Raw genomic sequence first — 111,368 nt, 5'->3', positions numbered from 1 at the left:
GCCGCTGGCGGCGCTGGCCTGGCGGTGGGCGGCATCGATGATGCGGGCCGCGCCCACCAGGGCGTCGCGGCGGATGTCCATGGGCGTGGTGCCTGCATGGTCGGGCTGGCCTTCCACCGTGATCAGCACGCGGCGGATGCCGACGATGTTGGTGACCACGCCGATGGGCAGGCCGCGGCTTTCCAGCACCGGACCCTGTTCGATATGCAGTTCCACGAACGCCGCGGTGCCTTCGGCAGCGCGCAGCGGCGCGCCCAGCGCCGAGGGGTCACCGCCGATGCGCGCGATGCCGGCCGCCAGCGTTTCGCCCTCGGGGTTGCGGGCCGCCAGCATGTCGGGCGTCAACTGACCGCAGAGGGCGCGGCTGCCGACACAGGAAATGCCGTAGTCGCTGGGCTCCTCGGACAGGAAATCGATGACCTCGAAGGGGTGTTCCAGTTGCACGCCCTGTTCGCGCAAGGTGTGGGCCACTTCGATGCCGGCCAGCACGCCGATGATGCCGTCGAAACGGCCCCCGGCCATGACCGTGTCGCAGTGCGAGCCGGTGGCGATGGGCTTACGCGCGGGATCGCGCCCGGCCAGCGTGCCTATCAGGTTGCCGCCGGCGTCCAGGCGGGTGGTGAGGCCCGCGGCCTCGAATTCGCTGCGCAGCCAGGCGCGGGCCTCATCGAACAGCGGCGAGAACGCGCGGCGGGTCCAGGGGACCTCGGGCAGGGTGTAGCGGGAAAGGGTTTCGACGCGGGCCCAGAGGCGCTCGGCGTTCAGGGGGGGAAAAGCGTGTGGCATGAGACTTCCTGAAATTGCGCCTGGAATTATGGCACGCGTGCCTGCAGCGTCTGGCTGCGCGGCGCATCCAGGAACAGCGCCACCACGGCGGCGCAGGCCAGGGTGATCGCGATCAGCGCGTGCAGCAGTTGGCGGAAGGCCTCGTCATAAGCCTGGCGCAGCAGCGCCGGACCCGCGCCGGGCAGGTGGGCCAGGGCCTGCGCCATGTCGCCGGCCGCGAGGTATTGCGCGGCGGCGCCTGGATCCGCGCCGAGCCGGTGGGCGACCAACAAGGTCAGCAAGGCGTTGACGCTGGCCAGCGCGATGCCTTCTCCGGCCACGCGGGTGGTGCTGAAGATGCCGGCGGCCATGCCCGCGCGCTCGGGCGGCGCGACGCTCATCGAGAGGCCGTCCATCAGGCCCCAGGGCAGGCCGGTGCCCGCGCCGATCAGCAGCATCGGCCAGAGCGCGGCCTGGGCCGGCTGTGCGACGCCGATGCGGCTGAGCCAATACAGGCCCAGGGCGGCGGCAAGCAGGCCCAGCGCGCAGCTACGGCCCGCGCTCATCCAGCGCGTGGTCCAGACGGCGACCGCCGGCATGAAGAGCAGCGGCGCGGACAGGGCCGCCATCGCCAGTCCCGCGCCGGCTTCGCCGCGCCCCTCGATGCCGATGAAGCGGATCGGCAGCAGCACCAGCAGCACCACATAGCAATAGCAGGTGGCCACGGGCAGCATCTGCACGCCGACAAAGCGCGGATAGCGCAACAGCGCCAGGTCCAGCATCGGCCGGCGCACGCGCCGCTCGATTGCCACGAAGGCCAGCAGGCACAGCGCCGCCGCCGCCAGCAGCTTCCAGGCGAGCGCCGACGCGTCGCGCGCGGCGGGCGTTTCCAGGATGCCCCAGGTCAAGAGCGCCAACGCGCAGGTGAAGGTCAGGCTGCCGGCCCAGTCCAGCGGGCCCGCTTGCGGGTCCCGCGATTCCTGCATCCGGGGCAGGGCGACGGCAAGCGCCAGCGCGCCGACCGCGGCGCTCGACAGAAAGACCGAGCGCCACCCCAGGCTGTCGATCAGCAGGCCGGCCAGCATCGGCCCCAGCGCCAGGCCCGCGCCGAAACTGGCGCCGAGCAGGCCGAATGCACGGGTGCGCGCCGGGCCCGGGCAGGCGTGGGCCAGGGACGCCGAGCCGCCGGCCAGGGCCGCGGCGGCGCCCGCGCCTTGCAGCGCGCGCAGGCCGTCCAGCCAGGCCACCGTGGGAGCGAGCGCCAGCGCAACCGATACCAGCGCGAACAAGGCCACGCCGGACACGAACAGGCGCTTGCGGCCATAGGCATCGGCCAGCGTGCCCGCCGCCATCAGCAGGCTGCCGAAGCTCAGCATGAAGGCGTTGGTGATCCAGCCGAGCGCCTGGGCGCCGCCGCCCAGGTCGCGGCCGATGGCGGGCGTGGCGACCGCGCCGCCGGAAAAGCTCAAGGGCAGGATGAGGGCGGCCGTGCAGACGGCAAGCACGGTCCAGCCCGGGGAGACAGGAACTGAGGAAGAAGAAGGCATCGACGAATCAGGTTGGAATAGCCGGGATAGGCGTCGATGAAGGATAAAATTGCGTCAATGAAACAAAAACACCGCCGATATCCTGTCTGAGCGGATAAATAATCCTTAATGGGGCGGAAATGGACAGCCTGAACGGAATACACGCCTTCGTCCACGCCGCACAGCGCGGCAGCTATGTCGCGGCCGCGGAGCATCTGGGCCTGTCGGCGTCGGCCGTGGGCAAGAGCGTGGCGCGGCTGGAGGACAGGCTGGGCGTGCGCCTGCTCAACCGCAGCACGCGGCGCATCAGCCTGACCGAAGAGGGCGCGCTCTACCTGGAGCGCTGCCTGCGCATCGTGAACGAACTGGATGAAGCGGAAGCCGAGGTGACGCGGGGCCGCGAGGCGCCGCGCGGCCGGCTGCGGGTCAGCGTGCCGGCCATCGGCTACCGCCTGCTGCTGCCATTGCTGCCCGAGTTCACCCGCCGCTATCCCGAGATCGAGCTGGAACTGGATTTCAACGACCGCATCGTCGATGTCATCGGCGAGGGGCTGGACGCGGTAATACGCAGCGGCGACTTTGCGGATTCGCGCTTAAGGGCGCGGCCGCTGCGGCCTTACCGCTTCGTGGTGGCGGGCGCGCCCGCCTATCTGGCCGCCCGCGGCACGCCGCGAGCGCCGGGCGACTTGGACGGACATGCCAGGCTGGCCTATCGCTATCCGGGCACGGGTCAGGTGCAGCCATGGCAGTTCCGCGACGGCCCTGTCGCACCCGCGCCGGCGGCGCTGAGCTTCAACAGCGTGGAGGCGTTGATCGGCGCGGCCCAAGCTGGGCTGGGCCTGGCCTATCTGCCCGATTTTGCGCTGCGGGCGGCCTTGGACGAAGGCCGTCTTGCCACCGTGCTGGACGACTGTCTCGATGCCGGTGGCCGCTTTTCCGTGCTGTGGCCGGACAGCAGGCACCCGCTGCCCAAGCTGCGGGCCTTCGTGGATTTCCTGGCCGAGCGGCTGGGCGCCTAGCGCTTTGCGCGCCAGGCGGGCTCGCGCTTTTCCAGGAAGGCGCTGACGCCTTCGCGGGCTTCGTCCGTGCTGCGCACGGCCGCGATGCGCTCCACCGTGTCGGCGATGAGGGCGGCGTCGATCTCCTGGCCGGCGAAATCGCGCACCAGCCGCTTGCTGGCCTGCACCGCGCCGGGGCCGTTGTCGCACAGGGCGTGGCACAGCGCCTCGGCGCGCTGCGCCAGCTCGGCCAAGGGCGCGATATCGTGCACCAATCCCAGCCGGAACGCGGTCGCGGCGTCGAAGCGCTCGGCGGTCAGGAAGTACCGGTTGGCCGCGCGCTCGCCCATGGCGCGCAGCACGTAGGGGCTGATGGTGGCGGGCAGCAGCCCCAGCCGGGTTTCCGACAGGCAGAAATGCGCGCTGTCCGCGGCGATGGCGACGTCGCAGGCCGACACCAGGCCCATGCCGCCGGCATAGGCGTCGCCGTTGACGCAGGCCACCACGGGCTTGGGGCAGGACCAGATCGCGTGCAGCATGCGGGCCAGCTTGGCCGCGTCGGCGCGGTTCTCGGCGTCGGTCAGCGTGGCCATTTTGCGCATCCAGTTCAGGTCGCCGCCGGCGCAGAAGGCCTTGCCGGCGCCGGTCAGCAGCAGCACGCGCACGGCGGGATCGTCCACCGCAGCCTGCACGGCGCCGGTCAGGGCGGCGATCAGCGTGTCGTCGAACGCGTTGCGCATGTCGGGGCGGTTCAGCGTCAGGCGGGCGATGGGGCCGTCGTGGGCGACGTCCAGCGGGGCGGGCGTGGTCATTCCTGGTCTCCAGTTTTCTTGATTCAAGCTCAACAAAGCAACGGGACTAACGATCGATTCTAGGTTGAAATTTCTGTTCCGGCCATCGAATCGGAACAAATATTGAGTTATCCTCAAAAAAATAATGGAGCGAGACATGAGCCAGAACGCAGGCGGCGCGGCCGCCGGCCAGCGCTACGCGTCGGTATTCCGGCCGGGCCTGTATCAAGGCAAGACCATCGTCGTGACCGGCGGCGGCAGCGGCCTGGGCCGCTGCACCGCGCACGAGCTGGCGTCGCTGGGCGCAGGCCTGGCGCTGGTGGGGCGCAAGCTGGACAAGCTGCAGGCGGCGCAGGACGAAATCTCCCGCATCTATCCGGAGGCCGCCAGCCGCATCAGCGTGCACGCCTGCGACATTCGCCACGAGGCCGGCGTGCGCGGCGCGGTTTCCGATGCGCTGGCGCGGCATGGCGCCATCGACGGCTTGTTCAATTGCGCGGGCGGCCAGTTCCCCGCGCCGCTGGACCGCATCAGCTACAACGGCTGGAACGCGGTGGTGCAGAACAATCTGCACGGCACCTTCCTGATGTCGCGCGAGGTCTATACCCAGCACATGCGCCAGCATGGCGGCGCCATCGTCAACATGCTGGCCGACATCTGGGGCGGCATGCCGGGCATGGGGCATTCGGGCGCGGCCCGCGCCGGCGTCTGGAACCTGACCGAAACCGCGGCCTGCGAATGGGGCCATGCGGGCGTGCGCGTCAACGCGGTGGCGCCGGGCTGGATCGCTTCCAGCGGCATGGACAGCTACGACGAGGGCTACCGCGCCGTGCTGCGCGAATTGCGCACCAAGGTGCCGCTGCAGCGCTTCGGCACCGAGGCCGAGCTGGCGGCGGCGGTGGTGTTCCTGCTGTCGCCGGCCGCCGCCTTCATCAACGGCAGCGTCATCCGGGTGGATGGCGGCGTGCCCAACGCCCGCCATTCATGGACCCTGGCGCCCGCCGAGCGGGGCGAGGCCTACAACGGCTTTCCTCAGTACGAGCCGCCGTCCTTGTTTTCCGACGATTGAAGCCGATGCAGGGCGTCCCGTACTTCGCCGCGGAATTGCGCGAGCGCCAGCGCGTCCTGCGCGGGCGGTTGCAGCGCCTGCCACAGAAAGCCGACCAGCTGGTCGGCGGTGGCGGCCACGTTCACCCGCGCGCCGCGCAGGATGGCGTCCCACAGCACGTGCTCCATCGGCCCGTAGACGGCCGAGCGCAAGAGCCGCAGCGGCATGTCGCGGCGGATATCGCCGTCGGCCTGGCCCTGGGCCAGGATGCCCATCAGCGGCGCGGTGTAGCGGCGTTGCAGTTCCGCGTAGACCTCGCCGAAATCGTCGTTGCGCGCGCGCCCTTCGGACAGGATGAAGGCGCACAGCCCGGTGCCTTCGGCCAACAGGTGGCGCAGGTGCGCATGCACCAGGTAATGCAGCCGGGCCCGCGCGCCGTGCACGTGGGGCAGGCTGTCCTCGACCTTGGCGATGATCTCGTCGTACCAGTCGCTGATCACCCGCACGCACAGTTCGCGCTTGCCGCCGAAGTAAGTGAACACGGTGGCTTCGGACACGCCCAGGCGCTGCGCGATTTCGGTGGTGGTGGCCGCCTGGAAGCCGGCTTCGGAAAAGACCTGGCGGGCGACGCGCAGGATGTCGCGGATGCGCTGTTCGGATTTGGCGCTGGCCGGCGGGCGGCGCATCGGGACGGTGGCGGCTTTTTCCATGCGGCGGGGAGTGGGCTGGGGAGGGGCGGGGGCTTATTATTGAGCCAGGGTCAAGTTTGAGGCAAGACGTTACATCGCTGGCGCCGGGCGCCGGCGCGTTCGACAACAACATCAGAGACAAACCATGCTGTCCAGAGCCGATTCCTACGCGCAGCTCGCGTCCCAGTTCCAATGGCAGGTGCCGGCGGCCTACAACATCGGCGTCGACGCCTGCGACAAGTGGGCCGACGGCAGCGGCCGGCTGGCGCTGATCTACGAGCAGAGCGACGGCGCGCAATCGCGCTACACCTTCGATCAGATCAGGGCCCAGTCCAACCGGCTGGCGCACAGCCTGGAGCGCCACGGCGTCAAGCGCGGCGACCGCGTCGCCGTCTACCTGCCGCAGGCGCCCGAAACGGCGGTGACCCATATCGCGGTCTACAAGATGGGCGCGGTGGCGGTGCCGTTGTTCACGCTGTTCGGCGTGGACGCGATCCAGTACCGCCTGGCCAACAGCGGCGCGGCCGCATTGGTGACCGACGCGGAAGGCTGCCGCAAGCTGCGCGAGATCCGCGCCGGGCTGCCCGACCTGAAGGTGGTCTATTGCATCGACCCGGACTGCCCGGACGACGCCGTGCCTTTCCACGCTGCGCTGGCCACCGAATCCGACGACTACACGCCGGTGGCGACGGCGGCCGACGACCCGGCCGTCATCATCTATACGTCGGGCACCACCGGCAAGCCCAAGGGCGCGCTGCACGCGCACCGGGTGCTGCTGGGCCATCTGCCGGGCGTGGAGATGTCGCACGAATTCTTCCCGGAGAATGCCGCGCTGATGTGGACGCCGGCCGACTGGGCCTGGATCGGCGGCCTGCTGGACGTGCTGTTGCCGTCCTGGCACCACGGCGTGCCGGTGCTGGCGCGCCGCTTCGAGAAGTTCGACGGCGCCAGCGCCTTCGAGCTGATGGCGCGCCATGGCGTGACTCACACCTTCCTGCCGCCCACCGCACTCAAGATGATGCGCGGCGCCGAGCTGCCGGCCGGCGCCGGCGCGCTGGCGCTGCGCTCGGTGGCCAGCGGCGGCGAGTCGCTGGGGGCCGAACTCATAGACTGGGGCCGGCGCGTGCTGGGCGTGACCATCAACGAGTTCTACGGCCAGACCGAATGCAACATGCTGGTGTCGTCCTGCTCGTCCCTGTTCGCCCCCTGCATTGGCGCCATCGGCCGCGCGGCGCCGGGCCACCGGGTTGCTATTGTGGATGACCGTGGTGTCGAAGTGGCGGATGGACAGGAGGGGAATATCGGCGTATTGCGGCCGGACCCCGTCATGTTCCTGGGCTATTGGAACAACCCCGAGGCCACCGCCGAAAAATTCGCGGGCGACTACCTGCTGACCGGCGACCAGGGCGTGCGCGATGCGCAGGGTTTCATCCGCTTCGTCGGCCGCAACGACGACGTCATCACCAGCGCCGGCTACCGCATCGGCCCGGGACCCATCGAGGACTGCCTGATCGGCCATCCGGCCGTGCGCATGGCCGCGGTGGTGGGTGTGCCGGACGCCCAGCGCACCGAGATCGTGATGGCCTATGTGGTGCTGAACGCCGGCTACGAAGGCAGCGACGCGCTGGTGCAGGAGCTGCAGGCCCACGTGCGCAAGCGCCTGGCGGCCCACGAGTATCCGCGCGCGATCCGCTTTGTAACCAGTTTGCCGACGACCGCCACCGGCAAGATCATCCGCCGCGAGCTGCGCGACGGCCGCTACGCCTGACCCGTCTCAACCGGTGACAATGTCGTCCAAGAGGATGGGTTGACGGGCAACCAGCCGCTGCAAGTATGATGGCGCAAATTGATACGGCCCCATGCCAATTGGGGCCGTATCACCATTAGCCTTACTAGTATGGAGATAAACCCCGATGAATAAGCCTTTGGATGGGGGATTGGCAGCCTTGAACGTGCCTGCCTATGTGAAGCACCGCGGCCTGATCGACTGGGTCGCCAGCTTTGTGGCGCTGGCCAAGCCGGACCAGGTCGTCTGGTGCGACGGTTCCCAGGAAGAATATGACCGGCTGTGCGAACAGATGGTCCAGGCGGGCACGATGCGCAGGCTGAACCCCGCCAAGCGGCCTAATTCCTTCCTGGCGTGCTCGGATCCTTCCGACGTCGCCCGCGTGGAGGACCGCACCTTCATTTGCTCCGATCGCGCCGAGGACGCCGGCCCGACCAACAACTGGGCCGAGCCCGCCGCCATGCGCGAGACGCTCAACGGCCTGTTCGACGGCGCCATGCGCGGCCGCACGCTGTATGTCGTGCCGTTCTCGATGGGTCCGCTGGGTTCGGACATCGCCCACATCGGCGTGGAATTGTCCGACAGCCCCTACGTGGCCGTGAACATGCGCATCATGACGCGCATGGGCAAGCAGGTTTATGACGTGCTGGGCGCCGACGGCGACTTCGTGCCCTGTGTGCATTCGGTGGGCAAACCGCTGGCCGCAGGCGAGGCCGACGTGGCCTGGCCGTGCAACCCGACCAAGTACATCGTCCATTTCCCCAAGACCCGCGAAATCTGGAGCTTCGGCTCGGGCTACGGCGGCAACGCGCTGCTGGGCAAGAAGTGCTTCGCGCTGCGCATCGCCTCCACCATGGGCCGCGACCAGGGCTGGCTGGCCGAACACATGCTGATCCTGGGCGTGACCTCGCCCAAGGGCCGCAAGTATCACGTGGCAGCCGCGTTCCCGTCGGCCTGCGGCAAGACCAACTTCGCCATGCTGATCCCGCCGCAAGGCATGGACGGCTGGAAGGTCACCACCATCGGCGACGACATCGCCTGGATCAAGCCCGGCAAGGACGGCCGCCTGCACGCCATCAACCCGGAAGCCGGCTACTTCGGCGTGGCCCCGGGCACCAGCGAGCAGACCAACTTCAACGCCATGGCCACGCTCAAGGCCAACGTCATCTTTACCAACGTGGCGCTCACCGATGACGGCGACGTCTGGTGGGAAGGCATGACGGACGAACCGCCGGCGCACCTGATCGACTGGCAGGGCCAGGACTGGACGCCCGCCATCGCGCGCGAAACCGGCCGCAAGGCCGCGCACCCGAACGCGCGCTTCACCGCGCCGGCCGCGCAATGCCCGTCCATCGACCCCGAATGGGAAAACCCCGAAGGCGTGGTCATCGACGCCTTCATCTTCGGCGGCCGCCGCTCCACCACCGTGCCGTTGGTCACCGAAGCCCGCAACTGGGTCGAAGGCGTCTACATGGCCGCCACCATGGGCTCGGAAACCACCGCCGCCGCTGCCGGCCAGCAGGGCGTGGTGCGCCGCGATCCCTTCGCCATGCTGCCGTTCTGCGGCTACAACATGAGCGACTACTTCAGCCACTGGCTGAAGCTGGGCAAGCAGCTGGAAGCCGCCGGCGCCACCTTGCCGCGCATCTACTGCGTCAACTGGTTCCGCAAGGGTCCGGACGGCAAGTTCGTCTGGCCGGGGTTCGGCGACAACATGCGCGTGCTGCGCTGGATGCTGGGCCGCATCGACGGCCAGTCCAAGGGCGTGGACCAGGTGTTCGGCATTTCGCCGAGCTATCAGGACATCGACTGGACCGGCCTGGAGTTCAGCCCGGACAAGTTCGAACAGGTCATGTCGGTCGACGCCGCCGCCTGGCGCGACGAACTGGCATTGCACCAGGAGCTCTTCGCCCAGCTCAAGCAGGGCCTGCCTGCAGACCTGCCGGCCACCAAGGCCAGCATCGAAGGCCGCCTGGCGGCCTGAGGCCGGCAGGGCGTCGAGAGGGTGTCCGACGCTGGCGCACTGCCGGCGTCTGACACTCCATGGGAAGCTTGCGCAGGTTGAGACGGATCCGCCCGGTTGCCAGGCAGCCGGACGGAGCCGGCTTCCGGCGACGGCCGCATGCGGTTTTTTGCGGCACAATCACCCCATGAAACTCGACGCCGAAGACCTCGCCAAGATCAGCTCCCTGACCGTCGCGCACTACCAAGAGAACGCGGAATCGTTCGAGGCCGGCACGCGCGACCATGACGTCAGCCAGAACATTGCGGCGCTTCTGCGCCACATCGAAGGCGATCCTCCCTACGACATCCTGGATTTCGGCTGCGGGCCGGGCCGCGACCTGAAAACGTTCGCGGCCCTGGGCCACCGGCCGGTCGGCCTGGACGGGACGCCGCGCTTCGTCGAGATGGCGCGGCAGGCCACTGGCTGCGAGGTCTGGCAGCAGGACTTCCTGCGCCTGGCGTTGCCGCCAGAGCGCTTCGACGGCATCTTTGCCAACGCCGCCTTGTTCCACGTGCCTGGCCAGGAACTGCCGCAGGTGCTGCGCGCCTTGCACGGCGCGCTCAAGCCGCGCGGCGTGCTGTTCAGCTCCAACCCGCGCGGCGGCAACCAGGAAGGCTGGAACCGCGGGCGCTACGGCGCCTACCATGACCTGGAAGGCTGGAGCGCGCTGCTGACGGCGGCCGGCTTCGAGGCGCTGGAACACTACTACCGGCCGCAGGGCCTGCCGCGCGAGCAACAGCCCTGGCTGGCCAGCGTCTGGCGGCGTACGGTGTAGTTCAGGCGGCCTGGATGGTCCAGGGCGCATCCGGCAGATCGATCACTTCGCAATCCACCGTGGGGCCTGCGCGCTCCAGCACGGCGAATTCGCCGTCCGCCAGCGCCATCAGCGGGTGGTGCCAGACATCCCTGCGCAGCGTGATGCCCACGCCCGCGCCCGCCATGAAGGCGCGCAGCGTGGCCAGGTCCGGCGCCTCCGCGCCCAGTGCCACCAGCACCACATAAGGCGTGCCTGCCAGCGGCAGGAAGGTCTGGCTGCCCAGCCTGTGGCGTTCCAGCATGCGCGCGGCAAAGGGCAGGGCGATCGCCTGCGCACGGAAAACCGATAGCGAAGGCCGGCCTTCCGCGTCCAGCAGATCGGGTTCGCCCATTTCCACCCGCAGCGAGGTGCCGGCGTTGATGGAACGGCCGGCGCGGCCGGCGCTGCTGACGACCTCGCCATAGGGAGCGAAGGTCTCGGGTGTCAGGGGCTGGGCGATCAGGGTGCGGGCGGCCATCAGAAATTGATCCCCAGCCATTCGCGCACCTGCTCGTGCAGGTCGCCGGCGAAGTCCTCCGGCGAACCCGAGGCGGTGATCTCGCCCAGGCTCAGCACGTAGATGTGGTTGGACATGGCCACCACCCGGCGCACGTTGTGGTCCACCAGCAGGATGCCCATGCCGGCGTCGGCGAAGGCGCGGATCCATTGGAAGACTTCGGCCGCGACGCGCGGCGCCAGGCCGATGCTGGGCTCGTCGATCAGGCAGACCTGCGGCTGCACCATGTAGGCCTTGGCGAATTCCAGCGATTTCTGCTGGCCGCCGGACAGGTTGCCGGCCTGGTCCTTGAGCTTTTCCTTCAGCACCGGAAAGCGCTCCAGCGTTTCCTTGAAGCGCGGCTCCAGCACGTCGCCGTAGCGCTTGCGCCGGCCTTCCAGCGGCAGGCGCAGGTTCTCTTCCACCGTCAGGTAGGGGAACAGGCTGGACTCCTGCGGGATGTACCAGAGGCCGTCGTCGATCATGCGGTGCGGCGGCTGGCCCGAGATGTCGCGCCCGGCGCGCGTGACGCGGCCGGACTTGGGCCGCAGGAAGCCGCAGATGGCTTTCATCAGCGTGGACTTGCCCGCGCCGTTCAGGCCGATCAGGCCGCTGATGCGGCCGGCCTGCACCGTGAGCGAGACGTTGCGCAGCACGTCGATGTCGCCCATGTAGCCCGCGGTCACGCCTTCCATGGCGAGCAGCGTGTCAGGCATGGTCCTGCTCCTCTTGTCCCGGTTCGCCCAGATAGGCTTCGATCACCGCGGGTTCGCGCAGCACCTGCTGCGTGGGGCCGTCGGCCAGCACGCGGCCGGCGTTCATGCACACCGAGCGCGGGCACAAGTCCACCACCACCGGCATGTCGTGGCTGACCAGGATGAAGGTCTGGCCGCTCTGGTTGCGGCGGCGGATGAATTCCGACATGGTTTCCTTCATGACCGGATGCACCGCGGCGAAGGGCTCGTCCAGCAGCGCGATGCGCGGCTGCGCCATGAAGCAGGCGCCGAACTCCAACAGCTTCTTCTGTCCGCCCGATAGCTGTCCGGCGTCCAGGTGCATGACGTGGGCCAGCTTGAGCTCGTCCAGCAGATCCAGCGCGCGGCGGCTTGCGGCCGTTTCGTCCAGGCCCATGGCCAGCCCGCACACGATCAGGTTGTCATAGGCGCTGACCCGGTTGAAGACGCGGGTCATCTGGAACATGCGCAGCACGCCCAGCCGCGTCAGCCGCGTGGGATTCAGGCCCATCACGCTGCGGCCGTCCAGCAGCACCTGTCCCGCGTCCGCCGCCAGGTGGCCGGACAGCACATTGAGCAGGGTGGTCTTGCCGGAGCCGTTGGGGCCGATCAGTCCCAGCAGCTCGCCGTCGGCGACGTCCATGCCCGCGCCGTTCACGGCCAGCAGGCCGCCGAAGCGTTTTTGTATTCCGGATATCTGCAGCAGTGGCATCAGGCCCCCCTGGCGCTGGCGCGGGCGTCGCTGGATCGGCGCAGGAAGGCGCGGCGCGCCAGGCCCCACAGCCCTTCGCGGAAGAAGCGCGCGAAGATGATGACCAGCAGCGCGAATACGATCATCTGGATGTTGCCCGCGTCGCGCAGCAGTTCCGACGCGACGTACACCAGCACCGCACCCAGGAGCGGCCCGACCAGCGTGCCCATGCCGCCGATCACCACCATGGCAATCACCATGCCGGTCTGCGTCACGATGCCGAGTTCCGGGCTGACCAGCTGCGCGAAGGTGCCGTACAGGCCGCCGGCGAAGCCGCAGATGGCGCAGCTGACCAGGAACGCCAGCGTCTTGTAGCGCACCACGTCGATGCCGCGGCTGGCCGCGCCGATCTCGTCGTCGCGGATGGCCTGCAGGAAGCGCCCCGGGCGCGCCCGCAGCAGCAGGAAGATCAGCAGCGTCACCGCCGCCAGCGCGGCCAGGAACAGGTAATAGTTGCCCACGCGGCTCTCCAGCAGCGCCGGCACGTGCAGACCCTGGTCGCCCCGCGTGAAGTCGATGGAGTTGTAGATCACCAGGCGCACGATCTCGGCGAAGGACAGCGTGGTCAGCGCCAGGTAGGGCCCGGACAGACGCAGCACGATGCGGCCCAGCACCAAGCCGATCAGTCCGGGCACCACCGCGGACAGCGGCAGGCCCAGCCACAGCGGCACCTGCCAGTGATAGGCCAGGAGACCAGTGGTGTAGCCGCCCAGCATGGCGAAGGCGGCCGGCGCCAGCGAGAACTGGCCGGCATAGCCCGCCAGCAGGTTCCAGCCGCAGGCCAGCATGGCGAAGTACATGCTGACGATCAGCACGCCCAGCCAGTACGGCGAGGACACGCCCAGCGGCAGCAGGGCCAGCACGGCCAGGAACGCCAGCGACAGCCGCATTTCCTGGGTGAGTTTGTTGCGCAGCAGATTGGGATGGGTCAGCGGATCCATGTTCAGACCTCCCGCGCGCGCTCGCCGAACAGGCCCTTGGGCCGGAACAGCAGGATCAGGATCAGCAAGGCCAGGCCGAAGGTGTCGCGGTAGTCATAGGACAGGTAGACCGCGCCGAAGCTCTCCAGCACCCCCAGCGCCAGCGCCGCGACGATGCTGCCGGGAATCGAGCCCATGCCGCCTATGACCACGATCACATAGGACTTGATCGCCGGAAACGCGCCCACGTCCGGCGCCGGGTTGATGACCGGCGCCAGCAGCGCGCCGGCCAGCGCCGCCAGCACGCCGGAGGCCATGAAGATGATGCTGCTGGCGCGCGCCGTGTCGATGCCGGCGATAGAGGCGCCCAGCCGGTTCTGCGCCACCGCCTGCACCTGCCGGCCCCACAGCGAGCGCTTGATGAAGAGCGCCAGCCCGATCAGCAGCACGATGGACAGGCCCGCGGTGATCAGCTTCTGGCCGCTCATCATGAAGGGGCCGATCGCCATGCGCGTCACGTCGGACAGCGCCGGGCCGCGCATGGGGTAGGGGCCCACGACCTTGTCCACCAGGTTGATCAGCAGCAGCGACAGGCCGAAGGTAACGACCACCGCGTACTCGTCCTTCATCAGCCCCCAGGAGCCGTAGCCCGCATACAGCGGACGCATCAGCCAGCGTTCCGTGGCCCAGCCCAGCAGCGCGCCAGCGGCGGCCGCGACCGGCAGCGCCAGCCAGGGGGGTACGCCCAGGGCCAGCGACACCAGGGTGTAGGTGTAGGCGCCTATCATGTAGAACTCGCCATGGGCGAAGTTCACGACCTTCAGGATGCCGAAGATCATGGTCAGGCCGACCGCCATCAGCGCGTAGTACAGGCCGATGATCAGGCCGTTGACGAACAGGTCCAATGCCAGCACTCGATTCTCCCTGGCGCCGGGGCGGGGCCCCGGCGCGTGTTGCGGTCACGGCGTGGAGGCGATCCAGCCTTCTTGCTGTCGGGGCAGCAAGCCGAAGACGCAGCGTGGGGGCGCCACTATTTCGGTTTGACCAGCTTGTCGACCTGCAGCGGCTGGCCGGTGGCCTGGATCAGCGTCGTCTTGCTCAGTGGCTGGTCCACCTCGGTCAGCTGATAGGTGACGTAGGGAATGTCGACCCACTGCTGGTAGGTGTAGCCGGGCTGCTGCGAGAACCCGAACTTGCCGCGCACGCCTTCGAACTGCATGCCTTGCAGCGCCTTGATGATGGCGGCGCTGTCGGTGGACTTGGCCTCTTCGATGGCGCGGGCGATCAGGAGCACCGAGTCCGCGGCCTGGAAGATCAGGCGGTTGGGTTCGGTCTTGGCCTGCTTCTGGTAAGTGGCGGCCACGTCCAGGCCCATCTGCGGCATGGGCATCTGCGGGTGGTAAAGGCCGAAGGCCAGCATGTACTTGCCGGCTTCCTTCACGTTCTTCCAGAAGTCCGGATAGTCGGCGATGCCGGCGCCGTCGTAGAACCAGGTCTTGGCGCTGGGCGCCACGCCTTGTTCGTAGAGCTGGTTCATCAGGATGTAGGCGGCCGGCGGCAGCATGATGTTGACCACCAGGTCCGGCGGGCTTGCGCGCAACGGCAGCACGGCCGGCGTGAAGTCCTTGCCGGCGCGGTCCAGCGCCACGTACTTGTACTGGGTCTGCGGCGCGGCCTTCTTGAGGAACTCGCCCAGCAGCTTGGCCTGGCCGATACCGTAGTCGGTGTTCTCGGCGAAGGCGATCACGTTCTTGACCTTCAGCGCCGCGATGGTGTCGGCCATGGCGCTGGAGACGCGGGTGTTGTAGTTGGCCGGATTGAAGACTTCCGGATAGCCCTTGGCGCGCACGTCGTCGGACCAGCAATTGGTGTTGACGTAGGGCACCTTGTAGCGGTGCGCGACTTCGATTTCGGCCAGGCAGACCGAGCTTTGGTGGCCGCCCGTCACGGCCACGACCTTGTCGCGCGAGATCAGTTTCTCGGCCGCCGCGCGGCCTTTTTCCGGAATGCCCTGGTTGTCTTCGTAGACGATCTTCAGCGGCCGGCCCAGCACGCCGCCCTTGTCGTTGATCATCTTGGCGATGATTTCCACGCCGTCCTTCACCTGGGTGCCTTGCACCACCGAGCCGGGCGGGGACTGCGCGATGCTCACGCCGATGACGACAGGATCGGCGCCGTGGGCGGCAGAGGCAAGTACGACCGCGGATACGGCTGCGGCTAAGCGGAGCAGTTTCATCGTGGTTTCCTTTTGGAAAGGATCAACGGCGATGCCGTCGCTCGCGCGGGCGAGGCGTCGGCGGGCGGGAACTCTGCTTGTTTGTAATCTTGTAGTACCGGTCTGACCAGTTAGGGCTTACCAGCATGGAGACCGGGACCGGCGATGGCGCCGGCCACGGCGGCGGCGTCAGGCCGCCAGCAGGCTTTCCACGCGCGCGGCCGTGTTCAGCACGCGCCAATCGGCGCCGCGCGCACCGGCGATCTGCAAGCCCAGCGGCAAGCCGTTGCGGCCGCTGCCGCAGGGCAGCGTCAACGCTGGCATGCCGGTCAGGTTGAAGGGCATGGTGAGGCCCGTGACGGCGGTGTGCAGCGGCACTTCGCGGCCCCCGATGGTGACCGCGCCGGCGCCGGAGCGCGGCGGCTCGATGCGCAGCGTGGGGGTGACCAGCACGTCCACCGACTGCATCGCCTGGTCGAACATGCGCGCCAGCGCGGCGCGGCCGCGCTGCGCCCGCGTGTACCAGGTGGCAGGGAAGAACTGGCCGATCTCCAGGCGCACGCGCACGTCGTCGCCCAGCGTCTCGGGCTGGTCGACCAGCCGGCGCCAGTGGATGTCGGTGGCTTCGCTGCACAGGGTGGCGAATTGCAGCGCCGCGCTGTGCTCGACGCCGGGCAGGTCCAGCGGCACCAGCGTGGCGCCGTCGGCCTGCATCCGCGCCAGCGCATGGTCGACTGCCTGCGCCACGTCCTCGGCCAGCGGGTCGTAGAAGTAATTGCGCGGCACGCCCACGCGCAGGCCCGTCAGCGCACCGGCGCTGACGGTGCGTTCGGCCTGGCCCGACATGATCGAATAGGCCAGGGCGGCATCCGCCACGCTGGCGGCAATGGGACCCAGGTGGTCCAGGCTGGCGCCCAGCGCCTGCGCGCCCTCGCGCGAAATGGCGTCGAAGGTGGGTTTGAAGCCGACCACGCCGCAGCAGGCGGCGGGGATGCGGATGGAGCCCGCGGTGTCGGTGCCGATGGCCAGGCGGACGATGCCGGCGGCCACCGCCGCGGCCGAGCCGCCGCTGGAGCCGCCCGCGGTATAGCCCGCCCCGCGCGGATTGCCGACCCAGCCGTAATGCGGGTTTTCGCTGGTGATGCCGTAGGCCAGCTCGTGCAGGTTGGTCGTGCCCACCACCAGCGCGCCGGCTTCGCGCAGCCGCGCCACGGCCAGCGCATCGTGCAGCGCGGGCGGCGGCTTCAGGCCGCCGCTGCCGTTGGTCTGGGGAAAGCCTGCGACCTGCATCAGGTCCTTGACGGCGATCGGCACGCCCATCAGCGGCATGGCCGCGCCTTCGCGCAGCCTGCGCGCGGCCGCGGCCGCGGCGCCGTCCAGCGCCGGGGTGTCGGACAGGCTGATGAAGGCATTCAGACCGGCCTGCTGCCGGGCTGCGGCCAGCGCGGCGCGGGCGGCGTCGGCGGCGCGCGCCGGGTCCTCGCGGCATTCGCGGGCAATCGCGGCGATGCCGCGCGCGTGGCGCGACACCGCGACGCCGCGGCCGGCCTGCGCGGCGGGCAGCCGTTCAGCGGGCGCGGCGGGCGGCGGCGCCAGGTAGCCCAGCTCGGCTTCCGGCGCCAGCGAGTCCAGCACGGTGAGTTCGGGCAGATTGACGCGCAGCCGGTCCAGCCAGGCCTGGCGGCGTTCGGAATAGGGGTAGTCAGCCAGTCGGGCCATGGCGTCGACGGCGCGGGCAAATCGATCGTAGAGGTCGGTCATGAGCGGCGCTATGTACGAGAGAGTGCGTGGGGCCCGCGGCCGTGCCGGGGCGCTTTGCAGTACGGCTTTATCCAAACCGGTCAGACCAGTTGAATGTCATAATGCCCAGGCAGTATATGGCTGTCAACGCCAAACCGGGCGGTAGCCGCGCACCCCTGCCTTGAGAATTCCGCGATGAACACCGTCGAACACATAGCCCAGCAGTTGCAGGCCCGCATCCGCCAGCGCGATTGGGCCGAGGCCGGCAAGCTGCCGGGGCAGCGCCAGTTGGCCGAGGAACTGGGCGTGAGCCGCGCCTCGCTGCGCGAGGCCATCACCATGCTGGAAGGGCTGGGACTGCTGCGCAGCGAAGCTGGCCGCGGCGTGTTCATCGCCCGGCCCGGCGAAAAAGGCCTGGGCAGCGCCTACGGCCGCTGGCGCTTCCAGGGCCGCTATGCCTTGCGCGACGTCTATCTGGTGCGCAACCAGCTGGAGGAGCTGGCCGCCGGCCTGGCCGCGGGCGTCGTCACCCAGGCGGGGCTGGCCCGCCTGCGCGCCACCATCACGCACATGGAGCAGGCCGCCGACGCTGGCGACCTGGTGGCCATGTCGGAAGGCGACCGCGCCTTCCACGCCTGCCTGTACGAGATCGCCGGCAGCCCCATGCTGCTGGACCTGGCCGAGAACATCGCCGAAGTGGTGGACGGCAGCCGGCAGGTCGCGTTCGCCGATCCGGCGCGCGTGCGCGAGCCGATCTACGAGCACGCGGCCATCATCGACGCGCTGGCTACCGGTTCCGCCGACGCCGCGCGCCGCGCCATGCGCGCCCATATCTGCAACGTGGCCGACCGCGCGGGCCTGTCTCTGACGATCCCGGGCGCCTGAGTCTCCCTAGCGCTGTCCGTCGTGCACGGACACGGCTTCCTTGGTCAGTCCGCCCAGCCGCGAATGCACCCGGCCGCCCGTGCCCATGACCAGGGCGAACAGGATCTCGTTGGCGCGCGGCGCATCCTGGATGCCGATCTCGATGCTGTTGAAGTGGCTGCGCACATACGAAGCGTGGATGTAGTGCACCGGCACCATCATGCGGTAGCCAGCCACGGCCACGGCCTTGACGGCGGGCACCATGGCGCGGGGTTCGCCCAGCACGCTGCGCATGGCCCAGCCGCCGGCCTCGTGCCAGACCGCGCCATGCTCCATTTCGCCGTCCAGGCCGACGATGGCGGCCTTGCTGTAGACCTCGATCTGGTCCTTGCCGCCCAGCGTCTCGACCAGCTCGGTCGCCAGCAGCGTACCCAGGCTGCGCAGTTCCGCCATGAAGGGCATCAGGTCCGGTTCGTAGCGGCCGGCGTAGGGATTGCGGATGACGGCGCAGGAAGCCGCCAGCTTGAGCGGGCGTTCGGGGGCCGGGCCGTTCTCGTGATACGTGGTCTCGACGATGAGGCAGCGTTTGCGGATATCGATCAGCGACATGCGGGGAATTCCTGGTAGCGGTTGAAAGAGGGCGGTCTATTGCGGCGGAATGCCGGTTTCCTTGACGATGGCGGCCCATTTGTCGATCTCGGCGCGCACGAAGCCGCCGAATTCGGCCGGGGTCTGCTGCTTGACGGTCAGGCCCTGGCGTTCATAGGTCTGCCTGAGTTCGCCGTTGGCCAGGGCCTTGTCCAGCGATTGCGACAGGCGTGCGACCACGGGCGCGGGCAGGCCGGCCGGACCCATCAGGCCGAACCACACGGTCAGGTCGAAGCCGGCGGCGCCGGTTTCGTTGAGCGTGGGAATGTCCGGGGCCAGCGGAAAGCGTTCGGGGGTGCTGACGCCGTAGGTCTTGACCTTGCCGGCGCGCGCCTGCTGCAGGCCGTTGGCCAGATCGGTGAAGGTAAGGTCGACGGTGCCGCCGATGACGTCGGTGAGCGCCTGCGGACCGCCGCGATAAGGTACGGGCGTGACGTTGATCTTGCCCATGGCCGCCAGCTTGGCGCCGAACACCTGCGCGCTGCCCGAGCCATAGGCATAGGTCAGCTTGCCCGGATGCTGGGCGCCGTAGGCAAACAGATCGGATACCTGGGTGCCCGGCATGCGCGGCGAACCCACCAGCAGATAGGGCGTTTCGGCGACGGCGCCGATGGGCGCGAGGTCGGTGGCGGGGTTGTAGGGCAGGTCCTTGAACAGGCTCACGCCGCTGGCCGCCGTGGACACGCCCACCACCACCAGGGTGTAGCCGTCGGGCTTGGCGCGGGCCACGTCGTGGGTGCCGATGATGCCGTTGGCGCCGGGCTTGTTCTCCACCACAACCGGCTGGCCCAAATCGTCGGCCATGGCCTTACCCAGGCTGCGGGCCACCACGTCGGTGATGCTGCCTGGCGGAAAGGGCACGACCATGCGGATGGGGTGGTCGGGATAGCCCGCGGCGCCGGCGGGCGCGAGCGGCGCGCCCAGAACCAGCGCCAGCGCAAGCGCGGCGGCGGATCGTTTCATGCTTGTCTCCTGTGGATCTCGTTATCGTTGGCGTCCGGCGCTTCAGGCCGGCGCCGGGGCTTCCAGGCCTTGCAGGTAGCGGTGGATTTCGGTGTTGTCGACGCCGGCGGGCATGTCGGCAAGCGCGCGCTGCCACAGCGCCGTGCACAGCGACAGCTGCGAGGCCGGAACGCCGGCCAGGGTCTGCAGCGCATCGGCGGTGCGCAGGTCCTTGGCCATCAGCGCCAGGGCAAAGCCGCCGTTGTAGCTGCCGGGCACGATGAACTGGCGCAGCTTGGTTTCGGTGGCGACGTTGCGGCCGCTGGAGGCGTTGAGCACGTCGGTGAACACCTCCAGGTCCAGGTCCATGCGCTGCGCGATCAGGAGCGCTTCGCTGGCCGCCAGCAGGCCGGCCGCGTAGACGTAGTTGTTCAGCGCCTTCATGGCATGGGCGGAACCCACGGCGCCGGTGTGGATGAGCGAAGCGCCCATGCGCGAGAGCAGCGGGCGCACGCGCGCCAGGCCGTCGGCATCGGCGCCCACCATGATGGCCAGGGTGCCGGCGGCCGCCTTGGCCACCGCGCCCGACACCGGGGCATCGATGAGCGTCACGCCCGCCGCGCGCAACAGCGGCGCCAGCCGCAGCGTTTCGGCCGGGTTGGACGAACCCATGTCCAGCAGCACGGAGCCGGGGCGCATCACGCCCGCCAGTCCGTGTTCGCCTTCGATCACCGCGTTGGTGATGGCGCTGTCGGGCAGCATGGTGATGACCACGTCGCAGGCGGCCAGCGCCTGCAGGCCGGCGGCCGGTTTGAGCGTCTGGTTCCAGGCGGGGTGGTCCGCCAGGCGCTCCAGGCGCGCGGGGTCGCGGTCATACGCCAGGATGTTGTAGCGCTCCTCGCCGCGGGCGAGGTTTTCCAGCATGGGCAGGCCCATCATGCCCAGGCCCACGAAACCTACTGTGAGTGTCATGCATTCCCTTTATCGAATCGTCCTGGAAAGCGCGCCAGGAGCAATCTGGGATGCTAATGAAAGCGTGATTTCAGCGCTTATGCTAAGTTGGCCAGGGGTTATAACAAACGATTATCGGATCAGCCATGCGATTCAAGCTCAGGCAGATGGAAGCGTTCCGGGCGGTGATGCTGACCGGTTCCATGAACGGTGCGGCCAAGCTGCTGTTCGTGTCGCAGCCCGCGGTCAGCCGCCTCATCGCCCATACCGAGCAAAGCCTGGGCCTGCAACTGTTCGAACGCGACAAGGGCAAGCTCACGCCCACCCCCGAAGCGCAGCGTCTGTTCCAGGAGGTGGGGCCGTTGTTCGACGAAGCCCTGCGCATCGACGAACTGGCGCGGGACCTGGCCGAGCGGCCGGAGGGCGCGTTGACCCTGTGTTCCAGCCCCAGCCTGGCGTTGAACTTCGTGCCGCCCGTGATCGCGCAGTACATGGAGCTGTACCCCAACGTCAGGCTCAAGTTCCACACCACGCTGCTGTCCGACATGGCGCACGAACTGTTGGGACGCAAGGCGGAACTGGCCGTGTCGGTGCTGCCGATAGACCATCCCAACCTGGTGGTCGAGCCGCTGGCCACCGGCGAGATGGTTTGCATCCTGCCGCAAGGCCATGCCCTGGCCGCAAGGCGGGCGGTCAGCCTGGCCGAGCTGGCCGAGTGCCGGCTGATCCTCTACAACCGCAACATTCCGTTCGGACAGTTGGTGGCCGCGGCCTTCCAGCGTGCCGGCGTAAGCTGGAATCCGGCCGTGGAAATCGTGCGCGCCGAACTGGCCTGCGCCCTGGTGCGGGTGGGTGCGGGCGTGGCCATCGTCGACGAGTTCTCGGTCGGGCAGCAGGGCTGGCCCGGCGTGGTGACGCGGCCGCTGCGCGAGTCCATCCCGCTGTCGCTGAGTCTGGTGCGTTCGCGCTTCGAGCGCCCCGGCCGCCAGGTGCAGCGCTTCGTGCGCCTGATCAAAGAGCACGCTCGGACCTCGCGCAAGCCGGGCCGCGCCCGGCCGGCAGCGTAGCCGGCATCCGCAGGGAACGGACAGCCGGTGCATTTTCCGGACACGCCTGTTGGACCTGGCGCAAGCTTGCCTCGAATAAGCGCAGTTTGCGGATAGCGTCGGCCGGATCCGGCTAACGCGGCCGCGGCGCGCGGCGCCAGTATTCGCCTCACTCAATCAGCCAACGGTGAGGTGATGCGATGAAGGGTCTGGACAATAAAGTGGCCATCGTGACCGGCGGCGCCACGCTGATCGGCGCGGGCGTGGTCGCCGCGCTGCGCGCCTACGGCGTGCGCGTGGCGCTGTTCGATATCGACGCGGCCGGCGGCGAACGCGTGGCCGCCGCCGATCCGGCCGGCACGCGCTTCTGGCCGGTGGACATCGCGGAGGACGCGCAACTGGAGCGCGGCGTGGCCGATGCCGCGGCGCATTTCGGCCGCATCGATTTTCTCGTCAACCTGGCCGCGACCTACCTGGACGACGGCGCCGCATCGGGCCGCGCCGACTGGCTGCGCGCGCTCGACGTGAACGTGGTCAGCGCCGTGATGGCCGCGCGCGCGGTCCATCCGCATCTGCTTGCCGCCGGCGGCGGGGCCATCGTCAATTTCACCAGCATCTCCTCGCGCGTCGCGCAGACCGGACGCTGGCTCTATCCGGTGTCCAAGGCGGCGCTGCTGCAGGTCACCCGCAACATGGCGATGGACTATGCCGCCGACGGCATACGCGTCAACTCCGTGTCGCCAGGCTGGACCTGGTCGCGCGTGATGGACGAGCTGACGCAGGGCGACCGCGCCAAGACCGACCGGGTGGCCGCGGACTACCACCTGCTGGGCCGCGCCGGCGATCCGGCCGAAGTGGCAGAGGTGGTTGCCTTCCTGCTTTCAGACCATGCCAGCTTCGTCACCGGCGCCGACTACGCGGTGGACGGCGGCTATTCCGCCATGGGCCCCGAACAGGCCAAGCCCGCGATTCCGCGCCTGGCCGCCTAGCCATACAAAGGAGAACAGACATGCGTCGAATCGCGATCGTGGGTGGAGGGCAGGCCGGCCTGCCCCTGGCGTTGGGACTGCTGGACAAAGGGTATGAAGTGACTGTCGTCACCAACCGCGAGCCGGACGATATCCGGCGCGGCAAAGTGATGTCCAGCCAGTGCATGTTCGATGCCTCGCTGCAGGTCGAGCGTGACCTGGGTTTGAACCAGTGGGAGGCCGACTGTCCGACCGTCGACGGCATCGGCCTGGCGATACCGCATCCTGAGCGGCCCGGCCACAAGCTGATCGATTGGGTCGCGCGCCTGGACCGTCCCGCGCAGGCGGTGGACCAGCGCATCAAGATGCCGGCCTGGATGGAACTGTTCGCCGCGCGCGGCGGCCGGCTGCTGATCCAGGACGGCGGCGTGGCCGAACTCGAATTGCTGGCGGCCTCGCACGACCTGGTGTTGCTGGCCGCGGGCAAGGGCGAGGTGGTCAAGCTGTTCGAGCGCGATGCGCTGCGCTCGCGCTTTGACCGGCCGCAGCGCGCGCTGGCGCTGACCTATGTGCACGGCATGCGCCCGGCGCCGGAGCATTCGCGCGTCGCCTTCAACCTGATTCCGGGCGTGGGCGAGTACTTCGTGTTCCCGGCGCTGACCGTCAGCGGTCCCTGCGAGATCATGGTTTTCGAAGGCGTACCCGGTGGTCCGATGGATTGCTGGCGCGACATCAAGTCGCCGCAGGAGCATCTGGCGCAAAGCCTGCATATCCTGCACGCCTATCTGCCCTGGGAGGCCGAGCGCTGCAGCGCGGTGGAACTGACCGACGCCAACGGCATCCTGGCCGGCAGCTTCGCGCCCACGGTGCGCAAGCCGGTGCTGACCCTGCCGTCGGGCCGGCTGGTGTTCGGCCTGGGCGACGCGGTGGTGACCAACGACCCGATCACGGGGCAGGGCTCGAACAACGCCACCAAGGCCTGCGCCGTCTACCTGGACGCGATCCTGGCGCATGGCGATGCGAGCTTTACCGCCGAATGGATGCAGCGCACTTTCGAGCGTTTCTGGGACTATGGCGGCGCGGTGGTGGAATGGACCAACTCCATGCTGCTGCCGCCGCCTCCGCATCTGCTCAAGCTGCTGCAGGCCGCGGACCACACGCCGGCGATCGCCAGTACCATCGCCAACGGCTTCAACCATCCGCCGTCGCTGTACCCCTGGTGGGGCGACGCCACGGCCTGCGAAGCCTTCATCGCGGCGCAGCCGGCGCGGGCGGCGGCATGAAGCCCGATTGCGCGGCGGGCCTGCCCCTGGACTGGGGCTGCACCGATCTGCACCCCAAGGTCCTGCGCGGCGTGCTCGGCAGCTATCCGACCGGCGTGGCCATCGTCGCCACGCGCTGTCCGGACGGCCGCCGGGTCGGGCTCACCATCAACTCCTTCGCCTCGCTGTCGCTGGATCCGCCGCTGGTGTTGTGGAGCCTGGTGAACCATTCGCCCAACCTGGCGGCGTTCCGCGATTGCAGCCACTTCACCATCAGCGTTCTGGCCTGCGGCCAGGAAGAGTTGGCAATGCGCTTTGCCAGTTCCGCGGTGCCGGACAAGTTCGCGGGGGCGCCCGTGCACGACGTGCCGGAAGGCGTGCCCGCCATCGAAGGGGCGGTGGCCACCCTGGTCTGCGCCAACGACCAGCAAAGCCCCGCGGGCGACCATCTGCTGTTGTTCGGCCGGGTGCTGCGCGTGGCCAGCGTGGCGGCCACGCCCCTGGTGTTCCATGCCGGGCGCTTTACCGCGCTGACCGCCGCATAGCGGCCCACTTTCATCGGAGCGCATCATGCCCCTGGAGTCAGAGGCGCAGGTCATCATCGTCGGCAGCGGCATGAATTCGCTGGTCTGCGCCGCCTTGCTGGCGCAGCGCGGCAAGTCCGTGCTGGTGCTGGAACGCAACGACAGGCTGGGCGGCTGCATCCGCACCGAGGAGCTGTTCCCCGGCTACCGCCACGACGTGCTGTCCTGCTGGTATCCGCTGTTCATGGGCAGCCCGGCCTACGCGGCGCTCAAGCCCGCGCTGCACGAGGCCGGGCTGGAATTCATGCAGGGCGAGTACGCCACCGGGTTGGTGCTGCCCGACGGTTCGGGCCTGGCCTTGAAGCAGGACGTGGCGGACAGCGCGCGGCGGCTGGATGCCTGGGCGCCCGGCGACGGCGCGGCCTTCGGCGCGATGGCGCAGCGCCTGTTCGGCGAGGACGCGGCGCTGACCTTCGGCCTGCTGGGGCAGAACCCCTACGGCGCGGGCATGCTCAAACTGCTGTTCGGCGAATGGCGCAAGCGCGGCATGGACGGCCTGGCGGCCTTTGCCGCCGACTCGATGGAGAGCTTTCGCCGCTGGTCCGAACGCGCGCTGCAGTCGGATGCCGCGCGCGCGCTGATCGCGCCCTGGGTGCTGCACACCGGCCTGGGTCCGGACGACGCCTGTTCCGCGCTGATCGGCAAGCTGACTTTCGCCGCGGTGGTGGCCGGCGGCATGCCGGTGGTCAAGGGCGGCGGCAGCGGCGTGGTGGACGCGCTGGCCGCCGTCATCGAACGGCACGGCGGCCACTGGCAGACTGGCATCGAGGTCGAACGCGTCATCACTAGCGGCCAGGGCAAGCGGCGCCGCGCGGTGGGCGTGCTGGCGGGTGGACGCGAGTATCGCGCGACAGAAGCCGTGGTCTGCAACGTGACGCCCGGCCAGTTGTACGGACAGTTGCTGCCCGATGCGCCACCCGCCGTGCGCGAACGCGCCGCCGGCTATCGCCACGGCCGCGGCGGCATGCAGATCCATTTTGCGCTGAACGCGCCGCCGGACTGGCTGACGCCGGAGTTGCGCCACGTGCCGCTGGTGCACCTGACCGAGAGCATGGAGCAGGTCTGCGCCTCGGTGACCGAGGCCAACAACGGCCTGCTGCCCGCGCGTCCCACCCTGGCCATCGGCCAGCCCGTCGCGGTCGACCCCACGCGCGCGCCGCCCGGCGGCTGGATCCTGTGGGTGCAGATGCAGGAACTGCCGGCGCGGATCAAGGGCGATGCCGCGGGCGAGCTGGCCGCGCCCGCCGACGGCCGCTGGAACGAGGCCTTGCGCGAGGCGATGGCCGACCGGGTGCAGGCGCGCATGGAGCGCGTGATGCCAGGCCTGGCGCGGCGCATCGTCGGCCGGCGCGCGTACTCGCCGGCGGACCTGGAAGGGCTGAACTGCAATCTGGTGGGCGGCGATCCCTACTCGGGCGTGTGTTCGCCCGACCAGTTCTTCTGGCTGCGGCCCTTTGCCGGCGGCCAGGGCGCGCGCGGCCACCGCACGCCGCTGCGCAATCTCTTTCACATCGGCGCCGCCACCCACCCGGGCCCCGGCCTCGGCGGCGGCTCCGGCTATCTCGTCGCACAACAAATAGGCAGGAGGGGAACATGAACGGACACCTGAAACTCCGGCGGCTGGCCAGCGCCTTGGCATTGGCGCTGGCCAGCGCGGGGGCCCAGGCCACCGAGGGCGGCGGCCTGGGCATCTACCCGGACGGCCTGGAAAACTTCATGTCGGGCGCGCTGCCGCCGCCGGGCGTGCACATGCTGGTCTATGCCGGCGGGGCGCGCTACGACACGCTGCGCGGCAATGACGGCCAGCGCGTGCCGGTGCCCGGCTTCAAGGTGGACGTCAACGTGCTGGCCCCGCGCCTGATCTGGGTCACGCAACAGCAGGTCATGGGCGGACAGCTGGCCTTCCATGCAATCGCGCCGCTGCTGGACGTGACCGCCAAGGCGGCCGGACAGCGCAACCGCAGCACCGGCCTGGGCGACATGACGCTGGGCGTGGCGCTGGGTTATCACCCGTCCGAAAGCCTGCATTACGTAGTGGGGCTGGACATGTACGCACCCACCGGCGAGTACGACCGCAAGGACCCGTCCAGCCTGGGCAAGAACTACTGGACCGCGCAGCCGGTGTTCGCATTGAGCCGCATCAGTCCGGACGGTTTCAACGCCGACCTGAAAGTCATGTACGACTTCAACTTCACCAATTCCGCCACCGACACGCGCTCGGGCCAGGCCCTGCACGCCGACTACGCGCTGGGCTGGGGCGTGGGCAAGGGCTGGGTGCTGGGGGTGGGCGGCTACGCCTTCCAGCAGGTCACGGACGACAGCGGTCCCAACAGCGCCGCCGGTCGCGCCCGGGCTTTCGGCGTCGGCCCTTCGGTGCGGTACATGAATGAAAAGGGCTGGTTGTTCACGGCCAAGTGGCAGCAGGATTTCAAGGTCAAGAACCGGCCCGAAGGGGCGCAGTTGTATGTGAAGCTGGGGATACCGTTCTAGGCCTGGCGGCTGCACTGGAAGGCCCTGGCTGTCGATCTCTGCAGGGCTGTTCTGCTGGTATCGTTGCGCTGTCGACGGGACGGGGCAGGGACATGAATCTGTACGAAGCGATACGCTGGGGCAACGAATCCGAGGACCCGTACACAGGTGGTCCGGATGGTGCGGATACCTGCTTCCTGGTGCGGGCGGAATCTGTCGAAGAGGCCGGACGGCTTGCGGATGCGGCATTGCGCGGCGTCCGGGGCGGGCTGGCGGACTGGGCCCAGGTTCTGCACTTGCTCGGCACGGAACAGGCCACGGACAGTGAGCCTCGCATCCTGCGCGGACCCTATTTGCAGCACGCTTACCGGTACGGCTGGCGTCACTGGAGCCGGGACGAGGCGATGGCGCCGTGGATTGAACAGCCGTAGGCCCGGGGCGTTCAGCGTGCAGACCTGTTCCGCCGTTCGATCTCCGCTACGGCCAACAGGATGACTTCGGCCTTGACCAGCGAGTCGTCGCTTTCGGCTTTTTCCAGCAGGTCATCGATCTGCGCGCGTAGATAGCGGCAGTCGCTGGGTTCGCCTTTGGGATTGATCTTTTTTACCTCGACCCGTATCCGGGAGACCCAGTCACGCTCGGCCTGAGCCAATTTTCCCAGACGTACTTGACGCTTGTTTGCCGCCGCGACCGCTACTTCGGTGCCCACGGCATCCATCGTCAGGAGCGCAAGCTTTCTTCCATCCAGGGGCGCCTGAGAGAGCGGCTTGTCCAGGATCGCTTCCGCCGTTGCCAGCGACGACAGTTTATCGAGGTCCGCGCTTGGAACCTCGATGGCGCAGGCGCCAGCAGCTGCGATGTGCGAGGCGGCCCGCTGGCCTTGCGAGAGTTTCTGCAGGCGGGGTGACAAGCCATCCACGGCCGCGCGCCTGGCCTTGGCGTTTGCCTCGCCCGAGCGCAAGGCGTCACTCGAAGCCTCGAACGCCTTCATCTCGGCATCCTCCCCGGCAGATGCTGGGCTCATGACCAGCGACACGCAAAGAAGAAGACTGCTTTTCAGTGTTTTCATCGCGTTTCCTTGCAGGGGCTGCGCCGGACCGGCGGACTTTCTTCTGCGCGAGTTTCGTGGAAACACGGGCTCCGCGCCATAGAGGCCCGCAAACCAGCCAAGCACGCGTTGTTGGGATGCAACTGCAAGTCCGCTCCCGCATGGGGGCTTCGGGCTTCACGCATCAATCCGCCCGATGTTGGAATAGCATGCGGCTTGGGGATTCGCGCAGCAGATGCGCACGGGGAACATGATGAAAAGAACAATTTCGGCGCTGGCGCTTTGCTTGTGCGGCGGCTTTGCCGCGGCACAGAACACGGGCAGCAGTTTTGAAGTGCAGGAGCCGATGCGCGACTCGTTGGGTTTTCCGATGGGGAGCGATGGCGGTCAGGAGTGGCTGGGCGACAAGGCGGTCGCGCACATGGGTTTCATTGCCGCTTGCAAGCTGTACCCGGCAGACGGGCCGGAGGTCCAGGGGATGGTGGCCATGGCCCTGGCGCAAGCGAGCCTGGGCATGGACCTGGCCCGCGCGCCGACGGACCCGGCCGCGCTGCGCGCCAGGCTCTCCCAGCGCTTGAATTCCCAGGAAGGGCGCAAGGACGCGGCGGAAAAAATCCAGGCCATGCGCAAGCGGGTCCTTGCCGAGCAGGCGCATGCGGGCAAGTTGATAGACGCCTCCGTGGGTTTCACGGGCAAGAATCCGAATCCTTGCGAGCTTGAACGGCACTACGCGCGTCAGTTCCTGACAAAGCACAAGGACGGCGCCATGAAGGCCGCTCCCAAGATCAATCAGCTCGCGCGTGAGGTCATGGCACAGGATGCCTCTGCCAAGGCCAAGCCGGCCGCGCCAGCCCGACCCTGAAGCGGCGCCGCTTCACCCGCGCCGCCGCAGGCTCTGACTTGGACTTACGCCGTAGCGTTCCTTATATCCGGCGCTGAAGCGCCCCATGTGCGCGAAGCCCCAGCGCAGCGCCACGCCGGCGATGTTGCGGCTTTCGCCCGAGACCAGCTCGGCGTGCGCGCGCTCCATGCGCAGGTCGCGCAGGTAGTGCATGGGACTCACGCCCAGGAATTCCTTGAATCCCGCGTACAGGCTGCGCACGCTGACGCCGGCGATGCGCGCCAGCTGTTCGGCGCTGACGGGTTCGTGCGCGTGCGCCTGCAGGTAATCCTGGACGCTGCGCACGTGGCGCGGCAGCACCGCGCCGCGGCGGCCGGGCAGGGCGCCGGCATAGTTATGGGGCTGGGCCGACAGCAGGGTGGCGGCGACCAGCTGTTCCATCTGGTGCACGATGAGCTTGTGCTCGGCCAGGTTGGCATGCTGCGTCGAGCAGTCCAGCAGATAGCTCATCAGGCAGCGCCAGGCGGGACATTCGCGCCAGCGGAATCCCAGTTGGAAACGTAGCGGCCGGTCCAGCGCACAGCCCAGATGGCCCACCAGCGTGCGTTCCAGCAGCGAACGGCCCACGCGCAGCATGAACTGGTCGTTGTCGTCGGCCCAGCGCATGGCCAGGTCGTCGTCCGGGCTGACGACCGAGGCGACCTCGGGCGTCGAATCCAGCTGCTGGGGGCCGCTGCTGATGCGGGCGCAGCCCGACAGCGGCATCTGCACCAGGAAGAAGTCCTCCAGCGGACCGGGACGGATCTCGACGTTGGCGCCGTAGCGCAGGCGGTTCAGCGAGACCTCGCCCAGCGGCTGGTGGTGCATGCGGGCGTCCAGGCGCTGCAGCGCGCCGACCACGCCCAGGTGGTGCGGACGCATGACGCGGCCGACCATGGAACGGGCTTCGTCCAGATCGCCGGAGGCGAACAATTGCTGCGCCGGCAGGCCCAGGACCGACTCGATCCGCGGCGCGGCCGGCGGCCAAGTCGTGCTGGTGGCGGACTGCATCGTGTCGAGCATGGGGAAACTCCACTGCCGGGGCCTTGAAGGCTTTGATAGTAAAGCTGCGCCGGACAGGGCGGACTGGTGGAAAACCCGTCCAGAGGCAGGGGGCGCTATCCGTTTTTTGCGGCGGCTGTCCGGTGTGCGCAGAAAAACAGTCCAGATTTATATTGACAACCAGTTTCCATTATTGGAAACTGGTTGTCAATTAAACCGAAAGACCGGGAGGCCAGCAATGAATCCAACCAAGGAAGAACGGCTCACCGGGGTGATCCTGACCTTGTTCCAGTTGAACGGCGCGCTGCTCGATTGGGGCGATGCCTTCGTCGCGCCGCAGGCGCTGACCAGCGCGCGCTGGCAGATGCTGGGCGCCCTGGCGTTGGCGGGACAGCCTCTGAGCGCGCCGCAGGTCGCCGCCGCCATGGGCGTGACGCGCCAGGGCGCGCAGAAGCAGCTCAACCTGCTGTCCGAGGCGCAACTGGTGGAGGTCCGCCCCAATCCGCAACACAAGCGCTCGCCGCTGTACCGGCTGACCGATGAGGGGCGGCGCGTCTATGGCGCCATCGACGCGCGCTGGAAGGAGCGCGCGCGCCAACTGGCCGGCGGCTTCAGCGCCGCTGAACTGGAAACGGCGGGGAGGGTGCTGGCGGGCCTGCTGGCCGCGCACGTTCCCGCGCACGGGGAGCAAGGTCATGAAACATAGAATCCATGCCGCTGCCGCCATGTCGACGCTGCTGTTTCTGGCGGCGTTCTGGATTTCGACGGTGGTGTCCGAACTGTTCCTGACCGCGTCCGCGGTGGCTCAGGTCAAGCTTGCCATCGCGTATGCGCTGTTGGGTTTCGTGCCCGTCATGATGCTGACCGCCGCCAGCGGTTTCCTGATGGGCGGCAAGGGCAGGCATCCGCTGCTGTTGGCCAAGCGCAAACGCATGCCTTTCATCGCGGCCAATGGTTTGCTGATTCTGGTTCCCGCGGCGGTGTTCCTGGCGCTGCGCGCGCAGGCGGGCTTGCTGGATGGGGTGTTCTACGGGGTGCAGGCGGTGGAGCTGGCGGCAGGCGCGGCCAACCTGACGCTGATCGGATTGAACATCCGCGACGGCCTCAGGCTGGGCCGCTTGCGGCGGGGCGCGCGAGAGCAGGGCCGGTCCTAGCCTCCCGTCCCGTTGCGCGGGACGAGAGGCCAGCCGGCCCGGTTGCCTCAGTGCATCTTGCCGTAGCGGCCGGCGTTGAAGTCCTGGATCGCTTCAACGATCTCCGCCTGCGTGTTCATCACGAAGGGGCCGTAGCCGACCACTGGCTCGTCGATGGGCTCGCCGCTCAACACCAGGAACACCGCGTCGTTGTTGGCTTCGACGGTGATGTCCTCGCCCTCCAGGGAGAACAGCGCCAGCTGCGCATCGCGCGCCACGGTTTCGCCGTTGACCAGCACCGTGCCGCGCAGCACCACCAGCATGCTGTTGCGGCCCTCGGCGACGGGGAAGGTCGCCGACTTGCCGGCGGCCAGCCTCACGTCCCACACGTCCATCGGCGTGAAGGTGCGCGCCGGTCCCGCGTGGCCCGCGTAATTGCCCGCGATCACGCGCAGCGTGCCCGCGCCGTCAGGCAGTTCCACCGCCGGGATGTCCGCGTCGAGGATGCCCTGGTAGCCGGCCGGCGCCATCTTGTCCTTGGCGGGCAGGTTGACCCAGAGCTGCACCATTTCCAGCTCGCCGCCCTTGCGGGTGAAGGCGTGGGAATGGAATTCCTCATGCAGGATGCCGGAGGCCGCCGTCATCCATTGCACGTCGCCGGGACCGATGACGCCGCCGTTGCCGGTGGAATCGCGGTGCTCGACTTCGCCGCTATAGACGATGGTCACGGTTTCAAAGCCGCGGTGCGGATGCTGCCCGACGCCGCGCGGATGCTCGGCCGGCTCGAACTGCGCCGGTCCGGCGTAGTCCAGCAGCAGGAACGGGCTGGTGTTCTTGCCTTTGTCGTTGTAGGAGAACATGGAGCGCACCGGGAAGCCGTCGCCCACCCAGTGGGGACGGGGGCTGGCATGCAATCCGAGGATCTTCTTCATGGTCGTATTTCCTGTTGCGCGGCCCCATCGGGGCCGTTCGTCATGATTAATAAGATAAGGGCGCCACCTCTTCGGCGGTAGTCCCCGGCATTGATAAGCACTGTTCCATGAATCGGACAGTGGGGCCGGAACTCGCGGCTGGCGTATCCTTCGGTCATGGAAGACGGCATGAATACGGCCCAGGCGGGCGGCAACAACGATCAGGTCCAAGGCTTTGCCCCGGTGGCGGGGGCGGGCGCGCGCGTGCTGGTGCTGGGTTCGATGCCTGGCGTGGCATCGCTGCGGCAGGGCCGCTATTACGCGCATCCGCGCAACGCCTTCTGGCCCATCGCGGCCAGCGTCTTCGGCTTCGATCCCGGCCTGGACTATGCGCAGCGTTTGCAGGCCCTGCAAGCCGCCGGCGTCGCCTTGTGGGACGTGCTGCAAGCCTGCGAGCGTCCCGGCAGCCTGGACGCCGATATCCGTGGCGACACCCTGGTCGCCAACGACTTCGCCGCATTCCTGGAACGCCACCCCGGCATCGTCCGGGTCTGCTTCAACGGCGCCAAGGCCGCGGCGCTGTACCGGCGCCACGTGCTGCCCGGGCTGGCCGTCCCGTTGGAATACATGGACCTGCCGTCGACCAGCCCGGCGCATGCGGCGGCGTCGTTCGAGCACAAGTTGGCTGCCTGGGGCCGGGCGCTCAAGATCGAGGATTGACGGGTTGGGCCGCAGACCGGCTCCGGGTTTACACTTATCCGTCCCCGGTTTGATACTTATCAAGCCTCTATATAACTCCAAGTGATAAGTTAATTCCCGTAACAGAATTAACGCTTGGAGAAGCACTATGAGTACCCCCGCCAGCCCCCCGGAACCGCCACTGCCGGGTAAACGTGGCTTCCTGAAGGGCTTATTGGGGTTGGGGGCCGCGGCCACCGTCATACCCATCCGCGCCGAGGCCGCCGGCATCAACGGCCAGCCGCCGCGCCGCCCCGGCATGGCGGGCAAGCGCTACGGCATGGTCGTGGACATGCGCAAGTGCATCGGCTGCCAGTCCTGTACGGTCAGCTGTTCCATGGAGAACCTGCCTCCCATCGGGCAGTTCCGCACCACCGTCCTGCAATACGAAGTCCTGCCCGACGCCGGCGGCCCCGCCTCCATGGTGATGCTGCCGCGCCTGTGCAACCACTGCGACAACCCGCCTTGCGTGCCGGTCTGTCCGGTGCAGGCCACCTTCCAGCGCGAAGACGGCATCGTGCTGGTCGACAACGAGCGCTGCGTGGGCTGCGCCTATTGCGTGCAGGCCTGTCCCTACGACGCCCGCTTCATCAACCACGAAACGCAGACCGCCGACAAATGCACCTTCTGCGAGCACCGCCTGGAAGCGGGGCTGCTGCCGGCCTGCGTGGAAAGCTGCGTGGGCGGCGCGCGCGTCATCGGCGACATGAACGATCCCGACAGCGCGATTTCCAGGCTGCTGGTCGAGCACAAGCAGGACATCAAGGTGCTCAAGCCCGAAATGAAGACCGATCCCCACGTCTATTACATCGGCCTGCCCGATGCGTTCGTCCATCAGGTCGACGGCCAGGCCGGCGTGCGGCTGGCTGGCGGCCATTGAGCCATTAAAGGGGATGAGCATGCAGATCTCTGAATTGTTGACGCCGGTCTACGACGCCGCCTGGCTGCCGTGGGCCGTGCAGTACTTCTTCCTCATCGGCATCAGCGCCACCACCGCGCTGACCGCCGCCTTTGCGGCCTTTGGCAGCGCGGGCTCGCCTGCCCGCCGCCTGCTGCCCGCGGCCGTGACGGTGCTGCTGGTCAGCGCCATCGCCGCGCCCGTGTCGCTGTTGGCGGACTTGCACCAGCCGGGCCGCTTCTGGCACTTCTACGCGCATGTCACGCCCTGGTCCTGGATGTGGCTGGGCGCCTTGCTGCTGCCGGTGTTCGTGACCCTGGCGCTGCTGTTCTGCGCCGCCTGGTGGTGGGGCCGCATCGGCTGGGTGCGCGTGCTGGGCATGGCGCTGGCGGTGTCGGCGCTGTCCATCCTGGTCTATACCGGCGCGGAAGTGATGGTGCTGCGTTCGCGGCCGTTGTGGCACACGGTGTTCCTGCCGGTGAACTTCGCGTTGACCGCCTGGCTGGGCGCGTTGGGGGCCATGTTCCTGGTGGGCCGCTGGCTGCGCGGCGGTACGCAGGCCATGCCGGTGGAACTGTTGCGCAGCCTGAGCGTGACCGCGGTGGTGATGATGGCGCTGGGCGCCGGCGCCTGGGCGCTGCTGGGCCTCTTGGGCATGGACCCTTCGTTCGACGCCGCGCTGCGGCTGTTCGCGGAGTTTCCGATCTGGCGCGTCAGCCTGGCGGGTGCGGTGGCGACCGGCTTCTGCATGATCGCGCTGTTGCAGCGTCCGGCGCGCACGCTGGCCGCGCCGCTGCCTTCAGCCGCGCTGGCGCTGACCATGCTGGCGGCCGCGTGGATCTTCCGCTGGGTGGTCTTCATGAGCGTGCAGGGCGTGCCGAAGTACGGCGCCGGCCTCTATCTGTACGACATGCCCTGGGGCAGCGATGGACTGCTGGGCATGGTGGGCGTGCTGGGCCTGTGCGTGGCGCTGATCGCCGCCGTGACCTACGCCTTGGAGCTGTTTCCGGCGCGCACGCGCGGCCTGGCGGCCTGAGCGCCGCCGCCTGGGCCTGTGTGTGCACAGGTCCTAGACGAAAGAACATGGAATGAAAGCAATGGACAAGCAACACGAAGACGACAAGCGCGGCGCCCCGCCGGACGAGGCCGCCGATCAACCGCGCGACGAGGCGCGGCGCAAGATGATGGTGCGCGGCGGCGTGGTCGCCGGCGGCATGGCGGCGTTCGCGGCGGGCTACGGCGAGACCGTGGTCCGGGCCGTGAAGGGCCTGGCGCAAGGCACGGCGGGCGTGCCCACGGCGCATGCCGTGCGCGGCAATTCGCTGACGCCGGAATTCCGCATCGATCCCTTGACCGGCGTGCTCAGCGCGCAGCCGGGCCAGACGGTCAGCCCCTCCAGCTGCCTGGGCTGCTGGACCCAGTGCGGCGTGCGCCTGCGCGTGGATACGCAGGAAAACCGCATCCTGCGCGTGGCCGGCAACCCCTACCATCCGCTGGCCACGACCCGGCCGGCCGCGATGGAAGCGCCGGTGCGCGAGGTCTACGCGCAACTGGGCGGCGACAACGGCCTGGAAGGGCGCGCCACGTCCTGCGCGCGCGGTTCGGCCATGCTGGAGCAGATGAACAGCCCGTTCCGCGTGCTGCAGCCGCTCAAGCGCGTGGGCAAGCGCGGCGAGGGCAAGTGGCAGACGATCTCGTTCGAACAGCTGGTGCAGGAAGTCTGCGAAGGCGGCGATCTGTTCGGCGAAGGCCAGGTGGACGGCCTGCGCGCCATCTTCGACCGCGAAACGCCGCTGGACCCGCAGAATCCCGAGTACGGCGCCAAGGTCAACCAGTTCCTGTTCACCGATGCATCCAACGAAGGCCGCACCCCGCTGATCCAGCGCTTTGCCGGGCAATCGTTCGGCACGGTCAATTTCAGCAACCACGGTTCCTATTGCGGCCAGAGCTTCCGCGTGGGAGCGGGCGCGGCGCTGGGCGATCTGAAGGGCATGCCCCACGGCAAGCCGGACTGGGACAATGCGCGCTTCGGCCTGTTCATCGGCGCGGCCCCGGCGCAGGCCGGCAACCCGTTCCAGCGCCAGGCCCGCCAATTGGCCGAGGCCCGCGTGCGGCCGGAAGAGACTGGTTTCACCTACGTGGTCGTGTCGCCGATGCTGCCGGCCTCGTCCAGCCTGTCGGCCGGATCGGGCAATGAATGGGTGCCGGTCAATCCGGCCGGCGACCTGGGCCTGGCCATGGGCCTGATCCGCTGGATCCTGGATAACGAGCGCTACGATGCCCGCGCGCTGGCGCAGCCCGGCCCCGCGGCCATGAAGGCCGCGGGCGAGGCGGCCTGGACCAACGCCACCCATCTGGTGGTGGCGGAACCCGGCCATCCGCGTCTGGGCAGTTTCCTGCGCGGCGCCGACCTGGGCTGGCCGCGCCCGGCCGATGCCGGCGAGAAGTGGGAAGACGCGTACGTCGTGCGCCTCGAAGACGGCACGCTGGCGCCGCACACCGCGGCCGCGCCCGCCACGCTGTTCGTGGACGACACGGTCGCCGCGCCCGGCATGGACGGCGCGCCGCAAGCGCTGCGCGTGCGCAGTTCGCTGTCGCTGCTGCGCGAGGAAGCGCGCCGCAAGACGCTGGACGAATACGCGGAACTGAGCGGCGTGCCGGCCGCCAAGATCGCGTCGCTGGCCGAGCGTTTCACCAGCTACGGCAAGCGCGCCGTAGCCGACGCGCACGGCGGCACCATGAGTGGCTCGGGTTTCTATACGGCCTATGCCATCGCCATGCTGAACACGCTGGTGGGCAACCTCAACGTCGAAGGCGGCCTGGTGCTGGATGCCGGCCCGTTCCCGCCCTACGGGCAGGGGCCGCGCTACGACATCGCCGGCTTCGCCAACCGCGCCACGCCCAAGGGCGTGGGCCTGTCGCGCAACCGTTTTCCGTACGAGAAGTCCAGCGAGTTCAAGCGCAAGAAGGCCGCCGGCCAGCCGGCCTATCCGGCCGCAGCGCCCTGGTATCCGGCCACCGGCGGGCTCAGCTCGGAAATGCTGGCGTCCGCGCTGGCGGGCTATCCGTACCATGCCAAGGTCTGGTTCAACCACATGAGCAACCCGATCTACGGCATCGCCGGCCTGAAGAGCGTCATCATCGACAAGATGAAGGATCCGCGCCTCTTGCCGCTGTCGGTATCGATCAACCCCTTCATCAACGAGACCAACGCGTTGGCCGACTACATCGTGCCGGACACGGTGACCTACGAAAGCTGGGGCGTCTCGGCGCCCTGGGCGGACGTGGTGGCCAAGGCGTCCACCGTGCGCTGGCCTGCCGTGCAGCCGCGCGTGGCCCGCACGGCCACGGGCGAGCCGGTCTGCCTGGAAACCTTCCTGATCGCCTGCGCCAAGCGGCTGGGCATGCCGGGCTTCGGCGCGGGCGCCATCTCCGACAAGGACGGCGTCAAGTACGCGCTGGACACGCCGGAGGACTTCTTCCTGCGCGGCATCGCCAACATCGCCTTCGCGGCCGGCAAGCCGGTGCCGGAGGCCAGCGATGACGACATGGCGCTCACCGGCGTGGACCGCTACGGTCCGTTGTTGCAGCAGAAGCTCAAGCCGGGCGAATGGCGCCAGGTGGCCATGGTGATGAGCCGCGGCGGGCGCTTCGACAAGATGCAGGACGCCTGGGTGGAAGAGGGCGGGACGCGTCAGACGCGCGCCGCCTACGCCAAGCCGCTGCAGGTCTGGAGCGAGGAACTGGCGGGCTTTCGCCATTCCATGACGGGCGAGCGCTATAGCGGCTGTCCGACCTGGTACCCGACGCGGCTGGCCGACGGCAGTGATATGCGCGCGCAATACACGCGGCAGGACTGGCCCTTCCTGCTCAGCTCGTTCAAATCCAACCTGATGAGCTCCATGTCCATCGGCGTGAACCGCCTGCGCCAGGTGCATCCGCACAACCCGGTGTCGATCAACCGGCAGGACGGCGAACGCCTGGGCATCCGCAACGGCGATGCGGTGCGCATCGTGACGCCGGGCGGCGCGGTGACCGGGCTGGCGCTGCTGCGCGACGGCATCCAGCCGGGCGCGGTGGGCATCGAGCACGGCTACGGCCACACCGAGCTGGGCGCGCGCGCCCACGTGGTGGATGGCAAGCCCATGGCGCACGATCCGGCGCTGGCCGCGGGCGTGAACCTGAACGACCTGGGATTCGGCGACGCCACGCGCGGCGAGCATGCCAACGTCTGGATCGATTGGGTGTCCGGCGCGGCGGTGCGCCAGGGGCTGCCGGCGCGGATCGAGCGGGTCTGAGGGCGCAGGCGGCCGGTATCGTGAGCCTCAGGGTACGACGGTATCGGCCACCAGCGTCAGTCCTTCCGCATGGACGCCGATGCCGGATAGCGCGCCGCCCAGGTCGCCCGCCCGCGCGGCCGCCGTGCCGGACTTGCTGACGCGGATCTCCACGCGCACCTTGCTGGCACGCGACAAGGTCGCATCCGGCGACATGGCGCTGCTATCGTCCAGCACGAAATCCCGCGGCAGGTCCGAGACCTGCATGCGCAGGATGGCCAGCGGCATGCGCGATCCCTCCTCGGGACGCGCCAGGATGAACACGGTATCGGAGGGCTGGACCCGGCCGCGCAGCGCGTCGGCGATGCTGGCGCGTCCGCTGATGCGGGCGGCGGTGACTGCGGGCGTAGGCGCTGCGCCAGCGGCAGGAGCCGACGCCGAGACGGGGGTGGATCCGGGGGCCGAGGCCGTGGCAGTTGCACTGGCAGGCGCGCCCGCCATGGTGCGCGCCTGCGCGATGTTGGACTGGATCTGGCGCGCGGCTTCCGAGTCCGGCGGCAACTGTGCCTGCAGCCGTTCCCAATGCGCCAGCGCCTCGGCCGCGTCGCCGCGGCGCAACGCCATCATGCCGGCCAAGGCCAGGGCCTTGGGTTGGTCCGGCTGCGCGGCCAGGGCTTGCGCCACCGCCGCGATGGAGGCGTCGTCGGGGTTGCCCTGGTTGGCCGATAGCAGCGCGTCGGCCAGGTCGGCCAGTACCGCGGGCTGGCCAGGAACCAATCGCAGCACCTGTTGGTAAGCCGCTACCGCATCGGTATAGCGTCCCAGGGTTTCATACGAACGCGCCAGCATGTACCAGCCGTCGGCGTCATCGGGCGCGGTCCGCAGCCGCTGGGCCAGGGCATTGATGGCCAGCGTCATGTCGTTGCCGGCGTCCGCCGCATGCGGTTCGGCGGGTTGGCCCGCGCTGGCGCTGGCCGCCGCGCGCGGGTTGCCCAATTGGCCGTACAGCAGCACGGCCGCCACCGGAATCAGCACGGTCAGCAGGCAGGCGGCGGTGATCCCGGCGCGTTGTCCAGCCCAGGGCGCGCCGCGGCCGCGCCGCAAGTCCAGGTCCTGCAACAGGTCGCGCTGCAGCTCTTCCTCCGCGCGCATACCGGCGGCGGCAGTGAGGCTGCCGTTGTCCATGTCCCGCCGCAATTGCTCGCGCTGCGCCAGATAGAACGCGCGCACATTGGCCTCGGACGCGGGTTGTGCGGCGGGCGCGCGCCGCAGCAAGGGCGGAATCAGGCAGAGCAGGGTCGCCAGCAGCAGGAGCACCACGATGATCCAGAGTGCGGTCATGAGCCGGTATCCAGGAAGCGCGCCGCGCGCGCGCGTTCGTCGGCGGTCAGGGGCGCGCGCGCGCCGGCGCGGCGCTTCAAGGTGCGCACCAGCACCACGAAGCCCAACGCCAGCAGCGCGAACGGCCCCAGCCATAGCAGCCAGGTGATGGGTTTGAAGGGCGGGTCGTAGCGCACGAAGTCGCCATAGCGGTCTTCGAAGAAGCGCATGATCTGCGCGTCGCTGCGGCCTTCGGCCAATTGATCGCGGATCAGCTTGCGCATGTCCTGGGCCAACGGCGCGTTCGACTCGGCCAGGGTCTGGTTCTGGCATACCAGGCAGCGCAGTCCGTGGGCCAGCTTGTCGGCGCGTTGTTCCAGGACAGGGGGCAAGGGCTGCGCGGCGCCGGCGTGGACCTGGGCGCGCGCGGCAGCGGTCAAGGCCAGCGCCAGCAGCAAGGCGCGCAGGGCGGTCCGCAACAAGCGGCAAGGCAGGGCGGCGGGCCGTTTCATTGCAGCGCCTCGATGGCGGGCTGGATGCGGTCGCGCCAGATCTCCGGCGTGATCAGGCCCAACTGCTTGTAGCGGATACGGCCGTCGCGGTCGATCACGAAGGTCTCGGGCACGCCGTAGACGCCATATTCGATGCCGACGCGGCCATCGATGTCGCTGGCGGACGCGATGTAGGGGTTGCCGTTGCGCGCCAGCCAGGCTTCGGCTTCTTCCGGCTTGTCCTTGTAGTTCAAGCCATACAGCGGAATGCCGTGGCGCCGGGCGGCTTCGCGCAGCACCGGCAGTTCGTCCTTGCACGGCCCGCACCAGGACGCCCACACATTCAGCAGCCAGACCTGGCCGCGCAGCGATTGCACTTCCAGTTTCCTGCCGGGGTCCAGCAGCACGGGCAGGCCGATGGCGGGGGCGGGCTTGTCTATCATGGCCGAGGGCACCGCGCGCGGATCGCGCGACAGGCCCATCGCCAGGAACACGGCCATCGCCAGGAAAGCGGCCAGCGGCACCAGGTAGCGCAGCATCAGGCGCCCTCCCGCGTGGGCCGCGCGGCCCCGGGCATGGTGGGCTGCGGCGCGCGCGCCGGCTCCTGCGCGCGGCGGTAGCGCTTGTCGCCGGCCGCAAGCAGGCCGCCCAGCGCCATCAGGATGCAGCCCGTCCAGATCCAGGTCATGAAGGGCTTGACCTGCAGGCGCACCGTCCAGGCCTTGTCGCCCACCGGTTCGCCCAGCGCCACGAACAGGTCGCGGGTGAAGCCGCTGTCGATGTCGGCCTGGCTCAGCGCCATGTCCTGCACCGTGTAGAGGCGCTTTTCCGGATACAGGGTGAGCACCGGCTTGCCGTCGCGGGTCACCGGGAACACGGCGCGCTGCGCGCTGTAGTTCGGCCCGGCAGCCGGGGCGATGCTGGCGAAGGTGAAGGCGTAGCCGCCGGCTTCCTGGGTGGCGCCCAGCTCCATCCGCAGCTCCTGCTTGACCTCATAGCCATTGGCCAGCGTGACCCCGGCGATGAAGACACCCATGCCCGCGTGTGCCAGCAGCATGCCGTACCAGGAGCGCGGCTGGCGCCCCAAGCGGCGCAGCCAGTTGCCGTCGCCGTCCGTCAGACGCTGCCAGGCGTGCGCGGCGGCGCTGGCGACCGACCACGCGGCCAGCCACAGGCCCAGCATCACCATGGGCGAGCCCAGCCGCGCCGGGCCCGGCATGGCCAGTGGCAGCAGCACGGCCGTGGCCACGCTGACCGCGAAGGCGATGCGCAGGCGGCGGCCCAGGTCGGGCAGCTCGGCCTGTTTCCAGCGCGCCGCCGGACCGACGCCCATCAGGAAGATGGCAGGCGTCATCAGCGGCACGAATACGGCTTCGAAATAGGGCGGACCGATGGAGATCTTGCCCCACTCCAGCACGTCCAGCACCACCGGGTAGAGCGTGCCCAGCAGCACCGATCCCGCCGCCACGGTCAGCACCACATTGTTGGATAGCAGCAGGGATTCGCGCGACAGCAGCGAGAATCCTCCGCCCAGGCCCACCGTGGGCGCGCGCCAGGCATAGAGCGCCAGCGATCCGCCCACGATCACCAGCATGAATCCCAGTATGTACAGTCCGCGGCCCGGGTCCACGGCGAAGGCATGGACGGAAGTCAGCACGCCTGAGCGGACCAGGAACGTGCCCAGGATACTGAGCGAAAACGTGCAGATCGCCAGCAGCACGGTCCAGCTGCGGAAGGCGCCGCGCCTCTCCGTGACGATGAGGGAATGGATCAGCGCGGTGCCAGCCAGCCAGGGCATGAAGGAGGCGTTTTCCACCGGATCCCAAAACCACCAGCCGCCCCAGCCCAGCACGTAATAGGCCCAGGCGCTGCCCAGGAGGATGCCTATGGTCAGGAAGGTCCAGGCCGCCAGCGTCCAGGGGCGTACCCAGCGCGCCCACATGGCGTCCAGCTCGCCCGACAGCAACGCCGCGATGGCGAAGGCGAAGGCCACCGAAAAGCCCACGTAGCCCATGTACAGCATGGGCGGATGCACGATCATGCCGGGATCCTGCAACAGCGGATTCAGGTCGCGGCCGGCCATGGCGGGCGGCATCAGGCGTTCGAAGGGGTTGGACAGGAACAGCAGGAACAGCAGGAAGCCCACGCTGATCCAGCCCATCACCGCCAGCACGCGGCCGACGAAGGGCAGGGGCAGGCGGCGGCTGCACAGCGCCACGGCCAGGGTCCAGGCGGTCAAGAGGTAAAGCCACAACAGCAGCGATCCTTCATGTCCGCCCCAGACGGCCGCGAAGCGGTAGGCGGCCGGCAGGTCCGCGTGGGAGTTGGCGGCCACGTACAGCACGGAAAAATCGTTGTCCAGGAACGCCCAGGCCAGGCAGCCTATGGCCACGGTGGTCAAGCCGAACTGGCCGATGGCGGCGGGCCGCGCCACCCGCAACCCCGCTTGCCAGCCGGTGGCGGCGCCCACCAGCGGCAGCACGCCCTGCGCCAGCGCCACCAGCAGCGCCAGGATCAGGCTGAACAGGCCGATCTCGGGAATCATTGCGCCTCCGCGCGCATGGCGTTAGGCCCGGCGCCAGCGCGCTTGATCGCATCGGCGGCCTCGGGCGGCATGTAGTTTTCGTCGTGCTTGGCCAGCACCTCGGTCGCGCGGAACACGCCGTCTGGTCCCAGCTTGCCGGCCACCACCACGCCCTTGCCCTCGCGGAACAGGTCGGGCAGCAGGCCCTGATACGTGACCGGCACGGTGTGCGCGGTGTCCGTCACCACGAAGCGCAGCGTCAGGCCGTCGGCCTCGCGGCGCAGCGAGCCTTGCTCCACCAGGCCGCCGACGCGGAAGCTGCCGTTGGCGGGCGCTTCCTGCGCCACCACCTGGGTAGGGCTGAAGAAGAACACCAGGTTGGATTGCAGGGCGTTGAGCACCAGCGCGGCGGCTGCGGCCAACAGGCCCAGGCCGCCCACGATGGCGAGCGCGCGGCGCTTGCGCGGGCTCATGGCGCCGTCCCGTCCACGCGGGCGGCAGCCTGCGCCGCGCGCCGGACGCGGCTGCGCCGCCACAGCACCAACGCTTCCAGGCCGATCAGCGCCAGCGTCACGCCATACGCGCCCAGCAGATAGGGGCTGTGGCCTTGCAGCGAGAACAGCGCGTCCCAGCTCATGCCGCCTCCCGCCGCGTCCTGTCCGCCCGGACCGCGCCCGGCTCGCGTTCGGCAATGATGCCGCGCACACGCGCCAGCGCCGCCGCCGCGCTGTAGAGCCAGAACGCCGCCACCATCAGCAGCATTGCGGTCACCATGATGTGGGCCATGCTGGGCGCGGTGGTGAGGTTGATCGACGCGCCCTGGTGCAGCGTGCTCCACCAGCGCACCGAAAAATAGATGATGGGCACGTTGATCACGCCCGCCAGCACCAGGATGGCGCCGCCGCGGTCGGCCCGCTGCGCGTCGTCGGCAGCGGCCGCCTGCAAGGCCATGAAGCCCAGGTACAGGAACAGCAGTATCAGTTCGGAGGTGAGCCGGGCGTCCCAGACCCACCAGGCGCCCCAGGTCGGCTTGCCCCACAGCGCGCCGGTCCACAGGGTCAGGAAGGTGAACAACGCGCCGGTGGGGGCCAGCGCCCGCATCATCATGAACGACAGGCGGGTGTTGAAGATCAGTCCCAGGGCCGCGTACAGCGCCATGACCAGGTACAGGAACATCGACATCCATGCCGCCCCGACGTGGATGAAGAGGATGCGGTAGACCTCGCCCTGCTGGCTGTCGGTGGGCGCGACCGCCAGCCCCACGTACAGGCCCGCGGCCGCGAACAGCGCGGCGCCCAGCGCCAGCCATGGAATCATGCGGCCGGCCAGCGGATAGAACGCGGCGGGCGAGGCGTATCGCAGCCAGCCCGCGCCGGCTGCCGCGGCGGGCGGATATGCGTTCAGGGCAGGGTGCTTGTGCATGGCGTCCTCAGTCCAGCGCCACGCGCAGCGCCGCCGAGGCGCTCCAGGGGCACAACAGGATGGCCAGGCACAGGCATGCGCCCAGCAATGACAATTGCGGTCCGGCGCCCATGCCCGCGTGCGAGGCCGACACCGCGCCCGCGCCGAAGATCAGCACCGGCACGTACAGCGGCAGCACCAGCAGCGGCAGCAGGGCGCCGCCGCGCAGGCCCAGCGTCAGCGCCGCGCCCAGCCCGCCCACCAGCGCCAGCGTCGGCGTGCCCAGCAGCAGCGACAGGACCAGGATGCCGATGGCCTGCGGCGACAGGCCGAACTGCAGCGCCAGCACCGGGCTGGCCAGGATCAGGGGCAGGCAGCTGCTGAACCAGTGCGCCGCCAGCTTGGCGCCCACCAGCAGCGGCAGCGGGTGCGGCGACACCAGCAGCTGTTCCAGCGCGCCGTTGTCGTAGTCCTGGGCGAAAGGCCGGTTCAGCGTCAGCAGGATGCCGAGCAGGGCGCAGACCCACAGCACGCCCGGTCCGATGGCCAGCAGCAGCGCGGGGTCGGGGCCGACCGCCAGGGGGAACAGCGTGCCGGCCACGATGAAGAACAGGGTGGCGCCCAGCGTGTCCGCGGGCCGTCTCCAGGCCAAACGGATTTCACGCAATGCCAACTGCGACAGCGTAGCCAGCATCCGCGTAGTCATCCATGTTCAGGGTTTGGGTATGCGTGGCGGCGGTGCCGGGTTCGCGGTGCGAAGCGAGCACGGCGGCGCCGCCGGCCGCGAGGTGGGCTTCCAGCGCCAGGCGCAGCTGCTCCAGGCTGGCCGCGTCCAGGCCGGCGTCGGGTTCATCCAGCAGCCACAGGGGCTTGGCGCCGAGCACGACCGCCGCCAGCGCCAGCCGCCGGCCCTGTCCCTGGGACAGGCGCAGGGCGGGCATGTCGGCACAGGATTCCAGGCGCCATGCGCGCAGGGTGCCCGATAACCGAGCTTCGGCCTGCGGCGTGCCGGCGACGTGCAGGGCGTAGCGCAGGTTCTCGGCGGCGCTCAGTTCGCCGCACAGGCCGTTGCCGTGTCCCAGGTAGGCCATGCAGGCGCGGTAGCCGGCGGCATCGCGGCGCGCATCGTCGCCGCGCCACAGCACGCTGCCCGCCAGCGGCCGCAGCAGGCCGGCCAACATGCGCAGCAGGCTGGTCTTGCCGCTGCCGTTGGCGCCGCGCACGTGCAGCAACTGGCCGCCATGCAGCTCGAAATCCACGGGCGCGGAACATCCGCGGCGGCTGGCCAGGCCGCGCGCGCAAAGCATGGGCGGCGGCGCGTCAGCGGGCCGCATGCGCCACTTCCTTCGCCGGGCCTGCCGGCGCCGGCGCCATGGAGGTCGGGCCCGGCCCCATGTTGGGCAGCTTGTGGGCGATGCCCTTGTGGCAGTCGATGCAGGTCTTGCTCTTGTCCGCCAGATAGGTCGAATGCATGTTCTGCGCGCGCGGACTCTGGCGCGTGAAGTCCATGTATTCGTAGTTGTGGCAGTTGCGGCATTCCAGCGAGTCATTGGCCTTGAAGCGCGCCCATTCGTGCTGGGCCAGCTCCAGGCGCTTTTCCACGAACTTTTCGCGCGTGTCGATGGTGCCGAAGATCTTGCCCCAGACCTCCTTGGACGCCTGCATCTTGCGCGCGATCTTGTCGGTCCAGTTGTGCGGCACGTGGCAGTCCGAGCACAGCGCCCGCACGCCGGAGCGGTTGGTGAAGTGGATGGTGCCCTTCAACTCGGCGTACACGTTGTCGCGCATCTCGTGGCAGCCGGTGCAGAACTTCTCGGTGTTGGTGAGTTCCATGGCGGTGTTGAAGGCGCCCCAGAACAGGATGCCGCCGATGAATCCGCCGACCGTCAGGAAGCCCAGGCTGAAATGCACGCTGGGCCGTCGGATGATGTTCCAGTAGCGCTTGATGAGTCCGAGCATGGCTGCCTCCGTCGCTTACTTCTTGGCGGGCGCCGGGGCGGTCAGGCGCTTGAGGATCACATCGATGTCCTGGTAGGTATTGGACACCAGCGGCTTGGCCTCGGTCTGCGGCACGTGGCACTGCACACAGAAGTAGCGGCGCGGCGAGACTTCCGCCAGCACGTTGCTGTCGCGGTCCATGTAGTGGGTCACGCTCAGGGGCGGGGCCTGGGTCTCCTCGGTGTTCACGCGCGCGTGACAGGCCAGGCAGCGGTTGAAGTCCTTGTCGACCTGGTAGCCGTCGATCTTGTGCGGAATGGTGGGCGGCTGCATCGAATACGTGCGCATGCGCCGGATGTCCTTGTTTTCGACCGGACTGATGAGCGGCGGGTCGGTTTCCTGCGCGACGGGGGTGGGGCCGCGCATGGGGTCTTCGACCTCCAGCGGCGGCGCCGCCCAGGCGGCCGAACCAAGGATGACGCATGTCGCGAGAGTAAGGGCGCGTAGGTTCATGGCTGTCTCCGGTTCGCCTTTCAGACCTTGACGATCTTGACCGCGCACTTCTTGAAGTCGGTCTGGAACGAGATCGGATCGGTGGCGTCCAGCGTGACCTTGTTGATCAGCTGGCCGGCGTCGAACCAAGGCACGAACACCAGGCCGCGCGGCGGCTTGTCGCGGCCGCGGGTCTCCAGGCGCGTGCGCATCTTGCCGCGCCGCGACACGACCTCCACCTCGACGCCGCGCCGCAGGCCCATTTCCTGGGCGTCGTCGGGGTGCATGAAACAGACCGCGTTGGGAAAGGCGCGGTATAGCTCCGGCACCCGCCGCGTCATCGAGCCGGAATGCCAGTGCTCCAGGACGCGTCCGGTGGACAGCCAGAACGGGTATTCCTTGTCCGGCGATTCGGCGGGCGGTTCATAGGGCAGGGCGTAGATCACCGCGCGGCCGTCGGCGTTGCCGTAGAACTCGAAGCCGGCGCCCGGCTTCACGTAGGGGTCGCTGCCTTCGCGGTAGCGCCACAGCGTTTCCTTGCCCTTGACCACGGGCCAGCGCAGACCGCGCACTTCATGGTAGATATCGAACGGCGCCAGGTCATGCCCATGGCCGCGCCCGAATTCGGCGTATTCCTCGAACAACCCCTTTTGCGCATAGAAGCCGAAAGCCTCGGCTTCCTGGTTGGCGTAGTCCTTGTCGCGCTCGGTGTTGGGGTAACGATTGACCTTGCCGTTGGCGAACAGCACGTCGAACAGTGTCTTGCCCCGGTACTCGGGCTTCTTGGCCAGCAGATCCGCGGGCCAGACCTCCTCGACCTTGAAGCGCTTGGAGAACTCCATCAACTGCCACAGGTCCGAGCGGGCCTCGCCCGGCGCGTTGACCAGCTGGTGCCAGAACTGGGTGCGGCGTTCCGCGTTGCCGTAGGCGCCTTCCTTTTCGACCCACATGGCGGTGGGCAGGATCAGGTCGGCCGATATCGTCGTGACCGTGGGGTAGGCGTCCGAGACCACGATGAAGTTCTCGGGGTTGCGGTAGCCGGGCAGGCCTTCGTTCATCAGGTTGGCCGCGGCCTGCATATTGTTGTTGACCATCACCCAGTAGGCGTTGATCTGGCCATCCTTGAGCATGCGGTTCTGCAGGACGGCATGCGCGCCCACCTTGCTGGGGATGGTGCCGTCGGGCAGTTGCCAGATTTCCTCGGCGTGCGCGCGGTGCTTGGGATTGGTCACCACCAGGTCGGCCGGCAGACGGTGCGAGAACGTGCCCACTTCCCGGGCGGTGCCACAGGCAGAGGGTTGGCCGGTCAGCGAGAATGGGCTGTTGCCCGGGGTGGAGATCTTGCCGGTCAGCAGATGGATGTTGTAGGCCATGTTGTTGGCCCACACGCCGCGCGTATGCTGGTTGAAGCCCATGGTCCAGAAAGAGGTCACGCGTACTTTCGGGTCGGCATAGAGTTCGGCCAGTTCCTCCAGTTGCTTCTTGGGCACGCCGCTCAGCTTGGCGGTGTAGTCCAGATCGTACTTGGAGACGAATTTGGCGAATTCGTCGAAAGTCATCGGTTTGGAGCCGCCGGCATCGCCGGCGTTCTTGGCGGCTTTTTGCAGCGGATGGTCGGGGCGCAGCCCATAGCCGATGTCGGTATTGCCTTCGCGGAACGTCGTGTGTTTGTCGACGAAGTCGCGGTTCACGCGCTTGGTCTGGATGATATGGTTGGCGATGTAGTTCAGGATCGCCAGGTCCGTCTGCGGCGTGAACGTCAGCGCCATGTCGGCCAGCTCGTAGGAGCGGTGCTCGAAGGTGGACAGCACCACCACCCGCGTCTTGGGGGCGGACAGCCGGCGGTCGGTCACGCGGGTCCACAGGATGGGGTGCATCTCCGCCATGTTGGAGCCCCACAGCACGAAGGCATCGGCGTTCTCGATGTCGTCGTAACAGCCCATGGGTTCGTCGGCGCCGAAGGTGCGCATGAAGCCCACCGCCGCCGAGGCCATGCAGTGGCGTGCGTTCGGGTCCAGGTTGTTGGTCCGGAAGCCCGCCTTCATCAGCTTGAGCGCGGCGTAGCCTTCCCAGATGGTCCATTGCCCCGAGCCGAACATGCCCACGGCCTCGGGACCCTTGTCCTTCAGCACGCGCTTGAATTGCTCGGCCATGACGTCGAAGGCCTGGTCCCAGGACACCGGCGCAAATTCCCCGTCCTTGGCGTACTTGCCGTCCTTCATGCGCAGGAGCGGCGTGGTCAGCCGGTCGTTGCCGTACATGATCTTGGACAGGAAATAGCCCTTGACGCAGTTCAGGCCCTTGTTCACCTCGGCGTTGAAGTCGCCGTGCGTGGCCACGACCTGGTTGTCCTTCACGGCGACGTTCACGCCGCAGCCGGTCCCGCAGAACCTACAGGGCGCCTTGGACCACTTGAGCTTGGCGGCCTCGGATTCGGTGACGATGTTCTGCGTGTAGCCGACGATGGGTATGCCGGCCACGGTGGCGGCTGCTGCGGCAGCGGATTGCTTGATGAAGTCTCTACGAGCCATTGCCATCGTCAATCTCCTCGTTCATCGCGTCCAGCGAGTCGGCGTGCTGGTAGACCAGCGCCGAAGCCAGCACGCCATCCAGGCGCTGGATCTCGGAGATCCGGGCCATCATGTCGTCGGTGGAGGGGGCTTCCAGGGTGACCACCAGTTTTCCGGTGTCGGAAGCGCCATGGATTTCCGCTCCGGAGATCGCAAGAATCGCCAGGCGGACGTCGGGCAAGCGGCGCGGCGCGGCGTGCACCACCATGCTGGCGATATGCAGCTCTGGCGGCGCCGCAGGCGGCGCGGAATGGGGGAGCGCGGACATGGGAGGGGTTCCGTCGCGTCGCATCAGCTACCGGGGGGGCCGGCGATCAGCTGATAGAACCAGACGAGGAAACCGTAACCTGCCACGATGATGACCGACAGGACGGGGGCCATGACGGCCGTCAGGAACAGGAAACTTCGAAGTTCCTGAGGCTTGGTGTAGCCATCGGACTCGTTTTGCACACAGCACCTCACTACGACAGTTGGGGCATTGCGTTTAACGTGCGGATATCGAAGCTTTTAGCAGATGGCTTTGAAAGGCGTCAATGTTGCACCACGGCGTAACAATGTGCGCGCGGCGCTGTATAGCAAGATGCAAAACGGTCAGGCTGGCGATGAAAAAAATCCGTCATTGAAAGATCTGGCTGCAGCTGGATGATCCGAAGGCGCGCCAAGGCGCAGAGACCGACGCGCGGTTCAAACCGCGGGCTGGAGCAGCGCCGGAATGTCCCGCTTCAGCAGTTCCAGGACCGCCCGCACGCGTTGCGGCATCGGACGCAGGGGCGGAAGCAGCGCGTTGAGCGGAAGCGGCGGCACGCGATAGCCGTCCAGCAGTTCGACGAGGCGTCCTTGCGCCAATGCCTTGGCGCACGCGGGATGCTGCAGGATGCCGATGCCGCCGCCAGCGAGGATCAGATCGTACATGGGGCGCCAGTGGCTGACGGTCATGGCGGTCTTGATGCGCGTCTGGGTCACCGGGCCGTTCTCGCGCGCCAGCGGCACTTGATCGTTCGCGAAAATAGCCTTCAAACGGATGAACGGATGGGACGCCAGGTCCGCCGGCGCTTCTATTGGGCCGTGAGCAGCAAGATAAGAAGGCGCCGCTACCAGCTTGCGAGCCACCCAGCCAAGCGGAAAGGCAATGTAGCCCCCGTTTTCGTTGAGACGGCCCAGGCGTAGCGAAATGTCGAGGCCTTCGGTGACCGGGTCGGCGATGGTGTCGTTCAGCATGAGATCGATGTGCAGATCGGGGTGGGCCGTGCGCACGTTCATCAGGGCTTTGGGAACCACGATCTCGCCCAGGCACTGCGGCACGGCGAGTCTCAAACTTCCTTGTATCTGAAAGTTGCTTAACGATACTGAATTTATCGTCATTTCCGCCGCTTCCAACAACTGCTTGCCCTGTTCGTAGAACGTCCGGCCTTCAGCGGTGCAGCTCAGTTTGCGCGAACTGCGCACCAAGAGGCGGGCACTGAGGAAACGCTCCAGCTTGTCGATGCGTTCGCTCACTGACGGTTGGCTCAGGTCGAGATCTCGGGCCGCGCCCGAGATGGTTCCGCGTTCCACCACGCGGAGAAAGATGCGTATCGCTGCCAGCAAATCCACGGAACCGCTCCTCAAGAAACCCATGCCCCGATCCACAGACGGATGAGCGGTCCATTTGTTTAGTGGGCGCAGCGGCGGGCATGTCAGCTCCGGCTGTTACCCGCTAGCGGCCTGCCGGTATAGGCAGGCTAAGCCGATACGTCCCATAGGCCCGAGTGCAATGTGCGATTGCAATTGCGCGCCGTAGTCTTGGTCTCAATGCATCACCCGATGCAGTCGCTGCGGGACTCCTCCGCCGGCAAGCGAGGCGTCCCGCGATAGTCCCGGCGCATTTCCTTTTCCATCTCCATCAATAGATCGACCGCTTGCGTGGCGCAGTTGGCGAGAGCCCGGCTTCGGCCAGAGCGCTTGCGTAGCCGGGTGGCGTGAGTCGCCGCAGTGTGTTCACGGTGCCGTCAGCGCCGCAGGGAATGGCTGCGAAGACGAGAAGTTCCCTAGAGTTTTTGAACTGGAGCACCCATTCATGAACAAGATACTCAGGAACGTTTGGATCAGTGCGGACGAAGACAGGGCGGCAGGCGGGCAATCCGTTCGGAAGCGCCCGAAGCTGAACATGAGGCTCGATATTGCAGCGGGACTTGCGGTACTGGCCAGCCTGGTGGGAACGAGTCCGCAAGTTCATGCAGCAACGTACAACCCGAATGGTTGCGCTTCTCCCAAAGGGACGGGACCTGACGGCATAGCCTATCCTGCGGGTAAGGGTCCGCGCGATGGATCCGGCCTGTGGTCCAACGTGATTGGATGCGATGCGGATGGCGGCAATTTCGTAGGCGTGCAGGTCCTGGGTTTTCAAGCGACGGCGACGGGCAATGCCGCGACCGCCCTGGGGTTTGCGGCTACGGCGGCAATCCGCAGCACAGCCGTAGGCATGCAGGCGGGAGCCCTCGCCCTGGGCTCGACCGCTCTTGGCCAATGGGCGCGCGCCACGGCGGTCGGCAGCGTCGCCATCGGCGGCAATAACTCCTCCAATACCGTGGCGGCGGGGGCGCAGGCTTCGGGTCTCAATGCCGTCGCGATCGCAGGGGAGTCGCGTGCCATGGGGGCGGATTCCGTTGCGATAGGCACGCGTGCGCAGGCACGGCGCGATGGCGATGTGGCCGTCGGCATCGACAGCGTGGCGGATGGCGCCACAGGGAATTTCTCGGCCGTGGCCATCGGCCGCGGTAGTTCGGCGATCGGTGAAAACTCGGTGGTGTTGGGCAATGCCAATCGGGCCACCGGAGCCGGGGCCGTCGCGCTGGGCAATAGCTCGGCGGCTGCGGGCGCCGCGGCATTGGCTGTTGGCAACGATGCCAACGCGCTGGCCGCGCGCAGCATGGCGTTGGGGTTCGATTCGGTCGCAACCAACTCGGACGACGTCGCGCTGGGGGCGGGATCGGCCACCTCGGCAGCCGTCGGCACGTCCGGCGCCGCAATCGCGGGGCGATCCTACTCGTTCGCCGGGGCGACGCCCGCCAGCACGGTCAGTGTGGGCAGCACGGGTGCGGAGCGCTCCATCACGAACGTTGCGGCAGGGCGGCTCGGCGCTCTCAGCACGGATGCCGTCAACGGCTCGCAGCTTCATGCCACGAATCGGGCGGTGAATGCCTTGGGCGACCGGGCGGTGACCTATGACGGCAACGAGGGCGATCCCAAGAGCCTGATCACATTGGCGGGTTCCGCGTCCACGGACGGCGGCGCGACCGGCGGCACCAGGCTGACCAATCTCGCACGGGGGGCGTTATCGGCCACCAGCACCGATGCCGTGAACGGCGCGCAGTTGCATGAGACGAACCAGGACGTGCAGCGCGTGGGCGACCGGGTGACGACCATGGGCGACACGGTGACCAGCATGGGTAACACCGTGACGACGATGGGTAACACGATGACGACCCTGGGTGATACGGTGACGAACCTCGGCGACACGGTCACGACCATCGGAGGCACCGTCACGACCTTGGGGGATACGCTCACCAGCCTTGGCGGCACGCTGGCGAACCTGACCGGCGATACGAGCGCGACGTACACGGACGCCAACGGCCTGGGCATCCGCTATGCGCGGACCAACGAACGCGGGTTGACGCCCGGCGACGCCTACGCGCAGAACCCCGGTAGTACGGCGCTGGGCTACAACGCGCGAGCCACGGCCGACAATGCGCTGGCAATTGGGCGCGAAGCTCAGGCAAGCCATGCCGGCAGCGTGGCGTTGGGCGCGAACGCGGTCGCCAACGGCGCAACGCTGGGCGCGGCGGCGTATCGGTCAGGTACGGCGGCGGTGGCGGGTGCTGCGCCCGTGGGCGAAGTGAGCATAGGCTCGACGGGCGCAGAGCGCCGCATCACTCACCTGGCTGCGGGCGCGTCCGACACGGACGCGGTGAACGTAAGCCAGCTCAAGTCCGTGGCCGAGAATGTCGGCAGCCTGGGCGACCGGGCGGTGACCTATGACGGCATCGCGGGTGATCCCAAGAGCCTCATCACCTTGGCGGGATCGGTATCCACGGACGGTGGCATGACGGGCGGCACCAAGCTCACCAACCTGGCGCGGGGGACGCTGTCGGCCACCAGCACCGACGCGGTGAACGGTTCGCAGCTGCATGAGACAAACCAGGACGTGCAGCGCGTGGGCGACAGGGTGACGACAATAGGCGACACCGTGACGAACCTCGGCGACACGGTCACGACCATCGGGGGGACCGTGACGACCCTGGGCGATACGCTCACCAGCCTTGGCGGCTCGTTGGCGAACCTGACCGGCGATACGAGCGGGACGTATACCGACGCCAACGGCCTGGGCATCCGCTATGCGCGGACCAACGAACGCGGGTTGACGCCCGGCGACGCCTACGCGCAGAACCCGGGCAGCACGGCGCTGGGCTATAACGCGCGGGCCACGGCTGACAATGCGCTGGCAATTGGGCGCGACGCCCAGGCAAGCCATGCCGGCAGCGTGGCGTTGGGCGCGAACGCGGTCGCCAACGGCGCGACGCTGGGCGCGGCGGCGTACCGGTCGGGTACGGCGGCGGTGGCGGGCGCTGCGCCCGTGGGCGAGGTGAGCATAGGCTCGACGGGCGCGGAGCGCCGCCTCACTCACTTGGCCGCGGGCGCTTCCGATACGGATGCGGTGAACGTAAGCCAGCTCAAGTCCGTGGCCGAGAATGTCGGCAGCCTGGGCGACCGGGCGGTGACCTATGACGGCATTGCAGGTGATCCCAAGAGCCTTGTCACCCTGGCGGGATCCGCGTCCCCGGACGGCGGCATGACAGGGGGTACCAAACTCACCAACGTGGCGCGGGGAACGTTGTCGGCCACCAGCACCGATGCGGTGAATGGTTCGCAACTGCACGAAACGAACCTGGACGTGCAGCGCATGGGCGACAGGCTGACCGACCATGGCGATACCTTGACGACCATGGGCGACACGTACACACACTTGACGGGGAACCCCAACCTGACCAACAAGGCCGACAACGGGCTGGGCTTACGCTATGCGCGGACCAACGAATCGGGGCTGGCGGAAGATGACGCCTACGCGCAGGGCGTGGGCAGCACGGCGCTGGGCTACAACGCGCGGGCCTCTGCCGGCAACGCGCTGGTGCTGGGCCGTGAGGCCCAGGCGAGCCAGGACGGGAGCGTGGCGCTGGGTTCCGGTTCCGTGTCCGCCCGGGCGTTGACGCCGACCACGGGCAGTCTTGCGGTCGGCAGCGGCGGCGCCCTGGTGCCGTTCAACACGGCGGATCTCACCTTGCTTGGCGCGGTATCCGTGGGCCACGATGGCGCGTACCGTCAGATTACCAACGTGGCGGACGGTACAGACGAGCATGATGCGGTGACCTTGCGCCAACTGACTGGCGCGATCGGCTCCTTGACGACCACGGGGACTCAGTACTTCCATGTCAACTCGGCGGCTTCCGATTCCCTGGCGGTGGGGATTGAGTCGATCGCGGTCGGACCGCAGGCGGTGGTCAATGGCGACCGCGGTCTGGGGATCGGGGATCGGGCTGTGGTGGATCAGGGCGCGCCCGGCGGCATCGCCCTGGGACAGCAGGCGCGCACGACGTCGGCGGATGGCATCGCGATGGGAACGCAAGCCTTGGCTGACGCGGCCCAGGGAGTCGCCTTGGGCGCGGGCAGCCAGGTCGTCGCGGGCGGTGGCGTAGCGCTGGGCGCGAGATCGGTCGCCAAGGCGGTGGCCGGGGCAGCAGGGTATGTGCCCCTGGGCGCCAATGGCGCGGCCGTGAACGCGACGCGCAGCACCTTGGCCGCGTTGTCCGTGGGTGACGCCGATACCGGTATGTATCGGCAAATCAACGGGGTGGCTGCGGGTACTGTGGATTCCGACGCTGTGAACGTCAGCCAGTTGAAGGCGCTGGCCTCGAATGTGAGCGGGCTCGAAGCGGGAGGGGTGAAATATGACCTCAATGCGGACGGCACCACCAACTACGCCATGGTGACCTTGAACCCCGGCGGCGCAGCTTCGGTGCTGAGGAACGTGGCGCGGGGCGCGCTATCGGCGGACAGCACGGAGGCGGTCAATGGCGCGCAGCTGTTCGAGACCAATCAGTACGTCAAGTCGATCGGCGATACGGTCGATAACTTCACCAAGGGAGGCGCTGGGATCAAATACTTCCATGCCAATGGCGGGGCGTCGGCGATGCTGCCGGACTCGCAGGCCAACGGCGTCGGGAGTATTGCAATGGGACCGGGTGCGGCGGCCAATGGCGGCGACTCGGTTGCCTTGGGCAATGGCGCGGCAGCGGGCAAGGACGGCGATGTCGCGCTGGGCGCGGGCGCCGTGGCGGACAGGGGCGCGGAGAACTACGCCGGCAAGTATTCGGACACGCAAAACAAGTCGGTCGGCACGGTATCCGTGGGCTCGTCGGGGGCGGAGCGCACGCTCAGCAATCTGGCCGATGGCCGCGAGGCCACGGACGGCGTGAATCTGCGGCAGCTGGACGGCGCGCTCAAGCAGGCCAACGACTATACCGACAAGCGCTTGCAGGATGTGGCAGGCAATGTGCTCCAGGTCGGCGACCAGCTCACCGCGCTGGATGAGCGCGTGGCCAATGTCGAAGGCGATGTGACGAGCATCAGCAATGGCGCCGCCGGCATGTTCCAGACCAGCCAGGAGGAAAAGGCGGCCAAGCCGCCCAAGGCCAGCGGCAGCAATTCGGCGGCGGGCGGTGCAGGCGCGGTGGCCTCGGGCAAGAACAGCACCGCGATCGGCAATGGCGCGCAGGCGACCGGCGCGGGAACCACCGCGTTGGGCAACGGCAGCAAGGCGTCGGGCAGCAATGCCGTGGCGCTGGGCGCGGGGTCTGTCGCCGACCGCGACAACACGGTTTCGGTGGGCTCGGCCGGGGCCGAACGCCAGATCACGCACGTGGCCCGCGGCACCGCCGGAACCGATGCGGTGAACGTGAACCAGTTGCGGGAAGTCGCGAGCGGCTTGAGCAACCAGGTGGCGGGCTTGCGCAAGGACGTGCAAGGGCTGGACAACCGGTTGAGCGCCGGCGTCGCTTCCGCCATGGCGATGTCGGCGCTGCCTCAGGCCTATCTGCCCGGCAGGAGCATGCTCAGCATGGGCGGCGGCACGTGGCGCGGGGAAAGCGGCTTCGCCATGGGGCTGTCCACGGTGTCCGACAGCGGCAGATGGGTGGTGAAGGGCCTGGCCAGCAGCAGTTCGCGCGGCGACTACGGCGCGAGCGTGGGAGTGGGATATCAATGGTGAATACATGCCGCACGAACGCAGGCTCGCGGCCTGCCGCGCGGCCTCAATGATTCATGAGAGGTATACAGCCATGACACGTCGCATCATTCTTCCGGCTTTGATTGCATCGAGCGCATTGCTGGCGGCTTGCCAGCCCATGGCGCCTCAGAAGGGCGCGAATGCCGCGAGCCCTGCCATCCAGCCTGCGCCGCAAGACACCGCGGCGCAGGCGCGGACTGCCACGCCGGCGGTCGAGTTCCGCCTGGCCCAGGACCGGCCGGGCGCCGATCTGCGCGAGCTGCGCATGTCCGACAAGACCTACTACTTCCTGCTGGCGCCCGCGCTTACCCGGGCGGATCTGAATGCCGCCACGCCCATGAAGACCCGGGAAGGACAGCCTTTCGTCAGCCTGCGGTTCACGCCGCCGGGTGCGCAGAAGCTGGCGCAGATCGGCCGCCAGTACTCAGGAAAGTGGCTGGTCTTCACCATAGACGGCAGGCTGGTGGGCGTGCCGCGCATCGCAGGCCCCATGGAGGAGGGCATCCTGAACCTGACGATGAACTCGGAGGAACAGGCAATCAACGTTGCGCAGGCGATAGAAGGGGCGGCGCAGTAGCGCCGCCCAGGCCGCGTCAGCCGATCGCCCCATAGATGCGGCGCGCGTCGGCGGCCGTGGCCAGCGGGCGGCCCAGCGCCTGCGCGCCTTGCGCGGCCTGCAGCACCAGCGCCGAATTGCCCGGCGCGGTGCTGCCGTCGCGCAGCTTCAAGTTGTTTTCGAAGCCCACGCGCATGTGGCCGCCGAACGCGGCGGCGGTGGTGACGCAGGCGTTCTCCTCGGGGCCGAAGGCGCAGACTGCCCAGGGCAGGGACTGGTCGTACGCGGACAGGAAGGGCAGCAGGTCATAGGCCGAAGAGGTCTGGCCCGCGCTGTAGCGGCCCAGCACGAACAGCACCGACCACGCTCCCGGCGGCACCAGGCCGCGCGCGCGCAGCGACAGCCAGCGGCGCACGTCGCCTTCGTCGTACAAGATGATCTGCGTCATGATGCGGCGTTCGGCGATCCAGGCCAGGAAAGCCGCAAGCTCGCTTTCCGGGATATCCGGCACGGCGATCTCGCGCAGTCCGATGGACACGGCCTCGGGTTGCAGCTCGCGCACCAGGGCGATCTGCTCTGCCGCCTTGTAGACGCCGGCGGCCTCGCTGGTCACCTGCACCAGCAGTTCGTCGCCCACGGCGCCGTGCACCGCGGCCAGGGCGTCGCGGTAGGCCTGGGCGTCCAGCAGGTGGCTGCCGTCGGGTTTGCGCACGTGCATGTGCATCATGGCGGCGCCGGCGTCCAGGCAGGCGCGCGCTTCGCGCGCCAGCGCCTCGGCGGTAAGGGGCACGGCCGGATGGTCGGCGGCCTTCTTGTAGGCGCCATTGGGCGCCACGGTGATGATGACGGGCGAGTCGGCCAGCGCGGCGCGGGGCAGGGGGGTGTTGCTCACGGCTTGATCTCCGGCAGTTCGGGGGCAATCAGGTCCAGGCCCGCGCGCAACAGGCGGTCGTAGCGCGCGCGTTCGGCACTGATGGTTTCGGGCGTCCAGGCGTAGAAGCCCTCGCCCGTCTTCATGCCGTGGCGGCCATCCTGGGCGCGTTCGGTCAGGCAGCGCGCCGGTTCGCTGGCGTTGCAGAACGTGGGGTACATGGTGGCGCCGGCCGCGGCATGCACGTCGATGCCGGCATGGTCGCGCTGCATCACGGGGCCGGCCGCCAGAAAGCGGAAACCGAAGCCGAAACGCACCGCCGCGTCCACGTCTTCCGGCGAGGCGATGCCGCGGTCGATCAGGTCGAAGGCTTCGCGCGACAGCGCGTGCTGCAGGCGGTTGGCCAGGAAACCCGGCAGGTCCTGGCGCACCTTCACCGGCACGCTGCCGCAGCGCCGCATGAATTCGATCAGCGTGTCGGCGCAGGCGTTGTCGCTGGCTTCGCCCAGCACCACTTCCACCAGCGGCACCAGATGCGCGGGCATGAAGAAGTGCAGGCCCAGCATGCGGCCACGGGTATCCAGGCCCTGGCTGATGGCGCTGATCGGGAAGCTGGAACTGTTGCTGGCCAGGATGGCGTCGGGCCGGGCGCGTTGCGCCAGGTCCGCGAACAGCGCCTGCTTGATGTCCAGGCGTTCGGGGATGCACTCGATGACCAGGTCCACGCCGGACCAGTCCACCTCGTCCAGGCTGGCGGCGGTGGACAGCAAGGCGGCGTTCGCCTCCCGGCCTATGGTCTTGAGGTTTTCCGCGACGCGGGCGGGCACGCCCGCCGCGCGCCCGGCATTCGATTCGATCACCGTCGTGCGGCAGGCCGCGCGGGTCAATACCACGGCCACGTCGGCTCCCATGGTGCCGCCGCCCACCACCACCGCATGCGCCGCGCCCGGATTGGGCAGCGCGATCGCGTCCGTCTGCATGGTTTGCTCCTTCATCTGAAACTACGCTGCAGGCGAGTGTAGAGAACCCGCTTTGATTGATGAATCAGATTTTTTGGATAGAATGATCTTGTATTTAGATCAATAGAGAGGCCGCGCCCGGCATGCAGATCAATCTTTCGATGCGCGATATCGATACCACGCTGGTGCTGGGCCGCACGCTCAACTTCCGCCAGGCGGCGGCGCAGCTGCACCTGTCGCAGTCGGCCCTGTCCACGCAGATCCAGCGTATCGAAGACGCGCTGGGCGTGCGCCTGTTCGACCGCACCACGCGCACCGTCCGCCTCACCGCCGCGGGCGAGGTCTTCATGCAGCAGGCTGCCGCCCTGCAAGCGGCCTTCCGCGACGCCATCGCCGCGGTCAGCGGCATCGTCAATGCGGAACAGGGCCAGGTATCGGTGGCGGCCTTGCCCTCGATTGCCGCCCGCCTGCTGCCGCGGGTGCTCATGGCCTATCGCCAGGCCCATCCGCTGGTCGCCCTGAAGGTGCGGGACACCTTGTCGGGCCCGGCTTTCGACCTGGTGCGCGCGGGCGAGGTCGACTTCGCCCTGACCGCGGCCGACCCGCAGCACGGGGATCTGCACTACGTGCCGCTGATGTCCGACAGTTTCCTGCTTTTGATCCCCGAAGCCCATCCGCTGGCGCGTGCCCGCGGGCCGCTGCGCTGGGCCGATACGGCGGATGCGGCGCACGTGTCCATGGTGCAGCCCAGCAGCGTGCGGCAGTACACGGAATGGGCTTTCCTGCAGAACCGGATACGCTTTACGCCTGCCTTCGAGGCCGAACATCTGACCACCATCGTCGCCATGGTCGAATGCGGATTCGGCGTCGCGGCGCTGCCCGAAATCGCTGCCGCGGCGGTGGCGCAAAATGGCATCGTGCAGCGTCCCCTGATCGGACCGGTGGCCGAGCGTTCGATCGGGCTGGTCACGGCGCGCAACCGCAGCCTGTCGCCCGCTGCGGCGGCGTTGGTGCAGACGTTGAAGGAATATCTGGCGCAGCAGGCGCGATAGGCCGGGTGGCTGGTTCCGCGGCTGCGCGCTGTGCGGTTTTGATTTCACGCAAGCGTCGGCAGTGTGCCGCTCGACAGGCGGGAGGCGGTGGTATTATCCTCAGTACACTAACTAAACTGGAGCTGCCTCAACGTGCCGGATGTACAGAAAAAAACGACGTCCCAGAAGCGCGTCGCAACTCATAAGGCAGACACCAAGATCTTCGATCCGGCCAAGCAGGTGCTTTGGTCGCGTCCTGGATATCTGGTGCGGCGCCTGAACCAGATCCACTACGCCATGTTCTACGAGGAGTGCAAGACGCAGAACGTGACGCCGGTGCAGTATGGCGTGCTGACCGCGCTGTCGCTCAGCCCCTGGCTGGACCAGACCGCCATCGGCATGGAGCTGGGCCTGGATCGCACCACCACGGCGGATGTGGTCAAGCGCCTGCAGGAACGCGGCCTGGTGGAGCGGCGCATCAATCCCAACGACAAGCGCTCGCGCCAGGCCGTCATCACCCAGGAAGGCCTGCGCATCATGGGCATCTTGCAGGAGGGCATGGCCCGCGCCCAGCAGCGCCTGCTGGAGCCGCTGTCCACGCGCAACCAGGAAATCTTCATGAAGCTGCTTTCCACCCTGGTGGAAGCCAATAACCAGTACAGCCGCACCACGCTCAAGCCCATGTAGGACAGGGGCCTGTCTGCTTCAGCCTGGCAGCGCGCTGGTTTGGGGCGCGCTGCGGGCGGCCTCGCCGTCGCCCAGCGTATTGCGGACCCAGATCAGTTCGGCGGCGATCGCCACCGCAATCTCGGCCGGCGTCTTGCTGGCGATGCGCAGGCCCACCGGGCCGTGCAGGCGCGCGATCTGGCTGTCGTCCAGGTCGAACAAGCGCAGCCGTTCGCGGCGCTTCTGCTGGTTGGCGCGCGAACCCAGCGCGCCCACATAGAAGGCCCGCGATTTCAGCGCTTCCAGCAAGGCCATGTCGTCGAGCTTGGGATCGTGGGTGACCGCCACGATGGCGGTGCGTTCGTCGGTGCCGATTTCCAGCACGGCGTCGTCGGGCATGCTGGTGAGCAGGGTTGCCTGGGACAGATTCCAGTCGCCGTAGAACTCCTCGCGCGGGTCGCAGACCGTGACGTGGAAATCCAGCGTGGCGGCGATGTTGGCCAGCACCTGCGCGGTCTGGTTGGCGCCGATGATGAGCAGCCGCCAGCGCGGACCGTAGACGCTGCGGAAGATGCGGCCGTCGAAATCCGGGCCGTCGGCCGGGCCGGCGGGAGACACCGAGCTGCTGCCGTCCTGCAGGTCCACCGTGCGCTGGATCAGGCCATGGCCGCGTATGGCTTGCAGCACCAGGTCCAGCCATTGGGTGTTGCGCAGCGGTTCGCTGATCAGGCGCAGCGTGCCGCCGCAAGGCAGGCCGAAGCGTGCGGCCTCGTCGCGGGTGACGCCGTAGGTCAGGCGCGCCGGGGCGTCCGCGAGCGTGCCTTCGCGGGCGCGCAGCATCAGGTCGTCTTCGATGCAGCCGCCGGAAACCGAACCGACCATGCGGCCATCCTCGCGCACGGCCAGCATGGCGCCCGCCTGGCGCGGGGCCGAGCCCCAGGTCTGCACCACGGTCACCAGGTGCACGCGGCTGCCCGCGGCTACCCAGTCCCGCGCATGTTGCAATACGTCCAGATCCAGAGCGTTCATCGGCTTCTCACAGTGAAAGGCCGCGGCGCTGCCACGGCTTATATTCACTATACTGATCATTATGGCGACTGTCTCTAGTGTCTATCCCTACCCGGGCCCCGCGCGCGCCGGCATCCTGCTGGCGGCGGGGCAGGGCTCGCGCTACGCCGCGCAGCGGCCGGGCGCCGACAAGCTGCTGGCGCCGCTGCCGCAGGGCGTGTGCGTGGCGGCAGCCAGCGCCCGGACGCTGCGCGCGGCGGTGGACATGGTCGTCGCCGTGGTGCGGCCCGGCCGCGCCGCGCTGGCCGGATTGTTGCGGGCGGAAGACTGCGTGGTGTTGGAGACGGACCGGGCGGAGGAGGGCATGGGGGCCAGCCTGGCCGTGGCAGCGCAGTATCTGCAGGGCCTGCCCGGCACGCCTGCCGCGGTGCTGGTCGCGCTGGCCGACATGCCCTGGATCCGCCGCGCAAGCCTGGAGAGCGTGCTGGATGCGCTGCGCGATGCGCCGATGGCCGCGCCCGCGTACCAGGGGCAGCGCGGCCATCCAGTGGGATTTCGCGCGGAATTGCTGCCGCAGCTGGCGGCGCTGAGCGGGGACGAAGGCGCGCGGCGGCTGCTCAAACAGCCCGGACTGCAATGGGTCCCCACCGAAGATCCCGGGGTGTTGCGCGATGTCGACACGCCTGCCGACCTGGACGAAGGCGGCTGAACACCGCCTGTAGGCCAGGCCGCCGCGGCGGCCTTTTTTTGCGCTCCGGGATTTCCCTAATTTGTCAGTACGCTGACTATAAAGTCAGTATACTGACGTAAATTTGGAAGCCCTCGCAGGACTTTTCCCAATGGAAAAGCGGCTGCGCGCGATTCCGATTGTTCCGATGTAATAGTCAGTGTACTGATAAACAATGCTGACGCGCCGTGGCAGGACAGGGTCCGCGCCATCAAACTGGGAGTAGGGGAATGAGCAAAGTACGCAAGATCGCGTTTGAGGAGCACTACACCGCGGTCGGATTCAAGGACTATTCGAAGAGCTTCGCGCAGCACATCGATCCCGCCGTGCTGGCCGACCTGGCCGCGCGCCTGGTGGATTTCGACGAAGTCCGGCTGGGCGAAATGGACCGCGGCGGCATCGACTACGTCATCCTGTCGCAGACCGGGCCGGGCGTGCAGGCCGAAGCCGACGCCGCCGTCGCGCTGCGCCGCGCCAAGGAAAACAACGACTTCCTGGTCGAGCAGGTGGCCCGCCACCCGACGCGCTACGGCGCCTTCGCCACCGTGCCCATGCATGATCCGCTGGTCGCCGCCGCCGAACTGGAGCGCTGCGTCAAGCAGCTGGGCTTCAAGGGCGCGCTGATCAACGGCCACACCAATGGCGTGTACTACGACGGCCGCGCCTACGACCCGTTCTGGGAAAAGGTGCAGGAGCTGGACGTGCCCGTCTACCTGCACCCGTCCGATCCCTACGTCATTCCGCAGGCCTACTCGGGCCACCCCGAGCTGGTGGGCGCGTGCTGGGGCTGGGGCGTCGAAACCGCCACCCATGCGTTGCGCCTGCTGTTCGGCGGCGTGTTCGACCGGTTCCCCGCGGTCAAGCTGATCCTTGGCCACATGGGCGAAGGCCTGCCGTTCCTGCGCTGGCGCTTCGACAGCCGCTTCGCGGTCTATTCGCACGGCATCAAGCTGGCGCGCGCGCCTTCCGAATACCTGGGCAGCAACATCCTCATCACCACGTCCGGGGTCTGTTCGCCTCCCACGCTGATGGCCGCCATCGCCGAAATGGGCCGCGAGGCCGTGATGTTCTCGGTGGACTATCCCTACGAATCGACCGCGCTGGCCGTGGAATTCATCGAGCAGACGCCGATGGACGACGCGACCCGCGAACTGATCTGCAACGGCAACGCGCGACGCCTGTTCAAACTCTGAGCCCAGCCCGGGAGACTGACATGAGCAACTTCCTGTATGGCGGCAACGTCCATGCCAATGGGATCCGCCAGCATTACCTGCGCTACGGCGGCGAACGCGGCGCTGGGCGCGATCCAGTCATCATCGTGCCGGGCATCACCAGCCCGGCGGTCACCTGGGGTTTCGTCGGCGAGCGCTTCGGCGCGGCTTTCGACACCTATGTGCTGGACGTGCGCGGCCGCGGCCTGTCCGCAGCCGGCGCCACGCTGGACTACAGCCTGGACGCGCAGGCCGCCGACGTGCTGGCCTTCGCAGAGGCGCTGGGCCTGGCGCGCTACAGCGTGGTCGGCCATTCGATGGGCGGACGCATCGGCGTGCGCGCCGGGCGCGGCCAGCCGGCAGGACTGAGCCGCCTGGTCCTGGTGGACCCGCCGGTGTCCGGTCCCGGCCGCCGGCCGTATCCCGCCAAACTGCCCTGGTATGTCGATTCCATGGCGCAGGCGCGCCACGGCATGGACGCCGAGGCCATGCGCGCGTTCTGCCCGACCTGGACCGAGGAGCAGCGCCAGCTGCGCGCCGAATGGCTGCACACCTGCGACGAGCGCGCCATCATCCAGAGCTTCGAGGCCTTCCAGAGCGATGACATCCACGCCGACCTGCCGCTCCTGGACGTGCCGGTCCTGCTGATCACGGCGGAGCGGGGCGACGTGGTGCTGGACGCCGACGTGGCCGAGATCCAACGCCTGGCTCCCGGCACGCAACATCACCGCGTGCCCGCCGCCGGCCACATGATTCCGTGGGACAACGAGGAAGGCTTCTATGCCGCCTTCGGCGATTTCCTGGGCGCGCCGCTGGCGCGCGGCTGAAGCGCGCGACCGTCAAGCAAGGAGGGCATCATGCCTATAAGCGACTACGAAATGGTGAAGGCCTGGCAGCAGGTATTGACCCTGTCCAAGCTGCAAGCGGGGCAGACCGTCACGGTGCTGACCAGCGCGGCTACCCATCCGCAAACCCTGGCGACGGCGCTGATCGCGACGCAAGCCATGGGCGCCATCGTGAACCGTCTGGACCTGCCGCCCGTCAATGGCGAGCGGGCGCTGAGCCGGGACTCGCTGGCCTACCTGGGCACCACGCCGTTGACCGGCAACAAGGCCGCCATTGCGGCCCTGAAGGAAAGCGACCTGGTGCTGGACCTGATGACGCTGCTGTTCTCCCCGGAACAGCACGAGATCCTGGCCACCGGCACCAAGATCCTGCTGGCGGTGGAGCCGCCGGAAGTGCTGGCGCGGCTGGTGCCGACCGAGGCCGACCGCGCGCGGGTCAAGGCGGCGGCCGCGCGCATCGGCGCGGCGCGCGAGATGAGCGTGGTATCGGAGGCGGGTACGGACTTGCGCTGCCCGCTGGGCGAGTTCCCGGCCATCAGCGAGTACGGCTTCGTCGATGAACCCGGGCGCTGGGACCATTGGCCCAGCGGCTTCGTGCTGACCTGGCCGAACGAAGGCGGCGCCAACGGCAAGATCGTGATCGACGTCGGCGACATCCTGCTGCCGCAGAAGCTCTACGTGCGCTCGGCCATCGAGCTGACCGTAGAGAACGGCTACGCCACGCGCATCGACGGCGGCGTGGATGCGGAACTGCTGCGCGAGTACGTGGCCTCGTTCAAGGATCCGGAAGCCTACGCGATTTCGCACATAGGCTGGGGCCTGCAGCCGCGCGCGCACTGGACCACGCTGGGCCTGTACGACCGCGAAGCCACCATAGGCATGGACGCGCGGGCCTATGAGGGCAACTTCCTGTTCTCGCTGGGCCCCAACAACGAAGCGGGCGGCAACCGGACCACCACCTGCCACATCGACATCCCCCTGCGCGCCTGCACGGTGCGGCTGGACGGGGAAGACGTGGTGCGCCAGGGCAAGGTGCTGGACGGCGCCGGCCCCCAGGCTTAGCACGCAATCACCGTACTAGGAGTTCCCTACATGAATGACGATATCTCGGCCTACGCGCGCCAGGGCTTCGGCACGGCGATGGCGCCCAAGGCGCCCTACGGCCTGCTGATCGTGGACCTGGTCAACGGCTTTGCCGATCCGGCGGTGTTTGGCGGCGGCAATATCCCCCAGGCCATCGAACAGACCGTGGGCCTGTTGGCGTATGCGCGCAAGCAGGGCTGGCCGGTGGCGCACAGCCGCATCGTGTTCGCCGATGACGACGCGGACCACAACATCTTCACCTTGAAGGTGCCGGGCATGCTGACGCTGAAGGAAGCGGACCACAACAGCGCCATCGTGCCGCTGCTTGCGCCCGCGGCCGGCGAGCTGGTGGTGCGCAAGACGGTGCCCTCGGCGTTCTTCGGCACCAGCCTGGCGGCCTGGCTGTCGCAGCGCGGGGTGCAGACGCTGCTGGTGGCGGGCGCGGTCACCAGCGGCTGCGTGCGGGCCAGCGTGGTGGATGCCATGCAGTACGGCTTCCGGCCGCTGGTGGTGTCGGATTGCGTGGGCGACCGCGCCATCGGCCCGCATGACGCCAACCTCTTCGACATGCAGCAGAAGTACGCCACCGTGCTGACGCGGGACGAAGCCGTGCGCGCCACGCAGGCCTGAACCGGCGCGGCGTGCGGGAAAAAAAAGGGTTGCGCCTCGCCGGCGCAACCCTTTTGTGTTGGTCTCCCGCGTTCTAGACGGGATAGACCAGGTCGTTGGCCAGGATGGTGGTGTCATACACCACCTGCCGTTCCTTCAGCTTGAGCATGCCGTCCTGCCGCGTGTAGCGGTCGTAGTAGGTGCCGGCCAGGTGCAGCGTGGTGGGGCCTTCCACCAGCGTCTGCATCAGCATGAACGCGGCCTGGGACTCGATCTCGCCGTTGGCGGATTCGCTGATGACGCGGGTGTTGCTGACCAGATGCAGCATGTAGCGCGGGGCGAACATCTGGGTGCGTGAAATGGCCACGGCGCGGTCATGCATCATGGCGCGGCCTTCGGAGTACACCAGGCCGACGGGCAGGCCCAGTTCGGCGTTCTCGCGCGCGGTGACGCGGTACAGGCCGTCCTCGGTGAAGAAGTCCGGCCAGGCCTCGACCTGGCCCGCGTCCAGGGCGGCGCAGTAGTCGGCGTGGAATTCCTCGATCTCCAGTCGCAGCGCGATGGCGCGCGCGGGATCGATCTTGCGGGGGGAGTATTCGAATCGGGTTCTCATGTTTCCTGGTTCCTGCCTCAGAAGCCCATCACGCTGCGGTAATAGCTGTACATGGAGCGGATCGCGGCTTCCGAGATCAGCGTGTTGGAGGTGCCTTGCTTGCCGGATTCCAGCTTCAGCACGTTGACGTCGGTGCTGGCGCGGCGCACGCCTTCCTGCACGAACTTCATGGCTTCGTTGTCCTCCAGGCCGAGGAAGCCCGCCGGCCCCATCAGGTTGCCCTGGCGCAGACGGTGGCGCTCCATCTCGGGCGTGTCGTCCTCGTAGCCGAACATGGTCCATTGCATGATCATGCTGTCGGGTCCGTTGGGCACGATCTGGCGCACGCCCAGCGTGTTCATTTCACGTTGCACGATCAGGTTGGGCCAGACGGTCTGCATGGTGACCGACCAGGGCGAATCGAATTCCTTGACGAACTCCAGGAAGCGGTCGTCCTGCAGGTGCAGGCCATCGTGGAAGGAGCGCATTTCCTTCTTGTTCTCTTCGCTGACGTTGGCGTATTTGTCCTCGCTCTTGGCCGAGGCCATGGTGCCGTGGCGGCCATGCACCGGGTCGACCAGCATGGCGGACTTGTTGCCCGCCACCAGCAGCCCGAACACCACCAGGAACGAATGCAGCAGCGTCGCGTGGTAAGGATCCTTCAGGTTCTCGTGGTACATCTTCCAGTTGCACGGCAGCTCGTTGCGGTAGTAGCCGTGGATCTTGAGCTTCTTGCCCGGGAAGACGGTATCGAAATCGGCCAGGATCTCCGGCGTCAGGTATTCCTCGATGGGTTCGACCTCATCGCTGTAGGACGCGAAGATGACGCCGTTGCGCGTGGTGACGCGCAGCTTGCGCAGGCCGTGGTCTTCGTTCTTGAAGTCCTTGGGCATGCCGCCTTCGCGGTTCACGCCGCGCTTGAAGGGGATGCCCTGCAGATTGCCCTTGAGGTCGTAGGACCACTGGTGGTAGGGGCAGACGAATTCCTTGGCGTTGCCCTGGCTGTGGCGGCAGAACTCCGCGCCGCGGTGGGCGCAGCGGTTCTCGAACACATTGACCGAGCCATCTTCGGCGCGCGACACCACCACCGGGGTCGGCCCGACGTAGGACCGCTTGTAGTCGCCCGCGTTCGGCAGCTCGGCTTCCAGGGCCACGTAGTTCCAGGTCTTGCCGTGAAAGATCTTCTCCACTTCCTGGTCGTAGACGGCGCGGCTGGTGTAGACCCAGTCCGGGATGTAGTGCAGCGCGTCTTCCGGCCAGAAACAGTCGGCCAGGGCAGTGTCCTTGGACGCCATCGTAAGGCCGATGACGGTTTGCGATTGATACATGAAAAGCTCCTGTCGATGCGGGGGCGGTATTGGTGGGGTTCAGGACGCGGCGGCGTTCTGCTGGCAGGCTTTCACCAGCGGCTTGAGCGCCACGGTTTCGTCGGCGTAGCGCTCGGGATCGATGGCGATGCCTTGTTCGAACAGCACGCGCAGCTGGCGCAGGTCGCCGCCGGCGTTGATGGCGATGGCATGCACCGGCACGCCGTCGCGGTGGCCAAGCCAGATGAACTTGGGCGCCTCGGCCTGCGCTTGGGGCACGCCGCGGCAGGCATAGACAAGGTCCGGCTGGGGCAGGCCCAGCATCTGCACGTTGCAGCCGTATTGGTCGGTCCAGAACCACGGATAGGGCTCGGCCGGCGCGGGCTGGTCCAGCATGCCGGCCGCGGCCGCGCGCGCCTGTTCGTTGGCGTTCTGCCAGGATTCCAGCCGCAACGCCATGTTCAGGTGGCGCCGGTGCTGGCTGGCGCAATCGCCGGCCGCATATAGATAAGGGTCGCTGCTGCGGCAGGCGGCGTCCACCGCGATGCCGCCATTGGCGGGGTCCAGCGCCAGGCCGGCCTGCGCGGCCAGCGACACGTCGGGCACCAGGCCGATGGCCACGACCACGACGTCGGCCTCGATGGAGGAGGCGTCCTGCAATTCAATGTTGAAGCGCGCCTGATGCCGCACAGCGGTATCCGCATGGGGCTGCCAGTCGGTGCGGACGATGCGCGCATCCAGGCGCAGGTCCACGCCGGCGTGGCGGACGCGTTCGGCCAGCCAATCCGACAGGGCCGCGGGCAGCACGCGTTCCAGCAGGCGGGGCGCGCTTTCCAGCACGGTGACTGCGGCGCCCAGGGCGCGTGCGGTGGACGCCACCTCCAGGCCCAGGAAGCCGCCGCCGATGACGGCCACGCGCGCCTGCGGCGTAAGGCCGGCGCGCAGCGCCGCGGCATCGTCCAGCGTCCTGATGTAATGCACGCCCGGCGTGCCGCGCGGCAGGCTGGGCAGTTCGCGCGCGCGCCCGCCGGTGGCGAGCAGGCAGCGGCTATAGGGGAGGCTGCGGCCGTCGGCCAGTTCGACCAGGCGCTTGGCAGCGTCGATCCGCAAGGCCTCGATGCCGGTCAGCAGCGTGACGCCTTGCTGTTCATAGAAGTCTTGGGGGTGGACTGCGGTCTGGCCGTGCGCGCCGGGGTTCTGCAGCACGTCCTTGGACAGGGGCGGACGCTCGTAGGGCGCGTGCGCTTCCTGGCCGATCAGCGTGATGGGGCCAGCGTGGCCCAGGCCGCGCAGCGTGGCCGCCGCCACCGCGCCGGTCTGGCCGGCGCCGATGATGAGGATCGGATCTGCGTCAGCCATGGTCAGCCTTGCAGGTTGGCATAGATGTCCTGGCCTTCGACCTTGACCGGATAGATGCGGATGCCGGTGGTGGCGGGCGCGCACATGGCCTGGCCGGTGCGGATGTCGAATTTGGCCTGGTGCAGCGGACATTCGATGCAGCCGTCTTCCAGATAGCCGTCGGACAGCAGCGCGTAGGCGTGGGTACAGACATTGTCGGAGGCGTGGAACTCGCCTTCGATGCGATACAGCGCAAGCTGTTTTTCGCCGGCGGCGACGGGGATCACCTCGTCGTCTTCGGTCAGTTGGTCGGTAGAGGCAATGCGGATCCAGTTCATATCAACTCGCTCGTCAGTATGCTGAGTAATTGTCGTCAGTGTACTGCCTAAAAAAACAAGTCAGGAGCTAGGGATTTCCCCGACAGGCGGCGGGTCGAAGGGCGGCGGCGGGGGCCTATTATGCACGGCGTTCGCAGCCCACAATCGCGGCCGTCCGCTATATGTAAGGAGTACCCGCAAATAGCCCTCGGACCCGTGAAAAAAATTCGCCGAAATGAGTGCAAACCCAGGCGTTTCGCGGGCGTCGGCAGTGGGGATTTACCTTGTTGACACTCAAAATTACTGTCAGTATGCTGATCAACAATTCAGTGTGCTAACGTTTTTTTCGGGTGTACGCGAGTGGCGTTGGCATGAGTTGAGGCGGGTCCAAGGGGACTCAATCGAACCAGATCGGGAGCAATGAATGCAACGACGCCGTTTCCTCGCACAAGCCGCCGGCGCAGCCGGCGCGGGCCTCGCCACTGTGGGCATGCCTGCCGTGGCGCAATCCGCGCCGTCGGTGCGCTGGCGCATGTCCACCAGCTGGCCCAAGAGCCTGGACACCATCTACGGCTCGGCCGAAGAACTCTGCAAGCGCGTGGCGCAGCTGACCGACGGCAAGTTCGAGATCCGCGCCTTTCCCGGCGGCGAACTGGTGCCCGCGGCGCAGAACATGGACGCGGTCAGCAATGGCACGGTGGAATGCAACCACGTGCTGAGCACGGCCTACATCGGCAAGAACACCGCCCTGACGTTCGACACCGGCCTGTCCTTCGGCCTGAGCGCGCGCCAGCACAACGCCTGGATCGCCTACGGCGGCGGCTTGAAGATGCTGCGCGCGCTCTACAAGAAGTACAACATCGTCAACCACGTCTGTGGCAACGTCGGCGTGCAGATGGGCGGTTGGTACCGCAAGGAAATCAAGTCCGTCGCCGACCTGAAGGGCCTGAACATGCGCATCGGCGGCATCGGCGGCATGGTGCTGTCCAAGCTGGGCGCGGTGCCGCAGCAGATCCCGCCGGGCGACATCTATCCCGCGCTGGAAAAGGGCACCATCGACGCGGCCGAATGGATCGGCCCCTACGACGACGAGAAGCTGGGCTTCAACAAGGTGGCGCCGTACTACTACTCGCCGGGCTGGTTCGAAGGCAGCGCCTCGATCACCAGCATGGTGCACGACAAGGCATGGGAAGCCCTGCCGCCGGCCTACCAGGCCGCGTTCGAGGCGGCGGCCGGCGAGCAGACCATGCGCATGCTGGCCAATTACGATGCGCGCAATCCGTTGGCGCTGCGCAAGCTGATTGCCGGCGGCGCCAAGGTCAGCTTCTTCCCCAAGGAAGTGATGGACGCGGCGTACAACGCCTCGCAGGAACTGTGGGTCGAGCTCTCGGCCAAGAACCCGGACTTTGCCGCCATCTTCCCCGATTGGAAGAAATTCCAGGCCGAGCAGGCGGCCTGGTTCCGCGTGGCTGAAAGCCCGCTGGACAACTACACCTTCGCCGCCGTGGCGAAGGCCCAGGCCAAGTAACAAGCAGGAGATAAAGGGTAGTCATGACGACAGCAAACGCCGATACGCACGGCCGGCCAGGCAAGCCGCAGGGAGTAGGCGCGCGGGTGCCGCGCAAGGAGGACGCGCGCCATCTGCACGGCAAGGGCAATTTCGTGGCCGACATGGCCATGCCCGGTCTCTGCGAGGTGGCTTTCCTGCGCAGTCCGCTGGCGCATGCGCGCATTGCCTCGGTGCGCGTGGCCGAGCAGATCGCGGACAAGGCGTTTGTGCGTCAGGCCATGGCCGACGCGCGCGACATCGTGGCGGATTCCACCTTGCCCAGCTACCAGGTCTCGGCCCAGCCGCCGCTGGCCTCGGGCAAGGTGCGCTTCGTGGGCGAGCCCGTGGCCATGGTGTTCGCGCCGACCCGCGCCGAAGCCGAGGACTACGCCGAGATGATCGAGGTCGACTACGACGATCTGCCGGTGTATGCGGACGTCGTCAGCGCCCAGGCCGCCCAGGGCGATTTCGTGCACGAGCAGTGGCGCGACAATGTCTTCGTCACGCTCAACGTCGACAAGCAGTTCGACGAGCTGGCGGCGCAGGCCGACGTGGTCGTGCGCCGCAAGATCGACCTGTCGCGGCAATGCATGGTGCCGATGGAAGGAAAGGCCGTGCTGGCCTACTGGGACCATCAGGCCGACCAGCTGGTGGTGGTCAGCGCGACCCAGGTGCCGCACATGATCCGCAGCGTGCTGGCGCAGTGCCTGGACCTGGAGCAGGGCCGGGTGCGGGTGGTGTCGCCGGACGTGGGTGGCGCCTTCGGCTACAAGTGCGTGCTGCAGCAGGAAGAGCTGTGCGTGGCCTGGCTGGCCAAGACCTTCAAGAAGCCGTTCCGCTTCATCGAAGACCGCCGCGAACACCTGACCGCGGGCGCCAATTCGCGCGAGCACCATTATGAAATGGTGGCCTACGCCGACCGCCGCGGCAAGCTGCTGGCGCTGGACGCCAAGATCACCATCGACGGCGGGGCCTATTCGGTCTGGCCGTTCACCATCGGCCTGGAACCGGGCCAGGCCATCGGCAACCTGCCGGGACCTTATGCATTCAAGGGCTATCGCTGCGTGACGAGGGCGGTGGCCACCAACAAGCCGGGCTTCGTGCCGTATCGCGGCGTGGCGCGCACCGGCGTGTGTTTCGCCATGGAGCTGACGATGGACGCGATCGCCCGCGAGGTCGGACGCGAGCCTTGGGAAATCCGCCAGGAGAACCTGGTGCAGGGCGAGCAGATGCCCTATGTCAACGTCACCGGCAAGCACCTGGACAGCGGCGATTATCCGGCCAGCCTGCAGCAGGCCATGGACATGATAGGGGTGGACGCCGTCCGCGAGCGTCAGCGCCAGGGCGAGGCGGACGGCCGCCTCATCGGCGTGGGCCTGGCGACGTACACCGAGCAGGCCGCGCACGGCACTTCGGTGTTCGCCGCCTGGGGCACGCCCGTGATCCCGGGCTTCGACCAGGCGACCGCGCGGGTCACGCCGGACGGCGGGCTGGAACTGCGGGTCGGCGTGCATTCGCACGGGCAGGGCATGGAAACCACCTTCGCCCAGATCGCCAATGAGATCCTGGGCGTGGACGTCGCCAGCATCAAGCTGCTGCACGGCGATACGGGGCAGACGCCGTTTTCCACCGGGACCTACGCCTCGCGTTCGCTGGTGATGTCCGGCGGCGCCGTGTCGCAGGCCTGCAAGCGCCTGCTGCCGCGGCTCACGCATATCGGCGCGCATCTGCTGCAGGCCGACCCCGCCAGCGTGGCCTGGAACGGCGACCGGCTGGAAGCCGGCGGCAAATCGGTGTCGGTCAAGGACGTGGCCGACGCATGGTACTTGCGGCCGCAATTGCTGCCGCCCGACGTGGACCCCGCCGGCCTGGAAGTCACCGTGGGCTACAAGCCCAAGGTCGACACCGGCTGTTTCACCTACGCCACCCATGCGGCGGTGGTGGCGGTGGACCCGGGCACGGGCGGCGTGGAAATTCTGGATTATGTAGTGGTGGAGGACTGCGGGACCATGATCAACCCCATGGTGGTCGAAGGCCAGACCATAGGCGGCGTGGCCCAGGGCATAGGCACCGCGTTCTACGAGGAAACGCCTTACGACGACAACGGCCAGCCGCTGGCTTCGACCCTGGCGGACTACATGCTGCCTGGGGCCACCGAGGTTCCGAACATGCGCCTGCACCACTTCGAGACGCCGTCGCCGCATACCGAATTCGGCGCCAAGGGCATGGGCGAGGGCGGCGCCATCGCGCCGCCGGCGGTGCTGTTCAATGCGGTCAACGACGCGCTGCGGCCGTTGGGCGCGGCCGAACTGCTGCGCACGCCCTTGTCTCCGACCCGGGTGCTGGCCGCCATCGCTCAGGGCAGCCGCAAAACCGCAACCGTCGCCGCGGAGGTGACGGCATGAAGGCCGCCGCATTCGAATATTCCCGCCCGGACACGCTGCAGGACGCCTTGCAGGCGCTGCGCGGGCACGAGGGCCGCGCCAAGCTCATGGCCGGCGGCCAATCGCTGGGCCCCATGTTGAACCTGCGCCTGGCGCGTCCGCCCGTCGTCATCGACATCTCCGGCTTGTCCGAACTGCGCACGGTCTCGCGGCAGGATGGCAGGCTGCGCGTCGGCGCGGCCGTGACCCATGCCGAGATCGAGGACGGCGTGCACGAACTGTTGCGCGGGACGCCCATGCAGCAGGTGGCGCCGGGCATCGCCTATCGCGCCATCCGCAACCGCGGCACGCTGGGCGGCAGCCTGGCGCATGCCGATCCGGCCGCCGACTGGGTGCTGACCGTGGTCGGCCTGGGCGCGACGCTGGAGATCGCCGGGCCGGACGGCGTGCGCATGCTGCCGGCGGAAGACTACATGCAGGGCGCCTACACCACCGGGCTGCGCGAAGACGAGCTGATCGCCGCGGTGCACATCCCGGAAGCCGGGCCGCAGGCGCGCTGGGGCTACTACAAGTTCTGCCGCAAGACCGGCGAATTCGCCGAGGCCAGTTGCGCCGCGTGGTTCGATCCGTCCTCGAAGACGGCGCGCATCGCGGTGGGGGCCCTGGACGGCGCGCCCAGATTGCTGCCCCAACTGGCCGCGCGCATCGCGCAGCACGGACTGGCGGGCCTGGATGAAGCGCTGCTGGCCAGCGAGCTGGCCGGCGTCATGCAGGACAAGGATGAACACCATCGCAAGCTGCACGGGACCGCGGTGACGCGCTGCCTGGCGCAGGCCTTGGGTTGACAGGAATGAGCATGGTTCAGGTGACATTGGAAGTAAACGGCAAGCGCGTGTCGCACGAGGCGCCAGCGCGCATGCATCTGGGGGATTTCCTGCGGGATCAGGCGCGCCTGACCGGCACCCATCTTGGCTGCGAGCACGGCGTCTGCGGCGCCTGCACGGTGCTGGTGGATGGCGCGCCGGTGCGCTCCTGTATCTCCTTCGCAGTGGCCTGCGAAGGCCGGCAGGTGACCACCATCGAAGGCTATGACGCCGATCCGGTGATGCAGCGGCTGCGCGCCGCCTTTACCAGGCACCACGCCTTGCAATGCGGTTACTGTACCCCGGGCATGCTGGCGACCTCGCGCGATATCGTGCTGCGCTTGCCGGATGCGGATGAAGGCCGGGTGCGTGTCGAGCTGTCCGGCAATCTGTGCCGCTGCACCGGCTACATGGGCATCGTCGCCGCCGTCATGTCGGTGCTGGCCGAGCTCCGGGAACAACCCGACCCCGCGGTAGAGGCGCTGCGCGCCGCCCAGGCGCAGGGCCGCGGCGCCGCGCCTGCGGCGGAAAAGCCGGTGGCGTTCGCGGGGTTCACGCCGGCCGCGGCCAGCCATCCGGCTGCAAGCGCCGCTGCGGCGCCGGCTCCGGCAGCCGCTCCGGCCGGTAGGAAGGAAGGCAAGAAGGAAGGCCGTGGCAGCCAGATCGACGGCGGCTTCAAGGTGCCTTTCCCGGCTGCGGAGGTCTGGGCCTTCATGGTGGATCTGCCGGCCCTGGCCAGCTGCCTGCCGGGCGCCTCGATCGAGGAACACGAGGGCGACCGGGTCAAGGGCAAGATCGCGATCAAGTTCGGCCCCATGTCCGCCGCCTTCAATGGCGCGGCCCGCCTGGAACGCGACGACGCGGCCATGCAGGCGGTGTTCCGCGGGGCAGGGCAGGACTCGCTCAGCCAGTCGCGCGCCAACGGCGACATCACGTATCGCGTGGAGGCGCTGTCGCCTACGGAAACGCAGGTCCACGTGAACCTGCTGTATTCGCTGCAGGGACCGTTGGCGCAGTTCTCGCGTTCCGGCCTGGTGCAGGACTTCGTGCGCCGCATGATCGCGGATTTCGGCAACAACGTTACCGCCCGGCTGCGCCGGCCCGCCGCCGCGGGCGAAGCGCCGGTCCAGGCCAGTTTCAATCCCACGGCCATGTTCTTCAGCGTGCTGTGGGCGCGCATCAAGCGGTGGTTCGGCCGCGGCGGCTGAACACGCGTGGTACCGGCGGCCGCGGGCGCGGCCGCACAGTGTCGACACATAACGGGGAAAATCATGCTCGCGGTATTCGCAAGAAACTGGCGCAACGCATTGTTGGGCCTGGCCGCTGTCGCGCTCAGCGCGCCCGCCTGGTCCCAGGCTTTGGAACCTTTGAAGGTGCGGCTGGACTGGACGCCCTGGGGCGTGCACGGCGCGTTCCACCTGGCGCAGCAGAAAGGCTGGTACAAGCAGGCCGGCCTGGACGTGACGCTGGAAGACGGCAACGGATCCGTCACGACGGTGCAGATCGTCGGCGCCGGCGACAGCTTCGACCTGGGGCATGCCGCCCTGGCTTCGGCCATGATCGCCCGCGAGAAAGGCATGCCGGTCAAGGCCGTGGCCGTGTTCGCCCGGCAGAGCGATATCGGGCTGCTGGTCCCGGCCGACGCCGGCATCACCGGCCCGGCGCAGCTCAAGGGCAAGAAGGTGGCCTATACGGCGGGCTCGCTGGAAGCGCCGTTCATCGACGCCTTCCTGGCCGCGGGCAAGCTCAAGAAGAGCGATCTGGAACTCATCAACGTGGATGCCGCCAGCAAGGCGTCGACCTATGCCGTGGGGCGGGCCGACGCGGCATTCTCCACCATTCCGTTCTTCCTGCCCGTGGTGTCGCAGAACCGCCCGTCCAGCGCGGTGCGCTTCGCCGATTACGGCCTGAACATGCCCAGCTTCGGCCTGTTCGCCAATGAGTCCAAGCTGGCACAGCGGCGCGATGCCATCGCGCGCTTTGCCAGCGTCAGCGCGCGGGCCTGGGAGTACATCTACGCGGGACACCAGGACGAGGCGGTTGCCGCCATCCTGGCGCAGCGGCCGCAGGCGCGGCTGGACAAGAAGGTGCTGCGCGGGCAGATCGACGCCTTGCAGCCGTACTTCGGCCAGCCGGCGGCGGGCGCGCGGCTGGGCGCCATCGTGCCGCAGGACTGGACGCAGGCCGTAACGACCTTGTCGACGGTCGGGCTGATCAGCGCCAGCGCGCAGCCCGCCACGTTCTATGCGCCCGACCTGGTGCATCCGGAACGCTACGACAGCCTGGTGCAGCCATGACGCAATGGGCCGTGTCCGCCAAGGACGTGCGCAAGCGCTACCCGGGCGCGGCAGGCGTCGAAGCGCTGGCGTCGGTGTCGGTAGACGTGCCGCGCGGCCGCTTCGTCAGCATCCTGGGACCCAGCGGCTGTGGCAAGAGCACGTTCCTGCGTTGCGTGGCCGGGCTGGAGACTGTCTCCAGCGGCGAGCTGCGGGTGGAGGGCGTGCCGGTGCAGGGGCCGCCGGACGGCATGGGCATGGTGTTCCAGCGCGACGCGCTGCTGGAATGGCGCAGCGTGCGCCGCAACATCCTGCTGCCGGTGGAATTCGCGCACAAGCCGGTGGCCGCCTATGCCGACAAGGTGCGCGCGCTGCTGGCCCTGACCGGGCTGGAGAAGTTCGCCGAGAGCTACCCGCGCGAGTTGTCCGGCGGCATGCGCCAGCGCGCCGCCATCTGCCGGGCGCTGGTGGACGATCCGAAGCTGCTGCTCATGGACGAACCCTTCGGCGCGCTGGATGCGCTGACGCGCGACCAGATGAACGTCGAGCTGCAGCGGATCTGGATGGAAACCCGCAACACGGTGCTGTTCGTGACGCACGGCATCGCCGAGGCCGTGTTCCTGGGCGACGTGGTGATGGTGTTCTCGCCGCGCCCGGGCCGCATCCTCGAAACCATAGAAATCGACCTGCCGCGGCCCCGGCCGCTGGCGCTGCGCGAGACGCCGCAATTCGGCGAATACGTGCGGCACATCCGCGGCATGTTCCAGAGCATGGGCCTGATAGACGAGGGCGCGCGCGCCGCGTCCGGCGTGGAGTCCGTCCAATGAGCGCGCTCTTGAAAGGCGCGGGCCGGCGCATGGCCGGGCTGGTGTCGGTGTTGGTCTTCCTGCTGCTGTGGGAAGCCGCGGCGCGGATTTTCCATGTGCGCGCCATCATGCTGCCGCTGCCTGGCCAGGTGGCGCTGGAGCTGGCCGCGGAATGGAGCTGGTACGCCGGCCATGCCGCCTATACGCTGATGACCACGCTGGCCGGCTTTGCGCTGGCGGTGGTGGGCGGCGTCGCGATCGCCGTCATGCTGGTGGGATCGCGTTGGTTCGAACGCTTCATCTATCCCTTGATCGTGGCCCTGAACAGCGTGCCCAAGGTCGCCATCGCGCCCTTGTTCGTGATCTGGATGGGCACGGGCGCCGAACCCAAGATCGCCATTGCCTTCCTGATCGCCGTGTTCGCGATGATCGTGGACACCGTCCACGGCCTGCGTTCGGTGCCGCAGGACGTGCTGGACCTGGGCCGCGTGCTGAAAGGTTCGCGCCGCGATTTCTTCTTCAAGGTGCGGCTGCCGAGCGCGCTGCCTTCAATCCTGGCGGGCATGAAGGTCTCGATTTCGCTGGCGCTGGTGGGCGCCATCGTCGGCGAGTTCGTCTCCTCGCAGCGCGGTTTGGGCTACGTGATCATGAGCGCCCAGGGCACCTTCGACACGGTGCGGGTGTTCGCCGCGATCTTCGTGCTGGCCCTGATGGGCATGCTGCTGTTCGCCTTGCTGGGGTGGCTGGAAAGGCGCGTGACGCCCTGGCTGCGCCACCACCGCGAAGACGACTGACAGGTTCAAGCCCGGGGCACCACGGGCTGAATGTGGGGCAGGTGCGTGATTAGAAACGATTCTGGGGAAAACAGATGCAAGCACTACTCGCCTTGTCGCGTGGCATAGACGCGATCAATCTGCGCATGGGCCGGGCCGTGTCCTGGGTCACGCTGCTGGTTGTGCTGGTGAGCGCCGGCAACGCCATCATGCGCAAGATATTCCATGACAGCTCGAACGCCTGGCTGGAGCTGCAGTGGTACATGTTCGGCGCCATGTTCCTGCTGACCGCAGGCTACACGCTGCTGAAGAACGACCACGTCAGGGTGGACATCATTGCGTCGCGGCTGTCGCGCCGCGCCCAGATCGGGATCGAGATCTTCGGCGTGCTGTTCTTCCTGCTGCCCGCCTGCCTGCTGATCATGTACCTGTCCTGGCCGGTGTTCATGGATTCGTACCTCAGCAACGAGCATTCCTCCAATTCCGGCGGACTGATCCGCTGGCCGGTCAAGCTGCTGATTCCGGTGGGCTTCGCGCTGCTGGTGCTGGCCGGCGTGTCGCACCTGATCAAGTGCGTGGGCTTCCTGATGGGACGCTGCCGCGATCCGCGCGAACGCGAAGGCGCCAAGAGCGCGGAAGAAGAACTGGCCGAGGAAATTGCCCGCGAAGCGCAGGCGCGCGAAGCGGCCGCGCAGAACGAACTGGATAAGAAGGGCCGCTGATCATGGAGTTTCTCATTGCCAATCTGGCGCCGATCATGTTCGCGACGCTGATTATCTTTCTTCTGTTGGGCTTTCCGGTGGCGTTCGCGCTGGCGGCCAACGGCATTCTGTTCGGCCTGGTCGGCATGGAGCTGGGTCTGCTCAACTCCTCGCTGTTCCAGGCGCTGCCGCAGCGCGTGTTCGGCATCATTTCCAACGACACGCTGCTGGCGGTGCCGTTCTTCACGCTGATGGGCCTGGTGCTGGAACGATCCGGCATGGCCGAGGACCTGTTGGAGACCATAGGCCAGCTGTTCGGCTCGATCCGTGGCGGCCTGGCCATCGCGGTGGTCTTCGTGGGCGCGATGTTGGCGGCGACCACGGGCGTGGTGTCGGCCTCGGTCATTTCCATGGGCTTGATCTCGCTGCCCATCATGTTGCGCAACGGCTACGACCGCAAACTGGCCAGCGGCGTGATCGCGGCGTCCGGCACGCTGTCGCAGATCATTCCGCCTTCGCTGGTGCTCATCATCCTGGCGGACCAGCTTGGGCGTTCCATCGGCGACATCTACCGCGCCGCCATGGTGCCGGGCTTCATCCTGGCGGGCCTGTACATCGTCTACGTCGTCATCATGAGCCTGCTGAAGCCGGATTCGGCGCCAGCGCTGCCGGAAGAGGCGCGCCGCTTCCAGGAGCCGAACGGCGGCCGCGGCGGACGTTCGCTGCTGGTGCTGATGACGATTTCCGCCGTGTCGGCCTACTTCCTGGGACTCTGGGTCGAGAACAACACCGCGCCGATGGACGAGCGCATCGTGGTGGCGCTGCTGTTCTGGGGCGCGACGGCCTTCGTCATCGCGCTGGTCAACAAGGCGCTGGGCCTGGGCCTGCTGTCGGCCCTGGCCGAGCGCGTAACCTTCGTGATGATCCCGCCGCTGGCGCTGATCTTCCTGGTGCTGGGCACCATCTTCATCGGCGTGGCCACGCCCACGGAAGGCGGCGCCATGGGCGCGGTGGGCGCCATCCTGATGGCGGTGGCGCGCCGCCGCCTGTCGCTGGACCTGCTCAAGCAGGCCATGGACACGACCACCAAGCTGTCCTGCTTCGTGGTGTTCATCCTGGTGGGTTCCACCGTGTTCGGCCTGACCTTCCGCGCCGTCAACGGCGACCTGTGGGTCGAGCATCTGCTGACCGGCCTGCCGGGCGGACAGTGGGGCTTCCTGATCGTGGTCAGCATCCTGACCTTCGTGCTGGCCTTCTTCCTGGACTTCTTCGAACTGGCGTTCATCATCGTGCCGCTGCTGGGGCCGGTCGCCGACAAGCTGGGCATCGACCTGATCTGGTTCGGCGTGATCCTGGCCGTCAACATGCAGACCTCGTTCATGCACCCGCCGTTCGGCTTCGCGCTGTTCTACCTGCGATCCGTGGCGCCGCGCGACCGCTACAAGGACCGGGTCACGGGCAAGATGATCGAGCCGGTCACCACGGGACAGATCTATTGGGGTTCGGTGCCGTTCATCGTGATCCAGCTGTTGATGGTGGCCGCGGTGATGGCGTTCCCGGGCATGGTGATGCACTACAAGGGCACGGCCGCCGTCGTCGATCCCAGTTCGGTTTCGCTGGAGGTCGGAGGCAGCGGCTACGGGGGCAGCGCCTACGGCGCGGATGCCAATCCGTTCAAGTGATGCGGCAGGGGCGCCCAGGGGGCGCCCCTTGATTTTCAGGGCTTGACCGCGTGTGTGGCCAGGAACGTCGGCAGGAAACGGTCGATCAGGAAGCGCGGCTGAGGCTGCTCATCCTCATAGAATCCCTTCAACAGGAATCCGGCTTCCAGCTGGCCGCCGATCTGTTCGCCCAGACTGTGCCCGAACACCAGCGCGTCGCCCCGGCCCTGCTTTTCCGCCAGTTCCGATGCGCTCAGGTCGCGCAGGTCGGAGTAGGGCAGCCGGAAGCGCGGCCGGATCAGACCCTGTTCGGCCAGTTCCGGCGCGCGGTCTCCGACGAACACGACCGGGTTGTAGAAGCTGCTGAGCAGCCTGCCGCCATGCTTCAGCACCCTGAAGCACTCCCGCCATACGGGCCGCACGTCAGGCACGTACAGGTTGGAGATCGGATGCACGATGCAGTCGAAGGACGCGTCGGCGAACGCCGAAAGATCCCGCATGTCTCCCTGCGCGGTTACGAGCGCCAGGCCGTCGCGGCGCGCGACCATCTCGTCCTGGGCCAGCTGCAGCGGCGAAGCGTCGAACACGGTCACGTCCGCGCCGGCGGCGGCCAGCACGGGCGCCTGTTGGCCGCCGGCGGAGGCCAGGCACAGGATGCGCGGAGCCGGAGTCATCGCCGGCAGCCAATCCGCGGGCAGGGCGCGCGGCGTGATGTGCACCCGCCAGTCGCCGCGGCGCGCGGCCTCGATCGTTTCGGGGCCGACCGGTTGCGACCAGGCGCATTGCTGCGCGGCCTGGCGGTCCCAGGCAGCGCGGTTGTGTTGATAGATATCGATGGTGGTGTCAGTCGCAGGCATTGCGTTTTCCTTGTGTGAAGGGGAAAACTGCCGATGCGCGGAATCCGCGAGCCTGAGCCTTGCGGGGGCAATCCGCGGCGCGCCGATGGGCGCCGGGTCCTGCAAGACATCAGAATGGAACAAGCAATGCGGCTCGCGCGCCAGGCAGCGCGGGGAGTCAAGATGCGCGTGGGCATCCCGGCATTTACTTGTTCACTCTGAGTGCTCCGGTGAAAGGGGAGAGGGTTGCAAGCTTAACCCGGGCGGCGCGGCGGGGACAAATGACAGTCTGGAACCGGCGCAGGCTCGACGCGGCGCCGGACCCGCCACTACGCGCCGCGCGGCGCCGTGATGACATGCGCCTGGATTCTTCCTGTGATGGGACCCGCGCCGTAGCGCGCGCGCAGCGCGTCGGCCGCCGCATTGACGGCCTGATCCAGCATGTCCGCGCCGCGGGCCTCGATCTCGTTGCGCAACGGCGTACCCTGGCAATAGGCCATGGCAGCCGTTTGGGGCGTGTCCGCACGGCTTTCGAAGGCAACGGTTTCCAGCGTCTGCCGGTCGGTGAATCCGGCGCGGGCCAAGTCGGCTCTGATGACGGCCGCGTCGTAATAGCCATGGGGAATCCGGCTCATGAACCGGGGCGGGTCGCCGGGGAACAGCCGAGCCAGGGCCTGCTCCACCGTGTCGGCAAACGCGTTGTCCTCGATGCGGTCCCAGACGTTGAACAGGAAGGCGCCGCCGGGCCGCAAGACCCGGCGCGCTTCGGCGTAGGCTGCGGCCTTGTCCGGCAGGAACATGTAGCCGAACTGGCAGACCACGGCATCGAAGGTCTGGTCCTCAAACGGCAGCTTCAGGGCGTCGGCCTGGCGCCAGGTGACGGCGCGGCTTGTGCCCAGGGCCTGGGCCTGTTCCAGCATGGCCGGATTCAGGTCGGTCGCGACGATGGCCGCGCCAGCGGGCAATTGGTCCGCGAGCTGGCGCGTCACCGCCCCGGTGCCTGCGGCGACCTCCAGCACGGCGGAAGGGCGCAGCGCTGCCGTTCGCGCGGCGATGTCCGCCGCATAGGGTTGGAAGACGAGAGGAACCATGTACCGCTGGTAGAACTGCGGAATGGATCCGGAGAAAACACGATCGCCAGGGGTGGTGTTCATGATGTTCGACTCCAAAGCGGCCGCGCGGAGCGGTCTTCAGATTGAACTTGCCCTCGTCCGGTGCCGGACGGGAATTCTATTTTAGGCAATGCGAGTAGGTGTGGCGAAGAGAGGAACGATGCGAGAGGCTTACATCCTTGTAGCCCCTGGGCCTCATATTCCGGGAGTCGGCCTGATTTTGTAGCCCCTGGGGAGCGGAATGGTTGGCTGGCGCATATAGTTTAGTTCGATCCATTTTGTGCCTTTTGGGCTACAAAATGGATAGAATGTCCTTGTTTTGATGCCCAGGGGCTACAAATGACGACTTTAGGTGATGTGGCGGAAATGCTGAAGAACGTCCGTAAGCAGAATCGCCTTTCCCAAGACGAACTGGCCTCTCGCGCTGGCGTTGCTCGTACGACGGTTACGCGCATGGAAACGGTGGCGCGTGGAGACATGAGTGTGTCCGCGCTGGTTCGTTTACTGGATGCTGCGGGTTATGACCTCAAATTCGTAAAGCGCGGCCATGGCCGGACCGTTGAAGACATACTTGCTGAACAGCGACGCGGAGAGTGAGCTATGCGGCTGGACGTGTACGTTCTCGGGCAGCAGGTCGCCAAGCTCTATCGCGAGGCTGACGAGTATGTTCTTCAATATGAGCCGGACACGCCGGACAGCAGTTTCGTCAGTCTGGCGATGCCGGTACGCCAAGAGGCGTGGCGTTGGCCACGCGATCTGCATCCATTCTTTCGCCAGAACCTGCCCGAAGGCTACCTGCTCGGCGTGATCCGCGAACTGTTCGGACCTCTTCTGGATGGGACTGATCTTTCACTGTTGGCCGTGATCGGGGCGGCCGGTATCGGCCGGGTGGCCGTGACTGTGGAAGGTGCCGCGCCGGGTGTCGACCTCAGTCCGTTGAACATTGACGAGCTGCTTACCGCCGAGAAATCAGCTGCCCTTTTTGAAGAGCTGGTGCGCCGTTACGCGCGTAGTGCGGTATCAGGCGTGGTGCCAAAATTTCTTGCACCAGAAGAACGGTTGGGCGCGGGGAAGGACGCAGGCAAGACGACGTTGCGCACTGCCCAGCACATCATCAAAGGTTCGGATAAGGCGACCGACTTCCTGGGTTTCAACGAGCACTACACATTGAAAGTGCTCGCACGCCTGAACGTTGTGCCGGTGGTTCAAACACAGATGTCCGCGGATGGACGGATCCTGGTGGTGGATCGCTTCGATGTGGACACTGAAGGACGGCCTGCCTATGGGGTGGAGGACGCCTGCAATCTGCTCGGCCTGCCGCCGCACGAAAAATACAGTCCGTCGACAGAACGGGCGCTGAGCGCGACCAGGGCATATATTCCGTCTGCCATCAGACGCCAGCAGAACTTGCTGTTTGCTTGGCAGACGCTTGCAAACTACGTCGTGCGAAACTCCGATTGCCACGCCAAGAACATTGCCGTGTACTACTCAACCCTTGGGGATGTGCGCTACACGCCGGTGTATGACGTGGTGACGACCCAGGCGTATCCACAATTCAGCAGCGCGCCGGGCTTGGCCGTGGCTGGCCGGAAGACCTGGTCGCCGGGCAAAGCGCTCTCGCGATTTTGCACCGCTCGGCTGGATATCTCGCCCAGGGACTACCAGGACATGGTCGAACAGCTCTGTGAGTCTGCTGTGGAGGTCGGCAAGGAGATCATAGAAGCGGCCAAGAATGAACCGCGATGGAAATGGATCGCCAGACAGATGGTGCATGCTTGGAATGAGGGCATGTGCTCGCTTCGGAGCGTTCAACTGGAAAGGAAGTACCGCGGACTTGAAGCTGCCATAGAGAATGCCGGGCTCGGGGCGCCAGATGTTCCAGCGTCCGCCAACGCGGCTATAGGACGTTCTGAAATGATCGCTCCGCCCGCCCGAAAGCGGACATGACGAACGAGGGTAGCGGCGTCATGTCCATGAACGGAAGTCGAGGTCTCCCGCGCGATGGGCAAGAATGGCGGTTGCGGCCGCCTAAGCGCCCAGCCGCGCCTGTTCCGCCGCCAGATAAGCGTCCCGCGACGGCAGCAGATGCTCCCGGCACAGCGCCATCAACCCCTCCCGGTCGCCATCCCGCAGCGCGTGGATCATGGCCCAGTGTTCCTGGCGGGCGCGTTCGCGGTAGCCGGCGGCGGCCAGCGAGCCGAAGCGGATGGGGTGGGTGCGGCGGGCGTATTCCTCGATGGCCTGGCCCAGCACCGCGTTGTCCAGCAGGCTGAAGAACTCGCGATGAAAGCGCTGGTTGCTGCGGAACACGCGACGCGCGTCGCCATCGGCGACCGCGGCATCGTGTTCACGCTGCACGGCCACCAGCGCCGCCAGCCGTGCCTGCGGCACGGGCAGCGGGATCTGGCTGGCGGCATGCACTTCCAGCACCTGGCGCAGCGCGTACAGCTCCATGACTTCGCGCACCGCGTACGCGCGCACGACCGCGCCGATGTTGCGCTTTTTCTCCACCACGCCGAGCGCCTCCAGGTCGGCCAGCACCTGGCGCACCACGTGGCGCTTGAGCGAGAAGCGCGCCATGAGTTCGTCTTCGGTCAGGCGCTGGCGCGGATGCAGCCGGCCGAAGACGATGTCTTCTTCCAGGATGGCGACCGCGGCCTGCGCGGCGTCCGGGGCCAGTACCGGCGCGGAGTCGGGGGCGAGGGCGTCCATGGGCTTGCCGCCTACTTCTTGGGCACGGTGTCGCGCGTGACGCCGGCGCGCAGGAAGTCGAAGTCCACGCCCTGGTCGGCCTGGGTCACGGTCTGCAGGAACAGCTTGCGGTAGCCGCGTTCGGCGACGGGGCGGACGATGGGCTGGGCCGCGGCGCGGCGCGCCAGTTCGGCGTCGTCCACCAGCAGCGCGATCTCGCGGTTGGCCACCGACAGGCGGATGCGGTCGCCGTTCTGCACGTAGGCCAGCGGGCCGCCGATGGCGGCTTCGGGCGTGACGTGCAGCACGATGGTGCCGGCGGCGGTGCCGCTCATGCGGCCGTCGGAGATGCGCACCATGTCCTTCACGCCGGCGCGCGCCAGCTTCCTGGGGATGGGCATGTAGCCGGCTTCGGGCATGCCCGGCGCGCCGGTCGGGCCGATGCGCTTGAGCACCAGGATGTCTTCGGCGGTGACGTCCAGCGCCTCGTCGTCGATGCGCCGCGCCATGTCCTCGGCGTCCTCGAACACCACGGCGCGGCCTTCGTGCTCCATCAGCTTGGGGTTGGCGGCGGATTGCTTGATGATGGCGCCGCCGGGGGCCAGGTTGCCGCGCAGCACGGCCAGGCCGCCCACGGGGTAGATGGGCGAGGCCGCCGTGCGGATCACGTCCTGCGGGAAAGCGGGCGGGGCGTCGTCGAGTTCCTCGCCCAGCGTGCGGCCCGACACGGTCAGCGCGTCCAGGTGCAGGTAGGGACGCAGCTCGCGCAGCAGCGCCGGCATGCCGCCGGCGTGGTGGAAGTCTTCCATGTAGTGCTGGCCGGAGGGCTTGAGGTCGACCAGCACGGGCGTTTCGCGGCTGATGCGGTCCAGTCCGGCCAGGTCGATGTCGATGCCCAGGCGGCCGGCGATGGCCGTCAGGTGCACGATGCCGTTGGTGGAGCCGCCGATGGCCAGCAGCACGCGCAGGGCGTTCTCGATGGACTTGCCGTTGAGGATGCGCTCAGGCGTCAGGCGCGAGGCGGCCATGGCCACGGCGGTGGCGCCGGTCTTCTCGGCGACGCGCACGCGGTCGGCGGTGACGGCCGGGGCCGACGCGCCGCCGGCCACCATCATGCCCAGGGCTTCGGTGATGCAGGCCATGGTGCTGGCCGTACCCATCACGGAACAGGTGCCCACGCTGGCGACCAGCTGGTTGTTCACGTCCGAGATCTCGGCCGCGTCGATCTCTTCGGCGCGGTAGCGGCCCCAGTAGCGGCGGCAGTCGGTGCAGGCGCCCACGCGCTCGCCGCGGTGCGAGCCGGTCAGCATGGATCCCGTGACCAGCTGGATGGCGGGCACGCCGGCGGACGCCGCGCCCATCAGTTGGGCCGGTACGGTCTTGTCGCAGCCGCCGATCAATACCACGGCGTCCATGGGCTGGGCCCGGATCATTTCCTCGGTGTCCATGGACATGAGGTTGCGCAGGTACATGCTGGTGGGCTGGGAGAAGCTCTCGTGCACCGAAATGGTGGGGAAGTCCATGGGCAGGCCGCCGGCCAGCATGACGCCGCGCTTGACCGCCTCGATCAGTTGCGGGGCGTTGCCGTGGCAGGGGTTGTAGCTGCTGCTCGTGTTGACGATGCCGATGATGGGGCGCGACAAGGCGTCGTCGGTCAAGCCCGCTCCCTTGATGAAGGCCTTGCGCAGGAACAGCGAAAAGCCGGTGTCGCCGTAGTTGGTGAGCCCGCGGGCCACGCCGCGCGCCGTGGCGCCGTCACTGCTGAAAGGGCCCGGCGCAGCTGCGTGGTTCTTGGTCTCGTCCTTCATTTTTGATCTCGATAATATTATTGATAATCTGATGACGGCATCATAGCCAGCCTTTGAAAACGCCCGCAAGCGATTTATCAGTGCCGTTTAATTGATCTTATTAATAGATCAGTCGATAGAAAAATTCTGATTCTTCAATCAAGTTGCCGAACCTACACTGGCCCGGTTGACGAGCCGGGCGTCCGTTTCATTCCTATACCCATCCCGGCAGGAGACCTACATGTCAGACCTGCGTCTGCGGCCGCGCCGCGCCGTGTTGTTTTCCCTGCTGGCCTTGTGCGCCGGCATGTCCGCTCCCGCCCTGGCCGCCGACGCCTACCCCGACAAGCCCATCCGCATGATCGTGCCGTACCCGCCCGGAGGCGCGACCGACGTCATCGGCCGCGTGCTGGCGCAGGAGCTGACCGGCGCGCTGGGCCAGTCGGTGATCGTGGAGAACCGGGCGGGCGCCGCCGGCAACATCGGCGCCGACCAGGTCGCCAAGGCGCAGCCCGACGGCTACACGCTGCTGATGGGCGCGCTGACCAGCCATTCCATCAACGCCGCCCTGTACCGCGGCCGCGTCACCTATGACGTGGAGAAGAGCTTCGCGCCGGTGTCCATCGTGGGCACGGTGCCGCTGGTGTTCGTGGTGAATCCGTCGGTGCAGGCGAAAACGCTGGCCGAGTTCATCGCGCTGGCCAAGTCCAAGCCCGGCTACATCACCATGGGTTCTGCCGGCAACGGTTCGCCGCAGCATCTGGCCGCCGAAATGTTCAAGCGCACCGCTGGCGTGGAAGTGCTGCACGTGCCCTACAAGGGTAGCGGCCCGGCCATGACCGACCTGATGGGCGGGCAGGTGCTCAGCATGATCGAAACCGTGCCCGCGGCGCAGGGCAGCATCAAGGCCGGCAAGCTGCGCGCGCTGGCGGTGACGTCGGCGCAACGGGTGGACGCGCTGCCGGACGTGCCGACCGCGGCCGAAGCCGGCCTGAAGGATTTCGAGGTCAGTTCGATGTTCGGGATCGTGGCGCCGGCCAATACCCCGGCGCCGGTGATCGAGCGTTTGAATGGCGAGCTGAAGAAGATCCTGGCCAAGCCGGAGGTCCAGGCCTCGCTGCTGAACCAGGGCGCCATCGCCACCTGGACCACGCCGGCCGACGCCGGCGCCCGCGTGTCGGCCGAACTGGCGCGTTGGACCAAGGTCATCGACGAAGCGGGCGTGAAGGGGGATTAATACCCCTAAAGTTGTGGCTATACGTCACACGCCGGAAGTTCCGCCGGGAACCTCCGGCGATTTTGTTTGTGCGCGCGCTCGCGAAAGACGCAACAAGGCTTGCGCGCAAACTGAGGAATACGCACTGAAAAAAGGTGCATGCAAAGTTTTGCGCTATGAACCGCCAAAAGGGACGCAATAAACCGCAATAAAGCTCTCGCGAGATTGTATACAGTGGTTGACCCCGAATAGACTAGGCCGTAATGTAGTTTGCGGGCCTTCCCAGGACGGCAGAAGGGGGATAACAATGACAGACGACCAGGACGAAAAGTCGATTCTGTACACGCATTTCGGAACGCATAGTCCGTATTGGCGTCTGTCCGCCGATAGCGACGCGTTCGAACTTGCAGCAGTCAAGGGCGCAGCCAATATCGCGATGGCATTGCGCCCGGAACAAGCCGAGACGATACGCAGCCTGACGGGCATCACGTCCAGCGTGCGCATCGACATCTCGTTGTACGGCGACATGCTCAGGCTCCACCTGGTGGGCCGCAAGATCAATCCCAACGAATGGGCCGGCACCGCGTCCGCCCATTCCGATACGGAATCCGTGGCCAAGGATCTGGTCGAAGGCCTGTCCTTCGCCGAGACCGTGGTGTCCGAGGCCAACTCGGTCATCGTCATCGTCGACCAGAACGGCCGGGTGCAGCGCTTCAACAAGCTCAGCGAGGAATACACCGGCAAGCGCGAGCAGGACATCATCGGCCGCAGCGTGTTCGAGATGTTCATGACGCGCGAAGAGGCGATCGCCTCGCGCCGCAATATCGCCGAGTTCTACAAGCGCGGGCAATCCTACGAGGCCGAGCGCCTCATCAATACGGTCAAGGGGCCGCGCCTCTTCCTGTTCCGCAACAAGTTCGTCACCAGCGGCAGCGGCGAAAAGCGCGTCTACCTGATCTGCTCGGGCACCGACATCACCGAGGAACGCCAGGCGCAGGAGCGCCTGCGGGTGCTGGCCAATACCGACATGCTGACCAACCTGCCCAACCGCCACGCGATCACGACGCGGCTGAAGGCGGCGCTGGCGGCGGGCGAGGACGGGCGGGGCGGCGTGCTGTTCCTGGACCTGGACAATTTCAAGCGCATCAACGATCACTACGGCCACGGCTTCGGCGACCGTCTGTTGAAGTCGGTGGCGGTCGCGATTTCGTCCTGCCTCGCCGAAGGCCAGACCCTGGCGCGGCTGGGCGGGGACGAATTCATCGTGCTGCACGAGGCCGCGCAGACCTGGGAGCTGGAGGCGACCGCCCAGCGCATCATCGAACGGCTGCGCGAGCCTTTCCGCCAGGGGCTGATCGAGGTCTACACCAGTTGCTCCATCGGCATCGCCATGTATCCGGAGCACGGCGCCGACCTGGACAGCGTGGTGCGCAGCGCCGACATCGCCATGTATGTGGCCAAGGAAGCGGGGCGCCATACCTACCGCGTGTTCCAGCCCGAGATGGACCGCCGCAACGCGGACTACGTCTGGCTGGACACCAATCTGCGCAAGGCGCTGGCCGAAGACCATCTGATGCTGTACTACCAGCCCAAGCTGGCCGGCCGCAATGGCGAGGTCGACGGGGTCGAAGCCCTGGTGCGCTGGCGTTCGCCGGAACGCGGCATGGTCGGCCCCGCCGTCTTCATTCCGTACGCCGAGGAGTCGGGCCTGATCTCGCCGCTGGGCGTATGGGTCATGCGTGAAGCGGCCAGGCAGGCCGCGGCCTGGAAGCGCGACGGCCTGAACATCCGCATCGCCATCAATATGTCGGCGCGGCAGTTGAATGACAAGGGCGTGGTCAGCGACTTCATGCGCGCCATCGGCGACGCCAGCCTGGATCCCTGCCTGCTGGACATCGAACTGACCGAAAGCTGCCTGATCGACGACGAAGGCGCCGCCATCGAACTGATCAAGCAGTTCCGCCAACTTGGCGCGCGGGTCCATCTGGACGACTTCGGCACCGGCTATTCCTCGCTGTCGCAGCTGGCCCGCATTCCGCTGGACGCGATCAAGCTGGACGCCAGCTTCGTGCGCGGCGTCAACGAGAACCCGGTGTCGCAGGCGCTGGCGCGCGCCATCGTCGCGGTGGCGCGCACGCTGGAGCTCAAGGTGATCGCCGAGGGCGTGGAAACGACCGAAGAAGCCGTGTTCGTCGACACCCTGGGCGTGGACGCCAAACAGGGCTACCTGTACGCCAAGCCCATGCCGGCGGCGGAGTTCACCGCCTGGCTGGCTCAGCGCCGCCGGCTGCATCTCATTGCCTGACGCAGCCGGCAGCGCGTTACCGCATCAATGCATGGTGGCTTCCAGCGCGGACTCCGCGCTGGAAGAACTGCGGCGGTTCTGCGCCATCACCAGGCGCTCCATGTAGGCGCGGTCCTTCGGGTCGATCGAGAACGCGGCTTCGACCCAATCTTCGGTAATGTCCATCAGCTCCGAGCGCGACAGGCTCAGCACGCGCTGGCGCGCGCGCAGCATGGCGCGCATGCCGTTGAGCTTGGGCCGCATCACGTCGATGAAGGTGCGCGTGGCCTTGTAGGCGTCGCCCGGCTCGAACAGCACGTCGACCAGGCCGCGGCCATGGAACCATTCGGCGGTGTGGGATTCGCCCGTGCCTATCAGTTCTTCGGCCAGCTTCATGCCCGAGCGCCGCGCCACCAGCGAGTAGCCGCCCATGCCAGGGAAGAGGTTGAACGCCATTTCAGGAAAGCCCATGCGGGCGGTGTTCTGCGCCAGCACGAAGTGGTGCGCCAACGCGGCCTCGAAGCCGCCGCCCAGGGCGGTGCCTTCGATCATCGCCAGCGAGATCGCGCCAGTGTCGAAGCCGCGGGTGGCGGCATGCACGCAATCCACGCAAGCCCGGGCGTACGCCCGCAGCGCTTCGCGCTTGCCGGTGCGTATGGCTTCCGCGAAGAAATTCAGATCGCCGCCCACGTTGTAGATCTGAGGAACGAGCGAGCCGGTGACCCAGAAGTCGATCGGCAGGCCAGAGTCCTTGGCGGCGCGCGCCAGGGTCATGATCTCGTCGATCAGTTCATGGTTGAAGCACGGACGCGGTTGAGCGCGCAGCATCATCCACATGACCCGACGTCCCTCCTCGTAGAACGCCGAGAGCTGCTTCAGGTTGCCGGCGGCGGTGAAGGGGTGGCAATCCGGATGAATGAGTTGATTCATTTACTTTCGTCCAATTGATCAAGGTGAGTCGGAGTACTACGGGATCAGCCTAATACAGACCTTCCGGCTCTCGTCTCATGCAAAACTCGTCCAGCTGGCCAGACTTGTCCGTAAGTCAAAGGCCCGAGTGATCAACGGAGAAACGCGATGAGCGGACGCAGCCGCTCAACCCATCAGGCGATGGGGGCATGGGTAAAACGGATGAGGGGTACACGCAATTTCGCGGCTATCGGGGCGATGCGCCGCGCGTGCGCCGAAGTCGGCGCGCTCATGCGTAGGGATGAGGGATGGCGCGGCCGGGCGGCCGCGCGCGGGCTTGCGTTTTGCGGTTCTGGAATGCGCCAGGTCAGGCGACGCCGCCGTTGGCGCGAAGGATCTGGCCGTTGACCCAGCCCGCCTCGGGGCCCGCCAGGAACGACACCACGTTGGCGATGTCATCGGGCTGGCCCAGGCGCTCCAGCGGCGGCATCTTGGCATAGTGCTCGATCAGCTCGGGGCTCTTGCCGTTGAGGAAGAGGTCGGTGGCGACGGGGCCGGGCGCCACCGCGTTGACGGTGATGCGGCGGCCGCGCAATTCCTTGGCGAACACCTGGGTGAGGCTTTCCACCGCCGCCTTGCTGGCGATGTAGACGGAGTAGTTCGGCAGGTTGAGCGCGATGGTGGTGCTGGACACGTTGACGATGCTGCCGCCGTCGGCCAGCCGCGTGGCGGCTTCGCGCAGCGTGTTGAAGGTGCCGCGGGTGTTGATGCCGAAGGTCTGGTCGTAGAGCTCGTCGCTGGTTTCGGCCAGCGGCACCATCTTCAGGATGCCGGCGCTGTTGACCAGCACGTCGATGCGCCCCAGCTCCGCTTCCACCTGGTCGAACATGGCGCGTACCTGGTCCGACCGCGACACGTCGGCGCGCACGGCCAGGGCGCGGCCGCCCGCCGCGCGGATGTCATCGGCCAGGGTTTCGGCCTCGGCGGCGCTGGAGGCGTAGTTGATGGCGACGGCGTGGCCGTCGCGCGCCAGGCGGCGGACGATGGCGGCGCCTATGCCGCGCGATCCGCCGGTGACGAGCGCGATGCGTTGCGTGGCCTGGGTGTTCATGTCGTATCTCCGGTTGGATTGGGGGGTGAGGCGTATCTTGAACTATTCCAGAAGAAAGATAATTACTCTATATTCGCTAACATAATTTCATCTGCATTAATAATAGGTGAGTGACGATGGACCGGTTCCAGGAAATGCTGGTGTTCGTGCGCATCGCCGAAAGGCGCAGCTTTTCCAAGGCCGCCGAGGACCTGCAGATTCCGCGCCCCACGGTCACCAACCTGGTCAAGCGGATGGAAGCGCGCCTGGGGGCGCGGCTGCTTGAACGCACCACGCGCCAGGTGCGGCTGACCCATGACGGCGAGGCCCACTACCAGCGCTGCGTGCGGCTCCTGGCGGATCTGGAAGAGGCCGACGGCGCATTCCTGGACACCTCGCCCAAGGGCCTGCTGCGCGTCAACGCGCAGGGCACGCTGGCCAGGTTCTTCGTCATGCCCGGACTGCCGGCCTTCCTGGAACGCTATCCCGACATCGTGCTGCAGCTGGGCGAGGACGACCGGCTGGTGGACCTGGTGCGCGAAGGCGTGGATTGCGTGCTGCGTACCGGCACGCTGCAGGATTCTTCGCTGGTGGGACGCCAGATCGCGCTGATGCCGCAAGTCACGGTGGCCAGCCCCGCCTATCTGGCGCGCTACGGCGAGCCGCGGCGGCTGGAAGACCTGGAAGGCCACCGGGCGGTGGACTACCTGTCCAGCGCCACGGGGCGCAGCCTGCCGCTGGATTTCACGGTCGATGGCAAGAACGTGCAGGTGCGCCCCAGGGCCGTGGTCAGCGTGACCGGCGCGGAGCTCTACACCAGCGCCGCGCTGGCCGGACTGGGATTGGTGCAGGTGCCGCGCTACCGCGTCGAGCGCGAGCTGGCGACGGGCGAGCTGAAGATCGTGCTGCCCGGCGCGCCGCCCGCGCCCATGCCCGTGTCGGTGCTGTATCCGCAGAACCGCCAGGTGTCGGCGCGGGTGCGCGTCTTCACGCAATGGCTGGCGGAGGTCATCGCCGCCGGCCTGGCTCAGACGATGCCGGTCAGGTAGTACACCGCGATCGCCAGGAAGACCGAAGCGGTCGATATCAACGTGATGGCGAAGATGTCGCCGTAGGACTGGCGGTGCGTCAGGCCCGTGACCGCCAGCAGCGTGATGACCGCGCCGTTGTGCGGCAGCGTGTCCATGCCGCCGCTGGCCATGGCGGCGATGCGGTGCAGCACCTCCATGGGGATGCCCGCCGCGTGGGCGCTGTCGATGAAGGTCTGCGCCATGGCCGCCAGCGCGATGCTCATGCCACCCGAGGCCGAACCGGTGATGCCGGCCAGCGAGGTCACGGCCACCGCCTCGCCCACCAGCGGGTCGGGGATGGCCTTGAGCGCGTCGGCCACCAGCAGGAAGCCGGGCAGGGCGGCAATGACGCCGCCAAAGCCGTATTCCGCCGCCGTGTTCATCGACGCCAGCAACGCGCCCGACACTGCGTTCTTGCTGCCTTCGGCGAAGTGCGCCTTGATGCCGCGGAACGAGAACAGCAGAATGGTGACGATGCCTGCGATCAGCGCGCCCATCACCGCCCACAGCGCCACCTGGTCTTCGGCATTGACGGGCATGGGCTTGGGCAGGCCGGGCAGCGCGACTTCGGAGCCGGCCGGATACCAGCCCGGTATCCAGCGCGTCAGCAGGTAGTTGACGACGCCCACCACCACCAGCGGCAGCAGGGCGACCAGCGGATGGTGCTCGCGTTCATTGGGCGGCGTGACCGGTTCGTTGCGCAGGTCGGTGCCGTAGGTCTCGCCGGCGGCCGCCGCGCGCTTGCGCCGCCACTCCAGATAGGCGATGCCGGCGGTCAGCGTGAAGCAGGCGCCGATCAGGCCCAGCCAGGGCGCGGCCCAGGTGGTTGTTTCGAAGAAGGTGGTGGGGATGATGTTCTGGATCTGCGGCGTGCCGGGCAGGGCGGTCATGGTGAAGGTGAACGCGCCCAGGGCGATCGCGCCCGGCATCAGCCGCTTCGGGATGCCGCCCTGGCGGAACATCTCGGCCGCGAACGGATAGACCGCGAACACCACCACGAACAGCGACACGCCGCCGTAGGTCAGCACCGCGCAGACCAGCACGATGGCCATGATGGCGCGTTCGGCGCCGATCAGGCGCAGCACCGCCTGCACGATGGCGCGCGAGAAACCCGACAGCTCGATCAGCTTGCCGAACACGGCGCCCAGCAAGAACACGGGGAAGTAGAGCTTGGCGAAGCCCGCCATGCGCTCCATGAAGATGCCCGAGAACACGGGCGCCAGCGCCGACGGGTCGGTCAGCAGCACCGCGCCCATGGCCGCGATGGGCGCGCACAGGATCACGCTATAGCCTCGATACGCCGCCAGCATCAGGAACGCCAGCGCCGCCACCACGATGAACAATCCGGTCATTCGGTACTCCGGGAATGAAGAGATAAGGGGTGTGGGGCTACACCTTACCGCATCAAACCGGATACCTTGTTTGCAACGGCCGGGATTCAGCGATCCAGCAGCGCCTGCGCCTGGCGGGCGATATCCAGGTCGATCGCGGCGTCCTCGCCTCCACCCATGAACCAGGCGGCGGACAGGCCGCACCAGGCCAGGATCCATTGCAGCAGCCGGCGGCGCTCCAGGCCGGATTGCGCCACGACAAGTTCCAGCCGCCGCTCGAAGCGTCCTGGCACGATGGCGACGGGCGGGATCGGATCCGCCAGGTCCGGGTTGCAGAAGATGTTGGCGTAGTCGAAGGCGCGCTCGCCGTGCAGGCGCTTGGGGTCGATGACCAGCCAGCCGCGCTCGCCGAAGTCCAGGATGTTGTCGTGGTGCACGTCGCCGTGCAGCACTGTCGGGTCGCGCGGACTGTCGAGCAGGGCGCGGGCGTGGCGCGCGCTGTGCGCCAGGATGCCGCCTTGCGCCTGCGCCATGGGCCACAATTCCTCGAACCATTCTTCCAGCGGACGCAGCGCGGGCAGCGGCCGGGCGCGCGGCGCATGCAGATCCTGCAGCACGCCGCAGATGATGCGGGTGGCCTCGTCGTCGCGCCCGTTGCGGGCGTAGTCGGCCAGCGAGCGCGTGCCGGTTGCCCGCTCCAGCAGGATGGCTGCGTCGTCGTGCGCCAGCACGCGCGCGGCGCCCCGGCCGTCCCACCAGCGCATCAGCACGCCGCCTTGCTTTTCGTCTTCCTCGTGCGAGACCTTGAGCATGGCGGGTTGGCCGCGATGGCGCACGGGCAGCAATTGGGCGGCGCGCGTGATGATGGGAGCGCCGTCGGGGGTCAGTTGCCAGCGGGAAAGGTAGGTGTCGAACATGGGCTTGCGGGGAGTGCTGGGACGGACCTCTATAGTAGAACCCGGCGCGGCATGGCCTGCGTCGCGCGTTGCCGCGGCAGCAATGCCGTAATCGCCGCCGCCAGCGCATTGCCTGCCGCGCTGGCGACGATGGGCAGCAGATAGGAGCCGCTGAGGTCGTACGCATGGCCCGCCGCCACCGGGCCGATCAGCGTGCCGAACGCCACGCTGGTGTAGAGCGCGCCGATGATGCCGCTGACGTGGCGGCCGCCGAAGTAATCCATGACCACCGCCGGCATCAAGGCCACCCAGCCGCCGTAGAACGCGCCGAACACCAGCGCGAACAGCGCCAGCGTCCAGAACTGGCCGCAAGCGCCCCATAGCGCCAGCGACGCCGCCATGCCGCCATACATCGTGGCGAGCGAGGCGCGCCGGCCCAGCCGGTCGGCCAGCGAACCCAGCAGGAACCGGCCCGCCGCGCTGCCCACGCCGACCATGCCCAGCAGCAGCACGGCCCGTCCCGGCGCGATGCCGTGATCCAGGGCATAGGGGATGAGATGCACGAAGGGCACGAAGACGCCGAAGGCGCCGGCCATGGCCGCCAGGTACAGCAGCAGGAAGACCCTGCTGCGGATGGCGGCGAGCACCGGCACGCCGGCAGGCGCGGATGCAGGAGCCGCGCGGACGGGGGGCGCGGCGTCGCCATCGGGCTGCAGTCCCCGGTCTTGCGGCGAATTTTCAACCCAGCGCGCCGCGGCGCAGCCCAGCACCGCCACGGCGGCGGCCAGAGCCAGATAGGCGGCGCGCCAGCCCCACAGGTCGATCAAGGCAGAGGCGAGCGGCGGCACCAGCAGCGTGCCCACGCCGATGCCGCTGACCGCCAGCCCCGAGGCCAGCCCGCGCCGGCGCAGGAACCAGCGCTGCACCGCGCCTACCACCGGCACGTAGGCGCAGCCCACGCCCAGCCCGACGCCCAAGCCGTAGGCCAGGTAGATCTGCATCATGCTCTGCGCGGCGCTGGCAAGCGCCAGGCCCAGCGCCACCAGCAGCATGCCTATCCAGGCCATGCGGCGCGAGCCGTAGCGGTCCGCCAGCGGACCGCTGACGACGCCAAAACCGAAGTAGAGGAACCCCGCCAGCGAGAACACCAGCGACACTGCGCCGCGCGTGGCCGAGAAGTCGCGTTGCAAGGCGTCGACGAAGGCGCTGAAGGAATAGGCGCTGCCAAAGCCCAGCAAGGTGATGGCGAAGGCCGCGGCCACCACCCGCCAGCCTTGGAAGATCGCGCTGGCGCCGTGTTGCGCATGCAGGTTCATCGTCGGCCTCACAGCGCCGGCCGGCGCAGATGCCAGCTTGTCGCCGCCTGGAACGCGGCGCCCAGCCGGAACAGCACGGATTCGTCCAGATGGGCCGCCACCAGTTGCATGCCCATGGGCATGCCGGCCTCGCACTGCCCGGCGGGCAGCGTCAGGCAGGGATGACCCGTCATGTCGAACACGCAGGTGTAGCGTTGCAGCGCTTCGACCAGTCCGGGCTGCAGTCCCAGGACGCTGATGGCTTCGAGCGTGAGCGGCGCCATGGGCTGCACCGGCGTCAGAAGCGCATCGACCCGGCCGAACAAGGCATCGACCTTGCCTCGCGTGGCCATGCGGCGCAACACGATGCGCTGGTATTCGAGGCCGGAGAGCGCGCTTCCCGCTTCGATCACGCCGGCCAGCACCGGTCCGTACTCCGCCTTGCGGGATGGATAGGTGCCGGCGTGCGCAACCGCCGCTTCGACCGCGCAGAGCGGCGCCCAGTCGCGCACGGCCTGCGCCGCGTCCTCGATGGGGAACTGCAGCGGCACCAGGGCCGCGCCCAGCTGTTCGAAGACCCGCATTGCCGTTTCCATCATGCGCTGAGTCCGCGCATCGACGTTGCCGTGGTTCCAGTTCACATCCACGCCGATCCGCAGGCCGGCGACCGGAACGGCGGCCTCCAGGGTGTAGCGCGGCACGGGCGCTTGCAGCGCGGTCGGATCCTTCGCATCGGGGCCGGCTATCGCTTCCAGCAGCGCCGCGGCGTCGGCCGCGCTGCGCGCGATGACGCCGGCGTGATCCAGCGAGGCCGCCAGTTCGAACACGCCGTGGCGGCTGACGCGGCCCCAGGTCGGCTTGATGCCGGTCAGCCCCGCGGCCGCGCAAGGCCAGCGGATGGAACCGCCGGTGTCCGAGGCGGTCGCGCCGAAGCACAGGCCGGCGGCCGTCGCCACCGCCGATCCGCTGGATGAGATGCCGATCCAGTAATCCGCGTGCCAGGGATTGCGCGGCGGCGCGACGTCGGGGTGATGGTCGGAGTACGCGCCTTCGGTCATTTGAAGTTGCCCCAGTAGCACGGCGCCCGCGTCGCGCAGGCGGCTGGCTACCGTGGCGTCATGGTCGGCGGGCACGCCGCGGTGAATCGCGGTGCCGGCAGCCGTCGGCACGCCCTTGCGCCGGAACAGGTCCTTCAGCGCGAGGGGGACGCCATGCAGGGGGCCGCGGTAGCGCCCCTGGCGTATTTCGATTTCGGCGGCCTGCGCTTCCTGCAGCGCGGAGGCCGCGGTTACATGGGCATAACTGCGCAGGTCGCCGTCCAGCGCTTCGATGCGCCGTAGTTGCGCGCGCGTGATCTCCACCGGCGAGACCTCGCCCGACCGGATCAGGGCGGCGAGCGCCAGCAGGTCGAGGTGGTGCAGGTCGGCGGCCTTGATGTCTTCCGTATAGTTCATCTATTCTTTATCCATCTTGTACATGTCACAGACCCGATCAAGTTAATGTCTGTATGGCGTGGGTACAAACCATGATTTCTATTCGATTTGAATTAGAAAAACTAAATCATTAAATTTTTCGGACATGACCACTCCGCGACTGCCTCCGCTCAACGCGCTGCGCGCCTTCGAAGCTGCCGCCCGCCATCTGTCGGTGAAGGACGCGGCGCAGGAACTGTGCGTGACGCCCGGGGCGGTCAGCCAGATGATCAAGTCGCTGGAGCAGCATCTGGGCGTGGCCCTGTTCCTGCGCGTGAACCGCGGCATCCAGCTGACGGACGCCGGTCACGGCTTCCTGCCGCCGGTGCGCAACGCCTTCCGCCAGATCCTGGCCGCGTCCGCCCGCGTTGCCCAACCGCCCGAAAGCCGCGTGCTCACCGTCAGCACCACCGCGTTCTTCGCATCGGCCTGGCTGATCCCCCGGCTGCACGAGTTCCAAGCCCGCCATCCGGAGATCGATCTGCAGCTCGTCACCAGCAACGCGTTGGCGGCTTTCGGCCGGGACGGCGCGGACATCGCCATCCGCCACGGACTGGGCCGCTATGCGGGACTGCAAAGCGAACACCTGCTGACCGTGGAAGTGGTGCCGGTGGCATCGGCTGCTTTGGTAACCAAGCTGGGCATGCCGGCCGGTGTGCGGGATCTGCTGCGCTGGCCGCGCGTGCACGACGAAGCGCGCAACGGCTGGCAACTGTGGTTCGCGGCCCAGGGCGTGGAGGACGCGGGCATGCCTAGAGGCCCCGCTTTCGATGATGGCAGCCTGTTGCTGCAGGCCGTGGCCGCGGGCCAGGGGGCGGGCCTGCTGCCCGTGGCGATGGTGCAGGACGACGTGGCGGCCGGACGTCTGGTCCGGCTGGCCGGCGACGCCTGGCTGGAGGAGTTCGGCTACTACCTTGTGTGGCCGGGCAGGGGCGCCATGCCGGAGAAGGCGCGGGTGTTTCGCGATTGGCTGCTGGAAAGCGGCCTGGGGGCGCCTGCCTGAAGCGCTACGGCGCGGCGGACGACAGCGCCGCGGCCTTGCGCGCCAGTTCGGCCACGCCGAAGCTGGTCGCAAGCGAATGATCTTCCAATGCTTCCAGCGGCACCCAGCGGGCATCGGCGGCGTCGTCGCCCGCCACCGGCTCGCCGGATTGCCAGCGGCACAGCACCGCGATCAGGATGAAGTGGCGGCGCAGCGCGCCCGCGTCGTCGCAGTCGTAGACGTCCACCGCGTCGAATACCTGCAGCGGTAGCGCGCGCACGCCGGTTTCCTCCAGCAGTTCACGCGCGGCGGCGGCAAGCACGCCTTCGCCCGCGTCGATCTTGCCGCCGGGAAAGGCCCAGCGGCCCTGGTCGGGCGGGTTGGCGCGTTGCACCAGCAGCACGCGGCCGTCGCGCACGACTGCGGCGATGGTGGCGGCGATGGGACGTTGGGGCGGGGGCGCGGTCATGCGGTGTTCCTTTGCGCAGCTGGGGGCCGGGTATGCCAGGGTACGCCAAGCCGGGCTTAGCGCAAATCCCCGTGGTGCCGGACCGGCCCCTGGTGCACACTGTCAGCCGCGCCGCATGAGCGCATCGAAAAGGGGGCGGGAGGGCAGCATGGATACACCGGACCGGCAGTTGCGCTATTTCTTGCGCATCGCGGAACTCAAATCGCTATCGCGCGCGGCGGAAGACCTGGACCAGACCCAGTCCGGGCTGAGCCGGCAACTGGCGGCGTTGGAAGCCCACGTGGGCAAGCCGCTGTTCGTGCGCACCGGCCGCGGAGTCGAGCTGACCGAGGCGGGCGCGCGGCTGTTCGACGGCATCCAGCCCGCGTACAAGAACATCGACCGGGTGCTGGAGGCCGTGCGCCAGCGCGAAGGCGTGACGCAGGGCACAGTCCGGCTGGCTACCGTGCATACGCTCAGTTACTACTTCATGGCCGAGGTGGTGGCCAGTTTCGTCAGCAGCCATGAACACGTGAACCTGTCCGTGATGGGCCGCAGTTCGCCCGAGGTGGTGGCGCTGGTGGAAAGCGGCAAGGCGGACGTGGGCTTTGTCTACGACGCGGCGGTCGCTTCGGACAACCTGGCGTCGGCCACGCTGTTCGACGACGACATGTGCCTGATCGTGCGCGGCGACGTGGAACTGCCGGACGACGTCGACCTGGCCGGCATGGACCTGCGGCTGGTGGGTTTTCCGCCGCACTACGCGCTGCGCAAGATGATCCATAGCGCGGGGCTGGAGCCGGAGTTCGTGGCCGAGGCCGAAACCATAGACGCCATGCTCAAGCTGGTGTCCTCGGGCGTGGGCGCCTGTATCCTGCCGTCCCGCATCCCCGACAAGCTGCTGACCGAATACGGCCTGCGCAAGGTCCGGGTCCAGAGCCCCATCTTGCGGCGCCGCGTGGTCGCCATCACCTTGGCCAACCGCCAGCCTCTGCCGCTGGTGAGCGAACTGCTGGCCGTCGCCCACCGCATCGCGCTGCAGTAGCGGAGCGGGCAGGCTCGAATAGCAGCTATGACCCTGGCTGCATGGCTGTATCGCGGCTGGCTTTCCATACTGTGCATACCTCGCGCGGCGTCCGGTGGCGCCGATGACGCGGGCATTACACAGGGGAAGACATGAGCACCGCATTAAGAGAGAAATCCTATTTCGACTCCCGCGCCACGCAGGAAATGGCGCAGCATCTGCGCGCCGTGCCGCGCAGCATCCAGGAAACCATGGCCTATGCCTGTCGCATCCTGGCCATGACCGAGCAGGAAGCCGGGCTGGCCGGCCAGATCAGCGTGCGCTCGCAGCGTCCGGGCGCCTACTGGACCTTGCGCTTCGGGCTGGGCTTTGACGAAGCCACGCCGGCCGATTTCATCGAAGTCGACCGCGACCTGCACACGCTGACGGGGGAGGGCATGGCCAACCCGGCCACGCGTTTTCATCTGTGGGTGTACGAGGCGCGGCCCGACGTGCAGTCCATCATCCACACGCATTCGCCCTGGGCCTCGGCGCTGGCCGCGGCGCGCCAGCCGCTGGTGATCTCGCAGATGGACATGACGCCGCTGCACGACGACTGCGCCTTCCTGGGCGAATGGCCGGGCGTGCCGATCGCGGACCAGGAAGGGGTGATCATCTCCGGCGCGCTGGGTAAAAAGCGCGCCATCATCCTGGCGCATCACGGCTACCTGACGGCCGGCGTTTCGTGCGAAGAGGCGACCTACCTGTCGGTCTACCTGGAGCGCGCGGCGCGCATGCAGATCCGCGCGCAGGCCTTCGGTCCGCTGACGCCGGTCGATGACGCGCTGGCGCGCGAAGCGCACGACTATCTGCTCAAGCCCTCGATCGTCAACGCGACGTTCAATTACTGGGCTCGGCAGACGCATGGCATTGCGCCCTTGCCGCTGCCCGCCGCCTGATACGCGCAGCTCCATTCTTCCAGCACTTTTTTCGGGGAGTCATGATGATGACGACCAAGCCTGCGGCTGCGCGCTCGCGCCGCGATTACGTGACGGCCGGACTGGCCAGCATGATGGGCACCACCATCGAGTGGTACGACTTTTTTCTCTACGGCACCGCTGCCGCGCTGATCTTCAACAAAATCTTCTTTCCGTCCTTCGACCCGTTGACGGGCACGCTGGCGGCGTTCGCCACCTATTCCGTGGGCTTTTTCGCCCGGCCGCTGGGCGGCGTGATCTTCGGCCATTACGGCGACAAGATCGGCCGTAAATCCATGCTGCTCATCACCCTGTTGCTGATGGGCGTGCCCACCATCCTGATCGGGTTGATCCCTTCGTATGAGCAGATCGGCTACTGGGCCGCAGTGCTGCTGGTGCTGATGCGCTTCCTGCAAGGCATCGCCGTCGGCGGCGAGTGGGGCGGGGCGGTGCTGATGGCGGTGGAGCACGCGCCGGACGGCAAGAAGGGCTTTTTCGGCAGCCTGCCGCAGGCCGGCGTGGCGCCGGGCCTGATCCTGTCGTCGCTGGCGATGGGAGCGGTCGCCAGCCTGCCCGAGGCCGACATGCTGGCCTGGGGCTGGCGCCTGCCATTCCTGGCCAGCGTGGTGTTGCTGCTGGTGGGCTGGTTCATCCGGGTCAAGGTGGCCGAGTCGCCCGACTTCGAGCAGATGAAGGAGAAGGGCGCCAAGGTCGAGGTGCCGGTGGCGGAAGTCCTGAAGCACCACCGCCGCGCGCTGCTGGTGGTGGTGGGCGCCAGGCTGGCTGAGGTGACCTGGTTCTACACCGTGGTGACCTTCTCGCTGGCCTACGCCACGGGTACCCTGGGCATCGCACGCTCGGTGATGCTGGATGCCACGATCTGGGGCGCGGCCGTGGCGCTGTTCACCATGCCGCTGTTCGGCATGCTGGGCGACAAGATCGGCCACAAGTGGGTATTCATGGTCGGCACCCTGGGCATCCTGGCCTGCGCGCCGGTGTTCTTCCATTTGCTGGGCACGCGGGACACGGGGTGGATCATCCTGGCGGTTTGCCTGGCGGTCGGCCTGGTCTACGCTTGCCTCTACGGGCCGGAAGGCACCTTGTTCTCCAGCCAGTTTCCGGCCGAGGTGCGCTACACCGGCATTTCGCTGGCGGTGCAGGTGTCCGGCGCCATCGGCGGCGGCCTGGCGCCCATCGTGGCGACCTGGCTGCTGGCCAAGGGCGGGGGCGATCCGCAGTACGTGGTGTGGTACTTGAGCATTCTCGGTGTGATCGCCTTGTTCAGCGCCTGGCTGATGCGCAGCGAGGCGCCTGCGGTTGCGGCCCTGCGGGTGCCTGCCCGCGCCAACCTGAGAACGCCATGATTGAGGACGCCATGAAGACCATCGACTACTACTTCTGGATGAACTCCGACTGGGCCTACCTCGGCGCCGACAGGCTGGAGGCGCTGGCGGCCCGGCAGCAGGCGCGGATCCGCTATCTGCCGGTGGACCTGCCCGAGGTCTATGCCCGCACCGGCGGCATCCTGCTGGGCCTGCGCGCGCCCGAGCGCCAGGCTTACCGCGTGACGGAGCTGGCGCGCTGGTGCCGCAAGCTGGACATCCACGTCAATCCGCAGCCGGCCTACATGTGCCCGGATGCCAGCCTGGCTTCGCGCATCGTGATCGCGGCCGACCACGCCGGCCTGCCGGTGGCGGCGCTGTACAAGGCCATCCTGAAAGCGGAGTGGTGCGACGAGCAGGACATCTCCGACGAAGCCACCCTGCGCGCCATCCTGCGGCAGCAGGGGCTGGACGCCCCGGCATTGCTGACCGCGGCGGACGAGCCCGGCATCGAGGCCGTCTACCGCCGCAACACCAACGACGCGGTCGCGGCCGGGGTGTTCGGATCGCCTTCGTATGTGTACCGGGGCGAGGTGTTCTGGGGCCAGGACCGGTTGGAGATGCTGGAGGAGGCCGTGGCGGCCTGAATAAAGCAGGAGTTGGCGGGCCGTTGTGAACTTCTTGCTCGACGGCCCGCCAGGGCGATGTCAGATATGCTTGCCCTGCGGCAGCACGGTCAGGGCTAGCAGCGCGACGAGACTGGCGGCCATGACATACAGCGCCGGGGCAAAGGCCACGCCCGTTGTGTAAGTGATCCAGGTCAGGATGGCCGGAGCGAAGCCTCCCAGCACGGTTACCGCCGTGTTGTACGTCAGGGACATGCCCGAGGAACGTACCGCGGTGGGAAAGACCTCGGACAGCGCGGCGGGCGCCACGCCGACATACATAGCCACCATCAGACAGAACAATGACTGCACCACGATCAGCGTCATCTGCGTGTGCGATGCCTGCAGCCACATCATCAGGGGATAGACGGCGACCATCAGCACTGCGGCGGCGGCGCGCAGCATGTTGCGGCGTCCGTAGCGGTCCGACAGGGTGCCGGAGAACACACAGCCGCCAGTCAAGAACAGATTGCCCACCAGCGCCGCCAGGAAGGCTTCCGAACTCGTGAACCCCATCGATTTCTGTACGTAGATCGGCATGAAAATGATGAGGGCATAGGGGCCGACTGCCCAGAGCACTGACATGCAGAGGCCGGTCAGCAGTTCCTTGGGATAGTCACGGATGACGGCCAACAGGGGCGCCTTGACGCGGGCATTCTGGCGGGCCTGGCGTTCCTGTTCCTCGCGGAAGTGCGGCGTTTCGTCCAGCGCCGCGCGCATCCACAAGCCCACCGGCGCGATGGCCAGGCCCAGGATGAAGGGTATGCGCCAGCCCCATTCACCAACCTGTTCTTCGGTAAGCAGGGTGGTGACCAGGGTTGCCACGAGCGCGCCCAGCAAATTGGAGATGCCCATGCTTGCCTGCAGCCAGGAAGCGTACTGGCCGCGTTTGCCTGCGGGGGCGTGCTCCACCAGGAAGGCCGTGGCGCCGCCGACTTCGCCGCCGGCCGAGAAGCCTTGCAACACTCGGCCGCAGACGATCAGGAGCGGGGCGCCCACGCCGATGGCGGCATAGGGAGGCGCGGCAGCGATCAGCAGCGTGCCCAGGGCCATCAGCATGATGGTTAGCGTCAGGGTCGCCTTGCGGCCGGCCCGGTCGCCATAGGAGCCAAGCACCAGCGCGCCCAGCGGACGGACCACAAAGCCCAGACCGAAGGCCAGGAACGACGTCATCAATTGCACGGTCGGGTTGGCGTTCTGAAAAAAGTTCTGTCCGATGTAGACCGCGAACAGGGCATAGACGGTGAAGTCATACCATTCGAGCGCATTGCCTGCCGAAGCGGCAATGACTGCCTTGCGTCCGCTGTGATGCTGCGCGGATTGGGTCGCGTTGCGGGTCGGCACGGCCTCGGCTCCCAGGTTCATCGATATGTCCTTCATTGTTTCCCAGTTCAGATCGTGAGCGTTCGGGGGGCGTCCTGGCGCATAGATGACCAGTTCCCCGGAACAGACGAGCGCATCATAGAAATCAATGCCGATAATGTCGTATTACCTTTTGTTCCTGGTCCATAACATCACATTAATCATTCGCCCACGCCATAGCGGGGCGTGGGGGACGGTTCAGGTCAGGATAAGGGATAACCCCAGGAGGCTTGAGCGGACCAGGAGAACCTAGTTGTGCCGCTCCAACTCGTGCAGCACGTTGATGAAAGCCAGCGCGGGGCGCGACAGGGGCTGCAACTGCAAGTAGAAGACGTTCACTGGCGCGTTGACGGTGCCCCGGATGGGCACCGCCACCACGTTCGACCAGGTAGGGCCAGCCACCGTGATTTCGTCCACCAGCGCCACGCCTGCGCCCGCCTGCACCAGGGCGCAGGCGACATGGGCCTGCTGCACCTCGATGAGCGGCTCGGGCCGCGAGTCCTCGTTGCCGAATAGCCGGTTGATCAGCATGCCAAAAGGGATGTCGGCGCTGTAGCCGATCAGGGGTTCGTTGACCAGATCGGGCACCTCTACCTGGCCTTGCGCCGCCAGCGGATGTCCCTTGGGCAGGACCGCGACGATCTTGTTTTCGTAGAGAGGTTGAGAGGCCAGGCTCGGGTGTTCCACCGGCATATAAGCCACGCCCAATTCGATCTGCTGCGTCAGCAAGGCCTGTTGCAGTGTTGCCGGTATCTGAGTTTGCAGCACGATGCGCATCTGGGGATAACGCTTGCGGAACAGCGCGATCGCGCGGGGCAGCAAGGACTGGCCCAGGCTGGGGCTGCAGGACAGCCGCAGTTGCCCCTCGCGGTTTTCGGCGAGATTGTCGGCGACCTCGTTCACGCGCTGCACGTTCTGGTATAGCGCCGTGACTTCCACGAACAGGCGGTGGGCCTCAGGCGTGGGGTAGAGCCGGCCCTTGATGCGCTGGAACAGCATCAGGCCCAGGCGTTGCTCCGTATAGGCGATCAGCCGGCTGACCGCGGGCTGGGACACGAAAAGCAGCTTGGAGGCGCCACTGATGGAACCGCTGAGCATGATCGCCCGGAAGACCTCGATCTGCCGTAGATTCAATTTCATATGATTAACCTGATGTTAATTCTCACGCACATATAAGCATAAGACGTTTTGGGTGGCCGCTCCTACACTGCCTGCACTCAACACAGGATGGAAGCGGTCATGAGCGATTTCGATTTGGTGGTGCGCGGCAATATCGTCGACCCGGATGGCGTGGTGATGGATGGTTGGCTGGCGGTGAGAGACGGCAGGATCGCGGCGCGCGGCGCTGGCCAGGCCCCCGCGGGCCGCGACAGCGTGGATGCGCGGGGCCAGTGGATCGTGCCCGGCGTGGTCGACGGCCAGGTGCACTCCGGCAGCCAGCTGAACCAGGAAGGACTGGGCTGGGCGTCGCGTGCGGCCGCCGCCGGCGGGGTGACGGTCATGGTGGACATGCCCTACGACGATCCGGAACCCGTGGCTTCGCGTCCGCAACTGGACGCCAAGATCGCCGAGGTGGAGCGCGATTGCCATGTGGACGTGGCGCTGTTCGGCACCCTGAACACCCAGCACGGCCTGGCGGCTGCGGCGGGTCTCATCGAAGGCGGCGTATGCGCCTTCAAGTTTTCGACCTTCGAAGCCACCCCGGGCCGCTTTCCCCGCATCGAAGAAGACGACCTGTATGAAGCCTTCCGCCTGATCGCTCCGTCCGGACTGGTTTGCGGCGTGCACAACCAGATGCAGGAACTGACCCGCAAGAACATCGCGCGGCTGGTCGAGGCCGACGATATCGGCTGGGACGCGTTCATGCGGGCGCATACGCCGCTGATCGAGAACCTGGCGACGGCGCTGATCTATGAAATCGGCGCCGAAACCGGCGCGCGCGCCCATGCGGTACACGTATCGACTTCCCGCGGTTTCGAGATCTGCAACATGTACCGCCGCAATGGCCATCGCGCCAGCATTGAAACCTGCGTGCAGTACCTGATGCTGAACCATGAAGAGCACACCCGCCGCTTCGGCGCGAAAACCAAGCACTATCCGCCGATCCGTCCCAAGGCCGAGGTCGATCTGCTCTGGACCCATATCGCCAAGGATGAGTGCACCTTCGTGTCGTCGGACCATGTCAGCTGGGGCCTGGAGCGCAAGCAGAATCCGAACGTATTCAAGAACTCGTCCGGCGGCCCCGGCCTGGAAACGCTGTTGCCCGCTTTCTGGACCGGCTGCGAAGAGCATGGCATCGCGCCGTCCATGGTGGTGCGCCAACTGAGCCGCAACCCCGCGCAGCACTTCCTGCTGGATGACCGCAAGGGCTCGTTGGAGGTGGGCAAGGACGCCGACATCGTCATCCTCAAGCCGGAACGTTATGCCTTTGATCCGTCCACCAGTCTGTCGGCGGTGCAGTGGAGTTCGTTCGAAGGCCGCGAGTTCACCGTGCGCGTCGCGGGCACCTGGTGCCGCGGTCAGCAGGTCTACGATGGCAAGGGCATCGTCAACCAGAAGGGCGACGGCCGCTTCCTGCGTCCGCGCCAGGCCTGAGGGAAACGGCTATGTCTGTGCAGTTTCCCCCCCTGAACGCCGAACGCCTCTGGGCCCGCGTCGAAACCCTTTCCCGCTACACCCTGCCCGAGGTCCCCTGGACCCGCCGCGCGTTCTCGCCGCTGTTCGATGAGGCCCGCGCCTGGCTGCGCAGCGAATTCGAGGCCGCGGGCCTCACCACCCGCCTGGACGCCGGCGGCAACCTGATAGGCACGCTGGCCGGGCGCGATCCCGCGCGCAAGCCCATCGCCACCGGCTCGCACTGCGACACGGTCATGGCCGGGGGCCGTTTCGACGGCATCATCGGCGTGCTGGCCGGCATCGAAGTGGCGCACACCTTGCGCGAACAGGGCGTGCAGCTGGAACACCCCTTCGAGGTCATCGACTTCCTGTCCGAGGAGCCCAGCGACTACGGCATTTCCTGTGTCGGCAGCCGCGCGCTCTGCGGCCAGCTCACGCCCGACATGCTGACCGCCCGCAACCCCGAGGGCGAGACGCTGGCGGCCGGCATCGCCCGCATCGGCGGCGACCCGTCGGCGCTGGGCGCGCCGCTGCGCGCTGCCGATGGCACCGCGGCGTTCGTGGAACTGCATATCGAACAAGGCCCGGTGCTGGAAAGCCGCGGCCTGCCCATCGGCGTGGTCACCAACATCGTCGGCATCCGCCGCGTGCTGATCACGGTGGAAGGCCAGCCGGACCATGCCGGCACCACACCCATGGACATCCGCCGCGACGCCCTGGTGGGCGCGGCCCGCATCATCGATGCCGCCCACCGCCAGGCCAGCGCCGCCAGCGGCAATCCGCATTACGTGGTCGCCACCGTGGGCCGCCTGTCCATGACGCCCAACGCCGCCAACGCGGTGCCGGGCCGCGTCGAACTGACGCTGGAAATGCGCAGCGACAGCGACGCCGTGCTGGACGCCTTCCCCGAGACCCTGATGGCCGGCGTGGCCACGGACCTGACCGCGCTGCGCCTGTCCGCAAGCTTCACGCAGCTGAGCCGCGCGCGGCCCACCGACTGCACGCCGCTGGTGATGGACGCGGTGCAGGCCGCCGCCGACCAGCTGGGCTACGCCTCCATGCGCCTGCCCAGCGGCGCGGGCCACGACGCGGTCTACATGGCGCCCACCGGCCCCATCGGCATGATCTTCATCCCTTGTCTGAACGGCCGCAGCCATTGCCCGGAAGAGTGGATCGAACCCGCGCAGCTGCTGGACGGCACCCGCGTGCTGTACCAGTCGGTGCTGGAACTGGACCGCAAGCTGCGGGCATAGCGAGGCGGGCGCCTGCCAGGCGCCCGCAAAACCGCTACTTCTTCACCAACGGGCAGGACGAGCGCGACAGCGGCATGAAGGCCTGATCGCCGGGCAGGGTGGCCACGAGCTTGTAGTAGTCCCAGGGGCGCTTGGACTCGGACGGCTTCTTCACTTCGAACAGGTACATGTCGTGCACCATGCGGCCGTCCTCGCGGATGCGGCCGTTGGTGGCGAAGAAGTCGTTGATGGGCACGGACTTCATCTGCTTCATCACCGCCGTGGGTTCGTCGGTGCCGGCCGCCTGCACCGCCTTCAGGTAGTGCATCACCGATGAATATGTGCCCGCCTGGCTCATGTTGGGCATCTTCTTGAGCTTGTCGTAGTAGCGCTGGGACCAGGCCCGGGTCTGGTCGTTCATGTCCCAGTAGAAGGCTTCGGTCAGCGTCAGCCCGGCGGCGGCGTCCAGGCCGATGGCGTGGATGTCGTTGATGTACAGCAGCAGTCCGGCCATCTTCTGGCCGCCCTTGGTCAGCCCGAATTCGCTGGCGGCCTTGATGGCGTTGACCGTGTCGCCGCCGGCGTTGGCCAGGCCCACGATCTGCGCGCGGCTGGCCTGGGCCTGCAGCAGGTACGAGGCGAAGTCGCTGGAGCCCAGGGGGTGGCGCGACGCGCCCAGCACGGTGCCGCCGTTGGCCTTGACGACTTCGGTGGCGGACGCCTGCAAGGTGTGGCCGAAAGCGTAGTCGGCCGTCAGGAAGTACCAGCTCTTGCCGCCTTGCTCGACCGTGGCGCGCGCCGTGGTGTTGGCCAGCGACCAGGTGTCGTAGGTGTAGTGCACGGAATAGGGCGAGCACAGGTCGTTGGTGATGCGTTCGGTGCCAGGCCCGCTGAACACCACGATCTTCTTTTTCTCGCGGGCCACTTCCAGCACGGCCAGCGCGGGGGCGGAGCCGGCCACGTCCATGATGGCGTCGACCTTCTGGGTGTCGTACCACTCGCGCGCCTTGGCGGCGGCGATGTCGGCCTTGTTCTGGTGGTCCACCACCATCAGGTCAATCTTCTTGCCGAGCACCGTGCCGCCGAAGTCGGCGATGGCCATTTCGGCGGCGGTCGCGCTGCCCTTGCCCGTGACGTCGGCATACACGCCGCTCATGTCCAGGATCAGGCCCAGGCGGACCACCTCGTCGGAGATTGCCTGCGCCATGGCGCTGGGCGCGGCGGCAAAGGCGGATAACAGGGCTAGCGTGCTGCGCAACTTCAGGGAAATCCGGGGGGTTCTACGGCATTGCATGGTTGTCTCCTTTATGCCGGATCTTGTTCGGATACTGCTGGCGCTTGGGGATCTGCTGCGGCGCTCTGTTCTGGCTTGACGCTGGCGGGTCGAGGTGGGGGGACTCCTTGTCTTGAATGTGGTCTAGCGATGGGACAGCAGGTCGAATTCCATCCGCACCTTGCTGAACGGGAACTCCAGCCGCGCGTAATACACCACACGGCCGTCGATGCAGGCGTAGCGGCGTATTTCCGCCACGGGCGAGGACACGGGAATCTGCAGGGACTCGGCGGATTCCTGGCCGGCCTCGATCACGTTCAGCACCTGGCGCGCTTCGCTGATGCGCGCGCCGTAGAACTGGTCCAGCACCGGCGCCACGGTGCTCTTGCGGATTTGGGCGCGGTGCTTGCGGAACAGCGCGCTGTCCAGGAAGACCTCGCTGTAGCAGAAGGGGGCGCCATCAGTGGTGTGCACCCGCCGCAGGTACTGGAAGCTGCCGCCGCGGTCGGCGTCGCAAGGCATGCCCAGGGTGTCGGGCAGGGGCGAATCGGCGCTGGACTCCACCAGTGAAACCGTGCCCAGCTGGTTGCTCAGCTCCACGGTTTCGGCCCAGGTCTTGGGGATCAGCAGGGTGGGCGTTTCAGGCAGTTCGGCATTGACGAAAGTGCCCGACCCGCGGGAGCGGCGGATCAGGCCATCGTCTTCCAGCAGGCCGAATGCCTGGCGGATGGTCGCCCGTGAAATGCCATAGGTTTCCATCAGCGCTTCCAGCGGCGGAATCTGCTGGCCGGGCCGCCACGTGCGGTTCTGGATATTGCTGCGAAACAGCGCCGCCGCCTGCAGATACAGCGGCTGGGGGCTGCGCGAGAAGAGCTTGGGGTCGGGCATGTTCAGGCGGAGGGCGTCGTGGTCGGAGCCGCGAGTATGGCATCGGCCATTTCGCGCAGCCGGTGCTTCTGGATCTTGACCGAGTTGGCGCTTTCCACCGAGGGGAATTCATCCAGCACGGTAAAGCCCGCCGGCGTCTTGAAGCCCGCCATCGCGGCTTTGCACGCGGCGGTCCAGCCCGCCGGGTCGGCCGCGGCGCCCGGTTGCAGCAGCACGAAGGCGTAGGACACGGTCTTGCCCTTTTGCGTCGCGCCGACCACCTGGCAGGCGCGCACGCCCTGCAGGGTTTCGACCACCTGTTCGATTTCCACCGGATTGACCAGGAAGCCGGACAGGCGCAATGAATCGCCCATGCGGGTCTGGAACACGAACTGGCGCGGATTCAGCGTGTAGCCGAGATCGCCGGTCTTGAAGTAGCCGTCATCCGTGCAGGCGCCGCGGGTGGCCTCGGGATTGTCCAGATAGCCCTGCATCAGGCTGGGCGAGAGGATTTCGAGTTCGCCGGACTGGCCATGCGGCAGGATTTCGCCCGTGGCGGGATCG

Annotated in this window: 106 protein-coding genes (2 of these 106 only partly in view); 51 read left to right on the top strand and 55 right to left on the bottom strand. The window is 67.6% G+C overall.

What is annotated here, in order from left to right; all coding sequences use genetic code 11:
* Positions 1 to 786: the 5' portion of a Zn-dependent hydrolase gene (locus IAG39_RS19880; protein WP_187774056.1), read on the bottom strand. The gene continues 480 nt to the left of window position 1, outside the view; the window shows 786 of its 1,266 coding nt (coding positions 1-786); its start codon is at positions 784 to 786; the stop codon falls past the left edge of the window.
* Positions 787 to 812: 26 nt separating this feature from the next.
* Complete coding sequence (locus IAG39_RS19875) at positions 813 to 2,312, bottom strand: MFS transporter (protein WP_187774055.1); 1,500 nt, start codon at positions 2,310 to 2,312, stop codon at positions 813 to 815.
* A 119-nt stretch (positions 2,313 to 2,431) separates the two neighbouring features.
* On the opposite strand from IAG39_RS19875, the gene IAG39_RS19870 reads away from it, so the two are divergent.
* Positions 2,432 to 3,310, top strand: coding sequence for a LysR family transcriptional regulator (locus IAG39_RS19870; RefSeq protein WP_118934960.1), 879 nt, complete (start codon positions 2,432 to 2,434; stop codon positions 3,308 to 3,310).
* Here IAG39_RS19870 and IAG39_RS19865 read toward each other — a convergent pair.
* Complete coding sequence (locus tag IAG39_RS19865) at positions 3,307 to 4,101, bottom strand: enoyl-CoA hydratase/isomerase family protein (protein WP_118934958.1); 795 nt, start codon at positions 4,099 to 4,101, stop codon at positions 3,307 to 3,309. The genes IAG39_RS19870 and IAG39_RS19865 overlap by 4 nt on opposite strands.
* Positions 4,102 to 4,237: 136 nt before the next feature.
* On the opposite strand from IAG39_RS19865, the gene IAG39_RS19860 reads away from it, so the two are divergent.
* Positions 4,238 to 5,149: an SDR family oxidoreductase gene (locus tag IAG39_RS19860; protein ID WP_118934956.1), complete on the top strand. Its 912-nt coding sequence runs from the start codon at positions 4,238 to 4,240 to the stop codon at positions 5,147 to 5,149.
* On the opposite strand, the gene IAG39_RS19855 is transcribed toward IAG39_RS19860, so the two are convergent.
* Complete coding sequence (locus IAG39_RS19855; RefSeq protein ID WP_059379347.1) at positions 5,113 to 5,838, bottom strand: TetR/AcrR family transcriptional regulator; 726 nt, start codon at positions 5,836 to 5,838, stop codon at positions 5,113 to 5,115. The genes IAG39_RS19860 and IAG39_RS19855 overlap by 37 nt on opposite strands.
* A 124-nt stretch (positions 5,839 to 5,962) precedes the next feature.
* Between IAG39_RS19855 and IAG39_RS19850 the strand changes: the two genes are divergently transcribed.
* From IAG39_RS19850 to IAG39_RS19840, 3 genes are all read left to right on the top strand, one after another.
* Complete coding sequence (locus IAG39_RS19850) at positions 5,963 to 7,585, top strand: acyl-CoA synthetase (RefSeq protein ID WP_118934954.1); 1,623 nt, start codon at positions 5,963 to 5,965, stop codon at positions 7,583 to 7,585.
* Between the two features lie 145 nt (positions 7,586 to 7,730).
* Entirely contained in the window at positions 7,731 to 9,587 is a 1,857-nt protein-coding gene (locus IAG39_RS19845; protein WP_059379349.1) for a phosphoenolpyruvate carboxykinase (GTP), read from the top strand.
* Positions 9,588 to 9,753: 166 nt separating this feature from the next.
* The gene (locus tag IAG39_RS19840) at positions 9,754 to 10,383 is read left to right on the top strand and encodes a class I SAM-dependent DNA methyltransferase (RefSeq protein ID WP_059379350.1); all 630 of its coding nucleotides are present in this window, start codon (positions 9,754 to 9,756) and stop codon (positions 10,381 to 10,383) included.
* 1 nt (position 10,384) lies between these two features.
* Here the strand turns inward: IAG39_RS19840 and IAG39_RS19835 are convergent, their stop codons facing one another.
* The 7 genes from IAG39_RS19835 to IAG39_RS19805 all read right to left on the bottom strand — a co-directional run bounded on the left by IAG39_RS19835 (position 10,385) and on the right by IAG39_RS19805 (position 17,281).
* Positions 10,385 to 10,882 carry an ureidoglycolate lyase gene (locus IAG39_RS19835; protein WP_059379351.1) on the bottom strand — a complete coding sequence of 166 codons (498 nt, stop codon included), beginning with the start codon at positions 10,880 to 10,882 and terminating at the stop codon, positions 10,385 to 10,387.
* The gene (locus IAG39_RS19830; protein ID WP_059379352.1) at positions 10,882 to 11,616 is read right to left on the bottom strand and encodes an ABC transporter ATP-binding protein; all 735 of its coding nucleotides are present in this window, start codon (positions 11,614 to 11,616) and stop codon (positions 10,882 to 10,884) included. The genes IAG39_RS19835 and IAG39_RS19830 overlap by 1 nt, the downstream gene beginning before the upstream one ends.
* Positions 11,609 to 12,346: an ABC transporter ATP-binding protein gene (locus IAG39_RS19825; RefSeq protein WP_059379388.1), complete on the bottom strand. Its 738-nt coding sequence runs from the start codon at positions 12,344 to 12,346 to the stop codon at positions 11,609 to 11,611. The genes IAG39_RS19830 and IAG39_RS19825 overlap by 8 nt, the downstream gene beginning before the upstream one ends.
* Entirely contained in the window at positions 12,346 to 13,326 is a 981-nt protein-coding gene (locus tag IAG39_RS19820) for a branched-chain amino acid ABC transporter permease (RefSeq protein WP_118934951.1), read from the bottom strand. Before IAG39_RS19820 ends, IAG39_RS19825 begins: the two co-directional genes overlap by 1 nt.
* 2 nt (positions 13,327 to 13,328) lie before the next feature.
* On the bottom strand, positions 13,329 to 14,219 hold the full coding sequence (locus IAG39_RS19815) for a branched-chain amino acid ABC transporter permease (protein WP_059379354.1): 891 nt from the start codon (positions 14,217 to 14,219) through the stop codon (positions 13,329 to 13,331).
* 116 nt (positions 14,220 to 14,335) lie between these two features.
* Positions 14,336 to 15,541 carry an ABC transporter substrate-binding protein gene (locus IAG39_RS19810; RefSeq protein ID WP_059379355.1) on the bottom strand — a complete coding sequence of 402 codons (1,206 nt, stop codon included), beginning with the start codon at positions 15,539 to 15,541 and terminating at the stop codon, positions 14,336 to 14,338.
* Between the two features lie 168 nt (positions 15,542 to 15,709).
* Complete coding sequence (locus IAG39_RS19805) at positions 15,710 to 17,281, bottom strand: amidase (RefSeq protein WP_059379356.1); 1,572 nt, start codon at positions 17,279 to 17,281, stop codon at positions 15,710 to 15,712.
* 174 nt (positions 17,282 to 17,455) lie between these two features.
* On the opposite strand from IAG39_RS19805, the gene IAG39_RS19800 reads away from it, so the two are divergent.
* On the top strand, positions 17,456 to 18,145 hold the full coding sequence (locus IAG39_RS19800) for a FadR/GntR family transcriptional regulator (protein ID WP_054459156.1): 690 nt from the start codon (positions 17,456 to 17,458) through the stop codon (positions 18,143 to 18,145).
* Positions 18,146 to 18,151: 6 nt separating this feature from the next.
* Here the strand turns inward: IAG39_RS19800 and IAG39_RS19795 are convergent, their stop codons facing one another.
* The 3 genes from IAG39_RS19795 to IAG39_RS19785 are packed head-to-tail and all read right to left on the bottom strand — an operon-like array spanning position 18,152 to position 20,686.
* Positions 18,152 to 18,733: an amino acid synthesis family protein gene (locus tag IAG39_RS19795; RefSeq protein WP_118933977.1), complete on the bottom strand. Its 582-nt coding sequence runs from the start codon at positions 18,731 to 18,733 to the stop codon at positions 18,152 to 18,154.
* A 36-nt stretch (positions 18,734 to 18,769) separates the two neighbouring features.
* Entirely contained in the window at positions 18,770 to 19,735 is a 966-nt protein-coding gene (locus tag IAG39_RS19790) for a Bug family tripartite tricarboxylate transporter substrate binding protein (RefSeq protein WP_118933976.1), read from the bottom strand.
* A gap of 42 nt (positions 19,736 to 19,777) precedes the next feature.
* A complete protein-coding gene (locus IAG39_RS19785) occupies positions 19,778 to 20,686 on the bottom strand; it encodes an NAD(P)-dependent oxidoreductase (protein ID WP_118933975.1) in 909 nt (302 codons plus the stop codon).
* A gap of 125 nt (positions 20,687 to 20,811) precedes the next feature.
* Between IAG39_RS19785 and IAG39_RS19780 the strand changes: the two genes are divergently transcribed.
* The 7 genes from IAG39_RS19780 (at position 20,812) to IAG39_RS19750 (ending at position 27,425) form a co-directional block, all read left to right on the top strand.
* Positions 20,812 to 21,732, top strand: a complete 921-nt coding sequence (locus IAG39_RS19780; RefSeq protein WP_118933974.1) for a LysR family transcriptional regulator — start codon at positions 20,812 to 20,814, stop codon at positions 21,730 to 21,732.
* Positions 21,733 to 21,911: 179 nt separating this feature from the next.
* Positions 21,912 to 22,700, top strand: coding sequence for an SDR family oxidoreductase (locus IAG39_RS19775; protein ID WP_059379361.1), 789 nt, complete (start codon positions 21,912 to 21,914; stop codon positions 22,698 to 22,700).
* A gap of 20 nt (positions 22,701 to 22,720) precedes the next feature.
* The gene (locus IAG39_RS19770) at positions 22,721 to 23,962 is read left to right on the top strand and encodes a styrene monooxygenase/indole monooxygenase family protein (RefSeq protein ID WP_118933973.1); all 1,242 of its coding nucleotides are present in this window, start codon (positions 22,721 to 22,723) and stop codon (positions 23,960 to 23,962) included.
* The gene (locus tag IAG39_RS19765) at positions 23,959 to 24,486 is read left to right on the top strand and encodes a flavin reductase family protein (RefSeq protein WP_059379363.1); all 528 of its coding nucleotides are present in this window, start codon (positions 23,959 to 23,961) and stop codon (positions 24,484 to 24,486) included. The genes IAG39_RS19770 and IAG39_RS19765 overlap by 4 nt, the downstream gene beginning before the upstream one ends.
* A 25-nt stretch (positions 24,487 to 24,511) precedes the next feature.
* The gene (locus tag IAG39_RS19760) at positions 24,512 to 26,122 is read left to right on the top strand and encodes a phytoene desaturase family protein (protein ID WP_118933972.1); all 1,611 of its coding nucleotides are present in this window, start codon (positions 24,512 to 24,514) and stop codon (positions 26,120 to 26,122) included.
* Entirely contained in the window at positions 26,119 to 27,015 is an 897-nt protein-coding gene (locus IAG39_RS19755; RefSeq protein WP_059379365.1) for a transporter, read from the top strand. Before IAG39_RS19760 ends, IAG39_RS19755 begins: the two co-directional genes overlap by 4 nt.
* A gap of 92 nt (positions 27,016 to 27,107) precedes the next feature.
* The gene (locus IAG39_RS19750) at positions 27,108 to 27,425 is read left to right on the top strand and encodes a hypothetical protein (protein WP_118933971.1); all 318 of its coding nucleotides are present in this window, start codon (positions 27,108 to 27,110) and stop codon (positions 27,423 to 27,425) included.
* A gap of 11 nt (positions 27,426 to 27,436) precedes the next feature.
* Here the strand turns inward: IAG39_RS19750 and IAG39_RS19745 are convergent, their stop codons facing one another.
* Positions 27,437 to 28,063: a hypothetical protein gene (locus IAG39_RS19745; RefSeq protein ID WP_118933970.1), complete on the bottom strand. Its 627-nt coding sequence runs from the start codon at positions 28,061 to 28,063 to the stop codon at positions 27,437 to 27,439.
* Between the two features lie 229 nt (positions 28,064 to 28,292).
* Here IAG39_RS19745 and IAG39_RS19740 point away from each other — a divergent pair, with 229 nt between their 5' ends.
* Entirely contained in the window at positions 28,293 to 28,904 is a 612-nt protein-coding gene (locus tag IAG39_RS19740; RefSeq protein WP_124260392.1) for a hypothetical protein, read from the top strand.
* Positions 28,905 to 28,916: 12 nt separating this feature from the next.
* Here IAG39_RS19740 and IAG39_RS19735 read toward each other — a convergent pair whose 3' ends face one another.
* Positions 28,917 to 29,945, bottom strand: coding sequence for an AraC family transcriptional regulator (locus IAG39_RS19735; protein ID WP_118933968.1), 1,029 nt, complete (start codon positions 29,943 to 29,945; stop codon positions 28,917 to 28,919).
* Positions 29,946 to 30,162: 217 nt separating this feature from the next.
* Here IAG39_RS19735 and IAG39_RS19730 point away from each other — a divergent pair, with 217 nt between their 5' ends.
* Both IAG39_RS19730 and IAG39_RS19725 read left to right on the top strand, forming a co-directional pair.
* The gene (locus IAG39_RS19730; RefSeq protein ID WP_118933967.1) at positions 30,163 to 30,630 is read left to right on the top strand and encodes a MarR family winged helix-turn-helix transcriptional regulator; all 468 of its coding nucleotides are present in this window, start codon (positions 30,163 to 30,165) and stop codon (positions 30,628 to 30,630) included.
* Positions 30,620 to 31,078, top strand: coding sequence for a hypothetical protein (locus tag IAG39_RS19725; protein WP_118933966.1), 459 nt, complete (start codon positions 30,620 to 30,622; stop codon positions 31,076 to 31,078). Before IAG39_RS19730 ends, IAG39_RS19725 begins: the two co-directional genes overlap by 11 nt.
* Positions 31,079 to 31,125: 47 nt before the next feature.
* On the opposite strand, the gene IAG39_RS19720 is transcribed toward IAG39_RS19725, so the two are convergent.
* Positions 31,126 to 31,989, bottom strand: coding sequence for a pirin family protein (locus IAG39_RS19720; protein ID WP_118933965.1), 864 nt, complete (start codon positions 31,987 to 31,989; stop codon positions 31,126 to 31,128).
* Between the two features lie 168 nt (positions 31,990 to 32,157).
* Here IAG39_RS19720 and IAG39_RS19715 point away from each other — a divergent pair, with 168 nt between their 5' ends.
* From IAG39_RS19715 to IAG39_RS19700, 4 genes are all read left to right on the top strand, one after another.
* On the top strand, positions 32,158 to 32,688 hold the full coding sequence (locus tag IAG39_RS19715) for a DNA-deoxyinosine glycosylase (protein ID WP_118933982.1): 531 nt from the start codon (positions 32,158 to 32,160) through the stop codon (positions 32,686 to 32,688).
* 127 nt (positions 32,689 to 32,815) lie between these two features.
* Positions 32,816 to 33,586, top strand: coding sequence for a sulfate reduction electron transfer complex DsrMKJOP subunit DsrO (gene dsrO / locus IAG39_RS19710; protein ID WP_059379375.1), 771 nt, complete (start codon positions 32,816 to 32,818; stop codon positions 33,584 to 33,586).
* A gap of 19 nt (positions 33,587 to 33,605) precedes the next feature.
* The gene (gene nrfD, locus IAG39_RS19705) at positions 33,606 to 34,640 is read left to right on the top strand and encodes an NrfD/PsrC family molybdoenzyme membrane anchor subunit (RefSeq protein WP_059379390.1); all 1,035 of its coding nucleotides are present in this window, start codon (positions 33,606 to 33,608) and stop codon (positions 34,638 to 34,640) included.
* 61 nt (positions 34,641 to 34,701) lie between these two features.
* Positions 34,702 to 37,902 carry a tetrathionate reductase subunit A gene (locus tag IAG39_RS19700; protein WP_165867928.1) on the top strand — a complete coding sequence of 1,067 codons (3,201 nt, stop codon included), beginning with the start codon at positions 34,702 to 34,704 and terminating at the stop codon, positions 37,900 to 37,902.
* 27 nt (positions 37,903 to 37,929) lie between these two features.
* On the opposite strand, the gene ccmI is transcribed toward IAG39_RS19700, so the two are convergent.
* Genes ccmI through napE form a run of 14 tightly spaced genes read right to left on the bottom strand, consistent with a single transcriptional unit; the run spans position 37,930 to position 49,067 of the window.
* Complete coding sequence (ccmI, locus tag IAG39_RS19695) at positions 37,930 to 39,222, bottom strand: c-type cytochrome biogenesis protein CcmI (protein ID WP_118933964.1); 1,293 nt, start codon at positions 39,220 to 39,222, stop codon at positions 37,930 to 37,932.
* Positions 39,219 to 39,713: a cytochrome c-type biogenesis protein gene (locus tag IAG39_RS19690; RefSeq protein ID WP_118933963.1), complete on the bottom strand. Its 495-nt coding sequence runs from the start codon at positions 39,711 to 39,713 to the stop codon at positions 39,219 to 39,221. Before IAG39_RS19690 ends, ccmI begins: the two co-directional genes overlap by 4 nt.
* Entirely contained in the window at positions 39,710 to 40,231 is a 522-nt protein-coding gene (locus tag IAG39_RS19685; RefSeq protein ID WP_059379378.1) for a DsbE family thiol:disulfide interchange protein, read from the bottom strand. Before IAG39_RS19685 ends, IAG39_RS19690 begins: the two co-directional genes overlap by 4 nt.
* Positions 40,231 to 42,237 carry a heme lyase CcmF/NrfE family subunit gene (locus tag IAG39_RS19680; protein ID WP_118933962.1) on the bottom strand — a complete coding sequence of 669 codons (2,007 nt, stop codon included), beginning with the start codon at positions 42,235 to 42,237 and terminating at the stop codon, positions 40,231 to 40,233. Before IAG39_RS19680 ends, IAG39_RS19685 begins: the two co-directional genes overlap by 1 nt.
* A complete protein-coding gene (gene ccmE / locus IAG39_RS19675; RefSeq protein WP_059379380.1) occupies positions 42,234 to 42,689 on the bottom strand; it encodes a cytochrome c maturation protein CcmE in 456 nt (151 codons plus the stop codon). Before ccmE ends, IAG39_RS19680 begins: the two co-directional genes overlap by 4 nt.
* Positions 42,686 to 42,853 carry a heme exporter protein CcmD gene (gene ccmD / locus IAG39_RS19670; RefSeq protein ID WP_118933961.1) on the bottom strand — a complete coding sequence of 56 codons (168 nt, stop codon included), beginning with the start codon at positions 42,851 to 42,853 and terminating at the stop codon, positions 42,686 to 42,688. The genes ccmE and ccmD overlap by 4 nt, the downstream gene beginning before the upstream one ends.
* Positions 42,850 to 43,638 carry a heme ABC transporter permease CcmC gene (gene ccmC, locus IAG39_RS19665; RefSeq protein ID WP_118933960.1) on the bottom strand — a complete coding sequence of 263 codons (789 nt, stop codon included), beginning with the start codon at positions 43,636 to 43,638 and terminating at the stop codon, positions 42,850 to 42,852. Before ccmC ends, ccmD begins: the two co-directional genes overlap by 4 nt.
* A gap of 7 nt (positions 43,639 to 43,645) precedes the next feature.
* On the bottom strand, positions 43,646 to 44,311 hold the full coding sequence (ccmB, locus tag IAG39_RS19660; protein ID WP_013393089.1) for a heme exporter protein CcmB: 666 nt from the start codon (positions 44,309 to 44,311) through the stop codon (positions 43,646 to 43,648).
* Positions 44,277 to 44,951, bottom strand: coding sequence for a heme ABC exporter ATP-binding protein CcmA (ccmA, locus tag IAG39_RS19655; protein ID WP_118933959.1), 675 nt, complete (start codon positions 44,949 to 44,951; stop codon positions 44,277 to 44,279). The genes ccmB and ccmA overlap by 35 nt, the downstream gene beginning before the upstream one ends.
* On the bottom strand, positions 44,938 to 45,576 hold the full coding sequence (locus tag IAG39_RS19650; RefSeq protein ID WP_059379383.1) for a cytochrome c3 family protein: 639 nt from the start codon (positions 45,574 to 45,576) through the stop codon (positions 44,938 to 44,940). Before IAG39_RS19650 ends, ccmA begins: the two co-directional genes overlap by 14 nt.
* 15 nt (positions 45,577 to 45,591) lie before the next feature.
* Positions 45,592 to 46,068, bottom strand: a complete 477-nt coding sequence (locus tag IAG39_RS19645) for a nitrate reductase cytochrome c-type subunit (protein WP_059379384.1) — start codon at positions 46,066 to 46,068, stop codon at positions 45,592 to 45,594.
* 20 nt (positions 46,069 to 46,088) lie between these two features.
* On the bottom strand, positions 46,089 to 48,584 hold the full coding sequence (gene napA / locus IAG39_RS19640) for a periplasmic nitrate reductase subunit alpha (protein ID WP_118933958.1): 2,496 nt from the start codon (positions 48,582 to 48,584) through the stop codon (positions 46,089 to 46,091).
* Positions 48,568 to 48,885 carry a chaperone NapD gene (locus tag IAG39_RS19635; protein WP_059379386.1) on the bottom strand — a complete coding sequence of 106 codons (318 nt, stop codon included), beginning with the start codon at positions 48,883 to 48,885 and terminating at the stop codon, positions 48,568 to 48,570. The genes napA and IAG39_RS19635 overlap by 17 nt, the downstream gene beginning before the upstream one ends.
* A 23-nt stretch (positions 48,886 to 48,908) precedes the next feature.
* On the bottom strand, positions 48,909 to 49,067 hold the full coding sequence (napE, locus tag IAG39_RS19630; protein WP_013393095.1) for a periplasmic nitrate reductase, NapE protein: 159 nt from the start codon (positions 49,065 to 49,067) through the stop codon (positions 48,909 to 48,911).
* A 70-nt stretch (positions 49,068 to 49,137) separates the two neighbouring features.
* On the opposite strand from napE, the gene IAG39_RS31620 reads away from it, so the two are divergent.
* Positions 49,138 to 49,263, top strand: a complete 126-nt coding sequence (locus IAG39_RS31620; RefSeq protein WP_262422090.1) for a hypothetical protein — start codon at positions 49,138 to 49,140, stop codon at positions 49,261 to 49,263.
* Between the two features lie 38 nt (positions 49,264 to 49,301).
* On the opposite strand, the gene IAG39_RS19625 is transcribed toward IAG39_RS31620, so the two are convergent.
* Entirely contained in the window at positions 49,302 to 50,210 is a 909-nt protein-coding gene (locus tag IAG39_RS19625) for a LysR family transcriptional regulator (protein ID WP_118933980.1), read from the bottom strand.
* A gap of 868 nt (positions 50,211 to 51,078) precedes the next feature.
* Here IAG39_RS19625 and IAG39_RS19620 point away from each other — a divergent pair.
* Entirely contained in the window at positions 51,079 to 55,917 is a 4,839-nt protein-coding gene (locus IAG39_RS19620; RefSeq protein WP_205736614.1) for a YadA-like family protein, read from the top strand.
* 70 nt (positions 55,918 to 55,987) lie between these two features.
* Positions 55,988 to 56,512 carry a SecDF P1 head subdomain-containing protein gene (locus IAG39_RS19615; protein ID WP_124260391.1) on the top strand — a complete coding sequence of 175 codons (525 nt, stop codon included), beginning with the start codon at positions 55,988 to 55,990 and terminating at the stop codon, positions 56,510 to 56,512.
* Positions 56,513 to 56,528: 16 nt separating this feature from the next.
* On the opposite strand, the gene IAG39_RS19610 is transcribed toward IAG39_RS19615, so the two are convergent.
* Both IAG39_RS19610 and IAG39_RS19605 read right to left on the bottom strand, forming a co-directional pair.
* On the bottom strand, positions 56,529 to 57,383 hold the full coding sequence (locus IAG39_RS19610) for a 3-keto-5-aminohexanoate cleavage protein (protein WP_118933956.1): 855 nt from the start codon (positions 57,381 to 57,383) through the stop codon (positions 56,529 to 56,531).
* Positions 57,380 to 58,342, bottom strand: a complete 963-nt coding sequence (locus IAG39_RS19605) for a 3-hydroxyacyl-CoA dehydrogenase family protein (RefSeq protein ID WP_118933978.1) — start codon at positions 58,340 to 58,342, stop codon at positions 57,380 to 57,382. The genes IAG39_RS19610 and IAG39_RS19605 overlap by 4 nt, the downstream gene beginning before the upstream one ends.
* Positions 58,343 to 58,464: 122 nt before the next feature.
* Between IAG39_RS19605 and IAG39_RS19600 the strand changes: the two genes are divergently transcribed.
* Together IAG39_RS19600 and IAG39_RS19595 are read left to right on the top strand one after the other, a co-directional pair.
* Positions 58,465 to 59,373 (top strand): LysR family transcriptional regulator, encoded by a 909-nt coding sequence (locus IAG39_RS19600; RefSeq protein ID WP_059378440.1) that lies wholly within the window; start codon positions 58,465 to 58,467, stop codon positions 59,371 to 59,373.
* A gap of 198 nt (positions 59,374 to 59,571) precedes the next feature.
* Positions 59,572 to 60,039, top strand: a complete 468-nt coding sequence (locus IAG39_RS19595) for a MarR family winged helix-turn-helix transcriptional regulator (protein WP_370127811.1) — start codon at positions 59,572 to 59,574, stop codon at positions 60,037 to 60,039.
* Between the two features lie 18 nt (positions 60,040 to 60,057).
* Here IAG39_RS19595 and IAG39_RS19590 read toward each other — a convergent pair whose 3' ends face one another.
* Entirely contained in the window at positions 60,058 to 61,047 is a 990-nt protein-coding gene (locus IAG39_RS19590; RefSeq protein WP_118933955.1) for an XdhC family protein, read from the bottom strand.
* 61 nt (positions 61,048 to 61,108) lie between these two features.
* Between IAG39_RS19590 and IAG39_RS19585 the strand changes: the two genes are divergently transcribed.
* The 5 genes from IAG39_RS19585 to IAG39_RS19565 all read left to right on the top strand — a co-directional run bounded on the left by IAG39_RS19585 (position 61,109) and on the right by IAG39_RS19565 (position 65,522).
* Positions 61,109 to 61,735: an NTP transferase domain-containing protein gene (locus IAG39_RS19585; protein ID WP_187774054.1), complete on the top strand. Its 627-nt coding sequence runs from the start codon at positions 61,109 to 61,111 to the stop codon at positions 61,733 to 61,735.
* A gap of 248 nt (positions 61,736 to 61,983) precedes the next feature.
* Entirely contained in the window at positions 61,984 to 62,946 is a 963-nt protein-coding gene (locus tag IAG39_RS19580) for an amidohydrolase family protein (protein ID WP_059378445.1), read from the top strand.
* Between the two features lie 20 nt (positions 62,947 to 62,966).
* Positions 62,967 to 63,791 (top strand): alpha/beta fold hydrolase, encoded by an 825-nt coding sequence (locus IAG39_RS19575; protein ID WP_118933897.1) that lies wholly within the window; start codon positions 62,967 to 62,969, stop codon positions 63,789 to 63,791.
* Positions 63,792 to 63,821: 30 nt separating this feature from the next.
* Entirely contained in the window at positions 63,822 to 64,871 is a 1,050-nt protein-coding gene (locus tag IAG39_RS19570; protein WP_059378448.1) for a hypothetical protein, read from the top strand.
* Positions 64,872 to 64,901: 30 nt separating this feature from the next.
* Positions 64,902 to 65,522, top strand: a complete 621-nt coding sequence (locus IAG39_RS19565) for an N-carbamoylsarcosine amidohydrolase (RefSeq protein WP_118933896.1) — start codon at positions 64,902 to 64,904, stop codon at positions 65,520 to 65,522.
* A gap of 73 nt (positions 65,523 to 65,595) precedes the next feature.
* On the opposite strand, the gene IAG39_RS19560 is transcribed toward IAG39_RS19565, so the two are convergent.
* The 4 genes from IAG39_RS19560 to IAG39_RS19545 are packed head-to-tail and all read right to left on the bottom strand — an operon-like array spanning position 65,596 to position 69,076.
* Positions 65,596 to 66,114, bottom strand: a complete 519-nt coding sequence (locus IAG39_RS19560; RefSeq protein ID WP_118933895.1) for an aromatic-ring-hydroxylating dioxygenase subunit beta — start codon at positions 66,112 to 66,114, stop codon at positions 65,596 to 65,598.
* A 17-nt stretch (positions 66,115 to 66,131) separates the two neighbouring features.
* A complete protein-coding gene (locus IAG39_RS19555; RefSeq protein WP_118933894.1) occupies positions 66,132 to 67,421 on the bottom strand; it encodes an aromatic ring-hydroxylating dioxygenase subunit alpha in 1,290 nt (429 codons plus the stop codon).
* A gap of 39 nt (positions 67,422 to 67,460) precedes the next feature.
* A complete protein-coding gene (locus IAG39_RS19550; protein ID WP_118933893.1) occupies positions 67,461 to 68,759 on the bottom strand; it encodes an NAD(P)/FAD-dependent oxidoreductase in 1,299 nt (432 codons plus the stop codon).
* Between the two features lie 2 nt (positions 68,760 to 68,761).
* Complete coding sequence (locus IAG39_RS19545) at positions 68,762 to 69,076, bottom strand: non-heme iron oxygenase ferredoxin subunit (RefSeq protein ID WP_054459045.1); 315 nt, start codon at positions 69,074 to 69,076, stop codon at positions 68,762 to 68,764.
* Between the two features lie 403 nt (positions 69,077 to 69,479).
* Here IAG39_RS19545 and IAG39_RS19540 point away from each other — a divergent pair, with 403 nt between their 5' ends.
* The 9 genes from IAG39_RS19540 (at position 69,480) to IAG39_RS19500 (ending at position 80,089) form a co-directional block, all read left to right on the top strand.
* Entirely contained in the window at positions 69,480 to 70,583 is a 1,104-nt protein-coding gene (locus IAG39_RS19540) for a TRAP transporter substrate-binding protein (RefSeq protein ID WP_059378455.1), read from the top strand.
* A gap of 23 nt (positions 70,584 to 70,606) precedes the next feature.
* The gene (locus tag IAG39_RS19535) at positions 70,607 to 73,009 is read left to right on the top strand and encodes a xanthine dehydrogenase family protein molybdopterin-binding subunit (protein WP_118933892.1); all 2,403 of its coding nucleotides are present in this window, start codon (positions 70,607 to 70,609) and stop codon (positions 73,007 to 73,009) included.
* Positions 73,006 to 73,833 (top strand): FAD binding domain-containing protein, encoded by an 828-nt coding sequence (locus tag IAG39_RS19530; RefSeq protein WP_118933891.1) that lies wholly within the window; start codon positions 73,006 to 73,008, stop codon positions 73,831 to 73,833. Before IAG39_RS19535 ends, IAG39_RS19530 begins: the two co-directional genes overlap by 4 nt.
* A 5-nt stretch (positions 73,834 to 73,838) precedes the next feature.
* The gene (locus tag IAG39_RS19525) at positions 73,839 to 75,059 is read left to right on the top strand and encodes a xanthine dehydrogenase family Fe-S subunit (RefSeq protein ID WP_118933890.1); all 1,221 of its coding nucleotides are present in this window, start codon (positions 73,839 to 73,841) and stop codon (positions 75,057 to 75,059) included.
* Positions 75,060 to 75,122: 63 nt separating this feature from the next.
* Positions 75,123 to 76,148 carry an ABC transporter substrate-binding protein gene (locus IAG39_RS19520; protein ID WP_059378459.1) on the top strand — a complete coding sequence of 342 codons (1,026 nt, stop codon included), beginning with the start codon at positions 75,123 to 75,125 and terminating at the stop codon, positions 76,146 to 76,148.
* On the top strand, positions 76,145 to 76,954 hold the full coding sequence (locus tag IAG39_RS19515; protein ID WP_059378461.1) for an ABC transporter ATP-binding protein: 810 nt from the start codon (positions 76,145 to 76,147) through the stop codon (positions 76,952 to 76,954). Before IAG39_RS19520 ends, IAG39_RS19515 begins: the two co-directional genes overlap by 4 nt.
* Positions 76,951 to 77,727: an ABC transporter permease gene (locus IAG39_RS19510; protein ID WP_118933889.1), complete on the top strand. Its 777-nt coding sequence runs from the start codon at positions 76,951 to 76,953 to the stop codon at positions 77,725 to 77,727. Before IAG39_RS19515 ends, IAG39_RS19510 begins: the two co-directional genes overlap by 4 nt.
* A gap of 74 nt (positions 77,728 to 77,801) precedes the next feature.
* A complete protein-coding gene (locus IAG39_RS19505; protein ID WP_118933888.1) occupies positions 77,802 to 78,428 on the top strand; it encodes a TRAP transporter small permease subunit in 627 nt (208 codons plus the stop codon).
* A 2-nt stretch (positions 78,429 to 78,430) separates the two neighbouring features.
* Positions 78,431 to 80,089 (top strand): TRAP transporter large permease subunit, encoded by a 1,659-nt coding sequence (locus tag IAG39_RS19500; protein ID WP_059378465.1) that lies wholly within the window; start codon positions 78,431 to 78,433, stop codon positions 80,087 to 80,089.
* A gap of 35 nt (positions 80,090 to 80,124) precedes the next feature.
* Here IAG39_RS19500 and IAG39_RS19495 read toward each other — a convergent pair whose 3' ends face one another.
* On the bottom strand, positions 80,125 to 80,925 hold the full coding sequence (locus IAG39_RS19495) for a class I SAM-dependent methyltransferase (RefSeq protein WP_118933887.1): 801 nt from the start codon (positions 80,923 to 80,925) through the stop codon (positions 80,125 to 80,127).
* A 308-nt stretch (positions 80,926 to 81,233) separates the two neighbouring features.
* Entirely contained in the window at positions 81,234 to 82,058 is an 825-nt protein-coding gene (locus IAG39_RS19490; RefSeq protein ID WP_118933886.1) for a class I SAM-dependent methyltransferase, read from the bottom strand.
* A gap of 297 nt (positions 82,059 to 82,355) precedes the next feature.
* Between IAG39_RS19490 and IAG39_RS19485 the strand changes: the two genes are divergently transcribed.
* Both IAG39_RS19485 and IAG39_RS19480 read left to right on the top strand, forming a co-directional pair.
* The gene (locus tag IAG39_RS19485) at positions 82,356 to 82,613 is read left to right on the top strand and encodes a helix-turn-helix domain-containing protein (RefSeq protein WP_013393124.1); all 258 of its coding nucleotides are present in this window, start codon (positions 82,356 to 82,358) and stop codon (positions 82,611 to 82,613) included.
* Between the two features lie 3 nt (positions 82,614 to 82,616).
* The gene (locus IAG39_RS19480; RefSeq protein ID WP_118933885.1) at positions 82,617 to 83,963 is read left to right on the top strand and encodes a type II toxin-antitoxin system HipA family toxin; all 1,347 of its coding nucleotides are present in this window, start codon (positions 82,617 to 82,619) and stop codon (positions 83,961 to 83,963) included.
* An 81-nt stretch (positions 83,964 to 84,044) separates the two neighbouring features.
* Here IAG39_RS19480 and IAG39_RS19475 read toward each other — a convergent pair whose 3' ends face one another.
* Both IAG39_RS19475 and IAG39_RS19470 read right to left on the bottom strand, forming a co-directional pair.
* Positions 84,045 to 84,728, bottom strand: coding sequence for a GntR family transcriptional regulator (locus IAG39_RS19475; RefSeq protein WP_118933884.1), 684 nt, complete (start codon positions 84,726 to 84,728; stop codon positions 84,045 to 84,047).
* An 11-nt stretch (positions 84,729 to 84,739) separates the two neighbouring features.
* The gene (locus IAG39_RS19470; RefSeq protein WP_165867924.1) at positions 84,740 to 86,515 is read right to left on the bottom strand and encodes an IlvD/Edd family dehydratase; all 1,776 of its coding nucleotides are present in this window, start codon (positions 86,513 to 86,515) and stop codon (positions 84,740 to 84,742) included.
* A gap of 220 nt (positions 86,516 to 86,735) precedes the next feature.
* On the opposite strand from IAG39_RS19470, the gene IAG39_RS19465 reads away from it, so the two are divergent.
* Both IAG39_RS19465 and pdeR read left to right on the top strand, forming a co-directional pair.
* Positions 86,736 to 87,731, top strand: coding sequence for a Bug family tripartite tricarboxylate transporter substrate binding protein (locus IAG39_RS19465; RefSeq protein ID WP_059378475.1), 996 nt, complete (start codon positions 86,736 to 86,738; stop codon positions 87,729 to 87,731).
* Between the two features lie 286 nt (positions 87,732 to 88,017).
* The gene (pdeR, locus tag IAG39_RS19460; protein ID WP_059378477.1) at positions 88,018 to 90,015 is read left to right on the top strand and encodes a cyclic di-GMP phosphodiesterase; all 1,998 of its coding nucleotides are present in this window, start codon (positions 88,018 to 88,020) and stop codon (positions 90,013 to 90,015) included.
* Between the two features lie 24 nt (positions 90,016 to 90,039).
* Here pdeR and IAG39_RS19455 read toward each other — a convergent pair whose 3' ends face one another.
* Complete coding sequence (locus tag IAG39_RS19455; protein WP_054459094.1) at positions 90,040 to 90,924, bottom strand: crotonase/enoyl-CoA hydratase family protein; 885 nt, start codon at positions 90,922 to 90,924, stop codon at positions 90,040 to 90,042.
* A 346-nt stretch (positions 90,925 to 91,270) separates the two neighbouring features.
* Entirely contained in the window at positions 91,271 to 92,014 is a 744-nt protein-coding gene (locus tag IAG39_RS19450; protein WP_059378479.1) for an SDR family oxidoreductase, read from the bottom strand.
* A gap of 116 nt (positions 92,015 to 92,130) precedes the next feature.
* On the opposite strand from IAG39_RS19450, the gene IAG39_RS19445 reads away from it, so the two are divergent.
* Positions 92,131 to 93,042: a LysR family transcriptional regulator gene (locus IAG39_RS19445; protein ID WP_118933883.1), complete on the top strand. Its 912-nt coding sequence runs from the start codon at positions 92,131 to 92,133 to the stop codon at positions 93,040 to 93,042.
* On the opposite strand, the gene IAG39_RS19440 is transcribed toward IAG39_RS19445, so the two are convergent.
* The 4 genes from IAG39_RS19440 to IAG39_RS19425 form a co-directional block, all read right to left on the bottom strand.
* Positions 93,021 to 94,415 (bottom strand): GntP family permease, encoded by a 1,395-nt coding sequence (locus IAG39_RS19440; RefSeq protein WP_059378482.1) that lies wholly within the window; start codon positions 94,413 to 94,415, stop codon positions 93,021 to 93,023. The two genes, IAG39_RS19445 and IAG39_RS19440, sit on opposite strands and share 22 nt — an antisense overlap.
* 86 nt (positions 94,416 to 94,501) lie before the next feature.
* Positions 94,502 to 95,311, bottom strand: coding sequence for an aminoglycoside phosphotransferase family protein (locus IAG39_RS19435; protein ID WP_118933882.1), 810 nt, complete (start codon positions 95,309 to 95,311; stop codon positions 94,502 to 94,504).
* Between the two features lie 29 nt (positions 95,312 to 95,340).
* A complete protein-coding gene (locus IAG39_RS19430; protein ID WP_118933881.1) occupies positions 95,341 to 96,606 on the bottom strand; it encodes an MFS transporter in 1,266 nt (421 codons plus the stop codon).
* A gap of 8 nt (positions 96,607 to 96,614) precedes the next feature.
* Positions 96,615 to 98,039, bottom strand: a complete 1,425-nt coding sequence (locus IAG39_RS19425; RefSeq protein WP_187524022.1) for an amidase — start codon at positions 98,037 to 98,039, stop codon at positions 96,615 to 96,617.
* 124 nt (positions 98,040 to 98,163) lie between these two features.
* Between IAG39_RS19425 and gcvA the strand changes: the two genes are divergently transcribed.
* On the top strand, positions 98,164 to 99,060 hold the full coding sequence (gene gcvA / locus IAG39_RS19420) for a transcriptional regulator GcvA (RefSeq protein WP_118933880.1): 897 nt from the start codon (positions 98,164 to 98,166) through the stop codon (positions 99,058 to 99,060).
* Positions 99,061 to 99,064: 4 nt separating this feature from the next.
* On the opposite strand, the gene IAG39_RS19415 is transcribed toward gcvA, so the two are convergent.
* Positions 99,065 to 99,508, bottom strand: coding sequence for an NUDIX hydrolase (locus tag IAG39_RS19415; RefSeq protein ID WP_059378490.1), 444 nt, complete (start codon positions 99,506 to 99,508; stop codon positions 99,065 to 99,067).
* Between the two features lie 148 nt (positions 99,509 to 99,656).
* On the opposite strand from IAG39_RS19415, the gene IAG39_RS19410 reads away from it, so the two are divergent.
* The 4 genes from IAG39_RS19410 (at position 99,657) to IAG39_RS19395 (ending at position 103,436) form a co-directional block, all read left to right on the top strand.
* Positions 99,657 to 100,532: a LysR family transcriptional regulator gene (locus IAG39_RS19410; protein WP_059378492.1), complete on the top strand. Its 876-nt coding sequence runs from the start codon at positions 99,657 to 99,659 to the stop codon at positions 100,530 to 100,532.
* Between the two features lie 131 nt (positions 100,533 to 100,663).
* Positions 100,664 to 101,449: an aldolase gene (locus tag IAG39_RS19405; RefSeq protein ID WP_059378493.1), complete on the top strand. Its 786-nt coding sequence runs from the start codon at positions 100,664 to 100,666 to the stop codon at positions 101,447 to 101,449.
* Between the two features lie 44 nt (positions 101,450 to 101,493).
* On the top strand, positions 101,494 to 102,831 hold the full coding sequence (locus tag IAG39_RS19400) for an MFS transporter (RefSeq protein ID WP_118933899.1): 1,338 nt from the start codon (positions 101,494 to 101,496) through the stop codon (positions 102,829 to 102,831).
* 11 nt (positions 102,832 to 102,842) lie between these two features.
* Positions 102,843 to 103,436, top strand: a complete 594-nt coding sequence (locus IAG39_RS19395) for a 2-hydroxychromene-2-carboxylate isomerase (RefSeq protein WP_118933898.1) — start codon at positions 102,843 to 102,845, stop codon at positions 103,434 to 103,436.
* 60 nt (positions 103,437 to 103,496) lie between these two features.
* Here the strand turns inward: IAG39_RS19395 and IAG39_RS19390 are convergent, their stop codons facing one another.
* Together IAG39_RS19390 and IAG39_RS19385 are read right to left on the bottom strand one after the other, a co-directional pair.
* Entirely contained in the window at positions 103,497 to 104,813 is a 1,317-nt protein-coding gene (locus tag IAG39_RS19390; protein ID WP_410469187.1) for an MFS transporter, read from the bottom strand.
* A 252-nt stretch (positions 104,814 to 105,065) separates the two neighbouring features.
* Positions 105,066 to 105,956, bottom strand: coding sequence for a LysR family transcriptional regulator (locus IAG39_RS19385; RefSeq protein ID WP_118933878.1), 891 nt, complete (start codon positions 105,954 to 105,956; stop codon positions 105,066 to 105,068).
* Positions 105,957 to 106,055: 99 nt separating this feature from the next.
* Here IAG39_RS19385 and IAG39_RS19380 point away from each other — a divergent pair, with 99 nt between their 5' ends.
* Both IAG39_RS19380 and IAG39_RS19375 read left to right on the top strand, forming a co-directional pair.
* Positions 106,056 to 107,411 (top strand): dihydroorotase, encoded by a 1,356-nt coding sequence (locus tag IAG39_RS19380; protein WP_118933877.1) that lies wholly within the window; start codon positions 106,056 to 106,058, stop codon positions 107,409 to 107,411.
* An 11-nt stretch (positions 107,412 to 107,422) separates the two neighbouring features.
* A complete protein-coding gene (locus IAG39_RS19375; protein WP_187774053.1) occupies positions 107,423 to 108,685 on the top strand; it encodes a Zn-dependent hydrolase in 1,263 nt (420 codons plus the stop codon).
* 34 nt (positions 108,686 to 108,719) lie between these two features.
* Here IAG39_RS19375 and IAG39_RS19370 read toward each other — a convergent pair whose 3' ends face one another.
* From IAG39_RS19370 to IAG39_RS19360, 3 genes are all read right to left on the bottom strand, one after another.
* Positions 108,720 to 109,958 carry an ABC transporter substrate-binding protein gene (locus IAG39_RS19370; protein WP_118935024.1) on the bottom strand — a complete coding sequence of 413 codons (1,239 nt, stop codon included), beginning with the start codon at positions 109,956 to 109,958 and terminating at the stop codon, positions 108,720 to 108,722.
* A gap of 123 nt (positions 109,959 to 110,081) precedes the next feature.
* Complete coding sequence (locus IAG39_RS19365) at positions 110,082 to 110,825, bottom strand: GntR family transcriptional regulator (protein ID WP_059380589.1); 744 nt, start codon at positions 110,823 to 110,825, stop codon at positions 110,082 to 110,084.
* A gap of 2 nt (positions 110,826 to 110,827) precedes the next feature.
* On the bottom strand, positions 110,828 to 111,368 hold the final stretch of the coding sequence (locus IAG39_RS19360) for an AMP-binding protein (protein WP_118935022.1). It continues 1,076 nt past the right edge of the window; the window shows 541 of its 1,617 coding nt (coding positions 1,077-1,617); its start codon lies beyond the right edge, outside the window — the gene reads right to left on this strand; its stop codon occupies positions 110,828 to 110,830.

It is taken from the genome of Achromobacter xylosoxidans (genome assembly GCF_014490035.1).
Lineage (GTDB): Bacteria > Pseudomonadota > Gammaproteobacteria > Burkholderiales > Burkholderiaceae_B > Achromobacter > Achromobacter bronchisepticus_A.
The sequence above is the reverse complement of the archived record's forward strand: the minus strand, read 5'-3'. Positions and strand labels throughout refer to the sequence as shown.

Coding starts and splice junctions, on each gene's coding strand:
- IAG39_RS19505 (WP_118933888.1), top strand. CDS start 77,802: ATGCAAGCACTACTCGCCTTGTCGCGTGGCATAGACGCGATCAATCTG.
- IAG39_RS19470 (WP_165867924.1), bottom strand. CDS start 86,515: ATGAAGGACGAGACCAAGAACCACGCAGCTGCGCCGGGCCCTTTCAGC.
- IAG39_RS19840 (WP_059379350.1), top strand. CDS start 9,754: ATGAAACTCGACGCCGAAGACCTCGCCAAGATCAGCTCCCTGACCGTC.
- IAG39_RS19750 (WP_118933971.1), top strand. CDS start 27,108: ATGAATCTGTACGAAGCGATACGCTGGGGCAACGAATCCGAGGACCCG.
- IAG39_RS19430 (WP_118933881.1), bottom strand. CDS start 96,606: ATGAACCTGCATGCGCAACACGGCGCCAGCGCGATCTTCCAAGGCTGG.
- IAG39_RS19805 (WP_059379356.1), bottom strand. CDS start 17,281: ATGACCGACCTCTACGATCGATTTGCCCGCGCCGTCGACGCCATGGCC.
- ccmI (WP_118933964.1), bottom strand. CDS start 39,222: ATGACCGCACTCTGGATCATCGTGGTGCTCCTGCTGCTGGCGACCCTG.
- IAG39_RS19870 (WP_118934960.1), top strand. CDS start 2,432: ATGGACAGCCTGAACGGAATACACGCCTTCGTCCACGCCGCACAGCGC.
- IAG39_RS19405 (WP_059378493.1), top strand. CDS start 100,664: ATGAGCACCGCATTAAGAGAGAAATCCTATTTCGACTCCCGCGCCACG.
- dsrO (WP_059379375.1), top strand. CDS start 32,816: ATGAGTACCCCCGCCAGCCCCCCGGAACCGCCACTGCCGGGTAAACGT.
- IAG39_RS19515 (WP_059378461.1), top strand. CDS start 76,145: ATGACGCAATGGGCCGTGTCCGCCAAGGACGTGCGCAAGCGCTACCCG.
- IAG39_RS19645 (WP_059379384.1), bottom strand. CDS start 46,068: ATGAACCTACGCGCCCTTACTCTCGCGACATGCGTCATCCTTGGTTCG.
- IAG39_RS19780 (WP_118933974.1), top strand. CDS start 20,812: ATGCGATTCAAGCTCAGGCAGATGGAAGCGTTCCGGGCGGTGATGCTG.
- IAG39_RS19865 (WP_118934958.1), bottom strand. CDS start 4,101: ATGACCACGCCCGCCCCGCTGGACGTCGCCCACGACGGCCCCATCGCC.
- IAG39_RS19685 (WP_059379378.1), bottom strand. CDS start 40,231: ATGCTGCGCTACCTGGTGCCGCTGGCCGCTTTCCTGGCGATGGCCGTG.
- IAG39_RS19450 (WP_059378479.1), bottom strand. CDS start 92,014: ATGAACACCCAGGCCACGCAACGCATCGCGCTCGTCACCGGCGGATCG.
- pdeR (WP_059378477.1), top strand. CDS start 88,018: ATGACAGACGACCAGGACGAAAAGTCGATTCTGTACACGCATTTCGGA.
- napA (WP_118933958.1), bottom strand. CDS start 48,584: ATGGCAATGGCTCGTAGAGACTTCATCAAGCAATCCGCTGCCGCAGCA.
- IAG39_RS19820 (WP_118934951.1), bottom strand. CDS start 13,326: ATGGATCCGCTGACCCATCCCAATCTGCTGCGCAACAAACTCACCCAG.
- IAG39_RS19410 (WP_059378492.1), top strand. CDS start 99,657: ATGGATACACCGGACCGGCAGTTGCGCTATTTCTTGCGCATCGCGGAA.
- IAG39_RS19775 (WP_059379361.1), top strand. CDS start 21,912: ATGAAGGGTCTGGACAATAAAGTGGCCATCGTGACCGGCGGCGCCACG.
- IAG39_RS19785 (WP_118933975.1), bottom strand. CDS start 20,686: ATGACACTCACAGTAGGTTTCGTGGGCCTGGGCATGATGGGCCTGCCC.
- IAG39_RS19380 (WP_118933877.1), top strand. CDS start 106,056: ATGAGCGATTTCGATTTGGTGGTGCGCGGCAATATCGTCGACCCGGAT.
- ccmC (WP_118933960.1), bottom strand. CDS start 43,638: ATGCACAAGCACCCTGCCCTGAACGCATATCCGCCCGCCGCGGCAGCC.
- IAG39_RS19560 (WP_118933895.1), bottom strand. CDS start 66,114: ATGAGAACCCGATTCGAATACTCCCCCCGCAAGATCGATCCCGCGCGC.
- IAG39_RS19825 (WP_059379388.1), bottom strand. CDS start 12,346: ATGCCACTGCTGCAGATATCCGGAATACAAAAACGCTTCGGCGGCCTG.
- IAG39_RS19845 (WP_059379349.1), top strand. CDS start 7,731: ATGAATAAGCCTTTGGATGGGGGATTGGCAGCCTTGAACGTGCCTGCC.
- IAG39_RS19740 (WP_124260392.1), top strand. CDS start 28,293: ATGATGAAAAGAACAATTTCGGCGCTGGCGCTTTGCTTGTGCGGCGGC.
- IAG39_RS19735 (WP_118933968.1), bottom strand. CDS start 29,945: ATGCTCGACACGATGCAGTCCGCCACCAGCACGACTTGGCCGCCGGCC.
- IAG39_RS19765 (WP_059379363.1), top strand. CDS start 23,959: ATGAAGCCCGATTGCGCGGCGGGCCTGCCCCTGGACTGGGGCTGCACC.
- IAG39_RS19370 (WP_118935024.1), bottom strand. CDS start 109,958: ATGCAATGCCGTAGAACCCCCCGGATTTCCCTGAAGTTGCGCAGCACG.
- IAG39_RS19435 (WP_118933882.1), bottom strand. CDS start 95,311: ATGTTCGACACCTACCTTTCCCGCTGGCAACTGACCCCCGACGGCGCT.
- IAG39_RS19725 (WP_118933966.1), top strand. CDS start 30,620: ATGAAACATAGAATCCATGCCGCTGCCGCCATGTCGACGCTGCTGTTT.
- IAG39_RS19590 (WP_118933955.1), bottom strand. CDS start 61,047: ATGAACGCTCTGGATCTGGACGTATTGCAACATGCGCGGGACTGGGTA.
- IAG39_RS19715 (WP_118933982.1), top strand. CDS start 32,158: ATGAATACGGCCCAGGCGGGCGGCAACAACGATCAGGTCCAAGGCTTT.
- IAG39_RS19375 (WP_187774053.1), top strand. CDS start 107,423: ATGTCTGTGCAGTTTCCCCCCCTGAACGCCGAACGCCTCTGGGCCCGC.
- IAG39_RS19790 (WP_118933976.1), bottom strand. CDS start 19,735: ATGAAACGATCCGCCGCCGCGCTTGCGCTGGCGCTGGTTCTGGGCGCG.
- IAG39_RS19810 (WP_059379355.1), bottom strand. CDS start 15,541: ATGAAACTGCTCCGCTTAGCCGCAGCCGTATCCGCGGTCGTACTTGCC.
- gcvA (WP_118933880.1), top strand. CDS start 98,164: ATGACCACTCCGCGACTGCCTCCGCTCAACGCGCTGCGCGCCTTCGAA.
- IAG39_RS19720 (WP_118933965.1), bottom strand. CDS start 31,989: ATGAAGAAGATCCTCGGATTGCATGCCAGCCCCCGTCCCCACTGGGTG.
- IAG39_RS19830 (WP_059379352.1), bottom strand. CDS start 11,616: ATGCCTGACACGCTGCTCGCCATGGAAGGCGTGACCGCGGGCTACATG.
- IAG39_RS19635 (WP_059379386.1), bottom strand. CDS start 48,885: ATGTCCGCGCTCCCCCATTCCGCGCCGCCTGCGGCGCCGCCAGAGCTG.
- IAG39_RS19620 (WP_205736614.1), top strand. CDS start 51,079: ATGCAGGCGGGAGCCCTCGCCCTGGGCTCGACCGCTCTTGGCCAATGG.
- IAG39_RS19445 (WP_118933883.1), top strand. CDS start 92,131: ATGGACCGGTTCCAGGAAATGCTGGTGTTCGTGCGCATCGCCGAAAGG.
- nrfD (WP_059379390.1), top strand. CDS start 33,606: ATGCAGATCTCTGAATTGTTGACGCCGGTCTACGACGCCGCCTGGCTG.
- IAG39_RS19425 (WP_187524022.1), bottom strand. CDS start 98,039: ATGAACTATACGGAAGACATCAAGGCCGCCGACCTGCACCACCTCGAC.
- IAG39_RS19495 (WP_118933887.1), bottom strand. CDS start 80,925: ATGCCTGCGACTGACACCACCATCGATATCTATCAACACAACCGCGCT.
- IAG39_RS19530 (WP_118933891.1), top strand. CDS start 73,006: ATGAAGGCCGCCGCATTCGAATATTCCCGCCCGGACACGCTGCAGGAC.
- IAG39_RS19485 (WP_013393124.1), top strand. CDS start 82,356: ATGACGACTTTAGGTGATGTGGCGGAAATGCTGAAGAACGTCCGTAAG.
- IAG39_RS19585 (WP_187774054.1), top strand. CDS start 61,109: ATGGCGACTGTCTCTAGTGTCTATCCCTACCCGGGCCCCGCGCGCGCC.
- IAG39_RS19465 (WP_059378475.1), top strand. CDS start 86,736: ATGTCAGACCTGCGTCTGCGGCCGCGCCGCGCCGTGTTGTTTTCCCTG.
- IAG39_RS19650 (WP_059379383.1), bottom strand. CDS start 45,576: ATGCTCGGACTCATCAAGCGCTACTGGAACATCATCCGACGGCCCAGC.
- IAG39_RS19365 (WP_059380589.1), bottom strand. CDS start 110,825: ATGCCCGACCCCAAGCTCTTCTCGCGCAGCCCCCAGCCGCTGTATCTG.
- ccmA (WP_118933959.1), bottom strand. CDS start 44,951: ATGCGGCCCGCTGACGCGCCGCCGCCCATGCTTTGCGCGCGCGGCCTG.
- IAG39_RS19680 (WP_118933962.1), bottom strand. CDS start 42,237: ATGATTCCCGAGATCGGCCTGTTCAGCCTGATCCTGGCGCTGCTGGTG.
- IAG39_RS19535 (WP_118933892.1), top strand. CDS start 70,607: ATGACGACAGCAAACGCCGATACGCACGGCCGGCCAGGCAAGCCGCAG.
- IAG39_RS19860 (WP_118934956.1), top strand. CDS start 4,238: ATGAGCCAGAACGCAGGCGGCGCGGCCGCCGGCCAGCGCTACGCGTCG.
- IAG39_RS19490 (WP_118933886.1), bottom strand. CDS start 82,058: ATGAACACCACCCCTGGCGATCGTGTTTTCTCCGGATCCATTCCGCAG.
- IAG39_RS19525 (WP_118933890.1), top strand. CDS start 73,839: ATGAGCATGGTTCAGGTGACATTGGAAGTAAACGGCAAGCGCGTGTCG.
- IAG39_RS19545 (WP_054459045.1), bottom strand. CDS start 69,076: ATGAACTGGATCCGCATTGCCTCTACCGACCAACTGACCGAAGACGAC.
- IAG39_RS19855 (WP_059379347.1), bottom strand. CDS start 5,838: ATGGAAAAAGCCGCCACCGTCCCGATGCGCCGCCCGCCGGCCAGCGCC.
- IAG39_RS19770 (WP_118933973.1), top strand. CDS start 22,721: ATGCGTCGAATCGCGATCGTGGGTGGAGGGCAGGCCGGCCTGCCCCTG.
- IAG39_RS19475 (WP_118933884.1), bottom strand. CDS start 84,728: ATGGACGCCCTCGCCCCCGACTCCGCGCCGGTACTGGCCCCGGACGCC.
- ccmE (WP_059379380.1), bottom strand. CDS start 42,689: ATGAGCCCGCGCAAGCGCCGCGCGCTCGCCATCGTGGGCGGCCTGGGC.
- IAG39_RS19400 (WP_118933899.1), top strand. CDS start 101,494: ATGATGACGACCAAGCCTGCGGCTGCGCGCTCGCGCCGCGATTACGTG.
- IAG39_RS19690 (WP_118933963.1), bottom strand. CDS start 39,713: ATGAAACGGCCCGCCGCCCTGCCTTGCCGCTTGTTGCGGACCGCCCTG.
- IAG39_RS19600 (WP_059378440.1), top strand. CDS start 58,465: ATGCAGATCAATCTTTCGATGCGCGATATCGATACCACGCTGGTGCTG.
- IAG39_RS19550 (WP_118933893.1), bottom strand. CDS start 68,759: ATGGCTGACGCAGATCCGATCCTCATCATCGGCGCCGGCCAGACCGGC.
- IAG39_RS19510 (WP_118933889.1), top strand. CDS start 76,951: ATGAGCGCGCTCTTGAAAGGCGCGGGCCGGCGCATGGCCGGGCTGGTG.
- IAG39_RS19605 (WP_118933978.1), bottom strand. CDS start 58,342: ATGCAGACGGACGCGATCGCGCTGCCCAATCCGGGCGCGGCGCATGCG.
- IAG39_RS19745 (WP_118933970.1), bottom strand. CDS start 28,063: ATGAAAACACTGAAAAGCAGTCTTCTTCTTTGCGTGTCGCTGGTCATG.
- IAG39_RS19755 (WP_059379365.1), top strand. CDS start 26,119: ATGAACGGACACCTGAAACTCCGGCGGCTGGCCAGCGCCTTGGCATTG.
- IAG39_RS19540 (WP_059378455.1), top strand. CDS start 69,480: ATGCAACGACGCCGTTTCCTCGCACAAGCCGCCGGCGCAGCCGGCGCG.
- IAG39_RS19875 (WP_187774055.1), bottom strand. CDS start 2,312: ATGCCTTCTTCTTCCTCAGTTCCTGTCTCCCCGGGCTGGACCGTGCTT.
- IAG39_RS19760 (WP_118933972.1), top strand. CDS start 24,512: ATGCCCCTGGAGTCAGAGGCGCAGGTCATCATCGTCGGCAGCGGCATG.
- IAG39_RS19570 (WP_059378448.1), top strand. CDS start 63,822: ATGCCTATAAGCGACTACGAAATGGTGAAGGCCTGGCAGCAGGTATTG.
- IAG39_RS19700 (WP_165867928.1), top strand. CDS start 34,702: ATGGACAAGCAACACGAAGACGACAAGCGCGGCGCCCCGCCGGACGAG.
- IAG39_RS19455 (WP_054459094.1), bottom strand. CDS start 90,924: ATGAATCAACTCATTCATCCGGATTGCCACCCCTTCACCGCCGCCGGC.
- IAG39_RS19580 (WP_059378445.1), top strand. CDS start 61,984: ATGAGCAAAGTACGCAAGATCGCGTTTGAGGAGCACTACACCGCGGTC.
- IAG39_RS19730 (WP_118933967.1), top strand. CDS start 30,163: ATGAATCCAACCAAGGAAGAACGGCTCACCGGGGTGATCCTGACCTTG.
- IAG39_RS19415 (WP_059378490.1), bottom strand. CDS start 99,508: ATGACCGCGCCCCCGCCCCAACGTCCCATCGCCGCCACCATCGCCGCA.
- ccmD (WP_118933961.1), bottom strand. CDS start 42,853: ATGAGCTGGGACGCGCTGTTCTCGCTGCAAGGCCACAGCCCCTATCTG.
- IAG39_RS19795 (WP_118933977.1), bottom strand. CDS start 18,733: ATGTCGCTGATCGATATCCGCAAACGCTGCCTCATCGTCGAGACCACG.
- IAG39_RS19500 (WP_059378465.1), top strand. CDS start 78,431: ATGGAGTTTCTCATTGCCAATCTGGCGCCGATCATGTTCGCGACGCTG.
- IAG39_RS19440 (WP_059378482.1), bottom strand. CDS start 94,415: ATGACCGGATTGTTCATCGTGGTGGCGGCGCTGGCGTTCCTGATGCTG.
- IAG39_RS19385 (WP_118933878.1), bottom strand. CDS start 105,956: ATGAAATTGAATCTACGGCAGATCGAGGTCTTCCGGGCGATCATGCTC.
- IAG39_RS19615 (WP_124260391.1), top strand. CDS start 55,988: ATGACACGTCGCATCATTCTTCCGGCTTTGATTGCATCGAGCGCATTG.
- IAG39_RS19395 (WP_118933898.1), top strand. CDS start 102,843: ATGAAGACCATCGACTACTACTTCTGGATGAACTCCGACTGGGCCTAC.
- IAG39_RS19835 (WP_059379351.1), bottom strand. CDS start 10,882: ATGGCCGCCCGCACCCTGATCGCCCAGCCCCTGACACCCGAGACCTTC.
- IAG39_RS19800 (WP_054459156.1), top strand. CDS start 17,456: ATGAACACCGTCGAACACATAGCCCAGCAGTTGCAGGCCCGCATCCGC.
- ccmB (WP_013393089.1), bottom strand. CDS start 44,311: ATGCTGGCTACGCTGTCGCAGTTGGCATTGCGTGAAATCCGTTTGGCC.
- IAG39_RS19555 (WP_118933894.1), bottom strand. CDS start 67,421: ATGTATCAATCGCAAACCGTCATCGGCCTTACGATGGCGTCCAAGGAC.
- IAG39_RS19520 (WP_059378459.1), top strand. CDS start 75,123: ATGCTCGCGGTATTCGCAAGAAACTGGCGCAACGCATTGTTGGGCCTG.
- IAG39_RS19575 (WP_118933897.1), top strand. CDS start 62,967: ATGAGCAACTTCCTGTATGGCGGCAACGTCCATGCCAATGGGATCCGC.
- IAG39_RS19480 (WP_118933885.1), top strand. CDS start 82,617: ATGCGGCTGGACGTGTACGTTCTCGGGCAGCAGGTCGCCAAGCTCTAT.
- IAG39_RS19850 (WP_118934954.1), top strand. CDS start 5,963: ATGCTGTCCAGAGCCGATTCCTACGCGCAGCTCGCGTCCCAGTTCCAA.
- IAG39_RS19565 (WP_118933896.1), top strand. CDS start 64,902: ATGAATGACGATATCTCGGCCTACGCGCGCCAGGGCTTCGGCACGGCG.